Here is a 90039-nt window from a genome sequence, read left to right on the forward strand (position 1 = left end):
TGGATAACCTGAGATATAAGGAGATCAAAATCTGAGCTTGTCTCAGAACGACGAAAACCTGGGGCTTTCGAAAGAAGGCTCCAGGGGTGTAACAAATCGGTGAGTCACGCTACTCTATATGTTTTCGAAGAGACTTTCTCTTCTTCTTTAATCCCTAACATTCTAATTTAGTTTATCATCTGAGATGATTCTCACTGTGAGTCACATTGTTGGAATTCCTACACGAGTGTTTCTTTAGCCGAGAGGGATACGGCATTTACCTGCTAATAAGCAGCCCCATAGATACAAATGATTCTCATATCCGAAGACTATAATAGAAATAAGTTGAAGAGGGGAAGTGACGATATCTAGTCCGATCGAAAATGGATAAAGAATAGGGTAGGCACTCCAAACGGAGAGTCGATCGTCTTTCTTTCTTAGATCGTCTGGTCTGGCTATAAATAGAATTCCTTCAGGAAGATCTTCTATATGTCCTTTAAGTCGAAAGACCCGACTTTCTGTTTTCCAAATTTTCGAGATTCCTGATGAATACTCCGACTGAAACGCGAGAATTCTTTCTCCCTTTGGTAAAGAGAATTTACTGATTCCTAATATTTCACATTTGTTTAGAGAGATGTTTTTGGGGATAGGTGAAGGACGGCCTGAATCGGTCATAAAGATTTCGAACGGTCCGCCTGCTGAACTCAGATTTATGACTTCTCCACCACTTGCCTGAATTTTTAAATATCGATGGCTGAAATATGAGCCGAAGCATAGTTCTGCTGAGATGATCTCGTGCCCTTTAAGAAACTCTTTGGCATTTACAGTAATATATGTTCTAGTCTTTGGACGAAAGATTTGTTTTTCGAGTTGGTGAGGGGAGGGGAATGGGTTTAGTAAAGGATCGAATCCGTTTTTAGAATGCAGGACCAAATCTAGACCTGGGAGCCAAATTCCGTTTTTTAATTCGGGAATTTCCTCGATTGTTAATTGTTCGCTAAATTCCAAAGCTTCGCCATTACAAGGATCCAGATACTTGAAGTCCTGATATGCATAGAAACTCGGACGCATTGATTCGATCTTAATACATCCAAATTCCGGGTCTATGTATCTATATTTGGTATCCTGCTCATTATATAAACCCGACGAATATAGGAATAAGAGCTCTTTTGAGGACCTTCTTATTACATTTACGTTTAAGATACTTTTCTTGAGATAGGGGAGGCTATCTTTCTGGTCTCTAAGACTCGTATGATGTTTTGCAAGAACGGAATATGTAAAACAGTTCCAATTAGTAATGCTAATAAGGAAAAGAAAGAGAATTTTACGCATAACTTCCTCAATTGGATTCAACTAGATCGGCACCCTCTTTAAAATTTAATCTTCCAAATTCACCAGCAATGTAGCCGACGATTTGGTTTCCTGAAATCAAAGTAGCCAATCTATCTAATCGTAAATCTGTATCTGATACAACTCTGGATTGAACCATTCCGAATTTTGCCTGTGGACTTAAGAAATACATTGCATTAAGTTTTCCTGTTACTGCCACATTGGAAAAATCTTTCTCAATAACTATAATAGAATCTATTTTAAAAGTGCCTGCCTTAGTAGTGATGGTTAGATTCGCCTTCTTGAGCCCGAAAGATTTTGGATTAGGGATATAGCCTTCGTCCTTCTCATTTGCAACTCGCTTTGTTATCTTTCTATAACTGGAAGTTTCGATCATGAAACCTTCTTTTACGTATCCTTCCTTATCCAAAAAAATATGTTGTTCATAATCTTTCATGAAACGAAGTAAGGAGGAAGTTTCTATAAAACTATGCTTTACTTCAAATAGAGTACCTCTCCGGGAGACGATTTCCATCTTCTGTATCGTGCCATCCAAGCCATGATATATTGCGTAATCTCCTATCTTAGGGTCGGAATGGATCGGCAACCAATTTGGTGCTGGAGCTGATTCTACGAGACCCTTTGCAATTCCTGTAGGAACCAATGAAGCGCAATGAATAGTTAGCAGAAAAGATGCTGAAAGAAGATAAAATCTAAGAATTTTCATCGAATAAAGAGGAAACTAATCCGAAAAACTTCGGATTGTCAAATTTAAATTTACTAAGTTGTCTTATGTTGTTGGAGTTCCTACAGGGGAATGGAGATCGCCCCCACCCAGATTCGGGTGGAGGAGGCGGGCTTGTGGGAGAAGCTATTCCCCCTATATACTAAAATCCTTAAAATAGCAATCCCAATTTTCACCCAACACTCATGTTGGAATTCCAACAAATCTACTCGAACAATTTTTCACTTAACAATTCGTGAACTATACCTGCCCCAGCCATACCTCCTGAGGCAGCGGCTAATAAAACGGAATGAGCGCCGCTTGCATTGTCCCCGCAAGCATAGACGCCATCTACACTTGTCTTTCCTTTTTCTCCAACTTTGTAGAAGCCGAACTTGTCTTTTTCACAACCAAGTTCTTCTCCAATTTTGGATTTGAGTTTGAAAGGAAAAGAAGGAAGTGCATAAAGAGCCTCTCTTTCTATAGTCTCTTCATTTTCAAAAGTGACGGCTTTTAGTTTTTCGCCTTCGTATATAAAGCCGGTAATCTTTTCTTCTATTAGCCGGATCTTTTTTTTCTTCAATAAGTCTTTTTGTTCTTCCTGTAACTCAGCTTTTCCATTCGTAAAAACTATTAAATCGGAAGCGAGATCGAATATTAGGGGAAGCATATACATCAACATGTCTCCGTTTCCTATCAAGCCTATCTTGGAGCCTTTCACTTCGAAACCATGGCAATAGGGACAATGGAAAATGGATTTACCCCAGAGTTCCTTATATCCGGGGATCGGAAGATGTTCGTCTTCTACACCGTATGCAAGAATGACCTTCTTAAAATAAAATGTTTTATCTGACGATAATTTTGCGGCAAAGCCGGGTCCTGATTTTTCTACGGAAAGAACGCTCCCTTCGAAAAAGGAGATCGTATTATATTTTTCTAAATCTTTTCTGACCAACTTTCTCCATTCTGCCGGGTGGATCCCGTCCCTGGTCGGAAAGTTATTCAAATGGGAAGAAGCTGCGTTTCTCGGTCGACTGTCGTCGCAGACTAGAGCGGTCCTGCTCATTCTTCCCAAGGCCAATGCAGCGCTGAGTCCCGCAGGACCTCCGCCTATGATCAATGCTTCAAAATCAAATTTCATTTGTGTCCTCCTTGAGGATCTTTTGATGATATAATTATTGGAATTTTATCATTCTAAAAACTGTAAATACATTTGGGAGAAATTTTGAATTTTTTGCTTTTATTCCTAATCTGGTTGATTTATTGATACCTAATAGGTATCAATTGTTATGGATTTAGCTAAATTAAGATCTTTTATAGTAGTCGCTGAGGAATTAAACTTTCGAAAGAGTGCAGAAATTTTAGGAATGTCCCAGCCTCCTCTTACCCGATTGATCTCCTCTTTCGAAGAGGAGCTTTCTACCAAATTATTCGAAAGGTCTACAAGGCATGTAAAACTTACCGGGGCGGGAGTGTATCTTTTAAAAGAAGGTAGGGAAATCATCGCAAAAGCGGAAAACATAGAAAGAGAAGTCCGTTCTATAGGTAAGCTCAAAGCTGGGGGGCTCAGCATCGGTTTTTCCACGACTACATTTATGGCTAGTTTACCTCAGATCATTAACGAGTTCCAGGATCGTTTTCCTAGGATCAAATTACAACTTCAGCAGGAATCTAGAAGATGGATCATCAAAGGCCTAAAATCTGCTCAGTTCGATATTTGTTTTTTAGAAGGAGTAGTGTCTGATCCTCATTTGGAAAAACATCCCGTCCATGACGAGGTGCTTGGTGTGCTTGTTCCGAAAAAACATCCTCTTGCTAAAAGAGAAGAGATTGAATTTAAGGAATTAAAGGACGAAACCATCATATTACATCCTAAAAAGGACTCAGGTAGTTTTTACGATACGATCTCTTCTCTTTTTAAACAAAGCGGGATTAAACCCAAGGTGTACATAAAGAAAGAAAGAGAAAGTTGCCCAATCTTGGTTGCGACTGGAAAGGGGGTTTCTTTGACAATTTTGGGAGCTCAGAATTTTGCACCTAGGGATACTAAATTTGTTCCGATCAAACAATTGTATCTGCCTGTTTCCGTTTTTTATATTCCGGAAAATAAAAATCCTTCCTTAAAGACTTTTTTAAGCTTTGTATCCGAAAGTAGTTTTATCAAAAACAAACATGCGGAATGCCTCATGGATGTAATGAGGCTATAAGGCAAGAAGTAAAAACTACCGGTTGTAGTATAGATACCCTTATTCAAGCTGTAATCAAAGATTAATACTGATACTTTTTATTCTGTCCAGGCGACCTGTATTTCTCTCGGACCTACAAATGGAAGTCTCCCGTGAGAAACGGAATAATTGTCTATATACAGAATATCATCTTTTTTCCAGGAGAAAATCTGGATATTCTTCCAGAAAATACTTATAATGGTCTTAATATCTTTATTAGAAATTTCTGATCCATCTCCGTAGGTTGCATGCACGTCCAGATCTTCCGATTTGCTGAATAGTTTTTTTATCCAGGTCAATAGGTTTAGGATCAGATATACTGCTAACCCTCTTAAAGTTTTCTGTCTTTTTAGAATATATTTATATTCTAATCTAGGAGAATCGATATGGAATGTCTGGCTATGGTTATGCCAAGCCTTGGAGTTTGCAATCGGATGTTTTCTAACGCCTACTTGAGAATTAATTAATCTTAATTTATTTCCAGGCAGCCATTCATGAGTGAAACTCTGTTTTTTTATCTCCTTCTCCGCTTCTTTTTTATCCTCGGTTTTGAACATTTCACTCCAAGGTTTGGTCTTCCAAAGGTTATAACGAGAAGCTCCCGGACCGTCATAATGACGAATATACCTAATCCCTTCTTTTTCCACTTTTTCCGAAATATGACTAGGCATTTCCCTTAAGACAGTTCTTAGATCAGTAATAGGAGTTTCTCCGTTTTTAGAAGGGGCTAGTTTCGCATAAAAGAAAAGTTTTTTAGGAGGTTTATTTAAGAAGCTCATCTCCGCGTGTTGCATGATCGGATAAGCCGAAGGAAGTTCGCTCGCGGTATGAACAAATTTCGTTTTTTTATCTCTGGGAGAAGTTCCCAAATATGCTTCGGACAAATTGCGATCTAATGCAAGAGCGACTTTTTCGAAATTTTCAGAAGAACCTATATTAAAACCTCTGAATAGTATCGCGCCGTAGATCAAAAGGTCTCTTTGTATTTCTTTATGATTTTTCTTGATCCAGCCCGTTAGATATTTTAGATCCGCTTTCTCCGGAGAAGAGGGAGAATAAACGATCGGAAGATTCAATCCTTCGATCAGGTTTTTGGAAATTTCTTCAGAAGTTTTTGCTTTATTGACCAGGGCCTTCTTTTTCCCTGAAGTTTGAACAAGACTAGTCGCAGACATATTGGTTCCCCTTAAAAACCACTTCAATAAAGCCTTCTCCTCGCATCGATTTACATATCTAATATATTAGAATAAAAATCGTTATTATGGATAATGGTTTATACGAACGCGCAATAAATTGTGCATTCGTTCAAAATTTAAAGGTAGCTTGGAAACTGGATCGACTTTGGGACTTTTCTCACAAAACTTCCCCCCAACTTATGAAATTATCCAAATTATTGATCGCGAATCGGGGCGAAGTTTCCATCCGGATCGCAAGAGCTGCTTCCAGAATAGGAGTTCCTACAGTCTCAGTCTATTCGGAAGACGATTCCAATTCGAGACATAGATTAGCGACTGATGTTTCCAGCCCTCTTAAAGGAAGAGGTGCGAAAGCATATTTAGACCAGGAAGATATACTATCTATCGCGCAGAGAGAAGGTTGTGATGCCATTCATCCAGGTTATGGATTTTTAAGTGAGAATTCCGACTTCGCAAGAAGATGTGGAGATTTGAAGATCAACTTTGTAGGTCCTAATCCCAAGACACTCGAGGTCTTGGGAGATAAATTAAAAGCGGTCTTACTCGCAGAATCCTTAGGAGTTCCTAGTCTGCCTGGACTTCGTAAGGTAATCGATCTAAAAGAAGCCAAAGAATTCCATTCCAAAAACGGAATATTTCTTTTGAAAGCGATTGCCGGAGGAGGTGGAAGGGGCATCCGTATCATAAACAGCACAGAAGAACTAGAAGCAAAATTCAAAAGTTGCTCGGAAGAGGCACTACATTCATTCGGAAATTCTAATTTATATGCGGAAAAATATCTGCCAATCGCAAGACATGTGGAGGTCCAGATCTTTGGAGATGGTTCTGGGAATATTCTTCATTTTTGGGACAGGGATTGTTCTCTCCAAAGAAAAAACCAAAAATTAGTAGAGATTGCGCCTGCTCCTTTTTTAGATCCTAAGCTCCGAGAAAAGATCATCTCTTATTCTTTGAAGATGGCTTCTCATCTTTCTTATAAAAGTTTAGGTACTTTTGAATTTTTGATCAGTCCAGACTCCGAGATATATTTTATAGAATCCAATCCAAGATTGCAGGTAGAACATACGATCACTGAAGAGATCACTGGAGTAGATCTTGTGGAAACGCAGTTGGAGATTGCTTCCGGAAAATCCTTCCAAGAGATCGGGTTGGATCAGAAAAAAATAGGTCCTCCTAACGGTTATGCGATCCAGATCAGGATCAACTCGGAAACCTGGGACCAAAAAGGAGAGATTTTACCTTCTTCCGGAAAGATAAAAGTATTCGAGCCTAGTTCCGGTCCTGGGATAAGAGTGGATACTTCCGTATATTCCGGCTACGAGGTCGGTCCTAATTTTGATTCCTTACTTGCAAAATTAATCGTTCATTCTAAACACTTCGAGTTCTCAAAACTGATCCATTCTGCGTATCGTGCCTTATCCGAATTTAGGATAGAAGGTGTCAAAACAAATCTCCCCCTTCTTCTAAACGTGCTAAGAAGAAAAGAACTCGATACCTACGAAGTTTGGACCAGGTTTATAGAAGAGAATATCAGAGAACTTCTTTCTACTTCTGAAGCAGACCATAAAATATATAATTTTGAAATAACAGGGGATCATAATTTAGAGAATTCTAAAATAAAAGAAGAAGTTCCTGAAGGACTGTTGTCTTTTCATTCTCCTATGACTGGAAGTCTTATTGAAATTTACTCTAAGGAAGGGGAGGCTATTCGGAAGGGAGAAAAGGTCGCTCTTCTTTCTTCCATGAAGATGGAACATCTTTTGCAGTCTGAAACTACAGGTATCGTTGAAAAAGTTTTGGTCGAGCCTGGAAAGGTTGTTTCGGAAGGAGACGTATTGGTTTGGATCCGACCGGAAGATCTGGAACATTCTTCTTTTCATCATTCGGAAGAGATCGATCCGAATCATATTCGCCCTGATCTGAAAGAAGTGATAGATCGTCTAACTTTGAACGAAGATATTGCGAGACCTCAAGCTGTTTCTAAAAGGCATAAAAGAGGACAAAGGACTGCAAGAGAGAATGTGGCGGATCTTTGTGATCCGGGAACTTTTGTAGAATACGGAAGCCTTGCCATTGCCGCCCAGAGAAGAAGAAGGTCCCTGGAAGAATTGATCAAACTCAGTCCGGCGGATGGACTTATTGCAGGTCTTGGAACAGTGAATGGAGAATTATTCGATCCTCGCTTAGCAAGAGTTTCAGTACTCGCTTATGATTATACGGTTTTTATGGGAACCCAAGGTGCTATGAACCATAAAAAGACGGATCGATTTTTAGAAATGGTAGAAGGCCAAAAACTTCCTTTGGTATTTTTTACAGAAGGTGGAGGAGGTCGTCCCGGAGAAGTGGATATGCCTGCAGTTGCAGGTTTGGATCTGCATACGTTTCGTAAGTATGCGGGCTTAAAAGGAAAAAGCCTGAGGATTGCGATCGCTTCCGGTAGATGTTTTGCGGGGAATGCTGCCTTATTCGGAGCGAGCGATATCAGGATCGCAACAGAAGATTCTAATATAGGTATGGGTGGTCCCGTGATGGTAAAAGGTGGGGGACTTGGGAACTTCTCCGCAGAGGAGATCGGTCCTGCGGAGACCCAAACCAAAAACGGTGTAATCGATATATTAGTGAAAAATGAAGAAGAGGCGGTCCTAACTGCGAAAAAGGCTCTCTCTTATTTTCAAGGAGATATCAAAAAATTCGAATATAAGGACCAGAAGATCCTAAGGACTCTCATTCCTGAAAACCGTTTGAGGTCCTATGAGATACGTTCTATCATTTCTTCCTTAGCGGATACCGATTCCGTTCTGGAATTCAGAAAGGATTTTGCAAAAGGAATTGTGACTTCTCTTATCCGAATAGAAGGCAGGCCATTAGGTTTAATTGCGAATAATCCGACTCATCTCGGAGGAGCGATCGATGCAGAAGGGGCGGAGAAGGCCGCCGAGTTTGCGGAATTTTGCGATCTGAACAAACTTCCACTATTATTTCTTTGTGATACGCCAGGCTTCATGGTTGGACCGGAGGCAGAGAAGAAAGGACTTGTACGTAAGGCCGCTAAATTTTTCGAAGCAGGTGCATCTTTGCAGGTTCCAGTGTTTACGATCATTCTCAGAAAAGGATATGGTCTGGGTGCAATGGCAATGGCTGCGGGCAGTTTCCATTCTCCTGTATTTACTATCTCGTGGCCAACGGGAGAATTCGGGGCGATGGGCATAGAAGGAGAAATTAGAACGGGATATCAAAAGGAACTTGCAGAAGTTAAGGATTGGAAAGAGAGGCAAATTTTATTCGAGCGTTTGGTTGCCGAGGCTTATGAAAGAGGTAAGGCGATCAATATGGCTTCGTACCTGGAAATAGACGCCGTGATCGACCCTGCCGAATCCAGGAAATGGATCTTGAGAGGATATGATTCCTGCATTTAGAGAGATTCCAGTTGGAAATAAATGTTTTCTGAGTCATCGTAAAAATCTTGATTAGATCCGGATCTGTGTTTCTATTTTCCCCTCACATGGGAGGTATTCATGTTTAGAAGTCCTAAAGCCAAAATTATTGCCTTATTTACCGTGATCGCTTTGACCGTTTCTTTCTCTTATTTGAGCGCTCAAACCTTGAACGTTTACGGAACTTATAAAGTGACTGGTACAAATCCTAATGGAAGTAAATACAAAGGAAGTGTTACCATTACTTTGAACGAGGACGGGTCTTACAATTTTGAATGGTCCGTAGGAAATAGTTTTTCCGGAACGGGTACTTTGAGCGGAAATACTTTAACAGTGGATTGGGGCGATACCTATCCTGTGATCTATACGGTCAAGAATGGAGGGAATCGATTAGAAGGAACTTGGGGGAACGGAACAGGTACTGAAATCCTTTCCAAATAAGATCTATTAATATAAAAATCCCCGTCGTGCTAATGCTACGCGGGGATTTTCTTTATGATCCTTTTCTATTTTTTTTTAAACTAGATCGAAAAATCTTCCAGATATTCTACATATACTTTCGCTTTTCTGATCCTGAGATAAACTGTTTCTCCAGGAAGTAGATTTAACTCTTTAAAAGTAGATTGGTCCAACAAGGACTCGATCAAAGTTCCCGAATCTAAACGTTTTAATTCAATTCTTACATTTCTACCTGTAGAATGGATATATTGTATTTCTGCAGGGATCCCTTGGGAAGAATTTCTGGAAATTTCCACATCGTACGGTCTAACGTAAGCGACTCCCTCTTTGTCCACAACGTCGGAATGTTCCGGTGTGTCTACATTCAAGTCTCCGATCTTTGCGGTTCCCTCGTGGATCCTTCCATGGAAAAGATTCACGTCTCCTAAGAAGTGGAAAACGAAAGGTGTCTTAGGTTTATTATACACTTCGTCGGGCGTGCCGATCTGTTCTATTTTTCCGGATCTTAAGATGACAATCGAGTCGCTGACTTCCAACGCTTCTTCTTGGTCATGAGTCACGAATACGCTCGTGATATGGATTTCGTCGTGTAGTCTTCGGAGCCAAGTGCGTAATTCTTTTCTTACCTTTGCGTCCAAAGCTCCGAAAGGTTCATCCAAAAGTAAAAACTTAGGTTCTATCGCTAAGGCTCTCGCCAATGCCACCCTTTGTCTTTGTCCTCCGGATAATTCAAAAGGAAATCTTGCATGGAAATTTTCCAACTGTACCAATTTTAAAAGTTGGAATACCTTCTCTTGGATCTCTTCTTTAGAAGGTCTTGTGGATCTAGGGCGGACCTTTAAGCCGAATGCGATATTTTCAAAAATCGTCATATGCCTAAAGAGTGCATAATGTTGGAATACGAATCCTACTCCTCTGTCCTTAGAATTTTTGGATTTGGATTTTTCTCCGTTGAATAGGATCTCTCCTTCGTCCGGAGTATCAAGACCTGCGATCATTCTTAATAACGTCGTCTTTCCGCTTCCGGAAGGTCCGAGTAGCGCGACTAGATCTCCATTCGGGATGGTCAGGTCCACTTGATCCAAAGCTTGGAATTTTCCGAATCGTTTACTTACATTTCGAATTTCAATAGACATTCTATTCTCCTAGGATTTGGAAACCTGAGCGTTTGTATTTTTTTCTTTTCCGAGACCTGTCGTTTCAGGGATCTCCATTTCTTCTTTTCGATGAAGATTTCTCTCCAAGATCGTTTTTAAGAGTAGGGTAAGAAGAGAAAGAAATACGAGTACCGATGCCGCGGAAAATGCTCCTACCGAATTGTACTCATTATACAACATTTCTATCTGTAAAGGCAATGTATTGGTCTTTCCTCGGATATGCCCGGACAATACCGAAACCGCTCCGAATTCTCCCATGGCTCTCGCGTTACAAAGTATAAGTCCGTATAAAAGTCCCCATTTAATATTCGGGATGATAATTTTGATGAATGTTTGGTAAAGAGAAGCCCCGAGTAAGATCCCCGCCTCCTCTTCTTCTTTTCCCTGGCTTTGCATGAGAGGGATTAATTCTCTCGCAACAAATGGAAGTGTGATAAATACCGTAGCGATCACTAGTCCAGGAGTATTGAATACGATCTTAATATTCCATTCTTCTAATATGTCTCCCATCCATCCTTGTTTTCCAAAAAGTAATAGGAAGATTAGGCCGGAAATTACGGGAGAGACCGCGAATGGAGAATCTATAATGGTAAGAAGGATATTTTTTCCTGGGAATTCAAATCTGGTTAAAAGAAATGCAGCGATCAACCCAAAGGCGGTATTCAATGGAACTGCGATCCCTGCCACCTTCAATGTCATGATCATTGCGGCGATCGTGTCGCTATCCTGTAATCCTTTTAAGTAAGCTTCCCAACCTTGTGCGAACGCTTCTAAGAAGACTACTGTGATCGGAAGGATTAGAATGATGAATGCAAGAACTAAGACCGCAAAGATCAAAGATAAGCGGATCCAAACGGATTCTGTTTCTTTCATCCTAGTCTCCTGGAGGCTCTGTTTTGCAGATAGTTGATCCCGAACATGATCATAAAGGAAAGAACCAACATAAGTACTGCGATCCCTGTCGCTTTTGCGTATTCGTACTGTTCCAATTTGGTAACTATGAGTAATGGAAGGATTTCAGTTTTGCCTGGAAGGTTTCCTGAAATAAAAACGACTGATCCGTATTCTCCAATACCTCTAGCAAATGCCATGCTTGTTCCTGCGAGTAGAGAGGGAACTAACTCCGGTAGGATTACCTTGGTGAAAGTTTGGAACCTGCTCGCTCCTAAACAATAAGCGCTTTCTTCTAATTCCTTAGGAAGATCTTCCAGGATTGGTTGAACGGTTCTGACTACGAATGGAAATCCTATGAATACTAAAGCGATCACGATCCCGATCGGAGTGTATGCGATCTTGATCCCATAAGGTGTGAGATATTTTCCGATAAAACCGCTAGGAGCATAGATTGTGGTTAATGCAATCCCTGCGACCGCGGTGGGAAGAGTGAACGGAAGATCTACAAGTGAATCTAAGATCTTTTTACCTGGAAAATTGTAACGAACCAAAACCCAGGCGAATAAAAATCCAACGAATAGATTGATAATAGCTGCGACTCCTCCCGCTCCGAAACTTAAATACAGAGCTTGCTGGATCCTATCCTCTGAAAAAACTTCCCAGAGTCCGGAAACGCCTAAGGTCGCAGATTTAAAAAATAATGCGGATAATGGAATAATGACTAGTAAGCTTAGGTAGAATACGGTGAGTCCTAAGGACAGACCGAAGCTTGTTTTTGAATAGGGACGGAAAATCAGTTTCAAATGGGAAACCCTTTGAGTCGATTCTTGGGAAACGCCCTATTTCGTCAAACCAAGAGCCGCCTGATGGCGGCTCCCTTTTTGTAAGTAAGGCTCAGTTTGTTGAGTTTCTACTTACTTCTTTGCTTCGCTGTAGATGGAGTCGAAAAGACCGCCGTCAGCGAAATGTTTTTTATGAGCTGCTGCCCAGGAACCTTCTATACTTCTCACATCGAACAAATTGAGTTTAGGGAATTTTGCAACATTCGCTTTTAGGATAGCTGCATCGTTCGGACGGAAGAAATGTTTTGCGATGATTTCCTGGCCTTCTTTGGTGTATAAGAAATCCAAATAAGCTTTTGCTACTTCTTGGGTTCCTTTTTTAGCAGCCACTTTTTCAACGATTGCTACAGGAGTTTCCGCAAGAATACTGGTGCTTGGATAAACCACTTCGAATTGAGCATTTCCACCGTTTGCTTTTCTGGACTCGGATAGAGCAAGTTCTGCTTCATTTTCCCAAGCAAGAAGAACATCACCGATCCCTCTTTGGACGAAAGTAGTAGTGGAACCTCTGGCACCTGTATCCAGAACGGAAGTGTTCTTGTAGAGGTTTCTCACGAACTCGATCGCCTTTTCTTCGGTTTTATATTGTTTTTTAGCGAATCCCCAAGCAGCTAAATAGTTCCAGCGAGCTCCACCGGAAGTTTTAGGGTTTGGTGTGATCACTCCGATCCCTGGTTTAACCACATCGTCCCAGTCTTTGATCCCTTTAGGATTTCCTTTTCTGACTAAGAACACGATTGTAGAATAGTATGGAGTAGAATGGTTCGGGAATGCTTTCTCCCAATCTTTGGAGACTGCACCGCTATTAGAAACGATACTATCGATATCGTAAGCAAGTGCAAGAGTGACTACATCCGCTTCTAATCCGTCGATTACCGCTCTAGCTTGTTTTCCGGATCCGCCATGGGATTGTTGGATAGTAAGGTCTTTGCCGGACTTCTTCTTCCAAGCCTCTACGAATTTTTTGTTAATTTCTTCGTAAAGCTCCCGAGTCGGGTCGAAAGAAACGTTTAACAGGGTATCTTCCGCATATGCGGCTAATGAGAAAATACTGATTAAGGCCAGAGCGCCGATTCCGTTGGCAATTGACCGGAGTATAGAATTTTTAGATTTTGCTTTCATAAGGTTCACTTTTACGTCCCTTCCGACGATAACTCGGAATTTTTATCCAATAAATTGGATATTTATCTGTTATAGTCAGAATCGCTCCCTTTTTGTCAAGAAGGGTTTTATATTTTAGGATATTTTTTTCCTATTTTGAACGCTTTTTTGATTCTATCCCTCAGAATTCGTTTAAAGCGGATTTTCTAAAGAAATGAAAAAGGCCTTCACCTTCTTAACTCTAATTTTGCTCCCATTCTTTTTCTCTGGATGTACCGAATCTTTGGCAAAAGTAGAACATCCTGTAATTGTGCAGGGAGTATTGGAGTTAAGTAACTATGATCTCGAAGAACAAGGGCCCATTCTACTTTCTGGACTTTGGAAATTCAGATGGTTGTATTGGAAAAGTTCCGGGTTAGAGAGCCAAAATTCCTATGAGATAGTCAGCGTACCTTCTTCTTGGAACGGAAAGAACGGATCCAGATTGGGAGAAGGTTATGGGACCTATGAACTTAACGTAAAACTAAATCGAAATTACGGAGAACTTGCGTTTATCTTACAAGAGCAAAGTTCCTCTTACTTTTTATATGTGAACGGCAAACTTTTAGCTTCCTGCGGAGAAGTTGAATTTCCTTCAAGCTTCGATATCACCCTCTTCGACGTCCAACCTGCCTGGTGTAATAAGCTTGTGAAATTCACTCCGGATGGAGAAGAGCTGAAGATAGATATGCAGATCGCAAATCGGGACCATAGACTGGGAGGCTTTTGGGCGCCGATCCGATTCGGAACTTCTTCCAGTATGGAAAAGACCTGGAACGCGGAAAGATTTTTGGATCTATTCTTAGCAGGAGGACTTTTCTGTATAGGTCTACTAAATCTTATCTATGCGGTGGTCAGAAGGGGAGAAGCAGCCTCCATGTATTTCGGCACATACTGTCTGATCATGGCGATAAGAGGTCTATTTTCCGGAACCAGGATCATTTCAGAATATATTGATTTTCTAAAGTATCATCATTACGTCAGGATAGAATATGTTACTTTCTACCTTGCAATACCCGTTTTTTTAAGTTATATACTTTCCGTTTTCCCGAGAGAATTAAAAAGGATACTAGTGGATCTGGTCTGGTGGATCGCTATCGGAGCCTGTCTTGTTGTCCTAGTATTCCCGGTTAGAATATTCACATTCACCATTACGATCTATTATTTAGTGGCGTTTCTTGCAGGAACACTCGGATTATTCTCCCTTACTAAAGCGGCTTTAAGAAGAAGAAAAGGCGCACTCATAATACTCGCCGGTTTCGTATTCGTGTATGCCGCAATGATCCACGATATCTTATACGCTACATTCTATTTAGATACTGGATATTTTACGAATATAGGCGCATTCGTATTCATAGTAGCCCAATCCGTATTCTTATCCATTAGAAGTTCTGAAAGTTTGGATAGACTTTTGGATCTTTCCAGGAATTTGGAAAGAAGGGTAGAAGAAAGGACTAAACAACTTAGAAATGCGCTTCGTCTTATCCAAAACGATCTGAATGTCGCAAGAGAGGTCCAAAAGGGACTCTTAAATCTAGAAGATACATCTTCCAGAAAGATCGGACCGACAAAATTCAGCATCTTACATAAACCTTTGGCAGAAGTAGGCGGAGATCTTTACGATATTACGGAATTGCCAAATGGAAAGATCCGCATCTTTCTTGCAGATGCCACAGGCCATGGAATACAAGCTGCCCTTATCACAATCCTGATCCGTAGCGTTTATGAGGATCTGAGATTAAAGGAGGAAAGTCCCGGAAAACTACTCTCGGAGATAGGCTCTCAGTTCCATGGTAAGTACGGAAATGTGTCCACCTTCTTCTCTGCATCCATTTTAGAAATTTCTGCCGACGGAAGAAAACTTACTCTTTCTTTGGCAGGATCTCCTCCGGTCTTAGTCCAGAACAAGGACGAAGAACATATAATAGAATGCGAAAACCCGTTAGTGGGTCTTTTAGAAAATTTCCATTTCGAAGATAAGGAGATCCTACTCACTCCTGGTTATAGGATACTTTGTTTTACGGACGGACTGACCGAATCTTCCAGACTTCCCGGGGATTTTTACGGGATAGAAAGAGTATTAGCTTACCTAAGAACTGGAGACTCTCAAAGTTTAGAAGAGTTATTAAGCGGCATCCAAGAAGATCTATTCAGATTTTTAGGAAGTTCCGAACCCAAAGACGATATACTAGTCTTGGGAATAGAAGACCAACGTGTCTAAAAGAATAAAACCTTTCGTCTTTCGGGAAAGTCGGATGGTTTTCTAGTTTTATTGTATTCAACCTCGAAAATCATGGTTAGAGAGAAGGTGAACGGGTCCGTTCTAACGAATGTGTCCCGAAATCATTACCTTGTAGAGGACCCTATGGCATTCAAGCTCGACGGGGCAAAATTCCCCACCTTGGAAGAGTTGATTACGGCTCTGTATCCATTGTATGCGGACAAGATGAGCGAAGCTGAATTTAGAAAGTACGTTCAGGAGAATGTAAAAGAGGAATAGTCTTCCTCTTTTTGCCCAGACCCTCAGGGCAGATCCTTCTCGTTTAAAGTCCTGTTTTGCTTGTCAATTATAGGGGTTTTCCGTACCCTCTCGGCATGCCTTTTTTTCAGAAAAAATGGAGACTTGCTCCGGCTTGGCGAAGGCCCTTACTATTACTCGCCTCCTTTTTAATTCTTATTATCAAATTCAGATTTTTATTCAGCGAGGACACTCTTTCGGGTTGGAGCCTTCATGCCCAAACCCATTTGGCGGAAATCTACGATTCATTTTTAAATAACGGCCAATCTTTAGGTTACGATACTCGTTGGTTTTCAGGAATGCCGGTCTTTTACTTCCAGCCCCCATTTTTCTATTTTATGGTAGCTGTTCTTCATAAGACAGTATTCTTCTGGTCCTCACTTTCCCTTTCCTTCAATATAGGGGTGCTGCTTTCTATATTACTTTTTACGTATGCGTTTATCAAATTTAGTCTTTTACTCTTAAGTGAGACCAATCATAGGGCGAATACAGTCATGCTTGCTATGACCGGGCTTTTGTTTTTTTTCCTATGTGCGGGAGAAGAGCCGTTCGGACTGTCTTTAGTGGGGTTATTCAGCGGTTCTGTGACAGGATTTTTTGGACTTGGCTGGAGTTTATTAGGTTTTTATTATCTAGAAAAATATAGGACTACTGGAAAGTTATCCTCTCTTTCCAAATATCTAGCGGTAAGCGCCTGCGTTTATTATTCGGATCTTCCTTCTTCTCTATTCTATCTGGTTTCTCTCTTAATTTATTTCTTATTTTTGGGAGAAGAACTGGGGAAAAGAGCATTTTCTATCGCATTCTTCATTCCATTGTTTGTGGCCACACCTGTTTGGTGGAATTTTTTGAAATATTCTTCCTATCGTGCGGAAACTTTCCCAATGGATACAACTCCTGGACTGATCTCTATTTTAGGTTCGGAAGCGTTGAGGCCGATTTGGGAAGGAAGTGGAGCCGTCGCATTCTTATGGAATTTTATCATAGGACTGCATTGGATACAGGTTGTATTCCCTGCGTTGTTTCTATTAGGAATTCGTTCTATTCTAAAGCGTAAAATATTTCCTCCTGCTTCTAGGTTCGTATTCTTTGCCAGTCTGATCTTTTATTGGATCGGTGTAGATACTTCTCTTTCTAAATTTTTCCCAGGTTTAGGATTTCCTTGGTATAGAGCGTTAGATCTTTCTTTATTGTTCTTAACTCTATCCGGCTTGGAAACAGCGGTCCATTTATTGAAGAATAAAACTTCTTCTTTGACCGCTCAATATTCGATTTCCGCACTTTTGTTTTTTGCATTGGTAAGATTTTTCTTATGGCACCCCGAATTGGAATGGAAGGAGAATACTACATTCTTAAAAGACAGTTTCTCCGCATTGGAAATGAAAGATGTAGAAGTTGCACTTGCAGAACTTCCTAAAGATTCCAAAATTTTTCCGGAAATTGACTCTCATAGAAAATGGGGAGACAGTCCTTTTACATTGGGGCTTCTTATCAGAAGAGCAGGGCATAGAAGCTTATTAGGAATGGAAGCGGATGCTTCTTTGACTTCTCTAGCACTTCAACCTTATTTGAGTCGGTATCTGCCTTGGACTGCTTGGAAAAAAAATCCAAGTTACGAAGAGGAACTTTCTTTGGAAGATGCAGGTATCGGGTTGTATCGTTTTCTGCAAGCTAACGGAACTTCCTATATTATTGGCTCCACCGAAAAACTTTATAAGATCCTAAAGTTGAATCCAAGCCGTTTTGAACTATTGAAAGGCTGGGTGAACCGAGAAGGGTTGCGTACCAACGATTCTCCTTCTGAAATATATGAAAAAGAATTGGAGAATAAATCTTTTCTATTCTTGTTTAAGGTAAAAAATCCGGGAGCGGACGTCGCACTTCTAACGGAAAAACCTTGGGGGGTCGCGGATTATAAGGAATTGAACGGAGGAAAATCACTTCGGCCAAAAAGATTCTTATATAATACCAACGAAGCGATCTTGCATGAAGGATTGGATGCAGGGATTGTGTTCGCAAGGATCGGTAAAAAAGAATTAGAAGCGATCGGTCCGAACTACAATAAATGGTTCCAGGGTTTATTGGTTTTGAATATTCCGAAAGAGAATAACACTTGGAAGGAAGAATTCAGATCTAAATACGGAGAACTATCTTTTTCGGATAGGAACGAATTTTTAGGAAGATTTTTTCCTGTAAAAGAAAAGCCAAAAGAGCCTACACTACTCGCAGAACTTCCTGTCTTACCGCGCATTTTTTCGGATGAAGAAGTTTTTGCGGGTCCTGAAATTTCTTCTCCAGAAAGATCGGAACAATCTGCATTAGAGAATCATAATTGTAAACTGGTCCGAAGATCCTTTTTTCCAAGTTGGGAGGATGCAGAAGGCGGAATATTATTCCAGACCCAAAGGAATGAAATTTTGGTCTGTTCTCAAAAACAGAATTCCGATCTGAAATTTTCCAAAGGGAATTCGGTCTTTCTGACCATCATCCTTTTCCTTTTGCCGATATTTTTCATATTCTCTTCCTTTGTGAAAGGAAGGTGGTTTTTCCGTTAATGGGACTGTACGGCAATAAACCGTACTCTAAACTTCAATTCGTTTCGAATTCACTTTTAGTGTTGTTCGGAAGTATTCTCCTATGGGGACTCTGGCAAAAATGGAGTCTTTATATTTGGGGAAATATTTTCATCCACGGTCTAGAAGGCGGACTCGTAGGAGCGATCTGTGATTGGTTCGCGGTTTGGAAAACTTATAAGGCAGTTGAATCCGAAAGTGAGACCATCGCAGAAGAGATAGGTCGCTGGGTATCTTCCGATCTGATCAGCGAACATAAATTAAAATCCTATTTAGACGGAATCTTAGATGAGCCCGAAAATATCCAAGCCATCAGAGAACTTTTGGATAAACATCTAAAAGGAGAAAAAGAAATCAGGGAATTCCTGAACCTGATATGGGACAAAATAGAAGAAGATATCGTATTATATGTTTCTAATTTTAAATTCTCCGGCGCGGACAAACAAATATTACATGAATTGAATAGTCGCAAGGAGATCCTTTCTACGGTCCGATTCTTGGTGGGGGAAACCTTGGTTAAGGTTTCGGATCATGCCGAGTTTGGAGAGAGGATCCAAAGGATCACAAAAGGGCTTTCTTTTCTCGCAAAACCTTTGATCTGGCTCATTGATCCGCAAAAAAGGATCAAAGAATTCGGAGAAGGCCTAAAAGAAGGAAAGGACTTCGAAACGGAAGAGGAAGAAGTTCTATTCGAATTATATTCCGTATTCTCGGAATGTGCGGAGTTGTATATCGGTTCCTGGAATGAATTGCCTGTTTCCAAAAGGGAAGAAGCTGTCCGTGCATTAGCTGATTTCGCTAGAGAACAATTGAATAGGTTGATCAGCGAGGTAGTGCTAACACATAAGGAAGAAATTTCTAAACTGGAGAATCTTAGGGAATACGGGCCAATTCGCTCCTTCTTGGAATTTCTAAGTTCTAAAACAAATGAATCCGTTTCGGAATATGTGGGAGAACAGATCTCTAAAGGACTCAAATTATTGGAGCCCAAACAATTCAGAGAAAATCTAGAACTGAAAACCAGAAGGGTCCTGGAAAGGATCCGGATCAACGGAAGTTTATTAGGTTTTTTAGTTGGATCTGCGATAGGATGTCTCGTCTTATTATTCGAAGGAAAATTAGGATTATAATCTCTTGCATAATTAGCAGGTTGATGTTTAGTATTCAGGATTATGAAAATGAAGCGGATTTATATTCTCCTACTCTGTATATTATTTAGCGGATGTTATTCGAGGACGATCTTCTATTTTCAAAATTTGAGAATGAGACCTCTCCCTCCTCAAGTAGAGCAAAGTTTATACAAACAGAATGAAAAGGGATGCGGAGAAAAGATCCGTACTATTCTCCAAAGGGTCCCCGAAAAAAATCCTGCAGCCACCCATATCCGAGACCTGGAGATTTTCCAGTATGACCAAGGAATGTTTGATGCCTGTTATAGGCTCTATTACGGTTTGGAGATCTCGCAATGAAAGTTCTACACGGGATCTTTTTCCTTTTTCTATTCTCATTCACTTACTGCAGCGGCGCTGAAACTCTGATCTATAGGATAGAAAGAATTGTGCCTGCAAAAGAAAGACCTGTCTTTTCCCCTAAAAGAGTAGAGGGGGAGGATTGTGTAGTTCAAATATTTCCTTTCATGTTCGCTAGATATGTTCCGGATCTACAAAGTGCATACAATCACGCGATGGACAAGGCTCCTAACGGAACCCAATCTATTGCAAACGGAGAAGTTTATACAAAAGGTTTGTATCTTCCTCCGATCTTTTTATTCCGTTGTATCGTTGTCTCAGGGACTCCTAGTTTCGATTGAGGTTCAAAAATATTCTACACATCTTAAGTTTTCAAATCCCAATAATACTTTAAATTTGAACTATATTGGCTAAGGTCGGTCTAAAAAGTATTCGCCCAAAAAAGGGGGAAAGGAGATAAAAATGGAAGCGGTAGTTCATAAGGCAAATACGAGAGGGAAGGTGGATTTCGGTTGGTTGAAATCTAACCATACATTTTCTTTCGGAAGCTATATGAATCCGGAAAGGATCAGATTTGGTTCTTTGCGTGTATTGAACGACGATATCGTTGCGCCGGGCAGAGGTTTCGATCCGCATCCTCACCAAGATATGGAAATCATCTCTATACCGATCAAAGGAGCTTTGGAGCATAAGGACAGTATCGGAACTTCGGGAGTTATCACATCCGGAGAAGTGCAGGTAATGTCTGCTGGAACAGGGATCGTTCATTCGGAGTATAATCATTCCGAAACGGATCCTGTGAACTTCTTACAGATTTGGGTGATACCAGATAAAAGGGGAGCCCAACCGAGATACGACCAGAAAAAATTCCTTCCGGAAGATAGGAAGAATAGATTCCAAGTGGTTGTAGCTCCTAAGGAGTCCCCGGAGGGTCTTTGGATCAACCAAAATGCTTGGTTCTCATTGGGGAACGCTGAAGCAGGAAAGGAACTGCAGTACGAGTCCAAGAATAAGAACGGTGGAGTTTACGCTTTTCTAATATCCGGAAAAGTCAATATTAACGGGACCGAACTTTCTACTCGGGACGGTGCAGGTTTTCCTAGAACGGACCTTCTGAAAGTAAACGCTTTGGAAGATTCGGAACTTCTTCTTATGGATGTTCCTGAGATCCAATAAGAGTTTTTATCACGCAAAGTCGCTAAGCGAAGAAGGTCTTAAACCCTGCTTGGTTGACTTTGCGGCTTCGAGTGAAAAAATCCGTAAAAGTTTTTCTACTTTAGTTCCCCTGGTTCGATGAAGAAACTTCTGATAGAACCGTCTCTTAATAAGCGAATTCCCAATTTTCTTCCTATCGAAGTCTCATCTAGTATCTTATGAAGATCGTCTATGGTATAGATCTCTTTATCGTCGAGGCTGATGATTAGATCCCCGTTTCGTATCCCTGCGCGGTCTGCTGGAGAGCCCGGTTCCAAAGAAAGAACTAAGATCCCAGAATCTGAGCCAATTTTATTGAGGGTTTTGATGGGAGTTGGGACCTTTTGGTTCTGACCCGCGATCCCCAAATATCCTCTTTTCACTGCGCCGCTTGTAATAAGACGAGTGATCACATATTCAGCCGTGTTGGATGCGACAGCAAAACAAATTCCTTGGGCAGGAAGAATGATCGCAGTATTGATCCCTACCACTCTTCCTTGGAAGTCCACTAGTGGGCCTCCAGAGTTTCCTGGATTTAAGGCGGCGTCAGTTTGGATCACATTATCTATCAAACGTCCATTACGAGATCTTAATGTTCTACCGAGTGCGCTTACTACTCCTGCGGTGACCGTGGATTCAAAACCGTACGGATTTCCGATCGCGACCACTAATTGTCCTACTTTCAGTTTTTTGGAGTCCGTAAAACTGGAATGAGGGAATAATCCTCCATGCACTTTCAGGACGGCAACATCCGTATGAGGATCGTTGCCTACAAGTTCAGCTTCTTTACTGGAACCATCCGAAAGATTGGCCTTAATTTTGACCGCACCATCTACCACATGGCTATTCGTAGCAATAAATCCATCAGGCGTAAGGAAAAATCCGGAACCACTTCCACCTTCTCCTTTTTTGCTGGTTATTTGCAGATGAACTACGCTTGGACCGACGGAGTCCACAGCTTGTATAACAGATTTGGAATAGGCGTCTAAAATTTCCGCCTCATTCGATTCGGATCGGTTTTGAGGATGGGAGTTATGTCCGAGGGAAGAAATAAAATCTGCGCTTGTATTTGTAAATAGTACCATAATATTTTTGGACTCCATGTCCAAAAATAAAGTCCCGAAAAGAACGAAAATCGTTTAGAAAAAATGGATCAACCTTGGGTAAGCAAATCTAGTTACTCAGGGGCATTGATCTTATATTCTAATTATTTTTTCGATCTTCAGGTGGGCGATACGGGTTTATAATAAACAGTGGTAGTTCCTTGGGAAAACATTTCAGGCACCGTCCTTCTCCAATTCACAAAATGAGGGGTATCCAGATGAGACTTACGTTTGGATTCGCTTTCATAAGCTTCTATGATCAGAAATCTGCCATCGTCTCCATCGTTCTGTAGAAGATCGAATCTAAGAACACCGTTCTCTTTGAGGGATTCTTTGGAAAGTTCGCTGCTGATTTCCAGAAATTCTTGGATCCTTTCGGGAAGTATTTTGTAAGAAGAGACTGTTACGATCATAGTCCCCAGTTTCAAGATCCGATTTTCTTCTGCCAGAAAAAAAAGATAGATGGAATCGGATCAGAATGAAAGCTTTTCCCTTATGAAAATAAAAACTCCCGTAACGGAGATGCTTGGAATCGATCTGCCCATCATCGGGGCTCCCATGTTTCTCGTTTCATATCCTGATCTAGTTGTCGCAGTTTCCGAAGCCGGAGGCCTTGGAACATTCCCCTCTCAAAACTATCGAAGCTTAGAGGAATTAAGAAGGGGTTTGGAAGATATCCGATCCAGGACTAAAAAGCCGATCGGTGTAAACTTAATTTTACATAAGGCCCATAACCCGAACTGGGCAAAACACTTGGAAATACTTTTAGAGTTCAAAGTAGAATTGATTATCACCAGCTTGGGAAGCCCTCGCTCCATTATCAACGAGGCAAAATCAGTAGGCACAAAGGTTTTTTGCGACGTAACTACATTAAAACATGCGAATATAGTTGCTAAGTCAGGAGCGGACGCTCTGGTTGCGGTTGCCCAAGGTGCGGGCGGACATGCGGGGAATATTTCTCCTTTCAGCCTTTTCCCTTATCTGAAAAAAGAGATCGGTCTTCCTGTTCTTGCGGCGGGCGCGATCAGCGGTGGGGCACAGATGGCGGCTGCAATGGCCTTAGGAGCGGACGCGGTTTATGTCGGAACTAGACTTATCGCTACTAAAGAAGCCGCCGCTTCTCAAGAATATAAGGAGATGATCGTTCAATCTGCACCGGAAGAGATCGTTTATACGGAAAAAATTTCCGGGATCCCTGCAAACTGGCTGAAACGTTCCGTCGAAAAAGCGGGAGATAATTTTCACAACGAAAGCAGCGGGGATATAGACCAGGAATTCAAACGGTGGAGAGATATTTGGTCCGCAGGTCACGGAGTGGCCCAGATCGATTCCATTATTCCGGCAGGAGATGTCGTAAAAGGTATGGCTGCGGAATACGCGGACATCGTAAATAAGTTGCCAAGACCAGTTTAATATTTCATAATATTCTAAACCCCCGATCCCGGGGGTTTTTATATCGCTTTTACTTCTTATCTGAAAAGCTTACAGGGATTAGGTGGAATACTCCGAATACAAACACCTGAACTGCATCTAAAATTTGAAAACCGCCTCTGTCCTTTGCTCGTAAGGAATAGATCCCTACTTCAATGACGTGGATTCCTAATATCACCCAACCTAGAGTAAGCACGATCCCGTCCAGACTTGGATGTAAATTTATGAGTTGTACGATTCCGCTCAATACTCCCAACCATAAAAGCCAAAATGCGGCAGTGGAAGCCTTCGATATATTATTCACTAGATTCATTCTTTTCCTCTTGAAAAATCGATTCCGAGTATAGCAAATGATACAGAGGATTTGGTCAAGAAGAAGTTAGATCGGAAATTGTTACTAACATGAACTTGGAATGAAAATTCCGCGGTAAACCTGGATAACAATAGCGCATCTGATGAATTTATGATATAGGGGGCCAGGGGTTTCCCACTGGCCCGCCTCCTCCGCCCGAACCTGGGTGGGGGCCGCCTTTTGCCTCAAGCGCCGGATTCTACTTCTATTTTTTCGTCCTGTTCCGATTCGTTTAAGACAGGGCTTTTGATCCTGTCCAAAAGAGACTTTAGAATATCGTAATATGGTAACACTTTAGGGCCGACCGATTTTCCGAATTTGTTTTCGTAACTGGTCCTAAGTGTGGTTTCTTCGTCTCCTCCCATAAAGTAAGAAGAAGAAGCATTTCCTTCCCAAAGGATTTCCTTTGTATCACATTTTTGGATCTGTGCTAGGATGGAAATTTTGATCCCATCGGAAGTAGGTCCGAATATGGCAGGATTCATCCAAACAAAAAAAGAAGGTGTAGTCCCTTTCAAGGTTTCTTCTAGTTTGAGTGTAAGAACCCCTTGCGATTTCCCTACCGGGGATTTACAGTTTTGGTTTTTGCTCGAAGGATCAGGATAAACGATAAATTCCTTATGATGGGCCAATTCTTGTTCCGCCATGGACTTTACCAAAGTTGCTTCAACTTGGTTCACCTTAGAACTGGAATCGATTGCCACAGTCAGTCTCTTGAATTTGTCTAGAGAAGATTCAAAATTTGGTGCGATCCGAATTTGTTTTACCGCACAATTCGCAAAGGAAAGTGAAATTAAGAATAGAGGTAGAAGTTTAGATCTCATTTTTTCTTACCCGTCTTCTTTTTGGGAGCTGACTTTTTCTTAGCAGCTTTTTTGGCCTTAGGCTTGGGAGAAGCTTCTTCCATTACAAATTCAGAAACTGTTTCGGGATCATCTTCTTCCGGACCTAAACCCAATGGGACAGCTTCCGATTCTTCTTGTTTGCGACTTCTGTATGCCAATTCCAAAATTGCAGGAAGTAGGGTAAGTGCTATGAGTAAACAAGCACCGATACCTATCGTTGCCACTTTTCCGATGGAATGTAAACCCCTTTGGTCTGCAAGAAGTAGCGCGCTCCATCCTACAAGTGTGGTCAATGTGGATGCGATTACCGCAGGTCCCACCATCGCCATTGCTTTTACTATATCATGATCTTCTCTGAATCTATAATAGATATAGATACCGTTCTGTATCCCATATCCTATGATGACCGGGAACACCAAAACATTCATAAAATTTAATTTAAGTTCTATGATGGACATGACCCCTACTGTTACCAAAATCCCTAACAAAAGCGGGATTAAGGAGAGTAGTGCAGGTAAGAATGCTCTATAGAATAATATCAGAACTATGATCACTAATACTAACGTGATGAAGAATGCGGCAACTCCTTCTCTTTTTACGATCATGATGAGTTGGGCAAATAACATCAAACTTCCAGCGGTATCCGTTTGGAATGTATAAGATCTGGCTTGTGCTATATCCTTATAAGGTCTATGTTCTACGATCGTTTCTACGGTTCCAGGTAGGATCTTTATGGAGAGAAGTTTTTCCTTAGAGTATGTATTCAATGCGTTTAATAGGATCTTATTTTCCGCAGGAGAATAATTCTCTTTTACCGGATCAATTTCAGACTCTTTTTGAGTCCCTGTGGAGTATAGGATCGCATTTAAGGTCCTTCTGGAAATTTTAGGTATTTCTAATCTTCCTATTGCAGCGAAGAACTCTAATAATTTTCCTCCATGCCATAAGGCTACCTTAGGGTAGAGGAATAATAAATGTCCTTTTTCTTTGGAGGTTGCGACTTCCTTGAACTGAGAAGCAAAATAATCCGGAACTGCGGTGTAGTCGTAAGGTTTAACGGATAAGAATAACTTCGCTTTAGGAAGGTGTTTTCTCTGTTCCGGTTTTAAGAAGGAAGCTTTTACAGGCTTCATATCTTTTGCGAGCTGGTCTAAAACTTTACGATTTTCTAATTGTTGGGAATAAGGAGGAACAAAGTTCCAAAGAGAGACCACCTGGTCCACAGAACCTGTGATCGACTCAGGAACCGGGTTCAGATAATCGAATACTGCTTCCGATTCTTCGATAGTTTTTACTACGATCGCTTGAGGATCAGAAGAAATATCGAAACGGTCTGCGATCTCATCGTATAAGTTTACAGATTCGAGATTTTCTACTAAAAGGTTTCTTCCGTTTACATCGAATTCTACTTTTGGAGCAAAAACTCCGAGCAATAATACTAAAACCAAAACGCTAACGGATAGAAGTCCCGGTCTAGAATAAAATCTTCTTAATAAACCGGAAGGAGTCTGCTGTGCCTCGTTTAAAAGGAAAGCTTTAGAAAGAGAAGGGAACCATTTTAAAAGTAAAGCGATCTGTAACGCTGTCACTCCATACATTGCGATCGCTATCAGAACGATCCCATAGGTTGCAATAATCCCGAACTCGCTGAATCCTCTGAATTCCGAAAAGGAAAGAACTACGAATGCGGAAGTAGTGGTTAATGCAGAGCTAAAAGAAGCGATCCCAGTATGATAGATCGTATCCTTGATCGCTCTAACAATATCCTGCTTTTTAGTAAATTCTTCCCTAAACCTGTATAAAAATTGGATCCCATAGTCAATACCCAGTCCCATCAGGATGGAGCCGATGATACTTGTGATACTATTCAATTGGCCTATGACTAAACCGGTTAACCCGAAGGTCATGAGTAGTCCGCTAAGAAGAGAAAACAGCAGGATTACGATAAAAAGTGGATTACGGAAAAATAATAAAAGTAGAAGACCTATTCCTAAGAAAGAGGCTATTCCGATCGGCTTTAACGCTTTAACCAAGGTCTCGTAATCGTCTTGGTTGAGTTTATAAGCTCCTGTATAACCCGCGTAAATTCCGTCTTGTTCTATTCCGATGTTTTTTACCACATCTTGGACTTTCTTATCTATTTTTTCCAAGAACTCGATATCTACGAAAGAGCCAGTAGGCTTGATGAGAACGATAAGCATCCCTTTTTCGGGAGAAATATTATATTCGTCGAATATATCCCTTTTAGCGAGCTTTTGGTATTTGGAAATGATGTCCGTAAAATCTGGATTATATTCTTCGTTAGTTAGTTTTATGAAGAATGGATTTGCTTTTTCTATTTCGTCGTCAATTTTACGTTTTATTCTTTTACGGATCTCTTTTAGATCTTCCGTTTTTAAGAATAGTGGAAGTCTATCCTGTAAAAAGGAAACATTATATCTATAAGAAACATAACGTACCAATTCTTTGTCTTTTAATACTTCGGCAGCAAGTTTATCAGAGGCTCTTTTGAGAGCGATTTCCCTGGCTTTATAATAGGCGACATTCTTACGTTTTGCCTCGTCTGCTAACTCTAATTCTTTCTTTTGAGTTTCAGGATCGCCATTACGTTTGGCCTGGAATGCCTTAGTAAGATGCTCCGTCATTCCCTTATCGTCTTTGAATTTGAGGGCTACAGTGTAAAATCCGCTTCCACCGATCATTTCGATCACACGTTTTGTTTGGACAACGGAAGGGTTGTCGGAAGGAAGAAGTTGTAGGTTATCGCTGTTAATGGAAAGTCTAGTGGCTAAAAAGCCTGAGATCACCAGGAAAATAAATAGAATTGCGGAAGAAGCGGCCGGGTTGGTTAACACCAACTCGGTCGTTTTAGAAAGAAATTTTCTCATCAGTTTTTAGCTGCTTTTTGTATTAGGGCGATAGTCCCCTTGATTCCGTTTTTCTTAATAGACGGTTCTATATTTTTAGTGCGGTTGATCTCAGTAGCCAGTTTACCTTCTGTCTCGAAATCGCTGATGTACCAAGCGCCTTCGGACTCCGAAAGTATCCAGGCAAACTTGATCTGGTCGGAACCTTTATAAAGAATGGAGGAGCCAATTCTCGCTTGTTTGACATTCACACTCGGTTTGTCGTAAGTGATATCGATCTTATCAAAATATTTTAATGCGATTGGGAAGGCCTTGTTCACTATGTATTCGGAGATCGCATCTTCGAACTCCTTTCTTTCCGCAGCGGAAATTTTATGATCTCCGATGAGTTTTTCGGAGAACTTTCCGACATGGACTAGAGCCAAAGCCTTGTCGTTCTTTTTATAACGGATAAAGCCGATCAATTTTTTAACGGCGGATAACGTCTGCTCTTCTGCCGAAACTTCCGGAGAAGTATTTTGGGGCTCGTTAGTAGTTTGGGAATCCTGGGCGAAAAGAAGACCCGAGGAAAGTAAACAAAACAATAAAATTTGAAATAGTTTCACAGATATTACCTAAGGAAGGATGGGCCCGGGAATTTTACAATCAGGTAAAAACAGACTGCATACTGGCCGGATAAATTTACAGTAATGGAAGGGGAAGGCTTAAGTCAACGGAAATTAGACTTAATTCGGGCGGACAAAATCGTAAGCTTGGCTTCCACAAGAAAATGATAAAACTTTCGGTGTTAGGCAACTCAAGATCAGAGGATGTTTCGCATTATATTGTTCTACTAAAATTTGGGTAGTATGTTCTTTTGCAAGGTCTGCCGCCCAATCATGATAACTGATGGGGATCCCGGGCAGAACGACTTTCATACTTCTATGGCTGTCGGAGGCATCCTTGTTCAAACAGGCATGGGTTGCAAAAGTGTAATTACCATGAAGACCTGCATCTGCATCAAAACAATCTCCTGCTTCTTCCGTATGTTCAACGATGGGAAGAAGATTAAAATAGCCTGTTTGGATCTCTTTCATACTTAAAAAGATCCAAGGATGTTCTATAGGAGCAAGTATGCTCACCATCGGATAATTTTCCGCCCAATTGGAGTGAGAATAAAAATCCTGAGCTATATGTAATGCCATTCCTAATTTAATAAGCCCGGTGATATGATTGGACTCCCTATAAGAATCGTCCTTTAATGTTCTGAATCGATCCGCACATCCCAGAATATTATCATTATCGCAATGATATGCGTCATTGTTCATGAAAGCTGCATCCGCTCTTAAGTTACCTTGAACGATTAGTTCCATACAATCCGCTCTTAGATCCCAGTTTGTCGTATTCGCAAACTCCAAAAATGCTTCCTGGGTGATACTCGTGTGAGTATGCGGGCCCTTCTTCCCAAATGCTCTTAAGGGAGAAAGAGAAGCTATAAAATATGCGGAGAAACCAAGCGCCAAAAATTTTAGAAAAACAAAGTTAGTCTTACTGCTCATATATGTAATCAAGCAATTACATATATGAGACCTTGGATCTTTTCTAAGTACGCAAATAATTACATGATCACTAAGAAAAAATTACATTCTGTTTCGGACGCAGGTCGAGACCGAAGTGTATAGAATATATTCTAATTTTTTAATATTTAGGGTGTGAGGTATTTCGTGTGACTTTAGGATCAGGAGCCGTTCTTTTTCCAATCCAAGATCCCTTTGGATTCGAAATATTCCAGATCTTGGACATCATCCAGGTCGGATAATACCGGAAGAAGTCCCACTTGTTTTCTGGCCCATTGTAGCTTTTCCAAACTTCTTGCAAAAACAGTTTCAGTACTCCATTCTATTCCATGAAAAAGTTCGGGAGTATCCGACTTGAGTCCTACTAGATAATAACCTCCGTCTTTCGCCGGCCCTAAAACAACGTCTTTATGATCTAAGATCTGATATGCTTCTTTGAGATGTAGTAGGTCCAACTCGGGACAATCGCTTCCGATCAGTATTGCAGGACCCGAACCGTTCTGGAAACAATACAGGAATGCGTTTCTCATCTTTTCCCCCAGATCCTTTCCTTCTTGTTTACGGATGAGTAATGGAGAATGTCCCCAACTTCCTAGATCGGATGGATTTGGAAGATAAGAATCGAACCAAAGGACCTTAGGAATATCCAAGTCTTTGCAGGCGGTTCTGGTTTTTTCAACCAGGGCTTGGTATACTTCCAGTGCGGCTTCTTCTCCTATGTCTTTGGCCAAGCGTGTTTTCACTTTTCCCGGGACTGGATTTTTTAGGAATATATTCAAGATGGGACCTTTCATTTTTGTCTCCAGGATGTTATGATATTACGCATCTATTCCTTGGGGGACGTTTTTTCCAAGGATTTACTGAAATAAGGCTATCCTCAGATAGCAAGAATTAATAATTAGAACAAGCTCTTTAAATTCAAAACGATATGAAAAAAATAAAGTCTCAAATGTTCATTATTCTATAAGGAGATACTTATGATCTTAAATCTAAAAAGAGGGATTCTACTTATTAGCTTGGGGATCATCCTGACTGGACTAGTCGGGACCGCCTGCGCACCGGGAGGAAAAGACCCGTTCATCCCTCTCTTCAATTTCGGATACCAATTGGAAAAAAGTAAAACCGGATTTTTTATTATCGTTCCGAGAGGAATAGCACAGTGAAATTACAAAATCGTCGTTCTATACTTCCTAAAGTCGTTTTGGCTTTATTGGTTTTTTTCGGGATCACCGCGGGTTTTAAGTTTAACTTCGGGGCCAAGAAGGAAAAAAATCATATTCCGTTTTCTTTAAATGTTTCTCTACTTAAACCATTGCACGCATCTGCGGACGAATGGGGTTTTGTGAGAGGATCTGCTTCCTGGGCCCGTGGAAATTCACTCTTTATGGATGATGTGATTGGTTCGATCCAATCGAATCCTGGGATTGTTTTTTTAGCAAGTCAACCTGGAGGACTCGTGCAGAATAATTTCTCCACTACTTCCGGAACAGATTTTACGATCTCTATTAAGTTGGGAGGAACATTCACTGCTTCTTCCACTGCGTATACTGGCACTAAGACATTCTCCAATTATTTGGAATTGAGAAACGAAGGTACAACTGGCACCGCAGATATCGCGCTACAATTCTATTGGGACGATAATCCTAGAGACTCTACACAAGACGGTGCTCTCGTGCGATACCGTTTGCAAATGTTGAACCCTTCTCAAGATGGTGGCTCCTCAGCGGACATTGAAAGTTATGTATATTCTCCGGATGTAACTGCTGGCGGATTTTACGATACTGCAGGATTTCCGAACCAAGGATTGGTACAAGTATATTCTTGGGATAATAAATTAGCGAACGATTCTGAGATCGGAAATAATGCAACAAAAGGAAGAGTGATCTTGGAAGAAATGGACAATCGTACCGTTTTCTGCTTCAAGACAGTGGTTAGAATTCTTGGAACTGCAGACTTAATGCCTACAGCTTATCCGAATGAAGGGTTCTGTAATAACGCTTCCGCTAATAATGAATATTATAAATTAGCTTATAGCCAAAAGCTTACAGGCGATCTAGAAGTTACTGCAAAGTCTGGTTGGGAAGAACCGTCAGGAGCAACTTTGTCTACTGGTGACGGAAGTCTTTGCGGAACCATCGTCTCCTTGAATTATGGATTGTTTAATATGAATGGATTTGTGAAGGATTTTGTAGATGCTTCTGCTATCCCTTCTAATTATGTTCAATCAACTCGTGTGGATAATCTTTACGCAAGGATTGGAACTTCTGGTAAGTCCGGAGATTCGGGTGACGATAAATCAGTTCTTTGGGACGATTTGAGAAAGTCTACTATTGATGCTTTGGATATAGTGTTCGAGAATTCTCCGACTTTGTAAGAATCTCCTCCATTTCTTCTCACCAAAAACAAAAACCCCCGGATCCCGGGGGTTTTTGTTTATAAGCGGCGAAGTGAATATAGTACTGATTAAGCGGCTCTACTCTGGATCTCTTTTGCTGGATCTATGTCCTTCCATTCTGTAAACAGGTGTCTTTGGGAAAAAAACCATGCAAGTGAAAGTGCACCGAATCCTGCTGCGATAAACGCTGTTCCTGTAGAAACTCCTAAAAGGAATGCAGTTCCTACCAAGAGTGCAATTCGCACAGGTTCTAAATACAATGTCCAGCGTTTCAGATCTAAGATCCCTCCTACAGTTGTTAAGGAGAATATACTGAAGAAGAAGATCAGATACAATAGTCCAGTCGGAATAGTATTTACTTTTACCAACATGGAGAATGTTCCGACCAATGTAAGAACAAACCAGGTCACTGCATAAGCGGTTAAACTCTTGGTAAGAGTTACATCATATTTTTTGAATGTTTTTTCGTCCACTTCAGGGATAGGATATTGTCCTCCTAGATCCTGTGGTCTCCATCCTGGCATTGCTAAGAATGCTTTGATCTTATCGGACCAACGAGGGCTTTGTTTTGCCTGCTCCCACATCTCTACCCAGTAATGAACATTCGCCCATAATGGATTGAAGCTGCGAAGAGGTTTGACTGTTCCGTAAACTGGCGTTTCTTCTTCTGCTTGGAAAGTTCCGAACCATTTATCAAAAACGATCAATGTTCCGCCATGGTTTCTATCGATATACTTAGGATTGATCCCGTGGTGAACTCTGTGATGGGAAGGTGTATTGAATACTGCCTCGAACCATTTTGGGAATTTATCGATTGCTTTTGTATGGATCCAGAATTGATAGATCAAATTTAATTGCCCGTTCAGGACCATTACGATGGGAGAAAATCCTATGATTGCTAATGGAATATAGAAGATCCAAGTGAAAAGTCCATGAAAGCTTGCCTGACGTAACGCAACAGTCAAATTATATTCTTCACTTTGATGGTGAACAACATGTCCCGCCCAAAGGAAATTGACTTCATGACTTAATCTATGGAGCCAATAATAAGCCAGATCATATAGAACGAAACAGGTGACCCAAACTGCTATAACGATTGTCCAAGCCCAGGTAGAAGCGGAAAGACCCAATACTTCGGAAGAAGGCATCCAAGAAACAGGCTCGCTCGGCCAAGAAGGAAGATTGAATATTCTCCAATTCTCATACACCCAAAGATAGGCGAAAAATGTAATCGTCTTAAAAATGATCCCGAAAATTTGACTAGCGATCCCAGCGCTAAGATCGTTGATCGAATCGTTCAGACGATAGAGTTTTCTTTTATGATACCAGGAGAATGCGAGCTCTAACCCGATCAGCAAAAAGAAAAACGGAATTGCGATTGTGATAAGATTTATTTTTTCCATAATACAAGCCGGTTAACCTCTATCATTCCTCGTTCAGAAACTAGGTCAATCCAAAACTAAAACAGACTCCAGATCGGAAATTTTTTACCTATCGATTGTGTGAAAAAAACTAACTCGTTCGAGGTATGCAGGTTGACTAAATTTAGAACGATGTCTTAGTTCCTACCTTATGGCAGAATCTAAGTGGATGATTTATGGAGCGAACGGTTACACAGGTGAACTGATCGCAAGAAGAGCAGTGTCTCGAGGTTTAAAACCAGTACTAGCAGGAAGAAGCAGAGGCAAAATTGAAGAGCTCGCAAACGAACTGCGTTTAGAATATAAAATTTTCGATTTAAATAATACAAACGAGGTCGGCTCGAATATCCAAGGATTCCAACTCGTTCTACATTGTGCGGGACCTTTTACTCAAACCTCTGTTCCGATGGCCAAGGCATGTATTTCTAAAAAAGTCCATTATCTGGATATCACTGGAGAAATTCCTGTGTATGAATCTCTGCAAGCTTTAGGAGAAGAAGCGGAGAAAGCAGGAGTTCTTCTTTTGCCTGGGGTGGGATTTGATATTGTTCCTACAGATTGTCTAGCTTCTTCTTTAAAAGAATCTCTTTCTAAGCCTAAGTTTTTGGAACTTGCATTCGTAGGATTGAGTGAGGTTTCTCCTGGAACTATGAAAAGTGCACTCGCGCAATTGCCTTACGGCTCTAAGGTAAGAAGGGACGGGCAAATGGTTGGAGTTCCTCATCTGAGCAGAAGTAGGGAAGTCATCGCAGGTGGGAAAACCTACAAGGTGTACGGGATCCCTTGGGGAGACGTATTCACCGCATATATTTCTACAGGTATCCCGAATATTGACGTGTATACGGATATTCCTTCCGGACAGGTGAATGCGTTACGCTATTTTAAACCGATCATTTCTTTATTAAAAATTCCTTTTGTATTAAAAGGAGTCCAGGCCTTGGTAGGAAAAACGATTAAGGGCCCGGGAGAAAGAACAAGGACCCTGGTCAAAACGACTGTATGGGGAGAAGTTCGATCCGAAGAAGGAAAAAAGTCTACGAAAGTTTTAGAATGCAAAGAAGGCTACGAATTCACAGTGGAATCATCACTTGCTGCGGTTTCTAAGGTACTTTCCGGAAAAGGTGGAAAAGGATTTAAGACCCCGAGCCTTGCTTTTGGTTCCGAATTCGTTTTAGAAATTCCTGGATCTAAATGGAAAGATATTTCAAATTGAATAGAGTCTCTTTCTTTCGATCTGGAATTTATTCTTTACATTCTTCTTCATACTTTTAGATTAAAAAGAGATCTATCATGTTATATTTTCGTCGGTTCATATTTTTCTTTTTTCTAATATTTCTATCTGCCTGTGTTTCTATCAAGGTACATGTTCCCAAAACTCTTTCCGGTGCTCATGAGGTGCAAGAACATTGGATGGAGGTGAAATCCGGAGCTCCAGATTACGATTCCAAGGATCCGGATTTCGAGGTGGAATTTCCGAGCGAGGATCCAAATCGTTTCGTATATTTCGAGGACGGATTCACATCTTGGACCGGCTGGGGAAAAGATTATACGAATCTGTATGGACCGATCTCAAAACTGATCCGAAAAGAGTTGAACGATCATAAGGAAGAATATCCGGGAAAACATAAGATCACCATCCAAAAGTTCAGATTAGAATCCTTGGATCATTGCAGTTACAACCAAGTGAATGTGGAGATGGAAGCGGAGGTAATCTCTTCCGGAAAAAACTGGCATTACCAATTCAAGGACGGGATAGAGTCTAGGGTTACGGATTGTATGGCGACTCTTGCTACACTTCCTATTCTACTCGGATGGATCATACATCTTCCTTATATGGGTCATAGAGGAAACAGGGAAGATCAGTTAAACCAAATGGGTAGAGTTGCACTTTTGGATTTTATGGATGAGATCAAAAAACACTCTGCAGATCTTAAACGTTCTCAGAACAAAAAAGGAAACAAGTAAGATGAAAAAGAAAATTCTAATATTCTTACTTGCCTGTTCTACCTTTCAGTCCTGCTACTATTCAACGGAGAAAAGATACACAGTCGCCCAGCCGTATGCGCCGAATGACGAAATGTATTTTGACGAAGGAAACCCTCAATTCGAAGAAGGAGAGCCTTATTCGGTCTTAGACTTTATCGGAAGTTGGATCTGGATCGAAAGTTTATTCGCAAAAGTTATGATCTGGGATAGAAGGATGCAAAATCACAAACTATCTTTCGAAACAAAAAAATATCTGATGGATTATATCAGAGATAATAATCTAAAAGATGTGAAGGTGCGTTTTAACCAGTATTCTCCTGGAAACGATTTCAGAAGACTTTGGGATTCTAAATCGGTAAATCCACTTTTAAAATGGACCATAGGTCTGTTCGCCTATGTTGTGAATGATGTACTTTTAGTAGGTCGTATTTTCGGTGGGGATCATTATAATCCGTATTCTAATACGATCCATGTGTATTCGGATATTCCAGCGGTAGTGATACATGAGGGCGGTCACTCCAAGGACTTTGCCCAAAGAGAATATCGTTCTTTGTACGCGTTAGGATATGCAGTTCCAATCCTTGGGGCCTTCTACCCGGAAGCAAGAGCCTCCGACGATGCGATCCGATACTTCAGATATCGCTGCGATAAAACGGAAGAAATGACCGCATATCGCACATTGTATCCGGCTTACGGCTCATACGTGGGAGGTGGGATCTCCGACTTACTTCCAACCTCTCCTTATACACTCTTATATTCTTACTCCATCCTTGCAGTTGCGGCTTCCGCAGGACATGTCGTAGGTTACGTTCGCCAAAACCAAGTTGAGAAGGAATGGATCCCCAAAGAATGTCTGATCGCGGCGGAGTTGGAGAGGAAGAAGTAGGAGACCCGCTTTCGAAAACTACTAGTATGTAAGGTTCATTAACCTTGCACTTTCTAATTTATTAGGTCATTTTGATTTTATTACAGGAACATCTTTCCACTTTGAAGTGTAGAATGGAGATATTTTGCCTCTTCGCATTCTCCAATTTCGATAACCAAACCCTGTAATAGCGGTTCTAACCTTACCCGACACGAAGTTGGCATTAATGCTTGTGATTAGTTTTGTAATCTTGGAATCTTTAGGCTTATAGAAAATATCTGCTTGAATTTCTTCCATTTTAACTAAATCGGACAACATTACTCCGGATTTTTTATAGAGAATATTCGGCTTATATATTTGTTTCAGAGCTTGAATGCAATAATCTTGAAGTTCCATAAGATCATGCGTTGCTACCGGAATTTCTACTCGGACAGCTTGCGAATATTGTTTTTCCTCCTTTCTGAAAGGATCGGTACGAATATAGATAGTTAAAGTTTGAGCGAATCGATTTTCCTTCCAAAGCTTTTCTACTGCGCGTAATAGATAAGTGCATGTTGCTTCTATCAGAGATTCTAAATCTTTAACTCTTTCGCCGAACGCTCTTGCTACTACTATTTCCTTTTTCGTTTGAGGGTTAGTTTCTAAATCATAGCAGGAAAATCCACAAAGTTCATAAGCGGTTCTCAGTCCAACGACGGTCATATTTTTACGAATCCAATCCTTTCTCAGCTGACTAAAATCGTAGGCGGATTCTATTCCATTTTCCATAAGTAGTCTTTGGTAGGCCGGACCTATTCCCCAAATATCTGCTACCGGTACTTTGGATAAGATAGATGAGATTTTATTATTCGGTATCATAAAAACTCCACGATGTTTAATGTTAGATTTAGCTAATTGGTTTGCAACTTTAGCTAATGTTTTTGTAGCTCCCACTCCAACGCATACAGGAATACCAAGCCATCGTTCTACTCGTTGTTTAATTAATTGAGCGAATGAATATAAATCTTTCTTGGCTTCAGCTAGATCGGTAAGTTCTAGAAAACATTCATCGATAGAGTAAGGTTCAATATTTGGGCAAAGAGATTCTAAGGTTTCCTGGAATCGAAAACTAATATCGCCATACAAGGTATAATTGCTCGATAATGTAATTAGTTCCCTACCTTGGAGAATTTCTCTGGCTTGGAAAACTGGCATTCCCATTCGTATCCCAAGAGCTTTCGCCTCTTCACTTCGAGAGACAGCACAGCCATCGTTGTTTGACATGACAACGACTGGCTTACCATTCAGATCTGGTTTAAAAAGTCTTTCGCAAGATACATAGAAATCATTTACGTCAACTAAAGCGAAAATTCGATTCCTATTTACATCGATGGATGACAAAGGTTATTATACCCCATATCTGAACATCGCTCTCTAACTCAACGGGAACAATGTTTGCTTTTTCATCTAACTCCAGGAAACACAAACGACCTTGGATCTTACCTATCCGTCTTATCGAAAAATCACCCATGTAAGTGACGACGGCCATTTTTCCATGACTTGGTTCTAAGGATCTATCGATGACTAAAAAATCTTTATCAACAATCCCATGCCTTTTCCAGGTGTTTCCTGAAATACGCATGTAAAACGTCGTTGCGGGATTTTGTTCCAACAACTCCTTCGGATCTAATCTCTTTTGAAAATAATCCTCAGAGGGTTTCGGGAAGCCGGCCATCAAAGGAACCCGTAAAAAAGGAATCTTCGTGCTAATGTTTTCTATATAAATTCGAGCTTGACTCATATATAATCATATGTATAGTGAATGTGGGAAAAAGGCAAGTACTTCAAAACAAATTTGGTGAGTTTTCTTCTGTTGGAACTTCTTGCAGGCATTCTTCTCCGAAAATGCGGTGCTTTGTGCTAATTACATTCTTAGAAACGGGAAAAACTTCCATCTGCTCAGCAGGATAACTTTGAAAGAATGCAGAAATATCTTCTTTGCTGTTTAATTTTTCATCCAACCAAAGCTCAAAACTTACAGGAGGAAGAATAACTGGCATACGTGCTTTTTCGTGATACTTCGCGACAAGATCATTAGCTACTGTAGTAATGATAGAGAAAGTATATATATTCGTTTTAGTTTCTGGATCTTGCCAAACTGAATAAACGCCTGCCATTCCGAACGGTTCCCGATCTTTTAATCTTATCGCGTAGGGTTGCTTACTTCCTGGTTTACCCATCGCTTCGTAAAATGCGTCGACAGGAACAATACATCTCATATTATAAATTCTGTTTTTAAAAGATTTGAGATCAAAGATAGTCTCGCATTTTGCATTAAAAGTAGAATACTGCATAGCTTCTTTATAACTCGCGGCGCCTTCATTTATTAACCAAAAAACTGCATCTTCGACTGTATAATCAATCCCTGGTTTAAGAATGATATCAGCTTTATCAGTTAAAGTGATATTGTATCTGCTTTTCCTTTCCTTCTCCAGATTTGCAAAAAGGAAAGGTTGAGCTTTTGACCAACGATTAGATTGAGCAACACGAGAGCACATCACTTGAATGAACAAAAGAGATTAAGGTAGTTCAAGAAATTAATCAAAAAGAAAGTTATAATATTATGTTGAATGTCTGTCGTGGTCCCTTGAAGCGATTTTGCTCCCATCCTATAACCTCGTTCCCTTCCAATCTATCACCCCACATCTGCTACCTCCAATTTCCCCCATTTCCCCCAAAAATCAGATTCCTTTCCCCGCACTTGGATCATTATTTTGATAAAATGTTTAATATTTGAGCATTGATGAATAATCAGTATAAAAAATAAGCGAATAATTTAATTTCTGCTTGTTTATTAAGAGCAAAATTAGTCTCCTTCAGATACATAGGAGGAGGATTCTATGCTCCTGACTAATTACCAAACGGATTCCTTTTACGACGAAATGTTCTCAGAAGAGGGCGGAATTCGCCAGAGTTATCATATCTTAAAATCCAGGATCGAAGGGATGGATGATAAGGAGCTTTTGAAGCGGAAGGCTTCCGCAGAAAAGGCACTTCTTTCCTTGGGAATCACCTTTAACGTGTACGGAGATGACGAAGAAGAGGAAAGGATCATGCCTTTCGATATCATTCCTCGGATCGTAACTTCTTTCGAATGGAAAAGAATGGAAGAAGGTCTCAAACAAAGGATACGCGCATTAAATCTTTTCATCCAAGATATATACGGAGATGAAAAGATCATTAAGGATGGAGTGATCCCTGCAGAGATCGTTTATAGCAGTTCCGGTTATTTAAAAGAATGTAAAGGGATTAAACCTCCAAAAGGGATTTGGATCCATATTACCGGAACGGATCTTGTGCGTGACGGGGATGGACAAATGCTTGTCCTTGAGGATAATTTACGTTGTCCTTCCGGTGTTTCTTATGTATTAGAAAATCGTGAAGTGATGAAAAAAACTTTCCCGGAACTTTTTGCGAGTCTTTCCGTAAGACCGATCTACGACTATCCGATCCGGCTTCGTGGGATGTTAGAGCATCTTTCCGATAAACCTAACCCGAATATTGGAGTTCTAACTCCTGGGATCTATAACTCTGCCTATTACGAACACAGTTTTCTCGCATCTCGTATGGGAGTTCCTTTGGTGGAAGGCACGGACCTTACTGTAAGAGACGATAAATTGTATATGAGGACTACCAAGGGCTTAAAGCAGGTGGATGTTCTATACAGAAGGATAGACGATACCTTTATGGATCCTAAAACTTTCCGCAAGGATTCTCTTCTGGGTGTTCCTGGTCTATTCGAAGTCTTTAAAAAAGGAAATGTTGCGCTTGCTAACGCTCCAGGAACCGGTGTTGCCGACGATAAGGTGATCTATTCCTATGTTCCGGATTTTATTAAGTATTATCTGGGAGAAGAGCCGATTATTCCTAACGTTCCTACGTATCTATGTTCTAGGGAGAATGACCTGAAATATGTCTGCGAGAATATAGGAAACCTAGTCGTAAAGGCGGCTAACGGAGCGGGAGGATATGGAATGATCATAGGTCCTGTCGCTAGCGAAAAGGAAAAAGAGGAATTCGTTGGGAAAGTTAAAGCAGACCCAAGAAATTATATAGCTCAACCTGTTTTGAGTTTATCCAGGATCCCTACGTTGATAGAGGATAAGTTAGAAGGAAGACATGTGGATCTAAGACCTTTTATCTTATACGGAGAAGAGATCTATGTGATGCCTGGCGGTTTGACCAGGGTTGCTTTGAGAAGAGGTTCCTTGGTTGTGAATTCTTCCCAAGGTGGCGGCTCTAAAGATACTTGGGTGATGGGTTAATATCAAAAAAAGAAGAAGAACTGGCAATCAGGGAAATACCAAAGCGGAACCGAAAAAAATCACAAAACTAGAGAGGTTTCCTAATGCTAAGCCGAGTCGCTGAATCCGTATATTGGATGAATCGTTATATGGAAAGGGCCGAGAATTATTCACGTTTTTTGGATGTGAATTTTCAGCTTTCCTTGGATCTGAACGAGGACTCCAACAGACAATGGATGCCTTTGGTGTATACCACCGGAGATAATGAATTATTTTCTAGAAAGTATAATATTCCTAGCAAAGAAAATGTGATCCATTTTATGAGTTTGGATATTGAAAATCCGAATTCTATCATGAACTGTTTGATTCGAGCTAGAGAAAACGCGAGGACCGTCCGAGAAAATATTTCCACTCCTATGTGGGAAGTGATCAACGAATTCTATCTTACGATAAAATCCAAAAGAAAATTTGAAGACTCTGATATGCCAGGCATTGCTGAGTTCTTCAAGGCAATCCGGAATCAATGTCTATTGTTCTACGGTTGCCAAGAGGCCACTATCTCTCACGACGAGGTTTGGCATTTTGCTTTACTCGGAAGATTGTTGGAAAGAGCTGATAAGACCACTCGTATCCTGGATATGAAATACTTTATACTTCTTCCTTCCAGGGAAGAAGTTGGATCCACCTTGGATCTGATCCAATGGCTTTCTCTTCTGAAATCCGCAAGCGCTCACGAGATGTTCAATCGTTTTTATACGAGGATCACTCCTAAGAATATAGCTGAGTTCCTGATCTTGGATAAAATTTTTCCGAGAGCGATACGCTTTTGTTTGTCCAAAACATTCGATAGTCTGAAAGTTTTAAGCGGGACCGATAAGGACAGTTACGGGGACGAAACGGAGAAGAGAGTAGGTGTTCTTCTTTCCGAAATGAACTACGCCTCTATAGACGAGATCTTTTCCTCAGGTATGCATGAGTATTTGGACCAATTACAGGTGAGATTGAACGGGATCGCTGCACAATTAGACGAAACCTATTTTAGGAATTGATCATGTCCTTATTAGTGTCTCTCACTCACGAAACTTCTTACGAATATGACAGGCCTGTTGCTTTATCCCCTCATATCATTCGATTGAGGCCGGCTCCTCATTCCAGGACTAGGATCGTTTCTTATTCTCTTTTGGTAGAACCTTCCGAACAATTTTTAAACTGGCAACAAGATCCTTTCGGGAATTACCAAGCAAGATTGGTATTTCCTAAGAAGACTGAAAAATTAAAAATACTCGTGGATCTGGTGGCGGAGATCCAAGTCATCAATCCATTCGATTTTTTCTTGGAGCCTGACGCAGAAGAAACTCCTTTTATTTATTCGGATGCTTTAAGGAAGGAACTTCTTCCTTACTTAAGCGCCACAGATGGGAGTAACGCACTCGCTAATTATATTTCCGGCTTACGAAAAGACGGCATTCTAAAATCAAAGCGCACAGTGGACTTCTTGGTTGGCTTAAATCAAAGAGTTTACCAGGACGTTTCTTATGTGATCCGAATGGAACCAGGAGTCCAGACCTGTACGGAAACTTTGGAAAGACGATCTGGTTCTTGCAGAGACTCTGCATTTTTACTCGTTCAGATCTTAAGACATATCGGTCTCGCATCTAGATTTGTTTCCGGTTATTTGATCCAATTAAAACCAGACGAGGTTTCCCTCCATGGGCCTTCCGGAGCAAAGGAAGATTTTACCGACCTTCATGCATGGGCGGAGGTGTTCCTACCAGGAGCAGGCTGGGTGGGTTTGGACCCAACTTCCGGATTATTTGCTGGAGAAGGTCATATTCCTTTGGCGGCTGTTCCCGAACCCGGAAGCGCTTCTCCTGTATTCGGATATTCAGATCCGGCAGAGTCCAAGTTCGGATTCAGGATGGAGGTCAAAAGATTTCAGGAATCCCCCAGGGTCACTAAACCTTATTCGGATCCTACTTGGGATAGAGTATTAAAGCTTGGAAAGGATCTGGATGCTAAATGCAAAAAAAATGATATTCGCGTTTCTATCGGTGGAGAACCCACTTTTATTTCGGATACTTCCAGGCAGGATCCTCAGTGGAACACTCTTGCAATTGGAAAAGAAAAACTAGAGTTAGGCGAAACACTTCTCACTAGGCTTCGTAAAAAATTTTCACCCGGTTCTTTGGTCCAGGTGACCCAAGGAAAATGGTATCCTGGAGAACCTTTGCCTCGCTGGTCCTTGAACGTTTTTTGGAGAAAGGACGGGGAGACATTATGGAAGAACGAAGGATTATTCTCTTCTTCTTCCGAAAAAGAAAAAAAAGATTTAGATAAGGACTTAATATCATCCGAGAGTTTCGGAGAAGAAGTTTGTAAAACCTTAGGAATTTCTCCCAAACATATGGTCCCTTTGTACGAGGACGGTTTTTATTATTTATGGAAAGAAGGGCAACTTCCCGAATGGAAGGATCCTAAGAGCCAGGATTTTAATTCGGAGGATTTTTCTTTCGAAGCCTTAGAGAGGAAGAAGGTTCTCTCCTTGATGGATCGAGACTTCAAGATCAAAAAAGCGATCGCAATTCCATTACAATTTAATTATACAAAATCGGAATGGGAAAGTTCTGAGTGGAAATATAAAAGAGAAAGATTATATTTGATGCCGGGAGACAGTCCCGCCGGTTTTAGGTTGCCTTTTTCTTCGATCTCGGAGAATTTCCGGCCGAATGCGATTCTTACGGATCTATCCAAGAGTAAAAAATTACGCTCTCGAAAGGATCTGGATTCTATTTTAACTAAAAGATCTTCTAAAGAACCAAAATTTTTTCCGGAAGGAAAAGATCTTCCGATCCGTACTACTTTGGTCATTGAGCCGAGACTTGGTTCTATTCATGTATTCCTGCCTCCTGTCGAAGGATTGGAACCTTGGTTGGATCTGATCTCTTCTTTGGAATTTGCTTCCGAAAAGTCAGGAGTACAGATCGTTTTAGAAGGTTATGAACCTCCTTCCGATGCAAGGTTAGGTCTATTTCGGATAACGCCAGATCCGGGAGTATTAGAAGTAAATTTACATCCTTCTTCTAATTTCAAAGAGCTGGAAGAGAAGACCCGTATCTTATATGAAGAAGCAAAGGATCTAGGCTTAAGTGCGGAAAAATTCCAGGTCGATGGAAGACATACAGGAACTGGAGGTGGAAATCATATCACTGTAGGTGCCATGTCTCCGGAAGACAGTCCATTCTTGCGAAGACCCGACCTTCTTCGCAGTTTGGTAAGTTATTGGCAGCATCATCCTTCTCTTTCTTATCTTTTTTCCGGTCTGTTTATCGGCCCTACCTCCCAGGCTCCGAGGTTGGACGAGGGTAGGGATGAAATATTATACGAATATGAATTAGCTTCTTCTCAATTAGATAAAATTAAAGAACCAAATCCTTGGCTTGTGGACCGTCTTTTCCGGAACCTGCTTGTGGACCTAACTGGGAATACTCATAGAGCAGAAATTTCTATAGACAAACTGTATCCACCGTCCGGGCCTCGTTTGGGTCTTGTGGAACTAAGAGGATTTGAAATGCCTCCTCATTATAAGATGAGCGTGGTGCAACAACTCTTGGTCTTATCTTTACTCTGCAGATTTTGGGAAAAACCGTATGTAAAGTCCCCTATCCATTGGGGAACGGAGCTGCATGATCGTTTTCTTCTTCCTCATTATGTTTGGAGCGATTTTAAGGATGTTCTGAAAGATCTAAAAGATCATGGATTTGCATTCCAAGAAGAGGAGTTCCTACCATTTTTCGAATTTCGTTTTCCTGTGTATGGCAAAACACAAAGAGAAGAAGTATTCTTAGAACTTAGAATGGCATTAGAGCCTTGGAATGTTCTCGGTGAAGAGTCGTCTTCTTTCGGAACTTCCAGATCAGTGGACTCTGCATTAGAAAGATTGCAAGTAAAGGTAGAAGGTTGGAGCGATCGTTATCTTCTCAGCTGCAATGGCTACGAGGTTCCTCTCAAAGGCACCGGCAGAAAAGGAGAAGCTGTTTCCGGAATTCGTTTCAAGGCTTGGAATCCTGTATTCACTCTACATCCGAATCTTCCGGTCCATACTCCCTTGGTGTTTGATGTTTGGGACAGTTGGTCTTCTCGTCCCTTAGGTGGTTGTCGTTATTATGTTTCTCATCCAGGCGGAAGAGCATACGATACATTCCCCGTAAATTCATATGAAGCCGAGTCCCGCAGGATCTCCAGATTTTTAGCGGATGGTCATTCTGCCCTAGATGGTTCCGAGCCAAAACGATTGAAACAATCGAGCGGTTATACAATGGACCTTCGTTGGATTGAATAAGTTAATATTTATCAAGCTTAGTTTGTGAGATCTAATCTCAAAAACAGTTGCCTCCAGTTCTAGAAAAATAATTCTGATTCTCAAGATAAAGAACCCAGTTTCGAGGGAACTATGCGACAAAACAATTCTGTTCAAAGCAGACGATTCGGCAGGTTTTTCAGGATCAAAAAGACTATCCTTGCTGCTTGGATCATTCTAAGTATTTTCTTACTTTCCATTCTTATTTCCTGCTCTCATAAAAACTCCGCATCCGGTGCGGCAAATACGAATGGATATCTCTACCAGATGTTCAATTCATTCGATCCTAGATCTCTTTTGCAGAATTTAGGAAATAATATTATTCCTCCTCTTTTTACGAATTTAGAAACGAGTAGGCTTGCACTTGTAAATGCAACAAATGATCTTTGTGTCACTGATTCTTTAGCTGCTGCGCAGGCGGCATGGATCGCGCATAAATCCGATCTGAAAAAAGTAGAACCTTTTCGTTTCGGATCTACTCTTGCTTACTTTTCTAGAATGGATCCCTTCCTGATCAATTATCTAACCGTGTCTCCACCTAGCACAACGGAAGGGTTGGATGTTTTGGATTCATTTACCGTCGGTGATCTTTCCGATGCACAACAAGCTATAGGCCAAATGAAAAATATGGAGAAGGGGATCAGTGCAATAGAGTATCTTCTTTTCAGTAGACCTGGAGTGAATAGAGGGACTGCTCCAAGTTGTTCCGATTTTCCGTCCGCTCCGGACGGGAAGGCCGCTCTTTTGAGAGCATTAGTTTTAGAATATAGTGGGCATGTGCAGAATGTTACGACTGCCTGGGACGTGAGCGGAACAAATCCTTTAGGCACACAGCTCGCAACTGCCGGGAACGGAACTTCTGCTACTTTTCCAAGTTCGGATGCCGCGTTAGACGCTGTTTTTGCGGGAGCTGTCCAACTTTTAACGATCATGAAAGATGGAAAACTGGAAATTCCTGCGGGGCTTTCCGGAGGAGGGAACGGTTCTTCTCCCAAGTCGGACCGTGCAGAGTCCAGATTTTCAGGACAATCTTTCCAGAACTTAATAGATAATTTTACTATTTTTAAAGCGATCTATACAGGGAACGGAACCGGTACAGGGCTTTCCGATTATGTAAAATTCTATAGTCCTGAATTAGACGAAGAAATTAAAGGTGAGATGGCAGAACTAGAAGAACATCTAGGAGATATAACTCCTTCTCTTTCGCCTTCCGATCCTTCCACTGCTTGGGGAAGTTCCAATGCTGCGAATTTTACCGCGATCAAGTCGAGCATTGAAGAGTTAGGTGAATTATTGACAATTTTGAATACCGAGTTAGCCGCTCTTACCGGCTCAAGTCCGATTTCAGGTGGACCAGGAGGGGACGGAGATTGATGTTCCGAAAACGATTCCGTTCTTCTCTTATTTTAAGTATTTTCATTTTTTCTAATTCTTTTCTTTTCTCCCAGCCTAACGGAAATGCAGGGACGAACGGGACTTCTTCACAAGCTGAGCAAGAAGATCCTTCTAAAAAAGAAGAGTCCAAACAAGAGGAATCGATCGCAGAAAAGAAAAGAAGATTTTTAGAAAGCGGTCAGATCAACGTGATCGGCGCTAAAGATGATGATATCAAAAAGATCCCCGGCTCTGCGAATGTGATCGGTAAAAAGGTCTTAAAAGAAACAAATCCTATCGATTCCATGGAAGCTTTGCGAAGAGTTCCTGGTGCTACGATCCGTTATCAAGATGCAGTGGGTCTTACTCCGAATATCGCATTCAGAGGTGTGAGTAATGAAGAATCCAGAAAAACTTTGATCTTAGAAGACGGAGTTTTCACTTCTTTGAGCCCTTACGGACAACCCGAAAGTTATTTTGTGCCTCATATTGATCGGATGGAAAGGGTAGAAGTTGTAAAAGGTTCCGGCTCCATTCTTTTTGGACCAACAACTCTAGGCGGTATTGTCAACTATGTGACCCGTAAACCTCCCGAAAAACCTACTTTTAGTGCAAAGGTGATCGGAGGAACGAACGGTTATGCTTCCAGTCTTTTGCAATACGGTGGAACTAACCAAACTACGAATACTGGTTATGATATTTCTTATATGCGTAACCAAGGAAACGGTTTTAGAGATTACCAAGGTTTTAGAGTAAACGATCTGAACCTGAAGTTGATCCAGAAATTGGGAGAGAAGGATTCTGTTTTTCTAAAATACCAATCCTACCAGCAAGAGGCGCAGTCAACGTATTTGGGACTGACCCAAGGTTTGTATTGGAGAAATCCCCGGATCAATCCTGCTAGATACGACCAAAAGTCGATCGAGAGACAAGCTGCAGTTATAGGTCACGATCATACTTTTAATGAAAATTGGAAGATGATCACAAGAGCATACTGGACCAATGTAGGCTTCCTATTTCGTCAGGAATCTTATTCTCATAATAATATGACCGAATTCGGTTTTCCCGCAAGACCTCCTGAAAATGCAGTCGGCGTCTATGCTCCGGATATTATAGGAAACCAGCCTGGAGATGTGATTTACATGTTAAATTCCACTCCAAACAGACATTCTTTCTTTAAGACCGGCGGTTTGGAAACTAAGGTAGAAGGTAAATTTAATACATTCGGTTTGGATCATGAGATCGCTTTTGGGGCGAGAATGCATTATGAATCCGTAAATGCTGCGAATAATGTATTTCCTTATCCGACTCTTACAAAAGGACTTACCACACAGCAGCAGAATCGTAACGCTAGAGCTTATGCCTTGTACGTCCAAGATTCAATTAAGGTTACCGACAAGTTTAAGGTGATCCCTGGAGTTCGTTACGAACATATCTTCCAAGGAGTATATACTCATAGAAGGCTTGCGACAGCGGATGACGTGACCAAGGGATATGCGAATACAGTCGGTCAATCCATCTTAGTAAATGATGCAAACGAGACTTATACAAAAGTAGTTCTGCCGGGAATCGGTCTTACATTTGATATTACGGAGAAGTTTATCTGGTTCGCGGGAGCTCACACCGCATTCTCTCCTCCTACATTCTCTACCGTTCAAAATCCTGCATTGGGTTTAGGTTATAAACTCAGCGCGGAAAGATCAAATAACTACGAGACAGGATTTAGAGGAAATATCACTCGCTACTTCTATACTCAGATCAGTACATACGCATTATATTTTTCGAATCAGATCGTGAACACGAACGAAGCAGGCTCCGGACTAGGAGCAGTTCCGATCAATGCAGGAAGATCCGTTAACAGGGGTGTGGAAAGTAATTTCGTTTTCGATTTCGGAAAATTTGCAGAGTCCAGATGGGAGATCCCTCTGGAATTTACTTATTCTTATACAAAGGCAATCTCTACTACTTACGTTCCAGTGGGCACGATACAAAATGCAGACGGTACAGTGAGTGTCACGAACCAACCTTTGTATGCGATCAACTCCACAGGGAATCTGATCAAGGTAAACACAAACGGAAATTATCTGCCTTACGTTCCTATGAATGTTTTTATTGGTGCGATCGGAGTGAAAAGCCCATCAGGATTCTATGCGAGAGTAGAATATCAGTATTTTGACAAACAATATTCCGATCTGCAGAATACCAAAAACCAAAGTACCGATGGAAGCCAAGGTGTGGTTCCCGCTTACGGAATTTGGAATGCCGACTTCGGATACGAGGCTCCCGGAGGAAGATGGTCTATTTTCGTGAATGGAAAAAATTTAGAAGATAGAGTCTATATTTCCGGAAGACTTCCTGTGGGGATCCAACAAGGACCGTACAGACAAATCAATATCGGAGCTACTTTAAAGCTGGATTAAAATCGGACGGGGGGTGAAAATGTCTCTCGGAAGATGAATCAGAGAACTTCCCAGGCCGCCAATCTACTCTCTGGATATAAACCCGCCTCGGGAGTCTATGACGAGCTATGCCTCCCCGACGGAAAATCCAGGGATAAATACGAATTTTTACTTCGCACTTTAAATCATCTAGGCGGAGCAGAATTAAGAAGACGCAAAGAAGATAGTCTCCGTATCCTAAAGGAAAGCGGAGTGACGTATAATGTCTATGGAGATGAAAGAGAAAGGGTCTGGGGACTGGATCTATTTCCTCTTCTCATGGACAGCAAAGAATGGGACGGGATCGAGAGAGGTCTTGCCCAAAGATCCGAACTACTTAACGAAATTCTAAAAGATGTTTACGGTCCTAAAAGATCCTTATACGAAAAAAAAATCCCTCACGAAGTCCTATTCCAGTCAGGCGGATTTTTAAGAGCCTGTGCTCCTGTTTATGATTTTACAAATTTCCGTTTAGCATTCTTAGCCACGGATATCAGTAGGGACGGGCAAGGGAATTTTTATGTGATAGGAGATAGAGTCCAGGCTCCCTCCGGTTCAGGATACGCTTTAGAAAATCGTATCGTTCTTTCTCGTATTTTTCCTTCTCTCTATCGCGATTCTCAAGTGCATAGAGTTGCTTTATATTTCAGAGCATTAAGAAAAACGTTAAATTCATTTTCTTCTAATAGAGATAGGGAACCTCTCACAATTCTTCTTACCCCCGGGCCGGGAAATGAAACCTATTTCGAGCATGCGTATCTTGCCGGTTACCTAGGATATATTTTGGCCCAAGCAGAGGACCTGACTGTTAGGGACAATAAGGTCTTTCTAAAAACGATCGAAGGTCTACAACAAGTGGATGTAATCTTTCGTCGGGTGGACGATTGGTACATGGATCCTCTCGAGTTAAAGGGAGATTCTCTTTTGGGAGTTCCGGGTATCTTGGGTGCTGTGAGGGCGGGAAATGTCACTGTGGCAAATCCAATCGGTTCCGGATTTTTGGAGAATCGAGCGATCCACGCTTATCTTCCTAACCTATGTAAGTTTTATTTGGGTGAGGACCTGATCCTTCCGAATGTTCCTACTCTCTGGATGGGGGACGAAAATTCCCGGAAAGAAGTATTTTCCAATCCTCATAAGTATGCGATCAAACCCGCTATTCGTTCTCCTTTGGATCCTTCTGTTTTCCTTTCTACTTTAAAAGATAAGGAAATGTTCGAACTGAGAACCAAGGTAGAAACAAGGCCGGAACGTTATGTGGCACAAGAAATACTGGCCGGTTCCACCTGTCCTATTTTTTCAGGAGATTCGGAAGAACTTCTGATCGGTAAGTCTGTTTTAAGGACTTTTACCTGTCTTTCTGAGAACGGGTATACATGTATGCCTGGTGGACTCGTGAGGGTTTCTCCTAAAGCGGACGAACTGATTATCACGAACCAAAGAGGAGCTATTTCCAAAGATCTTTGGATCTTAGCTTCGGAAGAGAAGAAGGAGTTCAGTCTTCTTCCAGGACAGATCGGAAGGATACCGATCAAAAGAAAGGGCTCCGGAATTCCAAGTAGGGTCGCGGACAATATGTTCTGGATGGGACGTTATGCGGAACGTGCCGAGAATATGTCCAGACTTCTCAGAGAAACTGTTCACAAGATCTTGGAAGCGGAAGAGTCCTATGAGAAGGACCAATTCTCTATGCTACTCGGTATCTTGGACCAACTCTCAGGATACAGCCTTGGGTTTTTCGAAACAAACGGATTGGATTCTTTGGATTCCATCCGAGAGAAGATATTCCAATTGGCGACTTCCCCATATTCTTCCGGAAGTATCCGCCACGATCTGAACTTTTTTGTGGGAACTACAAAGGCGGTTCGGGACAGGATTTCCGACGATACACGTTATTTGATTTCCAGGTTAGAATCCGAGGCTCCGAGAAATTCCAGTTACGACGAAGTGTTGGAATACCTACAAAAACTTGTGAACCTGTTTGCGTCTCTCTCCGGACTTGCAAATGAAAGTATGAGCCGTGAGACCGGATACTTCTTCTTGGATATGGGAAAAAGATTAGAGAGGTCTCAGTTCTTAACCAAGCTGATACTCGCTACGATGGAAAGAGCTTCTTTATATAATAAAAGTATGTTCGAAAGTCTTTTGAATGTGAACGATATACGTATCACTTACAGAAGACGTTATAAGTATAGAATAGAAGCTGAATCAGTCGTGGACATTCTGATCTTCGACGAAAGTAATCCTCGCTCGCTTGCTTTCCAATTGGAGAGATTAAGAGAGAATACATTGTTCTCATTCACCGGAAAGGACGAAGAAATTTCGGAAGAGATCCAAAGGCTTAGAGATGTTTTAGTCCGATTCGGTGAAGAAGATGCAAAACGTATTTTCGAATATGCGGATCCTGCTGGAGGACTCCGCAGATGGTTAGAAGATATTCTGGCCCAATTAAAATCCGTCTCCGATGCGGTCGCCACTAAATACTTCCGCTATGTGGAAAACCAAGTCAGATTGGGAGGACCTTATGGCTGAGTATTCCGTTCGACACTTGACTCATTATACTTATGAGAAGGAAGTTTCTCACTGTTTGAATCTGGCGCATCTTTGTCCTACATCTAACGAAAGACAGATTTGCAGGGAGTTTAGGATAGAAATATTTCCTAAACCTAAATATACCGAATTCAGAACGGATTATTTCGGAAATACCGTATATTCTTTCGCAGTAGAAACTCCTCATAACGTTCTGTCAGTGACTGCGGAGGCAAAAGTTTTCACTTCAGAACCGGAGAAGAAAAAAGACCAAATTTCGATCTCAGCATCTGAAATATTACAAAAATTGAAAACAGTTACTGAAAAGGAAGCTATGGAGGCCATGGAATTCGTAGGAGATTCGTCCTTTGTAAGCCGTTCCGTTTCTTATAAGAATTTTTTAGAAAAATATCTACCTATGGATCTTCCCTATCAGGACGCCGTCTTGGAATATGTAAAAAGATTCCGAGAAGACTTTAAGTTCAAGGCGGGAAGTACGCATATTTACACTCCTCTGGACGAGGTTTTGGAAAAAAAAGAAGGAGTCTGTCAGGACTTCACTCATCTTTCCTTGGCAGCGTTTCGTTCTATGGGACTACCTTGTAAATATGTTTCCGGTTATATTGAAACCTATCCTCCTCCAGGAAAGCCTAAGTTGAGAGGAAGTGACGCAACTCATGCGTGGATCTCAGTGTATTCTCCGGGCCAAGGTTGGTTCGATTTTGATCCTACAAACGGAAAGGCGATCACAGACGAATATATCCATACTTCTGTAGGCCGGGATTTTTCGGATGTTTCTCCTTTGAAAGGGATCTTATTCGGAGGCGGGAAACATAAATTGAAGGTGGAAGTGGATGTTTCTCAGTTAGGAGATCATAACGGGATCGGAAATCATATCTGAGGATCGGTTTGTTGGAGTTCTAACGTAGGTTGTTTTGTTGATTGTAGGGGTTCCTACATGCGCAGCAGGGCAGCGAGGTTGAAAAAAGCCCTCCCGAAGGAGGGCAATGGATCAGGTACTGGGAATAATATCAGACCGGCGCTAGGTCTCCGGAAACGAATCTTTTCCAAGTGTTCAAAGCCACTTTAAAATCGGATTTAGCTTCCTTTACGGCCTTTTTGCCTACTTCTTCTTTCACGGATTTCAAATTGATCAGTTTGGCTTGGGTTTCCTGAACGGAATTACGCAGAGCCTCTAATCTTTCTTCGAATCCTGGGCTTAAGGTTTCAGACTTAGATTCCAGTTTTTCGCGTAGGGCTTTCTCATCCATGATCATCTTTTTACGAAGGATCTGTTCTTCAGAGATTGTCTTTCTATCGCTTGCCAAACCGAAAAATGCGAATGTATTGATCAGCCATTTGGTTGGATCGTAATCGAACCAACGGATACCGTTTCTGTAATCGGCTTGGAACTCATGGTGGAAGTTATGATATCCTTCGCCGAAAGTGAATAACGCGATCAGCCAATTGTCCTTAGCGGTATGTTTATCGGAGAACGGTTGATCTCCCTTGTAATGAGCCAAGGAATTGATGAAAAATGTCATGTGGTGGTTGACTGCAACTCTCAAAGAGCCTGCCAATAATAATCCACCTAACGCATCTCCCCAAAGAGCACAAAGAAGAGTAGGGAAGATAAACCCCATAAAAATAGCGATCGGATAATAATGATCGTCTTGGAATTTCACCCATTTGTCTTCGTAAAGATCGTTCACGTTAACAGGAGTTCTGTGGTCTCTATTCTCGAATAACCATAGAATATGAGCATACCAGAATCCTTTAGTGATCGCATACGGATCTTCTTCCTTATCAACGAATCTGTGGTGGATCCTATGATCGGAACTCCATTCGATTACGGATTGTTGGAACGCAGCTGCCCCGAAAAGAATATAAAAAAGTTTTACCGGCAAAGAAGCTTTGTAAGCTCTGTGCGAAAACAGACGGTGGTATCCCCCTGTGATCGCAAGCCCAGTTGCTGCAGTCATAAATAGATACACAAGCCATGTGTTTAAAGGAATGCCTCTGGTAAATAATAAGGCACCCGTCCCGATGACCCCGATGATCGGAGTCGCAATTAAGAAGATTGTGGTCTTCAACGCGTATTTCTTTTTCGTTTGTTCCATGTCGGCTTTCCCGTCTTGGTTTTTCTGATAAGAGCGGAATCGATGACTCAGGTTGCGAAAAAATTCGGAAATTTAGAATTTTTCCCCGCTGGCTCGAATCAGGCTCAAAAATCTGTTTTTTCCTGAGGAGTTCCTACTATCATGGGATTCCGGGCATCGCCCCGAGGGAGAACCGCTTTGAGGGAAGAATTATTTCAACTCATTCAAACCCACGCCTATCGTTTCCGAGAGGAACCGTTCACGTTGGCTAGTGGTAGAAAATCCAGGCATTACTTTAATTGTAAGGAAATCACTCTCCATCCCCAAAGATTAGAATTACTTTGTAAGTATATTGTGGAAAAACATCTCCCGGAATCCGGTCTGGACGGGGAGGAAGCCTTTGGAGGCCTTACCATGGGAGCGGATCCGATTTGTTTCGGGATCGCTCTAGAATACAGAAAACAGTTAAAGAATGTGTTCCCATTGATCGTAAGAAAACAAGCCAAGGATCATGGCACCAAAAATTTGGTAGAAGGTGGAGTAAACGCGGTCAAATCCTGTGTGGTTGTGGATGATGTAATCACAACTGGAGGTTCTACCTTGCAGGCTATCAAAAGTTTGAGAGATGCTGGATTGGAAGTAAAAGCCTGTATCTGTATTCTAGACAGGGAAGAAGGCGGCAGAAAAGCGATCGAAGAAGAAGGGATCCAAGTTTTCCCTTTGTTTAAAAAATCCGAATTCGGAAGTCTAGATTAATGTCCGTATTCAAATACGATTCTCCCGTTTTTAAGAAAAAACTGCTGATCCGTACAGGACTTGTGCTTTCAGTTTTCGTAATATTCATCGGAGTCAGTTTTATTCAGGTAGAATTGGATAAAAGATCTGCATTTCTTTCCATGTATCTGCTCTTGAGCGGGGTACTTATCCTTCTTCTTTTGAAAAATTACAGAAGACAATTGAAAGTATTAGAGGGCGCCAAGGTAGAATTGGATTCTTCCGCCTTAAAACAATGGAATGCAAAAGGCCAATGTATGGAGTTCGAATTCCGTGATCTGGAGAGTATCGAAAAAGACAGATTTCGAGGTTACGAAAGAATTCTACTCATCTCCAAACAAGGAACTTATATCCCGATCTTAAATCTGGAAAATATGGACCAATTCTTAGCTGAACTGGAGAAGAAGTCCGGCAAAAAGGCAAAAATTTTCGAAGAAGATACGAAGGTACTTAGCTGGAAAACTCTCATCGCATTCTTACCTTCTATCGGAGCGGCAATCGCTTTTGGGAGCGGATTCTGGAAAGAAAAACAGGATGCATTGTTTATCGTATTCGTAGCGAACGCACTTTTGTTTCTATTATATTTTCCTAAAGATAGAATGGACACCGGATATTCCGCGAGAAGGCGTTATATCTTTATTTTAGTGGTATTGTTGATCGTTTTAGTCGCTCGATATTTCGAGTGGGTCTAATTTTGGATAGATCCTGAATTGGTGATACCTTTCAGGATATTCATTTTTTTCTGAGCGAGCCTTCTAAGCTCAGTCATCTCGTCCGTAAAATTTTGTAAGATAGGATCCAAGTGCACATGATTCTCCATGGTCTGGATACTATCCCTTACATATTTCAAATCGTCAAAGTTTACTAACTTTCCGCCGAGTATCAGCTTACGCACTGTATCGAACTCGTATTTTCTCAAATGGATACGGATTAAAAACTCCGCGGAAAATTTAGAAGTAAGTCTGGACCACGGACTTTTTGGGTTAAAAGTAACATCGTTAGACGCAACTACGTCAGCAGCTCTTTTAAAACCTAAAGGAGAACCTCCTCCTCCGCCCAAAGAAGTTATCTCGTAATCCGGAATATCTCTCGCTACAGTGACGGGAGCCCCGTTCCTCTCCAATAACTCCGATAATAAATTTCTGCGTCTATTATCGTCGTACTCGTTGGGAGCGGCGGTGAGAACCCTTTGGTATTCTTCCAACATCACAGAGATATTGATGAATCTTCCCAAAGGAGTATTATTGTGTTCTTTGATCTTTGGAAATAATTCCCTAGTGATCTGAAAGGGAGATTTTCTTTTGTAATAGGTGGCCTCATAGGCCTTCTCCAATTTTTTCTCCGCAAATCCTTTTAAGTCGGTAACGATCTTCAGATCCGCATAGATATAAGCGTCCACTCCCTGGTCTTGCTCCCTGGCATTTTTGGATTGTTCCGGAAGAACGATCTTAATGATGAAAATATAGCGAGCTTCCCGAAGCATTTCCAGGATCTCGCGGATCTCATGCATATCCCTGGAAAAGAATGCGATCATATCTTTCAAAAAAGAATCGGAAGAAGGGATCCGGTTGTCTTCTTGCTGATTGATCTTTTTGATCTCTTCCGCAAGTTCCAGGGCAATTTCCAGCTGAGTAGCCATCGAAGGAATAACTTACTTCCGGGCTAGCTAGGAATCAAGATAGTTTTCCTCATTCCGGACTAAGCTGGAAGCTCATTTTTCTCAATAAATGTAGAGGATAGATCGCCGAAATCCAACCCAGGAGCGGCGCAAAAATTAGGATCAGGGCGGGGGTTTCGGGCAAAAAGGAGAAGGTAAGAGTCCAGCCGAATGCGTTCTTATTCACCACATATAAAATGATTGGTGACATGATGAGAGAAGATATGATCCCGAAGAATGCACCGAATCCGGTCAGATAAACCGATTCCGTTTTGAGAATAATCCCGAGTTGGTCCTGAGAGGCTCCCAAATATTTGAGAAGGCCCAGTATCCTACGTTTATCGTACAATGTATGGACGAGAGAAGAAAGTAGGGAAATTACAGAAATTAGAATGGCAGTCGCCTTAAGAGAATCCAAAACTCTGAATACTTTATTGATCTCGTATAGATATATTTCCCTGAGTTGCGCGGAATCGAGTAAGATCAGATCTTTGTATTCGGGATCTGAGCTTAAAAAATCAGAAATTTTCTTTTTGGAAGATTCGATACCGGAAGAGTCTGAATATTCCTTTTTTAAGAAAAGTTTAATAGAGTTTAAGGTCTTAAATTCGAAATTTTTTTCGTAGGAACGGATATCCATCATCACTGTTCCTTTTTCCGAGAAAAAATGTTCTTTGATCCCTTTGATATGAAACTCCTTTTTACCGAAAGGAGTTTGGGACACCAGCACATCTCCCACTTTCAGTTTTTTCAAATGGGCCATATTCGAAGAAATTAAAACATCTGTTTCTTCTTTTACTTCATTCTCTATCCTTTCTGGTTTGTCCCGATAAACGGAAAAATCGTAAGCATGGATGATGAAACTTCCTTTATCAGTTTCAAAAGAAGTATTCACCAAAAACCCGTCAAGATAAGAACTGACTCCTAAGTCCCTGATCTTCTCTGGCAGATCTTTAGGAACTCCCCCATGGATCCCTGAATGAAAAAATCGATCATTAATGATCGTAAAATCAGAAGGATATTCTGAATCCACCCAATCATTCAGAGATTTTTTGTAACTATCCGTAAGAATGGTCAGACATAAAACTAAAGAAACAGCCAACATTACCGTGGCAGCTGTCAACGTGTTCCTTCCTGGATTTTCTTTTAATTCTTCCAGACCTATTCTGAAAAAAGGAAAACTTTTATCGCTTCTGTCCAGGATTTTAGAAACACCTGAACTGAATAAGGAAAGTAAATAAGGAAAAGCGAATGTGATCCCAATCGTCACACCTCCCACACCCAGTAAACCAGGCAAAGGGAGTTTCCAAGGAGAAGGAAGATTAGAAATTCCTAAAGAAGATAAAAATATGATCCCGCCATAGATCGCAAGTCTTGAGTTTGGGATCTGTCTTTTTTCCTTTTGAGAATCTCGGAGTATGGATAGGGGAGGGACCTTTCCCGCTCGGATCGCAGGATACACAGAAGAAATGACTGAGCCCAAGATCCCAAGGCCTGCGGCAAGACTTAAGTCGAAGAGAGAAATAGAACTGTAAGTGGATAATAAGTTTTTATCCACAAGCCCGGACTCAGGACGGAAAAAATCCAAACCGGAGAAAAATATACCAAATACGATCCCTAACACCGTACCTATACTTCCCAAAAGAACTGACTGGCTTAAAAAAAGAAAAATAGAAGATCTTACATCCAGTCCTAAGGTTCTTAATATCCCAAGTTCTCTTTCTCTACTCAAATATAGGCCTGTCATTGTATTGGAAACCATGAAGAACGCTATGAGGAGTGAGATAAAAGAAATGATCAGAAGATTCAACTGGAAGGAACGAAGTGCATTTGCGGACTTTTCTTGGATCTCTTCGGAAGTTTCTATTTTTACATTCGGGCCTAGGAACTTTTGTAAGTTTTCTTTAGTTTGAGAAAGGTTACGATCAGAAGATCTTAAGAGAAGATAATCTGCTCCGTTTATACCGGTGAGTTTTTCTTGGATCAAAGAAATATCTTCAATGATCAAGAATCCCCCTTCTATATCCACCGGGATATAATCCTTAAACTCCCAGTTTTTTCCGTTCAGCAAAAGAGTGAAAGGAGCACCTTTGAATTTTTCAGCTAAGGATTTGGATACATACGTTTTTTCTAATGGACCAGAAGTTTCAGAACCTGTGTTTTCTTTTAAAGGAATTCCCAAATATTCCTTGGTCAGGTCCATCCCCATATACATGACTCTTAGATTATCCGAGGAAATTCCTTCCAACTGGATCCTTGGTCTGACTGCGGAAATATTTCTTAGATCCGGATGAGAATGTATTTCGGAAAGGATCTGCCAATCTAGGATTTGGCCGGGCCTACTCGGAGAGATTTTTAAATTAAAATCTCCCTTTAAATATCCCATGGAAAAATCGATTAGGGATTTTTCCGCTTTGTTTGCGTTACTCGTAGTGGATAAGAATAAACCAACGCCTAAGGAAATTCCTAAAAGAGCGAATATGAATCTGGGAAGATGAGTCTTAAAATATTCGTATAAGAATAAAAAATATAAATTCATACAAGATCCAAGGCAGGATTTTGTTCCGGTAAGATGAGTCCGTCCTTCATCTTGAGCCTAACTTTTCCTTTTTCTCCGATCTCCCTGTCGTGAGTTACTATGAATAAGGAAAATTTTTCCTTCTCTTGTAACTCCAACAGAAGTTCCAAAATTTTATGAGCGTGATAGGTATCTAAATTTCCCGTCGGCTCATCTGCTAAAACTATACTAGGACGTTTTGCAAGTGCCCTCGCGATCGCAACCCTCTGTTGTTCTCCTCCGGAAAGTTCGTCCGGTTTATGTTTGAATCTATGAGTTAGATCGACCTTCTCCAATGCTTCTTTTGCGATCTCTCTCGCCTTGGATTTTCCCAAACCGGAAATGTATAGAGGTAAGGCCACATTTTCCAAAGCGCTTAAGTAAGGAAGAAGGTGAAAGAACTGGAAGATTATCCCGGTTTCATTCCGACGATATTCAGTGAGTTCCTGTTCCGTAAAATTGCTTAGGTTTTTTCCACCTATCCAAACTTCTCCGGAATCTGCTTGGTCGATCCCGGATAGAATATTCAAAAATGTGGATTTACCCGAACCGGATGGACCCATCAAAGTTAAAAAAGTATCTGCAACATCTAAGTTGATCCCTTTTAGGACCGGCACGTTTTGTTTTCCGTTTATATAGGACTTGGTTAAATTTCGGATTAGGATCTTGTTTGTCGGATTCGACATAGTCCTATTTTGCATCCTCTAGAAGAGGACGCAAGGAAAAGAAGGTGATAAGAGGCACGGAGTTAAATGAGTCACAGAGAAAATTTCACACAGAGGCACAGGGCCGCAGAGGGGAGAGTGCTGATTTGTGAGAGAATATAATGATTATATAGATTTAAAGTAAGTTTGAGGAATAAGTCACAGAGTTGAGAGAGGCACAGGGAATATTCACACAGAGGCACGGAGTCACGGAGGAGTAAGAACTCCTACAAGCCATGATTAAACCCTCTGCGCCTTTGTGTCCCTGTGTGGAAATAACTCGGAGTCTCCCTAAAACTCTGTGCGAAAATCTTACCTAGTAATCCTCGCAAACTCAATTCCTTGGTAATAATGACGGATGATCTCTGCGTAGGTAAAATTCTGCTTAGCCATTCCGAAACTTCCCCATTGGCTTAAGCCAACTCCATGGCCTGCACCCATACCCTTGATCAAAAATCCTTCACTTTCTCTTTTGATACCGAAACGAAGAGACTTGACGGAAGTTCCGAGCAAGCTGCGGAATTCCTTCCCTTTTATTTTAGAAGTGCCTTGTTTACCGATGACTTCCAAAAGATCCACTCTGCCGGAAGGAGTTCTAGAAAGAACTTGGATGGATTGGATAGAACCAACGCCTAAGGACGAAAGAGTCTGGTCCATTTTATCTTGGTTTAAAATTTCTTTCCAAACAAAATTGTCTCCGGCCTCATCAAATCTGGACGCTACGGATTCCAAGTAAGGAAGTCTTTTGCCACCCCAAACTTGGTCAGGAGTTTCCGTTCTTCCGCCACTATTGGAATGAAAGAACATATGAATAGGATCATCTTCGTAAACTGCAAGAACACCTTCCGTATCACGAACAGCTTGGGTGGTTCTTGGATTTTCTTTCGTCATGCCTGAGTATGCTTGTGAGTTCACAGTGGACTCCACATCATAAGCGGTATCTTTTTTGTTCAGGATCTCTCTGATTGCATAAGTCCTGGAACAGATCGCCTGTGCTTTTAAAGCCTCGGTCGGCCAGCCTGCAGGAACTTCGGAAGGAACGACAGAATATAAATATTCTTCCAAAGGAACTCGATTGATGAGTAGAACGTTACCATTTTTATCAGGTTGGAGTAAAATTTCCCCTCTGAACTTTCTTCCCTTATATTCCAAACCTGGATTGTCCGCTACGAAACGGATAGGTGCTTTCAATTTTTTCGCGTCCAAAGAAACCGCATCGTAAGCACGTTTGATCAGAAGATCGTTCACATCATATACGAAAATCACTCCGTCCGCTTTGATCATTAGGTCTGATTCGGCCTTTCCTAAAAAGACCCGGATCTTTTCAGAAGTTTTGAGAGCGTTCGGAGAATTCCAAGGCCGGATAATGACGGTATTACAGCCCCAAACCGCCAAAATTAAAAATGATAGAATGATGATAGAAAGTCGTTTCATGGGCACCTGTCGGTTTCGTATACCTTTGGTATTGAATATCGAAGGAAACTCGGATTTGCTTCAGCGATTTTTAGGGGAGAAGATGGATACTGCTTCCAAATGAGGAGTCTGAGGGAATGGATCGCAAAGTAGGAACTCCTCCATTTGGTAGGATTCTTCCAAAAGGCGGGCGTCTCTTAAGAGATTTTCCGGATTGCAGGAAATATAGATCAGCTGGGAAACAGGATTAGAATTTAAGAAGGTACATAATTCAGGAGAAAGGCCGCTTCTGGGAGGGTCGGCAATCACTACAGAATCTTTCCAAGGTAGATTTGCGGAGGACATTTTCTCCAGACCTTTTTTATGGAAAAGATCAAAGGCCAGAAATTCTATCTTTTTGTCCGGGAACACTTCTTGTAGGAACTCCTCACCTGCTGATACGGAAGAAGGCACGATATCAATTCCTAGGATCCTGGAAAATTTTTCTCCGAATAGAATGGAGAAAAATCCGCTCCCGCAGAAAAGGTCCGCTAAATTCTCCGCGGGTTTGATCTTAGATCTAATAAATTCTAAAATTTTAATGAACTCTTTCGGATTCGGCTGGAAGAATCCATCAAAGGGAATTTTGAATTTTTTACCCCATACTTCTTCTATCAGATAAACATTTCCTCTGATCGCAATCGCTTCTCCTGAGGCGGAAATTTCTCCCTTTTTGCGGTTAAAACAAAAGACTATGTTTTTAGCGCTTAGGACTTCTTTCGCTTTTTCCGCAACTTGGTTCATCAGATCTTCGTCCTTGAAGTCTTCTGTGAATGTGAGGATACTCATGGAGTCGTCGGTAAAAACTGATTTGCGAAGAGTGAAATATTTTAGATAACCTGTTTCCTTTTTGCGATCATATTCCAATTCAGGAAAAGATTCCAAAAGTTTTTGGAATAAAGGCATTTCAGAATTTGCCCAGTCTGTTTGGATCGAACAGTTCCCTATAGGTACAATCCTTCTAAAATTTCCCGACATTCTTAAGCCGACGACCCGCCCTGGGAAAACTGCAAAGTCCATACGATTTCGGTAAGAATAAGAAGAATCCGCAGGAGAAACTCCTTTGTGAATCGGATTGAAATTTTCTAATCCTTTTAGGATTGGCTCTGATGTTAATTTGAATTGTTCCGGATAGGGCAGGTGTTGACCTGAGCATCCTCCACATTCTCCGAAACTTGGGCATAACGGAGAAGAAACCCTCGTTTCTAAATGGGTAGGGTTCCATTTATAGAAAACTTTTCTTTTTCCGAATTTGTATACATCATATACGTCTCCCGGGAGAGAATAAGGGATTTCTATTTTTCTTTTTCCTAATGTACCTTCTCCTCTTAGGTTAGGAAGAAGGTTCTCGATTTCTAAAACTCCGAAAGGTTCCTGATCAAACATGGATTAAGGACGAATGTCTATATTCTCCAAACCTTGGTTGGTAAATATCTCTTCGTATTTGCTGATATAAGGAGCTTCTTTTTCTATTCGCTCTTCTATCGCCATAGAAGCCACGCCTGTTTCTCCGTATTCTTGGAGGAAATCTCTTCTGGCCATTCTGTGGATCAGCTCGTCCCAGAATAATTCATTATCGTAATCGGAAATGATATCGAATATATCCGTTTGGTCTTCGAATTTTCGGGTAGGGAAATACACATCGTCTGCAGCATCGTAGTCAACGAATTCCTGCTTTCCAAAATCTTTTGCAAAGGAAAGTATGTATTGCTCGAGTTCGGCATAGGAATTTAATTCCTCGTCACCTTCGTTAAAAGCATTGATCATCCAACTGGAGATCGCGATGGATTTTAGTAAGGTTTCGTACTGCTCGGGTGTGAACTCAATTTTCATGCAAAATCCTCGAATTAAGGTCAATTTTAACTGGAGAGCCCAAGGAGCTACCAGATTTTTTCAGGGCTATACCTACTTTAGAACCTTCTTATTTTATATTTTCCTGGTTTCAGGGTTCGGGTTTTGTGCAAGCACACAGAGATTCGAACAATTGAAAAAAGTAAAAGACGACAAGGCCTTAGTATATGTGCTTAGGCCAGATAGAGAAGCTCAGTCCATATTCTCCTTTGGCATAGAATTGTATAAATATCCTGGATCTTTTAAAGAAGGCGGCAGCAGTTTATTTCAAAAATTCGGATTGGAGTCAGGAGAGTATAAGATCTTAGAACTGACGCCCGGATTTTATACGCTGAAATGTAGAGACTTCGAAAAAGTTTTTTTTGCGAAAGAAGGTAAGATCTTATTCTTATCTATAGAACTTTATAATACTGGGAACTTCTCCTTACCTGATCTATTCATTCAGGAATCCAAACCGGAAGATGCACTTAGATCCTTATTAGAAGGAAAAAGAATGTATAGGAATTCTTCCGAAAACTAAGGATTCCAATGAGAGATCAGCTCTTCCAGATAGTACTGGAAGTTTTTTGCACCTTTAGACCTTCCCATCGCCATCCAATCTAAATGTCCTCCACCTTTGATCTCCCAGAAAATTTTAGGATCTTTTGCTTTTTGGAAAAGTTCCATCCCATTCGGATAGGAAACGATCTGGTCCTCGGTTCCATGTACTACCAATAGTTTTACCGGAGAAATTTGATCCGCTACTTCTCCGGGACTTAAATGATCCGAGAAGAAGAATCCGACCAACTGTCCTATCGGAAAGAAAAACACTCTCTCTGCCACGGTTTTAGCCACATGAGAATAATATGCGAAGGTGCCATCGCCTACGACCAGTAATAATCCCTCTTTGTTTTGCATTTCTCCTACGGCCCGTATCGCAATTGCTCCGCCCATACTTTGTCCGTAAACGATCCAAGGAATACCCAGTTCTTTTGCTCTGTTCTGTTGGAATTTCAGGATTTCTTTAGAATCTTCTAATATAGGTTCCTTCTCCGCTTCTCCTTCCGAATCTCCGTAACCTCTATAGTCCCAGATCACTAATTCATAACCTTTTTCAACAAGCCATACAAGACTGATATAGTGGCTAGACATATTGTCCCCATTTCCATGGAACTGAAGAATGCTCGCCTTTGCTTTTATCTTAGAGGGTTTGAAGATCCAAACTTTGATATTTGTCCCGTCTTTCATTCGGAGAGAAAGTTTCTCTGGTTGGAATCCCATTTTTTCAGGAGGAATATACATTTCCCTAGTAGGGTAAAATAACATAGAAGAACAATTGCCTAATAGAAACAGAATGAGAACGGGATAGTAAATATATTTAAAATTGATACACATAGGAGAAGCTGGCTTCATTATAATTCCTTTGGGCTTTTGCCTCTAATCTCAATTCATGATTGGCATGGATAGCATAACGAAATCCTAATTGTGCCTTATAATCGTCCGGGATCCCATAAACTGAAAAAGTATAATAATGCAAAGACAATACCGCTTTGAAAGAATCAAAATTTGCGATCCAATAGGCTGCAATTTGAGGAGCTACGATTGCATTCGTATCATACTTACCGTTGTATCTTACTTTTGCTCCTGCCTGAGCGGAGAATAAAAAACGTTTTGGTCCTTCTGAAAATTGGTCCTGGAAGCTATAGCCAAAAGTAGTTTCTATATTTGCATTCGTAACTCTCTCATATTTTTCGGATTTTGAAACATCATCCAATCTATACAGTGTGTAAGACAGATCTTCCGGCCGGAGGACAGCCTGCCATTCCAGAAGTTTTCTATCTTCCTTGTTCCTACTTTTCTCGTAAACGGAGGAGTCCGCTCCTGAATCCACAAAATAAGAAACCGAGCGACCTAATGAATTGTAAGGAGTTAATGAAAGAAGCCGAACGATATGGAATTCTTCTAGATGTAACTTTTTAGAATCCTGGTAATATCTTGCCTTAAAAGAAAAATAATCCACGGAAGAATTCGGGATATAACCTTGGTCCGTATTCAAAAGATCGTGGATAGCGGCCCTATAACCGAAGCCTAAAAAATTTCCCAAACTGGATATTCCCATTTCATGATACAGTGCGGAACTACCATGGCCCACATGAGGACTTTGGGTGATAGGAGAATATCCGGAATCCTCATAATCGGTCGGAAGTTTACTTCTGAATAAGAGTAATTGTTTGTAAGTTTGATCCCATTCTTTAGGAGAATCTCCTTCCGCTTTTTTGTAACGAAAAGAATCCAGGATCGTATCCGAAAGAAAAGCAGTTCTGACTTTAGTATCCGGTTCTTTATTAGTCAAAGGAGATATATCTCCATTCTTCATTACATTTTCGTAAAGGTTCTTTTCTTCTTCGTTCATTTTTCTGAGTTTCTGGATGATCTTGCTATGTAGAGAAGGCCTATATTTGATCTCTTTTACAAGGCCTGTCTGTTCAATATATTTTTTAACAGTATCTCCCGGGATCACAAAAGGAGCCTTGTCGCGCAGATGAAGGCTCGGCCTCGCTACTTCTATCAGAGAAAACAAATGGTAGGAACAATTCTCATCTAAAAAATAATAATCGAAAGTAGCGGCTCCCAATTCCCAGAGATGCCTCGTCATTCTTTTGACCTCTTCCTCTTTCAGATCCAACTCATATTCCCAAAGATCTCTACTTTCAATATCGTTATATTCCGCAATTTTAACATAATAAGGGAATAAGGAGAAGGTTCCGGGATATCCTCCGAACAAACCAAAAATAGAATACACGATCGCATTCGTAGATTCAGGATCCGCATTTGCAGCGTAATTTACCGAGTATTCTAAAATTTCCTTTCGATGGCGATCTCCGGAATCCAATTTTAAAAGAGTATGACCGAAGATAGAGGCGGGCGCATTCATATAATAAGAAGCGAATATGATCTTTGCACCTTTAGGATTCAAAGTAGCGAACCATTTTTCGAATCTGGAACAATCTACTTTTGCAAAATCTGTATCCGGAATGGAAAGTTTCTCTTGGAGCCATCTTTTTCTTTCCGGGAATTTGCATACTGGATGCATCCAGTTTTCTTCTCCGGGAGGAGGGGGGACTTCGGTCATAAAGGCTTCGATTGCGGAGAGTAGTTCTTCTTCCGGGTTTTTTCTTCCTTCTCTAGAAAGAAAAAAAGAAGAAGAGTCCGCCTCGCTTACCCAGTTTCCGAATGTGGTTTTAGTATAATGTAATAGAAGGATCCAATATCTATCTTCCCAAAGTTTTCTGGTCTCTGCCGTTTTTTGGTATTCTAGGATCTTTTCGGTCCCTGTCGCATAAGCAGGTCTGAAAGTCCCGAAAATAGAGAATAAAAATAATATTAGAAAAAAAGAATAGAGCTTAGAGGGCACTTAAAGTTTTAAATTGGGCGAATATTCCCTTCTCCTTTTGGGAGAAGGGAAATGTGCACTACCCTTGTAAAAGAGTAATGTTGATCAGATTTTGCAACTTCCGACTAGAGCGGAGTTGTTTGCTACTTCGAATCTCATTTTTTCCAAAAAGGAATCCGGAGTGTTTTGGTCGAAAAGTGCGGAGAATTTTTCTTTTCCTACTTTTCCGAAAGTTCCCATATCGGAACAACCCATCAAAGAAGCGAAAGCTTCCATTTTTTCTCCTGAACCTTTAGCAAATTCTTGCTCCAAAGATTGGAAGTTCATATGAACAAAGATCTGCTGTTCCGCTTGCTTTTGAGTAAAGCCACTGGTCTCACATCCCAAAGTTCCTGTGGAAATCCCGAAAGTTTGGTTTCCAAGAGTTCCGTTTACGGTAGCTGCGATCACTTGATGAACTTTTTTGTTCTCGGTGATCACGATCGAACCAAGACCACATCCAGCAGCGCCGTGTTTAGCGGAAGCTACGTAAAGTGGAGAAGCTACTAAAGCGAGAAATAGAGATACTGCTAATATTCTTTTCATGAGTTATCTCCTTAAATTTTGCAGCTCTTTGAGAGCACTGCGTCTTTTCTGATCCCGTCTTTTACCGCGCTGAGTAAAGAGGAAGGAGTGGTTTCTTGGGTATACAATACGTCAAAATTCGATTTAGTGTATTCTCCCAATTGTGCAGTTCCATTTGTGGAACAGCCTAGAAGTCCTGAGAGTGCTTCTAATTTTTCTCCTTTTCCTTGTGCCATTTCAGCTTCCAAAGAATTGAAATTGAGGGAAACAAATACTTCCTGAACTTTTTCTTTTTGAACCAGTCCGTCGGTAGCACATCCTAAAGTTCCGGTAGTGATCCCAAAAGTTTGGCTGCCCGAAGTGGCGTTTGTGGTAGCTGCTAAAACTTGCTGACCACCTTTGTTTTCTTTAAAAACCAGAGACCCGAATCCGCAACCGGCCACGCCATAGTCTGCGGCGGAGACTGAAATTCCCGAGGACAAGCAGAGTAATCCGACTAATCCTATCGATAGAAGTTCTTTTTTCATAAATGAACCTCTCCTTCCATTTTTTAATAGAAAATAATAAAATTCCTCCAAAAAGAAGATGTCAACCAGAATTAAAGAAAACGAAGCATATGCCTTCGCGATAACGGAAAAGACCTCTCTTTGGAAAGAATTTTCTGCATCGCGGATTGTTTACTCGCAAAATCACGGATAATCGGAAAAATTTTTCGGAGTTTCTGTCCGTATTCTTGGAAAGCTTGGATAAAACTTTTTGGCAGATCTCCAACTTTCATTTAGAATGTTACCTCTGTGGTTTTTTTATTATTTTTCCTTTTTTAAATCTTGACTCGAAACTTCTCAAAAAGATGATCCTCTCTTAAGTTTTACCCTTCGAAAGAAAGTATGACGTTCCCTTCATATGTTTTTGTTTCTTGCCGAAAAATTTTCGGATCCAGATTATCACGCAAAACTAAGCGAAAATAAACAAAAAAGTAATATAGTAACGGAGATAGATTCAATGAGAAAAATCATGTTATTAGCTGCCGCGTTAGTATTGGTTTCCGTAACCAATTGCCTTCCAATCGTTTACGGATCTCTTTATACAAACGTGACCGACAACGCAACCATCTTCAACAGAGACAACTCTCAAAAAGATGGAATCGGTGAAAAATCAGGAGAAGCATGTGCATCTTCTATTTTAGCGCTGATCGCTACCGGTGATGCTGGTATTAAAGCTGCTGCTAAAAAAGGCGGGATCAAAGTGGTTAAATCCATCGATTTCAACAGATCCAACGTTCTTGGATCCGTTTACGTTTCCAACTGTACGATAGCTTACGGAGATTGATCATCTCTTAGTTCGTCTAGAACGAACAAATCTATCGAATTGTTTCCGATTTGGTCCATTTGGATCTTAAAAGGGGAAACGGTTTTTAAAGGTCGTGTAAATTTTAATTTTACGCGGCCTTTTTTCTATTTCCTAAATTTTCTCCCATCGTATTTCCTTCTTAGATGAAATCTATAAATATGATCCGCTGGCGTTCTAAAGTATTCTTATTATTATCTATATTCATTTTTTCTAACTTTTGTAGCGGAAGGGCAGACGGGGACCTAAAGGTTTCCGATTCAACTCCGGAAATGAAAAAAGTTTCCTGTGATACTCCTGCGTATCGTGTCAAAAATCTTTGCGAAGACGAAAAAGCTTACCTGGATTGGGCAAGCAAAGCGTATTCTGATTTGGGCACTTTGGATAAGCTAACCGAGGAAAATCTTTTAAAAGTTTCAGAAGAGACTGAGGATATAGATAAGGGGGCTGCAATTTTTTATCATAGGATTATCAACGATCCAAAGAATAAAAAGTTTTTAGAATATTTAGATAAAAAGGAGAAGGAATTCTCCGAAAAACGTCCCGACTTTTCTTCCAGAAAGATCGTGCTTGTTATGGTGCCTGGAATGTTTTATGCGGACAATCCGAGTGTAGGAGCTGATGGGGCGTCTATTCGTAAGATGGTGGCAACTGTCGGAATACGTTCCGATCTGATCCCAATCGGGCAGGTTTCCGATGTACGCGAAAATGCAAAGATCATCTGCGAATACTTAGAAGTTTCAAATCCGGAAGAAACTGTGATCATTGCATCTCCTAGCAAGGGTTCCTCAGATTTTAGAATGGCCATAGAAAGGTGTGGGAACGAACCCTATTTTAAAAAAGTAAAGGGTTGGTATAGTATTGGCGGGATTTTAAAAGGTTCTAGAATGATAGAAGGTATCCTGAATGATTTCTGGGTTAAATTGGAAGTCAGAAGTTATTTTTTCTTCAAGGGTTACGATTGGGATGGGTTTTTATCCATTCGAAAAGGGCAAGACGCTCCGTTGGATAAAGATTGGAAACTTCCTCCTGGGATCAAGATGATCAATTTGGTGGGAGTTCCGTTATTTAGACATGTTACGGAAAGAGCCCGTCCATATTATAATTTTTTAATGAATTTTGGTCCAAATGACGGGATCATTCTTTTGTCGGATTCCATTCATCCAGGAAGCCTGGTTTATCCTTCTTTTCGGAACGATCATTATTTTACTAGACCGATGCCTCCGGAAAGGATCCTTGCTATGATAGAATATCTTTTGGATCCTAAGGCTCCGGCGCTTTAATTTACGGTTTGTAAGAATATAGATCGGATTCGAACTGATCTATCACTGCCTGGTAGGCTTCCGTTTCGGAAGGATAGGAATAGTTTAACCAGAGAACCGGCAATGTAAGTATCCAAACGAATGCTTTTCGGGTAATTTCGTATTCGAATGTTTTTTTTGCCACATTGTCCTTATATACAGTAAATGTAATGTTTGCTCCGTCTTTTCCGCTATAGGATGGAAGAATGGTGAAAGTTGCATAGGATAAATACAAAAAGATCATCGCAGTCAGAGATGGATCTTTTTGTGAAGACTTCATATCTATATAATATCCTTTTTCAGGCGGATAATTTTCTATCTCTTTCCAACCTTTTTCGGTTAGAGCTTTTCTGACCTCGGATTCGCTTCTGCTTAAACCCGGAAATCTGCTGATCAAAAAATGGATGCGGTTTTTGTCTTTTCGATCCGATTCTAATTCCTTCCAGCCTCTTTTTAAGAATTCTTTTCTTCTTTCATGAGGATTCCAATCCTTAGGATTTTCTATACTGAAATAGATCATTCCGTTGGAAGGATTTTCCTTTTTAGGAAAATCTGTGTAGCCAATGATACAATTCGAGAAGGTGAAAAAGATGGCAGGAATAAAAATAAAAACTCTCATGAAAGTTATGTGTCGTTTTGGTACGAAATTGATTGGAAATTGTACCAACTGAGGAAGCAAGGATTTTTATTAGAGCTATTCCGTTTCTGCGATAGAATAACCTGTTTCCAAATAAAATTGAAAGGTTTTGTCCAAGCTATAAGGTCCCGCATATCTGGAAAGGTCCTTCTCCAGTTCCCCAGCTTTTAGATTTTTGTACATGTCCTTCCATTCTTTGGAAATGATTAGTGCAGATTCTTCCGGTTCTGTTTCCGCAACGGATCTGAGTGCAAATGCCAATACTTCCCAACTGTAGGAAGAATGTTTGAGTAGCACGTTCCATTCTTCTATGCTTGGACTTTTTTTGCTGCGGATGATCTCTTCTAAAAGTTCGGTGCCTAAGATTCCGGAATCCGATCCTATTTGTATATAATATCTTCTTAAAGGAAGTAGATAGTCCTTATCCGGAAAAAGATTTTTTCTGAGAGAAAGTAATAATGCTCTTCTTGCTAATGCTGAGGATTCTATAAATCTTCTTTGGTCCAAATATTCCATACTTAAGATATGATGAAAGATCGGTTCGTCCCTAAAAATATTTGCTCTTTGCAGGAGTCCTTCTTCATATAAATTGGAATCCTTGGATTTATAAGATAAGATACAAAGTCTATGTAGGTTTTTATTTCTTGGGAAGTAGGGCAGGAATCTTTTACATCTTGCGATAGAGTCTTCTATTTTTCCCGCTTTTTGGAAGCTTGATATTTCATCTAATAGAGCTTGTTCTTCCGCTTGGTATGGATTGGAAGATTCTAATTCTTTTAAAGTGGCTTTATAATATTCAATGTCCCCGATCCTGGAAGACCAGAGTAATGCCTTGTATCTGAGATCTCTATTTTCCGGATCCCTGGATAATAATACCCGAGCAGTGTTTAGAGCCTTATCCGGAAATCTGAGTGAATCGTAAAGATCGGTCATTTCTTCCAATAACTTGGTTTGGTCTGGATTTAATCTCAGGCTTGTTTCGTAACTTTTGAGTGCTTCTAATTCTTCTCCCTTTCCTTTTTGGGATTTTCCTAAAATCCAATAGTAACGGAAGTCTCTCGGTTCTCCTGTCTCGTCAGCGATCTGTAATTTTTCTAACGCTTGTTGGTATCTGCCTCTTGCGGCTTCTTCGGCAGCCTGCTGGATCAGCTCTTCCCAAGAAAAGGTTGAACTCAAGCCCAGGACCGATTTTATAGTGCAAATAACTAGAAAGAACCAAATGGAAAGTGTACGTCTCATATTAGCTTTGGCAAACACAGGTCCCATCTTTTTAAACCATCGGAAATTTTAAAAAAAAACAAGAGGTTTCCCTGAATGAATTCGGTTACCATTATTCTGGCTTTTGCCTTCCTGGCTATTTTGACCGCCGTAGTATACGCACTGAAGGTCACCAGGATCCAAATCGGAACTGAGGGCGGAAAGGATAACGAATCCAAGAAATTGATCGAAATTTCTTCCGCAATCTCCGAAGGCGCTATGGCCTTTCTCGTGAGAGAATACAAGACCATTTCTCTCTTCATCGCCTTTATGGCAGTTCTGATCTTCTTCCTTTTGGACAATCCGGAGACCCCGGATTTTAACGACGGATTGTTTACTGCGATCGCTTTCGTAGCAGGGGCTTTGATTTCCTGCCTTTCCGGTTTTATCGGGATGAAGATCGCAACTGCAGGAAACGTTCGTACCGCTCAGGCTGCTAAAACTTCCATGTCCAAGGCTTTCAGAGTCGCTTTCGATTCAGGAGCGGTAATGGGATTTGGTCTGGTCGGACTTGCAGTTTTGGGTATGATCGGGCTTTTTCTTCTTTATACTCATTTATTCCAAAACGTAGGAACTCTCTACCTAATGGAAGCTCTGGCAGGTTTTGGTCTGGGTGGTTCTGCTGTGGCTCTTTTCGGAAGAGTGGGCGGGGGAATTTACACCAAGGCTGCCGACGTTGGGGCCGACTTGGTTGGTAAGGTAGAGAAGGGAATCCCTGAGGATGATCCTCGAAACCCTGCTACTATTGCAGATAACGTTGGAGATAACGTTGGTGACGTTGCCGGTATGGGTGCTGACCTTTTCGGTTCCTGTGCTGAAGCTACTTGCGCCGCTCTTGTGATCGGTGCGACTGCAACCGCTCTTTCCGGAAATACTGACGCTCTTTTATATCCACTTTTGATCTCCGCTTTCGGGATCCCTGCCTCTCTTTTGACTTCCTTCATCGCTTCCGTGAAAGAAGGAGGAAATGTGGAGAAGGTACTAAAGATCCAACTTTGGGTCTCTACGCTGCTCGTAGGCGCGGTTATGTATTTCGTAACTGATAAATACATGGTGGATTCTTTCGAGATCGCTGGCAAAACGATCGGCAAATGGAATGTTTACATTTCCTTGATTGTTGGTCTATTCTCCGGAATGTTCATCGGTCTTATCACAGAATACTATACTTCTCATTCTTATAAACCTGTAAGAGAAGTGGTCGAAGCTTCCAAAACTGGAGCTGCTACGAACATTATCTACGGACTCGCATTAGGTTACCAAAGTTCTGTGGTTCCGGTCATCCTACTCGTGATTACTATCGTTACTGCGAATATTTTGGCGGGAATGTATGGGATTGCAATCGCTGCTCTTGGAATGATCTCCACGATCGCGATCGGTTTGACCATCGACGCTTACGGTCCGGTTTCGGATAACGCAGGTGGGATCGCTGAGATGGCGGAACTCGGAAAAGAAGTTCGTAATCGTACAGATACTTTAGATGCGGCCGGTAATACTACTGCCGCTATCGGAAAAGGTTTTGCGATCGGTTCTGCCGCTTTAACTTCCTTGGCGCTGTTTGCCGCATTCATCACCAGAACTAAAACTACCGGTCTGGACATCCTGAACGCAGAAGTTTTCGGTGGATTACTTTTCGGAGCAATGCTTCCGTTCGTCTTTACTGCTATGACCATGAAATCAGTAGGTAAAGCTGCTGTTGACATGGTGGAAGAAGTTAGAAAACAATTCCGCGAGATCCCAGGGATCATGGAAGGAAAAGCGAAGCCAGATTATAAAAGATGTGTGGATATTTCCACCACTGCAGCTTTAAGAGAAATGATCCTTCCTGGACTTTTAGTTCTTTTAACTCCGATCTTAGTAGGTTACTTATTCGGAATTAAATCTTTAGCAGGTGTTTTAGCTGGAGCATTGGTAGCAGGTGTGGTTCTTGCAATCTCTTCTGCAAACTCCGGTGGTGGCTGGGACAACGCTAAAAAATATATCGAAAAAGCAGCCGGTGGAAAAGGTTCCGACCAACACAAGGCAGCAGTTGTGGGAGATACCGTGGGAGATCCTTTAAAAGATACTTCCGGTCCTTCTATCAATATTTTGATCAAGTTGATGGCGATTACTAGTTTAGTGTTTGCAGAATTCTTCGTACAACATGGCGGTTTATTGCTTCGCGTGTTCCAATAAGAATTTTCTAAAATTCTGATATAGAAAAGGGATCCGAATGGGTCCCTTTTCTATTTGAGAGTGCGGAGTTCACGGAGAACACAGAGAGTTTATTCCCTATGTTGGAACTCCAACATAGATTTGAAGAGGATGATTTTGTTGACAAATGTTGGATTTTGTGATATGGAGAATGTTCTCTCCCACGAGCCACTCCCCCCAATCCCAATGCAGGGTGGGGGTATCTTTGTTCTATGTAGGAATTCCTACAAGGATTTCCTAAATCTTACATAGAACGGATCAAATCCCATCTTCTTCCAGAATTCTACTGCCAGCTTATTCTCGGAAATCGCTCTTAATTCGATCGCCTGGATCCCTTTTTCTTTTGCATAACGGAACGTTTCTTGGACGAGAGGTTTCATATAACCTGACTTTCTTTTGCCTTGTTTGGTAATTGCCAGGTCTATGAATAAGTTCATCTCCTCAATGAGATACGGTTTTTCTTCCACTCTTGCGATTAAGAGAGAGACAAGTTCTTCTTTTATGAATCCACCGATAAATAAAACTTTGTCTGTAGCCCTGAGTTTTAAGTAGATATCCACCATTTTGGCGGCGGCCCTAGGACGGATCTTGAATATTCCATCTAAGGGAAGTTTATTCACCATTCTAAAAAATTGATTTACCAATTCAATGGCAGCCTCCCTATTTTGGGGGAGGATCGGTCTTATCTCCAAAAGTTTCTCAGGCATTAAAATAAAACTTTGCAAATGACCGGAGTTTGTGGAGTATTTTTTATAGTGTAGAAGAGAAGTTTCTCTTCTTTTTAGAAATAAATAAAAAAAGAAACGATTCCGGTTGTTACTAATACGAAGGCAAAATGATCTTTCGAGCACTTATAATTCTATCCTTCTTCTCTTTTATCAATTGCGAGAACGGTAAATCGGAATTGCCACCCGCAGTTTTGGGATATATCACTTTGGATTATCTCATTCTAACGGATCCGGATCGTTCTTCCGTTTATTTTTCCACCGTAAGATCCTTGGATCTAGAAGTTGCTTATGAAACGGATGCGGAACCTTTTACCGGAAATTTTACGGTTGGCGGTTCCAGTATTTGGAATGTGACGGATAGTAATATGCAGGATGTTTTTGCGGACAGAGGTTATTCAGTTGCAGTCACTGTTCCGAGCGATCTATCCGAGATGAACGAGATCCCGGACCAAAACAGATCTACTTGGAGTGTGAACCAACTTTTGGATCTGGTACCTAAATACAGAAAGAAATCTTCCGATTTTCAATCTACTAGTTTCTTTATCGTGTATGTAAGAGGACAGTTGGCGGATGCGCCTGGTGTGATCGCAGTTACAATTTCTGGAGTTTTAGGAATTGGACCTCCGGTAATCTTTGTATTCAAAGATATGATAGATCAGTTTGATTCTATCGTTTCACCTGATAAGGCAGCAAAAGCGGAGCAGATGACTCTGACCCATGAGCTTGGACATGCACTTGGGCTCGTGAACGCTGGGATCCCGTTATATTCTTCTCACCAGGATACAGAACATGGAAACCATTGTTCTAATGAAACCTGCGGAATGTTCTGGGCCTTAAGCGACACCAAGGTCGAAACTTTCAGCCCAGCAAGTCCTTTGATCTTCGGACAGGAATGTAGGGACGATATTCGAAACTACAATCCTTGATTAAAGTATCTTGTCCGCAAAGTAAGATTTCAAAGAATCTATAGAGATCCTTTCTTGGGACATGCTGTCCCTTTCTCTCACTGTAACGGAATTGTCCTTTAAAGAATCGTAATCTACTGTGATACAATATGGAGTTCCGATCTCATCCTGTCTGCGGTATCTTTTTCCGATAGCGCCGCCTTCATCGTATTCTAAATTCCCTAAAGAAGATAGGTTTGTATAGATGGATTTTGCAAGTTCAGGAAGACCGTCTTTTTTCATAAGAGGAAAAATTCCGATCTTCACAGGAGCTACCTGAGGAGCGAAACGAAGAACCGTTCTTGTTTCTCCATCAGGTAGTTTTTCTTCTGCGTAAGCGTCTGAAACAACAGCTAAGAACAAACGATTTAAGCCGAGTGCAGGCTCTACCACGTAAGGTACATACTTTTTATTAGCTGCCTGGTCTTGGTATTTCAGATCTTCTCCGGAGAATTTTTCATGTTGAGAAAGATCGTAGTCAGTTCTGGAAGCGATCCCCCAAAGTTCTCCCCATCCGAATCCATATTTGTATTCGATATCGGAAGTAGCTTCGCTATAGAAGGAAAGTTCTTCCTTTTCATGTTCTCTGATCTTTAGATTTTCTTTTTTTAGACCCACATGATCGGTTAAGAAGGTAAGGCAATAGTTTACCCAATGAGTGAACCATTCTTTTTGGGTTCCAGGCTCGCAGAAGAATTCCATCTCCATTTGTTCGAATTCACGAGTGCGGAATACGAACTGTCTGGCCATGATCTCATTACGGAATGATTTACCGATCTGGGCGATACCGAATGGGATCTTGTTTCTAGTCGTGGAGATAACGTTCTTAAAATTGATAAAAATACCTTGGGCAGTTTCCGGACGAAGATAAATATCCTGTGAATCTTCTGCGGAAGCTCCATGAGAAGTTTTGAACATCAGGTTGAAGTCCCTTGCTTCCGTGAATGTTCCTCTGTTCCCGCAGTTTGGACAGGCAAAATTTCCCGCCTTGATGACTTCGTTCATTTTTTCCAGGGTTAACCCGGTGGCGGCACCTTCTCCTTTTTGGTCTTCCAAAAATTTGTCCGCTCTGATCCTGGTCTTACAATTTTTACAATCGATAAGTGGATCGTTAAAATTCGAAACGTGTCCGGATGCTTCCCATACTTTTGGATTGAGAAGGATAGAAGAATCCAGTCCGACTACGTCTTCTCTCAAGTGGACAAAATGTTTCCACCAGAGTCTTTTTAAGTTATGGAGAAGTTCGGCTCCGTAAGGGCCATAGTCGAAGGTATTGGAAAGTCCTCCGTAAATTTCGGATCCGGGATAAACAAATCCTCTTCTTTTACAAACGGATACAATATCCTTGAGAGAGGAATCTAGGGTTTCTTTTTTCTCCATAGGTCCAAGGATTCTCGAATAGGATTCATGATAAAGTATTAAATTCGTAGGAATTCCTTCAATTCTTGTTTGCTTCCGGAACAAGCCAGGGTCCAATGGACAAGGATATTCGGAATGAAAAGAGAAGTTTCGCAGAAGGATAAACTCGTCTTTTGGGGGATCAATTTTCTCTCTTGGACCTCTCCTATTTCTATGATAGGTTTCGGGATTTTTTTTCCTCTGGGAGTTATCTTCCTATTTCCGAAAGAAGACCGGGTCCTCAGGCCTGCATTCCATTCCGTTTTTCTGCAAGTGGTCCTCGGGCTGTTTTTATTTTCTCTAGAACTTCTATTCTTAATTTTTCCAAAAGCGGAAGAGATTTTTTCAGCGTTCATTCTACTTAATTCTGAAGATCCAAGCGCATTCGGTTTTACTGTTCTAACGCTCATGTTCTTCTTGGGTCTGGCTGTCTTTTTTCTACAGGCAAAACATGTTAGAGAAAGATTAAAACCGGAAGATCCAAAACCTCTCATCTTAAATCCTGTCCTGGTCTTTTTGACAGTATTCTGCTTAATACTATTCACTCATTATCTAACGTACTCAGATACATTCCGAGCTAAGATGGCAACGTTCGCAGTCTTCTCCGAAAGTGTTTGGATCTTCTTTTTTACTGCGATCGGGCTTGCAGAACTTCTTTCCGGCAAAAGACCGTTCTTCTTATTTCGTAGACCTTGGGCTTGGTTTGTAAGACAGACCAAAGATTCTCACGCATCGGAAGAAGGAGATCTATCTTCTTCTGCCAGAAAACGTAAGAACGCGAAAGTAAGAGATATCATCTTAGCAGGTTGGGGGCATATCTACACTGGCCGTTTGTGGAGGGGATTTCCGATCCTGTTTGTATATCTGCTCGGACTATTATTATTTGCCACATTCTTCTTTTCTTGGTGGGAGCCCGCATTGGGGATCCGCTTTTTGGCAAGCTTAGGATTAAAGCCTGGAATCTCCGACAAAAAGTTTTTTGAAGTGGCCTCTTCTATTTGGGTCTGGTCGGCGATCTTAACTACATTAATTTTGATTAATGTGTTTTCCGGATGGTTGCTTCGTAGAACTTTTCATTCAAAAACTCCGCTATTGGGTCTCAGCCCTGGCTTCGAGAACAATCTTGGATTGAGCGTTTTGGTTCACTTGATAGTGATCTGTCTCATTCTACTCATGCCAACCACGATCGCTTTCCAAAAAGAGAGCAAATCTAGACCTACGGATCATTATACACCTGAGAATCATGCTGAATTTTATTTTATAGATCCGAATCTTCCGGACGAGGTGAAAGGACTGAACGGTGGTGTTATCACCGGAACGGATACACCTAATAGTACTCAAGGTGAAAAAATCCCTGAGGAAAAACCTTCGGACGAGGGAAGGGTAAAGGGAGAAGTCAAAAAAATCAAAGGTAAAAAACTTCCTCCTACTTATTCCAATTATATCTCCGCTAAAATGAGAACCTTCGAATCCTTTATGGATTATTGGAGAAGCGCTCCTCGAAATTATTCCTGCGTTGTAGCTTATACAATTACTCCGGACGGAGAAGTTGTGGATGTGGAACTTGTGCAAAGTTCCACTTATCCGGATCAGGACCAGAGAACTCTAGAGCTAATCGAGAATTTATCTCCAATGATGCCTCCTCCTGGGACCAAAGGGTATATTCGAGTCACGGAACTTTTCTGGAACGGGCCATTGGATGCTAAGGCGATGCCAACTCCTTTACAACAAGAACTTGTGAATATGTTCGACGGCCGTTATATGGAGGAATTATGAGTTTAGAAGTAATTCTTCTTGCGATCGGAAGTATTTTACCTTGGGGATTTTATCTCATCTACACCCAGCCCAACTCCGGGAGAGAAAAACGTTTCTTTTTTATAATATTCTTTGCGTTACTTTTAGGTTGGATCTCGACAGAGTTAGTGCTTCGCGCAAGCGCTTGGATCTGGCCTGAAACTGAGATCAAGGCGAAGGTAGCAAAATCAATTCTTTCTCAGACAGCATTTCTCGCATTTGTGAAAGCTGGAATGATGGAAGAATTATGTAAATCCGTCCTGATCGTATCCTTATCCCTTATCTTGGCTTACGATTGGAAGAAAAAGGAATTCCTTCCGGAAACATTTTTAGTGGGTGGATTTATCGCATTAGGTTTTGCCGGAATAGAAAATTATCATTATATTCTCACCGCAAAAGAAGACGATAGGATCCATACTTTTATTCTAAGAACATTAAAATCTTCGAATGCACATTTGCTCATCAATCTTTGTTTTGCACTTTGCCTGATCAAAAGTAATAAAAGACAATTCCCTGACAAGTATTGGTATATTCTTTCCGGATTCTTGCTCGCAGTGGTCCAGCATGGACTATTCGACTTTTTTGTGATCCCTGTGGGAAGATTCGGACATTGGGCGGCTACAGCGCTATTCGTTGGGATCTGGGTTTGGATCGTGAAAGATAGAAGATTGTATATGAAAGTAGAAGAAATACAAAAAGAACGACCTCCCAGGGAAGAAATTCCTCAATCGGTTCCAGAGATAATCCGTTGAAATACAAAGAAATTAGAGTTTCCATTCCGAAAGATTTTGCGGAAGAGTTTTCCGCGTACTTGGACGAATGGCAAGTAGCAGGATATTACGAGATCCTATTCGATAGAGAAGAACCCAGAAAACCTGAAGAAGAGATTATCTCTGACAATACTCCGATAAGAGTGTATTTGGCAGAAGAAGACGTTCAGTCCGAGGCCAAAATTTGGATCTATTTACAAACTGTTGCTCCAGAAGATTCCTTTGCGGAATCTAGATGGATAGAAACGAAAGAATACGAAGAAGCTTATAAAGAATTTTATAAACCGTTTTCTGTGGGAGTTTTCTGGGTGGTGCCCACTTGGGAAAAAGAAGATTGGGAAAATAATAAGAGGTCGGAAGAGAAGGGTTCTGTTCCGGTTTATATTAATCCAGGACTTGCTTTTGGAACGGGACATCATGAAACCACTCGTTTGGTTTTATCCAGGCTCGGTTCTATAGATCTTAAAGGGAAAACGGTCGCAGATATTGGTGCGGGTTCTGGGATCTTGTCCGTGGCAGTCGCAAGATTAGAAGCATCTAAAATTATCGCAGTGGATATAGATCCGAATGCAGTACGTTCTTCCGCATTCAATCGAGACGAGAATGGTATCTCGGACCAAGTTTTAGTTGTGGAAGAAGGTGGATTTGATCATCCTAAGATCCGTTCCGAAAAATTCGATCTATGCGTGGCGAATATCACATTCGCTGTTTTAAAGGCAAATATGGAAAAGATTGCAAGTCTTCATACGGATCATTTTTTATTTAGCGGTGTTATCACTGAAAGGAAAGACGAATTCCTGGAGTTATTAGCTTCCCAAGTAGGAGGTAAATCCGTATATGAAACCTCCTGGAACGGATGGGAACTGATAGAATGGACTCGCAAAGTCCTATAACGTTTTATTAATACTTAATATCGGAGAAAAAATGAGACATTACGACGTATTCGGAATAGGGAACGCGCTTGTGGATATTCTGATCCCTACCGAAGATTCTTTTTTACAAAAAATGGGTTGGAACAAGGGAATCATGACCTTGGTGGACGCAGAAGTGCAGGGTGGGGTCCTTACCGCCTTGGACGGACATAAAAAGGAATTAAGATCAGGTGGAAGTGCTGCAAATACGATGATTGCACTCGCAAATTCAGGCGGCACAGGGACTTATACAGGAAAAGTAAGCGAGGACACTTACGGAGAATTTTACAAACTGGATATGGAAAAGGCTGGGATCTTATTTGAAGTTCCTCCTTCCAAAGATGGACATACCGGAACCTGTGTGATACTTACAACTCCCGATGCGGAAAGGACCATGCTCACTCACTTGGGAATTTCTTCCACATTGACCAAGCAGGATTTGGACTTGGAAAGACTAAAAGTTTCTTCTTATAGTTATTTAGAAGGGTATCTTTGGGATGGACCTTCTACCAAAGAGGCCTGTCTTCTTGCCATGGAAGAATCCAAAAAAGCAGGAGTAAAAGTCGCATTTACTTTCAGCGATCCATTCTGCGTAAACCGTTCTAGAGAAGATTTTTTAAAACTTACTAAAGAGTATTGTGATTTAGTTTTTTGTAATGCAGAAGAGGCGAAAGCCTTGGCAGTCACCGAATCCAAAGAGGATGCCCTAAAATTTATATCTTCACTTTGTAAGAATGTGATGATGACCGACGGCTCTAACGGAGCGTTCGTTTCGGTAAACGGAACTATCAGTCACATAGGAGGATTCCCGGCTCAGCATTTATTGGATACTACAGGAGCAGGGGATTGTTTTGCTGCAGGAGTGCTGTATGGACTCACTCACGGATTTTCTCCTGAGAATGCAGCAAGATGGGGGAACTACGTCGCCTCCAGGATCGTTCAAGAGATAGGACCTAGACTTTCTGTCAGACTTATGGGAAGACAGGAAGAAATACTCGGAAAAGTTTAAGGACAAGAATAAGACAAAGAGATCGTGCTCATATTTCCGTTCTCCGGAACGGAAAATGTGAGAGGAGTTCCTACGATCGTATCCGGAAAACCATCCACATAAGAAGTGTCCGAAAGACAATATAGTTTATGAGTCCCGGGGTTGATGTACTTCAACTTTACCGTTCCGCTTCTTGCAGGTGTTGCTGCTATCGGAAGTTTTGTGAGGATATTCGTTTCATTCTCTCTGAAAACCGCAAAGTAATGAGTCAGGTTCCCAGAACCGCCCGTGATCGCTAAAGAAGAAGCACCACTCGGATAGATCGTTCTGGATCTGGTCAGGATCCCTCCACCTATATCGGATTGGCCTGCATGTTTCGTTTTCCAATCGCTGATAGAGATCAAAGTTGCTGCAGTACTTCCGTCGGCGGACTTGATGGAGTGAACCATTAAGTTTTCCTTAAGGTTCATTCTTACTTCGAAAATATAAGGTTCGAATCCAGGTTTAAAATCCATGTCCGCTTCTCCTGCTTGTGCGGAATAGAGAAGTGGGAATACGAGAGGGTAACCTGATTTATCGGTGGCTCCGGCAGGATAAGCGAGCCTTGGGACTATATTAAATCCATAAACGCCATAGTTATCAAAGAAGGTTACTTTGGTCAGATCCACTCCGGGAGAATTTCCCCAACCAGTTACTAGGGAACGGATATAAGTTCCGGTATAATAGTATTGGCTCGCGAGCCCGGAAGCAGTTCCTGAAGTAGGATCGTTAGAAGGATATTCAGCTCCTTCTCCGTTTAAGAACTGGATCATTTTGAATTCACCGTTCAGCGATCGGCATGTGTTTGCGTTTAATGTGTAAGGTTGTGTACAATACACTTCTCTGTTCGGGGCAATATTGTCCCAGAAAGCTTTTGCTGCTGCCACTGTTCTGATCTGAGAAAGATTGTTTAAACCGTCTTGGTATTTGGAAGAAATTCGGATCTCACCTATATCGATATAAATGGGAAGATTCGCCATCTTAGGAAGAGCGGATAGATCGAAAGTAGGATCTCCGGAAGGATCTTGGTAAACATCCCCGGTCCCATTATTGTATTCTGAAAATTCCAAAGGACTGTCTGTTGCATAAGTTCCTTTCACAAGAAGTAACATTCTACTATTGAAAAGGGTACTAATTACGGGATTATCAGTGGCGTTTCCTTCCCAATGTCCTACCTTACAATCGGAAACGAATGCCAGCAAAAAGGAAGAAAGACATAGAAAACGATTCGCTTTGGACATCATAAGAATACGCTCACCATTAAACCGAAATGGAAAAATTCGGTATCCACTTTATTGTAATAATATGGGTTATTTAACCTGGGATCCACTGTAGGACCTACATAAGGATACTTAGTTTCCGCAGGTGCATTTAAATCTGATTCATAAATTTTATTATAATCCAGTCGGATCCCGATCCGGATCTTCTTTCCTGCCACGAAACTCGCCTCAAATCCTGCGTATAAGGTATCGTCCCAGCGAGAAGTGTTTGCGGGTCTCGCAACAACGTAGGTTTCTCCGAATCCTGCCTTGACCATAAATGTGATTGGAAGTTCGAAAGGGAGTTTATAACAAAGTGCGCTATATACTGGGATCGTGGTAAGAGCTCTTTCCGATCTGGATAAGTAGTTTGAGTAAGAAGCCCCAACTTCCACATAAAAAATCCAAGGCCAAGGTACTCTGTAGAAGAATCCACCACCAAGGGTAGTGTCCAAATATTTCTGGGCTTCGGAACCGGGAAATGGGTTAGAAGCTCCTACCCAGGCACCGATTTCCGGTTTTCGATTATCGTAGAATGTAGGGAGTTCCTCTTCTAATTCTTCGTCATCAGTGCTCTCTTTTTTATCGGAGCGAGTAAGTCCGGAAGAAGGTAGATTCCCGCCTGCTTGTGCCAGGATCAATTCTCCATTCTTAAAACTGTTCCCAATCTTATTAAAGTCCATGGGAGGAGCAACAGGGTTTCCTCCCAGATATTTTACCGTCTTATTATCCAGTTGGTCCGGATAAGAGAAGGCTTGCGCCCAAGGGAAAAGTAAAAATGCGATCGGAAGGAGTTTTTTCATCTGGGAACCCCGCCGAATTCTTTCCGGTTTTGGTACATACGATCTATCTCAGGAAAAGAATCGTAGTACGCTTTTAGAAAATACAATCCGTAAGGGGGGAGAGTGATCCCTGCTATGGTTCTATCTTTGGAAGAAAGTATTTTCAATATATTCGTCTCTTTGCGCTTCTCTATCGCTATTTCAAAAAGTGTTCCGGTCAGGATCCGGACCATATTATGGAGGAAACCGTTTGCCTTGATCCGTAAACGAAGAAGTCCGGGCTCTTCTTCACTTTCTATTAGGCTCGCATCATAAATGACCCGAGTAGTTGTCCTACGGTTCCGCATCGAAGTGGCTTTTGCCAAGCTCCGAAAGTCATGTTCGCCCTTTAGTAGTTCCAGTTCTTCTCTTAAGCGGGAAACGTCAATCCGATGTTGGTACCAAAATGCCCTGTTTTTCCAAACAGGCCTTGGGAACCTTGCGTTCACTAAAAGGTATTCGTATTCTCTTGCAGTACAAGAAAACTGAGAATTAAAATTCAGAGGAACTTCTATCATCTCATGAATTGCCAGACCCCGGTCGGTGAGTGCATTCATTCCAAGTAGGAACTTCGACAGGTTTGGAATAGGAGAATCCGTCTTAAAATTTACGATCATTCCCCTGGCATGGACACCTGTATCTGTTCTACCTGCTCCCCAGATCCGAGTCTGTTTTTTCAGAAGGATTTCCAGTGCCTTCTCTATTTCTTCCTGAACAGTGGGGGATTGTTTCTGGCTTTGGTATCCGAAAAAACATCCACCATCAAATTCAATCAGCAGGGCATAGTTTCTAGGATCTTCGGTCATAGTTTGGAGAGGAAGCAGAATGAAACAAATAGGAGGAAGAAAAGAGAAACGTCTCTTATTTTTCTCCGCCCATTTCCTCTATGATCTTATTGTATTCGTCATAGAGTTCCTTGGCCATATCGATGATGACGGAAGGTTTGGACTTGGACGCCTTACCCGAACCGTACAATCTGGAAAGAGTTCTTTTCGCACGGATAAGAAGGTTCAGTTTAGAAGCAGCATCGGATGCTAGCTCTTCCTTGAACTTCATAGTGAGATAAGCGGAAAGATAAATGACTCCGTCAAATCCCCAGTTTTTGTCCGTATCTGGTCCGAGTAGATAGGAGGCAGCATCCACTGGTTCGGAACCTGACTGCATGATCTCCATTGTATCTGTGTACCAGCCTGCGGCTTTTTGGTAGAGAAGGTCCCGGATCTTATCGTAACCCATGCCTGGAAACTCGGTGTTTACATCGTCGTAATACCAGGCGCCTCTAACTGCGCAGACCGCTTTTTTAGGCGTAGGAGCTACTGTGACTTTTCTGGACTGGTAACATTCTATCGCTAAAAGATAAGATGCGGCACCTAAGATCAAATTTCTTTCTTGGTAAAAATCAGTAGGTCCCATGATGGACTCAATATTTTTGCGTCTTACCTCAGCGGATTCTCTCAGTTTAGCGAGCTCATCCGCATCCAGGCTGGACCAGTCCTTGGGAAATGCAGTATAAAGACAACGAGGACAAACGTTTAAAACGTAATCGTTCGGGGAAACCCTACCGAATTTTTTGTTTTTTTCGTATAAGCGACGTAATTCCTGGGTGAGCTTGCCTGCGATTAGCCTTCCCCCACCTTGGAACATGCTTTCCCTTTGGTGGACCTCGCTACAGATAGGGCAGACCGTATCTTCCTTGTTCCGAAAAGAGATTTTTTTGCCTTGGGCTAATGCAGTTGCTGTCATACGAAGAATTTCTGGAAAAATCGAGCTGGAAGCGTCAATTCTCACCGTATTCTAACCGATAGACTAAGAAGAAAAGCACGATTTTCGGGTTGAACCCGATCTCCGCAGGGAGAAGCTAAGGAAAAGGTCCGCCAATGAAAAAACTTCTCGTTTTCATGATCGCGATGTTAGTCGCCCCAGTTCTATTACACGGCGAAGCCGTTTCTATGAAATCGTATAAGAAGCGGATAGAGCTCTTAACTTATTTGAGAGAGATAGAGCCTGTCGTAAAAAATTATCCGGGAGAGGTAAAATCCTCCGGAACCGGTCAAACCCAGGCAGATGGGGAGAGGCTCGCGAAGTATAAAGAACTAAAAAGATTGTACCAAGAAGGTCTTCTGTATTTCTTCGAAGGGAATTACGTAAATTCTTATCGTAGATTTTTGGAATCTCAACTTGGAATGGAACTTCTTCTTGAAGAACTTTCCCAAGCGTATGTGGAAAGAACAGAAGAGATCCTGAAAACAGCGATCGAAAAGAAAAATCCGAACAATCCTACAGATAGAGCTCTTGTGGATATTTCCGTGGAATACGGAAAAACAAGTTATATCCGTGCGGACATCAAGGAGAATAGAGAAGCTCCTTATACCCGCAGGATGTACAATCCGAGAGAATTCCATTACGTGGTTAATAAATACACCATCGAAAAAAATATGGAGTTAGGTTATCAATTCTTGGGAGAAGCCAAGGAAGCTAGAAATAACGCACTTAAGATAGAAAAACATTTGGAGAAACACCAAAAACTCCAGCCTGAGCATAGAAAACATCGTATCGAAATGTATTTGGGATCGATCAATCTTTGCAGGGACGCAAGAGCCAATGCGATGAATATTTTCAAACTCAAGTATCCTTACGATAACTACTATCTGCAAAGATCCGACGCTAAGTCTGAAGAGACTCGTAATGAGATCGGAGAGATCACTCCTGGAGAAGTTGTTTCTGTAGAGGGAGTCACTTACGACTTCTCTACCAACCCTCTGGTACGTGCAGATAATAGAATGAGCCCTGTATTCGACAAAAGAATTCCGGACGATTATCGTAGAGACGCAGTGGATATTTTAGGTAGAGTTTATGACGACGAGATCGACAACAAACTGTATCTTCGTTGGGATGCAGACACTCGCAAAAAACTTCTGGGTGATAAAATCCCGCCTGGAGCACAGAAGAGAAAACAAGCTGCAACTGCAACCCAGCCTAATAAATAAGATCTTTCCATTCTTCTGAAAAAATGAAAAGGCCTGTTTCCAAAAGGGGACAGGCTTTTTTATTTCTGCAAAGTCCATTCTACTTGAAACGAACATTGTAAGTTATGATCCAAAGAGACTTATTCCATTCGTGTTTCTCCCTTTGACATTTGTTAAGAATTTGCTTTCCTTGTTCAGACTGGTACTAAAGCATAGTTCGCATGAATCCACTTAAGTTTATGGAAAGCCGTTTGGGTAGGTTTTCCCCGAAGTATCGCAAACTGGTATTACGTACCTATGTCGTAACATTAAGATTGGTACTTACGGTAGCGTTTCCATCTATGATCTCGGGGATTTTTTATGCGGTCATAGGCAAAAGGGAAAAACAATATTCTTCTTTCTTAAAAGGTTCTAAAACTTGGGGAACTGCAGTGATCAAGATGACCAAAACGGATCTGGTCTTAAAAAACGAAATTCAGATCCCGGAAAAAGGTCATATGATCTTCTTGAATCATGTAAACGAGATCGATTTTCCTTACGACTGTCTGATCGTAAACAAACCGTATCTGGCAAACCAAGTGATTAAAAAAACATTAATCGCTTATTGGTGGATGAAGGCAATGGGTTCTCAGGTTTTCGAAACTTCCAAGGCAGCTACGATTGCAGTTTCTGTTCGCAATTTATTAAAAGGACTTTCTACTACTTCTTATATAGTATACCCGGAAGGTCATAATTCTTATTCTGAAATTATCCAGCCAATGCAAAAGGGGATGGTTAAACTCGCTTATGAGAATAAGATCCCTGTTGTGGTAGTACTTAAATCCGGGATCACCACTTACCAAACGGAACCTATGTTTGCTAAAGTCGGTTACAAATTTATCGGAAGATACGAACCCTGGACTCACGCGAATTGGGAGAGTTTTAGGGATTTCTTATACGAAACCATGAGCAAGGAAAAAATCGCATTGGATTCCGAGATCGGAACAGTGCGGGAACCTGTCTCTTCTAAATCCAAGTGATCAAAAGACTACTTATCGCAAACAGGGGGGAGATCTCTCTCCGAATTCAAAAGACCTGCAAAAGATTGGGTATTGAGACCGTAGCCGTATATTCGGATGCGGACAAGGATGCACCTTTCGTAAAAGCGGCGGACTTTTCCTTTTATCTGGGAGAGTCCGAGCCTTCGAAATCATATTTAGTAATTTCTAATATACTAAAAGCAATCTCCGAAACCGGAGCGGATGCGGTTCATCCAGGTTATGGGTTCTTATCCGAGAAGGCTGAATTTGCAAGAGAACTTTCCAAAGCAGGGATTTCCTTTTTAGGACCTAAGCCTGAAACCGTAGACCTAATGGGAGATAAGATCAGATCTCGCGCAGCCATGGAGAAAGCAGGGGTTCCTGTCGTTCCGGGATACGAGGGAGAATCTCAAGAACATTCTGTTTTATTAAAAGAAGCGGAGAGGATCGGATTTCCGATCATGATCAAGGCAAGCGCAGGCGGCGGTGGAAAAGGAATGAAACGTGTCTTTTCCAAAGAAGAATTTTTGCCTGCTTTAGAATCCGCCCAGAGAGAGGCTGGGAACGCTTTCGGCGATTCTAGAGTCTTTTTAGAAAAGTATATTATAAATCCTAGACATATAGAAGTCCAGGTATTCGGGGATTCATCCGGAAAAGTGATCCATCTATTCGAAAGAGAATGTTCTATCCAGAGAAGACACCAGAAAGTAGTGGAGGAATCTCCCGCACCTAATTTGCCTTCTGAACTGAAACAAAAAATTTGCGAAGTAGCTGTTAAAGCCGCTTCTTCCATCGGTTATCTGGGGGCAGGAACGGTTGAATTTATTTTGGGAGAAGATGGAGCATTCTACTTTTTGGAAATGAATACAAGGCTACAGGTAGAACATCCTGTTACTGAATCCGTAACCGGTTTCGATCTGGTAGAATGGCAGATCCGAATCGCAGAGGGTGTGGGTATCGAAAAACTCACAGGAGGAAAATCTCCTTCTCAGAGTGGACATGCGATCGAAGTCAGATTGTACGCAGAAGATCCGGAGAATGAGTTCCTACCTTCTATCGGAAAGATAGAACTCGCCAAATTTCCGGAAATCCAGAATCTAAGAGTGGATTCAGGAGTAGTCACAGGCTCCGAAGTTTCTCTCTATTACGATCCAATGCTAGCTAAGGTGATCGGGATCGGAAAAACCAGAGAAGAAGCCCGCAAAAATCTGATCGCCGGACTCGAAGAAACGATCGTATTCGGGCCGATCACAAATCTGAATTATCTGAAAGCGATTCTGGAACATTCGGAATTCGTAAAGGGAAACACAGATACTCATTTTTTAGAAAAACATAAAGTAGTTTGGGAAGAATCCGGAGAAGAAAAAGAAGCAGTCCTCATGAGCGCTTCTTTTCTTGCAAACCGTACAGTGAAAACTTCCTCCGTATGGGATGCCGTCGGGCCGAACGGAGTTTGGGGAGAAATATCTTGAACCGTTTGTTTCGACTTCAATGGAAAGAAAAAGAATACGTATTGGATCTGGGAGATTCTTCCTCCAGACTTTTCGGTCCTGAAAAAAAATGGGAGTCCCTTCTTACACATTATTCCTGGAGCCGAGAGGAAGACGGTTCTTATTCTTTGCCTGATGGAAGTGTCGCATTACTTAGGAGCGGAAAACTTTTTATCCATACAAAGGGAAAAACATTTCAGTTCGCGATCAAAGGCAGAGAAACTTCGGATGCTCAGACCGCTTCTTTAGAGATCAAAAGCCCTATGCCAGGAAAGATCATCAAGGTAGAAGTGAAGCCAGGTGATTCCGTTCGAAAAGGACAAACGCTTGCGGTGGTAGAAGCGATGAAGATGGAACATGCATTGAAGGCTGGAGCAGATGCTAAGGTCCAAGACGTACTCACTCAACCGGGTGATATCGTTTCCCAAGACCAATTGCTGATCAAATTAGGCGAATAATAAATTTCCATAATCTATATTACTGAAATGTTTTCTGATACTGAAACATTTCAGTACTGTTAAAAATTAAATTCTTATTTCGAACGATTGATAGAATAATTTTAGAATACGGTTCGTTTCAAATCCCTGACCCTACTTCAAAAGAAAAGGTTCCCGGAATAAATTTGACATTGGCTTAGACGCTATTATACATTGCGAATTCTATAAAAAAATTCAGGTTACTGATGAAGCATTTCCTCGTTCGCATAGGCTTGATCGCTATATTGGCCTTCGTTTATACACAAAATATCTCCGCGGATCCTGGGCTCTTGGATGGTTGTGAAAAACCTCCGGAAAGAACAGATCTACCTTTCTATATCAGTCCTAAAAGACAGCTTTGTAAAAAGGATCTAGAAAAGAAGAAGGAAGGTTGGTTCCCTACTGGACTTCCTCTTTTAAATTCGGATCCGAATACCGGAATTGGATACGGAATTCGTGTATTCGCATATAATAATGGAAAGAAAGAAGATCCGTTTTTCGAATATACTCCTTATAAATTCAGGATTTACGCTCAGTATTTCAATACCACAAAACATCGTCAGTATCAGGATATTGCTTTTGATGCTCCTTATGTATTTGGAACACAATGGCGTTTGAGAGGAGAAGGTGTTTACGATGCCAATCCGAATACGTTATTCTTCGGTTTAGGAGAATCTTCTCTCCAAACCTTAAGTTATACAGAGAGGAACCAAGACGGAGGCCAAGTTTTTACTAACGCAACTTTTGCGGACCAACAAAGAAACCTAGCTTATACTCGACCTGGTGGTCCTGGAGATCCAGTCGATGTTAACGGTTCCGTGTATAACGGATTCCCTGCGCAGAATGGATTTAGAGTAACAAACTCCCAATACAACCGATACAATTTGATCTCTCCTACTGCAATGTTGAGCGGAGAAAGATCCTACGTGGGAGGAACTGTCCGACTTGTTGCCGGGATTCGTATGTCCCAAAACATAGTGAAGTCATTTGATGGAACGATTGCAAATGCAAGCGATCCTCTCTTAGGCGATTCTCCTTATAGTGCAGGTGGAAGAGCAATTAGCGGTACTACTAAAATTACCGAAGATTATAACTCGGGAAAGATCTTAGGATACCATGGCGGTATGGTAAACACTCTCCGCTTAGGGGTAGTGTACGATACTAGAGACTTAGAGCCGGATCCAAACCAAGGTGTGTTCTTAGAGGCGACCTACGAAAGATCCGCTAAAACTTTCGGATCTAATTTCGATTATTCCAAATATTTCACGCAGGCAAAATTCTTCTGGAGCCCATTCCCAAGAGTTTTCGACAAATTGGTTCTTGCGGGACGAGGTGGTTTCTCTGTCACGGAAGGTGATGCTCCATTCTTCGAATATAGAAATATGTGGGGAACAGAAGGTGTGATCTCTGGTCTTGGTGGACGTACTACATTAAGAGGTTATAAACAAGACCGATTCGTGGGACGTGCAATGGGTTGGGGTAATATAGAGCTTCGTTGGAAATTCGCTTCTCTCTCCGTTGCGGGACAACACTTTGCATTCAATTTCGTTCCCTTCTTAGACTTCGGACGGATTTGGGACGATGAGCATAAGGTCGGAACCAAGGATTATAAATATTCCCGAGGTATTGGGCTCAGGATCGCTTGGAACCAAACTACGATTATCATGTTCGATTATGCAGTTTCGAAAGAAGACAAGCAGTTGTTCGTAAACTTTAACCATGCGTTTTAAGGACAAAG

General features: G+C 41.3%; 78 protein-coding genes. 39 read left to right on the forward strand and 39 right to left on the reverse strand.

Annotated features, from left to right (window positions below; all coding sequences use genetic code 11):
* Positions 1–234: 234 nt before the first annotated feature.
* From LPTSP_RS00705 to LPTSP_RS00715, 3 genes are all read right to left on the reverse strand, one after another.
* Positions 235–1050 (reverse strand): hypothetical protein, encoded by an 816-nt coding sequence (locus tag LPTSP_RS00705; RefSeq protein ID WP_108926940.1) that lies wholly within the window; start codon positions 1048–1050, stop codon positions 235–237.
* A gap of 268 nt (positions 1051–1318) precedes the next feature.
* Entirely contained in the window at positions 1319–1843 is a 525-nt protein-coding gene (locus LPTSP_RS00710; protein WP_135354743.1) for a hypothetical protein, read from the reverse strand.
* A 415-nt stretch (positions 1844–2258) separates the two neighbouring features.
* Positions 2259–3173: an NAD(P)/FAD-dependent oxidoreductase gene (locus LPTSP_RS00715; protein WP_108926942.1), complete on the reverse strand. Its 915-nt coding sequence runs from the start codon at positions 3171–3173 to the stop codon at positions 2259–2261.
* Positions 3174–3321: 148 nt separating this feature from the next.
* Here LPTSP_RS00715 and LPTSP_RS00720 point away from each other — a divergent pair, with 148 nt between their 5' ends.
* Positions 3322–4239, forward strand: coding sequence for a LysR family transcriptional regulator (locus LPTSP_RS00720; protein WP_108926943.1), 918 nt, complete (start codon positions 3322–3324; stop codon positions 4237–4239).
* A 77-nt stretch (positions 4240–4316) separates the two neighbouring features.
* Here the strand turns inward: LPTSP_RS00720 and LPTSP_RS00725 are convergent, their stop codons facing one another.
* The gene (locus LPTSP_RS00725; RefSeq protein ID WP_108926944.1) at positions 4317–5432 is read right to left on the reverse strand and encodes a TauD/TfdA family dioxygenase; all 1116 of its coding nucleotides are present in this window, start codon (positions 5430–5432) and stop codon (positions 4317–4319) included.
* Positions 5433–5632: 200 nt separating this feature from the next.
* Here LPTSP_RS00725 and LPTSP_RS00730 point away from each other — a divergent pair, with 200 nt between their 5' ends.
* Together LPTSP_RS00730 and lfb1 are read left to right on the forward strand one after the other, a co-directional pair.
* Entirely contained in the window at positions 5633–8869 is a 3237-nt protein-coding gene (locus LPTSP_RS00730; protein WP_108927005.1) for an acetyl-CoA carboxylase family protein, read from the forward strand.
* A 99-nt stretch (positions 8870–8968) separates the two neighbouring features.
* Positions 8969–9328, forward strand: a complete 360-nt coding sequence (lfb1, locus tag LPTSP_RS00735) for an LIC10280 family protein (RefSeq protein WP_108926945.1) — start codon at positions 8969–8971, stop codon at positions 9326–9328.
* A gap of 80 nt (positions 9329–9408) precedes the next feature.
* Here the strand turns inward: lfb1 and LPTSP_RS00740 are convergent, their stop codons facing one another.
* The 4 genes from LPTSP_RS00740 to LPTSP_RS00755 form a co-directional block, all read right to left on the reverse strand.
* Complete coding sequence (locus LPTSP_RS00740) at positions 9409–10482, reverse strand: sulfate/molybdate ABC transporter ATP-binding protein (RefSeq protein WP_108926946.1); 1074 nt, start codon at positions 10480–10482, stop codon at positions 9409–9411.
* A gap of 9 nt (positions 10483–10491) precedes the next feature.
* Positions 10492–11376, reverse strand: a complete 885-nt coding sequence (gene cysW, locus LPTSP_RS00745; RefSeq protein ID WP_108926947.1) for a sulfate ABC transporter permease subunit CysW — start codon at positions 11374–11376, stop codon at positions 10492–10494.
* Positions 11373–12200 (reverse strand): sulfate ABC transporter permease subunit CysT, encoded by an 828-nt coding sequence (gene cysT, locus LPTSP_RS00750; protein ID WP_108926948.1) that lies wholly within the window; start codon positions 12198–12200, stop codon positions 11373–11375. The genes cysW and cysT overlap by 4 nt, the downstream gene beginning before the upstream one ends.
* A gap of 111 nt (positions 12201–12311) precedes the next feature.
* The gene (locus tag LPTSP_RS00755; RefSeq protein WP_108926949.1) at positions 12312–13361 is read right to left on the reverse strand and encodes a sulfate ABC transporter substrate-binding protein; all 1050 of its coding nucleotides are present in this window, start codon (positions 13359–13361) and stop codon (positions 12312–12314) included.
* 193 nt (positions 13362–13554) lie between these two features.
* Between LPTSP_RS00755 and LPTSP_RS00760 the strand changes: the two genes are divergently transcribed.
* The 7 genes from LPTSP_RS00760 (at position 13555) to LPTSP_RS00790 (ending at position 21115) form a co-directional block, all read left to right on the forward strand.
* Entirely contained in the window at positions 13555–15600 is a 2046-nt protein-coding gene (locus LPTSP_RS00760; RefSeq protein ID WP_245915430.1) for a PP2C family protein-serine/threonine phosphatase, read from the forward strand.
* 72 nt (positions 15601–15672) lie between these two features.
* Entirely contained in the window at positions 15673–15879 is a 207-nt protein-coding gene (locus LPTSP_RS00765; RefSeq protein WP_167396395.1) for a hypothetical protein, read from the forward strand.
* A 95-nt stretch (positions 15880–15974) separates the two neighbouring features.
* Positions 15975–18452, forward strand: a complete 2478-nt coding sequence (locus LPTSP_RS00770; RefSeq protein WP_108926950.1) for a hypothetical protein — start codon at positions 15975–15977, stop codon at positions 18450–18452.
* A complete protein-coding gene (locus LPTSP_RS00775; RefSeq protein ID WP_108926951.1) occupies positions 18452–19600 on the forward strand; it encodes a DUF445 family protein in 1149 nt (382 codons plus the stop codon). Before LPTSP_RS00770 ends, LPTSP_RS00775 begins: the two co-directional genes overlap by 1 nt.
* Positions 19601–19648: 48 nt before the next feature.
* Positions 19649–19939 (forward strand): hypothetical protein, encoded by a 291-nt coding sequence (locus tag LPTSP_RS00780; protein WP_245915432.1) that lies wholly within the window; start codon positions 19649–19651, stop codon positions 19937–19939.
* Positions 19936–20280 (forward strand): hypothetical protein, encoded by a 345-nt coding sequence (locus tag LPTSP_RS00785; RefSeq protein ID WP_108926953.1) that lies wholly within the window; start codon positions 19936–19938, stop codon positions 20278–20280. The genes LPTSP_RS00780 and LPTSP_RS00785 overlap by 4 nt, the downstream gene beginning before the upstream one ends.
* A 121-nt stretch (positions 20281–20401) precedes the next feature.
* Complete coding sequence (locus LPTSP_RS00790; RefSeq protein ID WP_108926954.1) at positions 20402–21115, forward strand: pirin family protein; 714 nt, start codon at positions 20402–20404, stop codon at positions 21113–21115.
* Between the two features lie 95 nt (positions 21116–21210).
* Here LPTSP_RS00790 and LPTSP_RS00795 read toward each other — a convergent pair whose 3' ends face one another.
* Both LPTSP_RS00795 and LPTSP_RS00800 read right to left on the reverse strand, forming a co-directional pair.
* The gene (locus LPTSP_RS00795; protein ID WP_174704404.1) at positions 21211–22218 is read right to left on the reverse strand and encodes a S1C family serine protease; all 1008 of its coding nucleotides are present in this window, start codon (positions 22216–22218) and stop codon (positions 21211–21213) included.
* A gap of 137 nt (positions 22219–22355) precedes the next feature.
* On the reverse strand, positions 22356–22649 hold the full coding sequence (locus tag LPTSP_RS00800) for a putative quinol monooxygenase (protein WP_108926956.1): 294 nt from the start codon (positions 22647–22649) through the stop codon (positions 22356–22358).
* A gap of 82 nt (positions 22650–22731) precedes the next feature.
* Between LPTSP_RS00800 and LPTSP_RS00805 the strand changes: the two genes are divergently transcribed.
* Positions 22732–23649: an NAD(P)H-dependent flavin oxidoreductase gene (locus LPTSP_RS00805; RefSeq protein ID WP_174704405.1), complete on the forward strand. Its 918-nt coding sequence runs from the start codon at positions 22732–22734 to the stop codon at positions 23647–23649.
* 49 nt (positions 23650–23698) lie between these two features.
* Here LPTSP_RS00805 and LPTSP_RS00810 read toward each other — a convergent pair whose 3' ends face one another.
* From LPTSP_RS00810 to LPTSP_RS00835, 6 genes are all read right to left on the reverse strand, one after another.
* Positions 23699–23980 carry a hypothetical protein gene (locus LPTSP_RS00810; RefSeq protein WP_108926958.1) on the reverse strand — a complete coding sequence of 94 codons (282 nt, stop codon included), beginning with the start codon at positions 23978–23980 and terminating at the stop codon, positions 23699–23701.
* 224 nt (positions 23981–24204) lie between these two features.
* Positions 24205–24843 (reverse strand): MXAN_6521/LA_1396 family lipoprotein, encoded by a 639-nt coding sequence (locus LPTSP_RS00815; RefSeq protein ID WP_108926959.1) that lies wholly within the window; start codon positions 24841–24843, stop codon positions 24205–24207.
* Positions 24840–27752 (reverse strand): MMPL family transporter, encoded by a 2913-nt coding sequence (locus LPTSP_RS00820; RefSeq protein ID WP_108926960.1) that lies wholly within the window; start codon positions 27750–27752, stop codon positions 24840–24842. Before LPTSP_RS00820 ends, LPTSP_RS00815 begins: the two co-directional genes overlap by 4 nt.
* Positions 27752–28336, reverse strand: coding sequence for an ABC transporter substrate-binding protein (locus tag LPTSP_RS00825; protein ID WP_108926961.1), 585 nt, complete (start codon positions 28334–28336; stop codon positions 27752–27754). The genes LPTSP_RS00820 and LPTSP_RS00825 overlap by 1 nt, the downstream gene beginning before the upstream one ends.
* A 120-nt stretch (positions 28337–28456) precedes the next feature.
* The gene (locus tag LPTSP_RS00830; protein ID WP_108926962.1) at positions 28457–29269 is read right to left on the reverse strand and encodes a hypothetical protein; all 813 of its coding nucleotides are present in this window, start codon (positions 29267–29269) and stop codon (positions 28457–28459) included.
* A gap of 179 nt (positions 29270–29448) precedes the next feature.
* Positions 29449–30081 (reverse strand): TIGR04282 family arsenosugar biosynthesis glycosyltransferase, encoded by a 633-nt coding sequence (locus LPTSP_RS00835; RefSeq protein ID WP_108926963.1) that lies wholly within the window; start codon positions 30079–30081, stop codon positions 29449–29451.
* A 183-nt stretch (positions 30082–30264) separates the two neighbouring features.
* On the opposite strand from LPTSP_RS00835, the gene LPTSP_RS00840 reads away from it, so the two are divergent.
* Together LPTSP_RS00840 and LPTSP_RS00845 are read left to right on the forward strand one after the other, a co-directional pair.
* Positions 30265–30450 (forward strand): hypothetical protein, encoded by a 186-nt coding sequence (locus LPTSP_RS00840; protein ID WP_020770936.1) that lies wholly within the window; start codon positions 30265–30267, stop codon positions 30448–30450.
* Positions 30447–31661, forward strand: coding sequence for an LIC_12337 family protein (locus tag LPTSP_RS00845; protein WP_108926964.1), 1215 nt, complete (start codon positions 30447–30449; stop codon positions 31659–31661). The genes LPTSP_RS00840 and LPTSP_RS00845 overlap by 4 nt, the downstream gene beginning before the upstream one ends.
* A gap of 89 nt (positions 31662–31750) precedes the next feature.
* Here the strand turns inward: LPTSP_RS00845 and LPTSP_RS00850 are convergent, their stop codons facing one another.
* Positions 31751–33085 (reverse strand): sterol desaturase family protein, encoded by a 1335-nt coding sequence (locus LPTSP_RS00850; RefSeq protein ID WP_108926965.1) that lies wholly within the window; start codon positions 33083–33085, stop codon positions 31751–31753.
* A 169-nt stretch (positions 33086–33254) separates the two neighbouring features.
* Between LPTSP_RS00850 and LPTSP_RS00855 the strand changes: the two genes are divergently transcribed.
* The 3 genes from LPTSP_RS00855 (at position 33255) to LPTSP_RS00865 (ending at position 35975) form a co-directional block, all read left to right on the forward strand.
* The gene (locus LPTSP_RS00855; protein WP_108926966.1) at positions 33255–34316 is read left to right on the forward strand and encodes a saccharopine dehydrogenase family protein; all 1062 of its coding nucleotides are present in this window, start codon (positions 33255–33257) and stop codon (positions 34314–34316) included.
* Positions 34317–34393: 77 nt separating this feature from the next.
* The gene (locus LPTSP_RS00860) at positions 34394–35068 is read left to right on the forward strand and encodes a hypothetical protein (protein WP_245915433.1); all 675 of its coding nucleotides are present in this window, start codon (positions 34394–34396) and stop codon (positions 35066–35068) included.
* 1 nt (position 35069) lies between these two features.
* Positions 35070–35975 (forward strand): hypothetical protein, encoded by a 906-nt coding sequence (locus LPTSP_RS00865; RefSeq protein ID WP_174704406.1) that lies wholly within the window; start codon positions 35070–35072, stop codon positions 35973–35975.
* A 66-nt stretch (positions 35976–36041) separates the two neighbouring features.
* Here LPTSP_RS00865 and LPTSP_RS00870 read toward each other — a convergent pair whose 3' ends face one another.
* The 3 genes from LPTSP_RS00870 to LPTSP_RS00880 all read right to left on the reverse strand — a co-directional run bounded on the left by LPTSP_RS00870 (position 36042) and on the right by LPTSP_RS00880 (position 38506).
* On the reverse strand, positions 36042–37334 hold the full coding sequence (locus LPTSP_RS00870; RefSeq protein ID WP_108926967.1) for a Y-family DNA polymerase: 1293 nt from the start codon (positions 37332–37334) through the stop codon (positions 36042–36044).
* Positions 37312–37668 carry a S24 family peptidase gene (locus tag LPTSP_RS00875; RefSeq protein WP_245915434.1) on the reverse strand — a complete coding sequence of 119 codons (357 nt, stop codon included), beginning with the start codon at positions 37666–37668 and terminating at the stop codon, positions 37312–37314. The genes LPTSP_RS00870 and LPTSP_RS00875 overlap by 23 nt, the downstream gene beginning before the upstream one ends.
* Before the next feature lie 109 nt (positions 37669–37777).
* Entirely contained in the window at positions 37778–38506 is a 729-nt protein-coding gene (locus LPTSP_RS00880) for an SOS response-associated peptidase (RefSeq protein WP_245915435.1), read from the reverse strand.
* A gap of 327 nt (positions 38507–38833) precedes the next feature.
* Between LPTSP_RS00880 and LPTSP_RS00885 the strand changes: the two genes are divergently transcribed.
* The 7 genes from LPTSP_RS00885 (at position 38834) to LPTSP_RS00915 (ending at position 51836) form a co-directional block, all read left to right on the forward strand.
* Positions 38834–40258 carry a circularly permuted type 2 ATP-grasp protein gene (locus LPTSP_RS00885; RefSeq protein ID WP_108926970.1) on the forward strand — a complete coding sequence of 475 codons (1425 nt, stop codon included), beginning with the start codon at positions 38834–38836 and terminating at the stop codon, positions 40256–40258.
* A gap of 83 nt (positions 40259–40341) precedes the next feature.
* Positions 40342–41286, forward strand: coding sequence for an alpha-E domain-containing protein (locus LPTSP_RS00890; protein WP_108926971.1), 945 nt, complete (start codon positions 40342–40344; stop codon positions 41284–41286).
* Between the two features lie 2 nt (positions 41287–41288).
* On the forward strand, positions 41289–44576 hold the full coding sequence (locus LPTSP_RS00895; RefSeq protein ID WP_108926972.1) for a transglutaminase family protein: 3288 nt from the start codon (positions 41289–41291) through the stop codon (positions 44574–44576).
* A gap of 111 nt (positions 44577–44687) precedes the next feature.
* Positions 44688–45968, forward strand: coding sequence for an imelysin family protein (locus LPTSP_RS00900; protein WP_108926973.1), 1281 nt, complete (start codon positions 44688–44690; stop codon positions 45966–45968).
* Positions 45968–48388, forward strand: a complete 2421-nt coding sequence (locus LPTSP_RS00905; RefSeq protein ID WP_108926974.1) for a TonB-dependent receptor family protein — start codon at positions 45968–45970, stop codon at positions 48386–48388. The genes LPTSP_RS00900 and LPTSP_RS00905 overlap by 1 nt, the downstream gene beginning before the upstream one ends.
* A 33-nt stretch (positions 48389–48421) precedes the next feature.
* Complete coding sequence (locus tag LPTSP_RS00910; RefSeq protein WP_108926975.1) at positions 48422–50938, forward strand: circularly permuted type 2 ATP-grasp protein; 2517 nt, start codon at positions 48422–48424, stop codon at positions 50936–50938.
* Positions 50931–51836 carry a transglutaminase family protein gene (locus tag LPTSP_RS00915; protein ID WP_108926976.1) on the forward strand — a complete coding sequence of 302 codons (906 nt, stop codon included), beginning with the start codon at positions 50931–50933 and terminating at the stop codon, positions 51834–51836. Before LPTSP_RS00910 ends, LPTSP_RS00915 begins: the two co-directional genes overlap by 8 nt.
* Before the next feature lie 130 nt (positions 51837–51966).
* Here LPTSP_RS00915 and LPTSP_RS00920 read toward each other — a convergent pair whose 3' ends face one another.
* Positions 51967–53055 carry an acyl-CoA desaturase gene (locus tag LPTSP_RS00920; RefSeq protein WP_108926977.1) on the reverse strand — a complete coding sequence of 363 codons (1089 nt, stop codon included), beginning with the start codon at positions 53053–53055 and terminating at the stop codon, positions 51967–51969.
* 141 nt (positions 53056–53196) lie between these two features.
* Here LPTSP_RS00920 and pyrE point away from each other — a divergent pair, with 141 nt between their 5' ends.
* Both pyrE and LPTSP_RS00930 read left to right on the forward strand, forming a co-directional pair.
* Positions 53197–53790, forward strand: a complete 594-nt coding sequence (gene pyrE, locus LPTSP_RS00925; protein ID WP_174704407.1) for an orotate phosphoribosyltransferase — start codon at positions 53197–53199, stop codon at positions 53788–53790.
* On the forward strand, positions 53790–54500 hold the full coding sequence (locus LPTSP_RS00930; protein ID WP_108926978.1) for a hypothetical protein: 711 nt from the start codon (positions 53790–53792) through the stop codon (positions 54498–54500). The genes pyrE and LPTSP_RS00930 overlap by 1 nt, the downstream gene beginning before the upstream one ends.
* Here LPTSP_RS00930 and LPTSP_RS00935 read toward each other — a convergent pair.
* The 6 genes from LPTSP_RS00935 to LPTSP_RS00960 all read right to left on the reverse strand — a co-directional run bounded on the left by LPTSP_RS00935 (position 54497) and on the right by LPTSP_RS00960 (position 62011).
* On the reverse strand, positions 54497–55447 hold the full coding sequence (locus LPTSP_RS00935) for a hypothetical protein (RefSeq protein ID WP_108926979.1): 951 nt from the start codon (positions 55445–55447) through the stop codon (positions 54497–54499). The genes LPTSP_RS00930 and LPTSP_RS00935 overlap by 4 nt on opposite strands.
* A gap of 49 nt (positions 55448–55496) precedes the next feature.
* On the reverse strand, positions 55497–58004 hold the full coding sequence (locus tag LPTSP_RS00940; RefSeq protein WP_108926980.1) for an ABC transporter permease: 2508 nt from the start codon (positions 58002–58004) through the stop codon (positions 55497–55499).
* The gene (locus tag LPTSP_RS00945) at positions 58001–58708 is read right to left on the reverse strand and encodes an ABC transporter ATP-binding protein (RefSeq protein ID WP_108926981.1); all 708 of its coding nucleotides are present in this window, start codon (positions 58706–58708) and stop codon (positions 58001–58003) included. Before LPTSP_RS00945 ends, LPTSP_RS00940 begins: the two co-directional genes overlap by 4 nt.
* A 330-nt stretch (positions 58709–59038) precedes the next feature.
* Positions 59039–60160, reverse strand: a complete 1122-nt coding sequence (locus tag LPTSP_RS00950) for a SpoIID/LytB domain-containing protein (protein WP_108926982.1) — start codon at positions 60158–60160, stop codon at positions 59039–59041.
* Between the two features lie 60 nt (positions 60161–60220).
* Positions 60221–61564, reverse strand: coding sequence for a class I SAM-dependent RNA methyltransferase (locus tag LPTSP_RS00955; protein WP_108926983.1), 1344 nt, complete (start codon positions 61562–61564; stop codon positions 60221–60223).
* Positions 61565–61567: 3 nt separating this feature from the next.
* Positions 61568–62011, reverse strand: coding sequence for a hypothetical protein (locus LPTSP_RS00960; RefSeq protein ID WP_008589780.1), 444 nt, complete (start codon positions 62009–62011; stop codon positions 61568–61570).
* On the opposite strand from LPTSP_RS00960, the gene LPTSP_RS00965 reads away from it, so the two are divergent.
* A complete protein-coding gene (locus tag LPTSP_RS00965; protein WP_108926984.1) occupies positions 62010–62549 on the forward strand; it encodes a hypothetical protein in 540 nt (179 codons plus the stop codon). The two genes, LPTSP_RS00960 and LPTSP_RS00965, sit on opposite strands and share 2 nt — an antisense overlap.
* Here the strand turns inward: LPTSP_RS00965 and LPTSP_RS00970 are convergent.
* From LPTSP_RS00970 to LPTSP_RS00985, 4 genes are all read right to left on the reverse strand, one after another.
* A complete protein-coding gene (locus LPTSP_RS00970) occupies positions 62546–63421 on the reverse strand; it encodes an alpha/beta hydrolase (RefSeq protein ID WP_108926985.1) in 876 nt (291 codons plus the stop codon). The genes LPTSP_RS00965 and LPTSP_RS00970 overlap by 4 nt on opposite strands.
* Positions 63387–65423, reverse strand: coding sequence for an Lnb N-terminal periplasmic domain-containing protein (locus LPTSP_RS00975; RefSeq protein ID WP_108926986.1), 2037 nt, complete (start codon positions 65421–65423; stop codon positions 63387–63389). Before LPTSP_RS00975 ends, LPTSP_RS00970 begins: the two co-directional genes overlap by 35 nt.
* 84 nt (positions 65424–65507) lie before the next feature.
* Entirely contained in the window at positions 65508–65987 is a 480-nt protein-coding gene (locus LPTSP_RS00980) for a DUF3015 family protein (protein ID WP_008590522.1), read from the reverse strand.
* A gap of 11 nt (positions 65988–65998) precedes the next feature.
* Complete coding sequence (locus LPTSP_RS00985) at positions 65999–66493, reverse strand: DUF3015 family protein (protein WP_108926987.1); 495 nt, start codon at positions 66491–66493, stop codon at positions 65999–66001.
* 475 nt (positions 66494–66968) lie between these two features.
* Here LPTSP_RS00985 and LPTSP_RS00995 point away from each other — a divergent pair, with 475 nt between their 5' ends.
* Entirely contained in the window at positions 66969–67295 is a 327-nt protein-coding gene (locus LPTSP_RS00995; protein ID WP_108927009.1) for a TRL domain-containing protein, read from the forward strand.
* A 179-nt stretch (positions 67296–67474) separates the two neighbouring features.
* Entirely contained in the window at positions 67475–68596 is a 1122-nt protein-coding gene (locus tag LPTSP_RS01000; RefSeq protein ID WP_108926989.1) for a hypothetical protein, read from the forward strand.
* 1 nt (position 68597) lies between these two features.
* Here LPTSP_RS01000 and LPTSP_RS01005 read toward each other — a convergent pair whose 3' ends face one another.
* Positions 68598–69233: an LIC12231 family lipoprotein gene (locus tag LPTSP_RS01005; protein WP_108926990.1), complete on the reverse strand. Its 636-nt coding sequence runs from the start codon at positions 69231–69233 to the stop codon at positions 68598–68600.
* Between the two features lie 75 nt (positions 69234–69308).
* Positions 69309–70490, reverse strand: coding sequence for a hypothetical protein (locus LPTSP_RS01010; RefSeq protein ID WP_108927010.1), 1182 nt, complete (start codon positions 70488–70490; stop codon positions 69309–69311).
* A gap of 75 nt (positions 70491–70565) precedes the next feature.
* On the opposite strand from LPTSP_RS01010, the gene LPTSP_RS01015 reads away from it, so the two are divergent.
* Positions 70566–72680: a sodium-translocating pyrophosphatase gene (locus tag LPTSP_RS01015; protein WP_108926991.1), complete on the forward strand. Its 2115-nt coding sequence runs from the start codon at positions 70566–70568 to the stop codon at positions 72678–72680.
* A gap of 242 nt (positions 72681–72922) precedes the next feature.
* On the opposite strand, the gene LPTSP_RS01020 is transcribed toward LPTSP_RS01015, so the two are convergent.
* Positions 72923–73405: a GNAT family N-acetyltransferase gene (locus LPTSP_RS01020; protein WP_167396396.1), complete on the reverse strand. Its 483-nt coding sequence runs from the start codon at positions 73403–73405 to the stop codon at positions 72923–72925.
* Between the two features lie 128 nt (positions 73406–73533).
* On the opposite strand from LPTSP_RS01020, the gene LPTSP_RS01025 reads away from it, so the two are divergent.
* On the forward strand, positions 73534–74352 hold the full coding sequence (locus LPTSP_RS01025) for a hypothetical protein (protein ID WP_108926993.1): 819 nt from the start codon (positions 73534–73536) through the stop codon (positions 74350–74352).
* On the opposite strand, the gene LPTSP_RS01030 is transcribed toward LPTSP_RS01025, so the two are convergent.
* A complete protein-coding gene (locus LPTSP_RS01030; protein ID WP_108927011.1) occupies positions 74353–75750 on the reverse strand; it encodes a glycine--tRNA ligase in 1398 nt (465 codons plus the stop codon).
* Positions 75751–75864: 114 nt separating this feature from the next.
* On the opposite strand from LPTSP_RS01030, the gene LPTSP_RS01035 reads away from it, so the two are divergent.
* Genes LPTSP_RS01035 through LPTSP_RS01050 form a run of 4 tightly spaced genes read left to right on the forward strand, consistent with a single transcriptional unit; the run spans position 75865 to position 80252 of the window.
* The gene (locus LPTSP_RS01035) at positions 75865–77544 is read left to right on the forward strand and encodes a TonB family protein (protein WP_108927012.1); all 1680 of its coding nucleotides are present in this window, start codon (positions 75865–75867) and stop codon (positions 77542–77544) included.
* Positions 77541–78314, forward strand: a complete 774-nt coding sequence (locus LPTSP_RS01040) for a PrsW family glutamic-type intramembrane protease (RefSeq protein WP_108926994.1) — start codon at positions 77541–77543, stop codon at positions 78312–78314. The genes LPTSP_RS01035 and LPTSP_RS01040 overlap by 4 nt, the downstream gene beginning before the upstream one ends.
* Entirely contained in the window at positions 78311–79225 is a 915-nt protein-coding gene (locus LPTSP_RS01045; RefSeq protein WP_108926995.1) for a 50S ribosomal protein L11 methyltransferase, read from the forward strand. The genes LPTSP_RS01040 and LPTSP_RS01045 overlap by 4 nt, the downstream gene beginning before the upstream one ends.
* Positions 79226–79256: 31 nt before the next feature.
* Positions 79257–80252, forward strand: a complete 996-nt coding sequence (locus LPTSP_RS01050) for an adenosine kinase (RefSeq protein WP_108926996.1) — start codon at positions 79257–79259, stop codon at positions 80250–80252.
* Here LPTSP_RS01050 and LPTSP_RS01055 read toward each other — a convergent pair.
* The 4 genes from LPTSP_RS01055 to LPTSP_RS01070 are packed head-to-tail and all read right to left on the reverse strand — an operon-like array spanning position 80249 to position 84093.
* Positions 80249–81514: an LIC11270 family surface protein gene (locus LPTSP_RS01055; RefSeq protein ID WP_108926997.1), complete on the reverse strand. Its 1266-nt coding sequence runs from the start codon at positions 81512–81514 to the stop codon at positions 80249–80251. The genes LPTSP_RS01050 and LPTSP_RS01055 overlap by 4 nt on opposite strands.
* Positions 81511–82332 (reverse strand): hypothetical protein, encoded by an 822-nt coding sequence (locus tag LPTSP_RS01060; RefSeq protein WP_108926998.1) that lies wholly within the window; start codon positions 82330–82332, stop codon positions 81511–81513. Before LPTSP_RS01060 ends, LPTSP_RS01055 begins: the two co-directional genes overlap by 4 nt.
* Complete coding sequence (gene truA, locus LPTSP_RS01065; RefSeq protein ID WP_108926999.1) at positions 82329–83156, reverse strand: tRNA pseudouridine(38-40) synthase TruA; 828 nt, start codon at positions 83154–83156, stop codon at positions 82329–82331. The genes LPTSP_RS01060 and truA overlap by 4 nt, the downstream gene beginning before the upstream one ends.
* Positions 83157–83211: 55 nt before the next feature.
* Entirely contained in the window at positions 83212–84093 is an 882-nt protein-coding gene (locus LPTSP_RS01070; protein ID WP_108927000.1) for a DUF2225 domain-containing protein, read from the reverse strand.
* A 134-nt stretch (positions 84094–84227) separates the two neighbouring features.
* Here LPTSP_RS01070 and LPTSP_RS01075 point away from each other — a divergent pair, with 134 nt between their 5' ends.
* The 5 genes from LPTSP_RS01075 to omp85 all read left to right on the forward strand — a co-directional run bounded on the left by LPTSP_RS01075 (position 84228) and on the right by omp85 (position 90031).
* Positions 84228–85337, forward strand: a complete 1110-nt coding sequence (locus LPTSP_RS01075) for an LIC11274 family protein (protein ID WP_108927001.1) — start codon at positions 84228–84230, stop codon at positions 85335–85337.
* A 200-nt stretch (positions 85338–85537) separates the two neighbouring features.
* Positions 85538–86335 (forward strand): lysophospholipid acyltransferase family protein, encoded by a 798-nt coding sequence (locus LPTSP_RS01080; protein ID WP_108927002.1) that lies wholly within the window; start codon positions 85538–85540, stop codon positions 86333–86335.
* Positions 86332–87807 (forward strand): acetyl-CoA carboxylase biotin carboxylase subunit, encoded by a 1476-nt coding sequence (locus LPTSP_RS01085; RefSeq protein WP_108927003.1) that lies wholly within the window; start codon positions 86332–86334, stop codon positions 87805–87807. The genes LPTSP_RS01080 and LPTSP_RS01085 overlap by 4 nt, the downstream gene beginning before the upstream one ends.
* Positions 87789–88283 carry an acyl-CoA carboxylase biotin carboxyl carrier protein subunit gene (locus LPTSP_RS01090; RefSeq protein ID WP_245915436.1) on the forward strand — a complete coding sequence of 165 codons (495 nt, stop codon included), beginning with the start codon at positions 87789–87791 and terminating at the stop codon, positions 88281–88283. Before LPTSP_RS01085 ends, LPTSP_RS01090 begins: the two co-directional genes overlap by 19 nt.
* Before the next feature lie 224 nt (positions 88284–88507).
* Positions 88508–90031, forward strand: a complete 1524-nt coding sequence (omp85, locus tag LPTSP_RS01095) for an Omp85 family outer membrane protein (RefSeq protein WP_108927004.1) — start codon at positions 88508–88510, stop codon at positions 90029–90031.
* The last annotated feature ends 8 nt before the right edge of the window (positions 90032–90039 follow it).

Origin of the sequence: Leptospira johnsonii, assembly GCF_003112675.1 — a bacterium.
Taxonomy (GTDB): Bacteria; Spirochaetota; Leptospiria; order Leptospirales; family Leptospiraceae; genus Leptospira_B; species Leptospira_B johnsonii.

Excerpts from the sequence above, each read along its gene's own strand:
- LPTSP_RS00860 (WP_245915433.1), top strand. The coding sequence starts at position 34,394 with ATGTTATATTTTCGTCGGTTCATATTTTTCTTTTTTCTAATATTTCTA.
- LPTSP_RS00715 (WP_108926942.1), bottom strand. The coding sequence starts at position 3,173 with ATGAAATTTGATTTTGAAGCATTGATCATAGGCGGAGGTCCTGCGGGA.
- LPTSP_RS00995 (WP_108927009.1), top strand. The coding sequence starts at position 66,969 with ATGAGAAAAATCATGTTATTAGCTGCCGCGTTAGTATTGGTTTCCGTA.
- LPTSP_RS01015 (WP_108926991.1), top strand. The coding sequence starts at position 70,566 with ATGAATTCGGTTACCATTATTCTGGCTTTTGCCTTCCTGGCTATTTTG.
- truA (WP_108926999.1), bottom strand. The coding sequence starts at position 83,156 with ATGACCGAAGATCCTAGAAACTATGCCCTGCTGATTGAATTTGATGGT.
- LPTSP_RS01000 (WP_108926989.1), top strand. The coding sequence starts at position 67,475 with ATGATCCGCTGGCGTTCTAAAGTATTCTTATTATTATCTATATTCATT.
- LPTSP_RS00765 (WP_167396395.1), top strand. The coding sequence starts at position 15,673 with ATGGTTAGAGAGAAGGTGAACGGGTCCGTTCTAACGAATGTGTCCCGA.
- LPTSP_RS00895 (WP_108926972.1), top strand. The coding sequence starts at position 41,289 with ATGTCCTTATTAGTGTCTCTCACTCACGAAACTTCTTACGAATATGAC.
- LPTSP_RS00985 (WP_108926987.1), bottom strand. The coding sequence starts at position 66,493 with ATGAAAAAAGAACTTCTATCGATAGGATTAGTCGGATTACTCTGCTTG.
- LPTSP_RS00780 (WP_245915432.1), top strand. The coding sequence starts at position 19,649 with ATGAAGCGGATTTATATTCTCCTACTCTGTATATTATTTAGCGGATGT.
- pyrE (WP_174704407.1), top strand. The coding sequence starts at position 53,197 with ATGGGATTCCGGGCATCGCCCCGAGGGAGAACCGCTTTGAGGGAAGAA.
- LPTSP_RS00950 (WP_108926982.1), bottom strand. The coding sequence starts at position 60,160 with ATGAAACGACTTTCTATCATCATTCTATCATTTTTAATTTTGGCGGTT.
- LPTSP_RS00915 (WP_108926976.1), top strand. The coding sequence starts at position 50,931 with ATGGCTGAGTATTCCGTTCGACACTTGACTCATTATACTTATGAGAAG.
- LPTSP_RS00885 (WP_108926970.1), top strand. The coding sequence starts at position 38,834 with ATGCTCCTGACTAATTACCAAACGGATTCCTTTTACGACGAAATGTTC.
- LPTSP_RS01010 (WP_108927010.1), bottom strand. The coding sequence starts at position 70,490 with ATGAGACGTACACTTTCCATTTGGTTCTTTCTAGTTATTTGCACTATA.
- LPTSP_RS00955 (WP_108926983.1), bottom strand. The coding sequence starts at position 61,564 with ATGTTTGATCAGGAACCTTTCGGAGTTTTAGAAATCGAGAACCTTCTT.
- LPTSP_RS00775 (WP_108926951.1), top strand. The coding sequence starts at position 18,452 with ATGGGACTGTACGGCAATAAACCGTACTCTAAACTTCAATTCGTTTCG.
- LPTSP_RS00820 (WP_108926960.1), bottom strand. The coding sequence starts at position 27,752 with ATGAGAAAATTTCTTTCTAAAACGACCGAGTTGGTGTTAACCAACCCG.
- LPTSP_RS01030 (WP_108927011.1), bottom strand. The coding sequence starts at position 75,750 with ATGGAGAAAAAAGAAACCCTAGATTCCTCTCTCAAGGATATTGTATCC.
- LPTSP_RS01020 (WP_167396396.1), bottom strand. The coding sequence starts at position 73,405 with ATGCCTGAGAAACTTTTGGAGATAAGACCGATCCTCCCCCAAAATAGG.
- LPTSP_RS01075 (WP_108927001.1), top strand. The coding sequence starts at position 84,228 with ATGAAAAAACTTCTCGTTTTCATGATCGCGATGTTAGTCGCCCCAGTT.
- LPTSP_RS00815 (WP_108926959.1), bottom strand. The coding sequence starts at position 24,843 with ATGAGATCTAAACTTCTACCTCTATTCTTAATTTCACTTTCCTTTGCG.
- LPTSP_RS01005 (WP_108926990.1), bottom strand. The coding sequence starts at position 69,233 with ATGAGAGTTTTTATTTTTATTCCTGCCATCTTTTTCACCTTCTCGAAT.
- LPTSP_RS01080 (WP_108927002.1), top strand. The coding sequence starts at position 85,538 with ATGAATCCACTTAAGTTTATGGAAAGCCGTTTGGGTAGGTTTTCCCCG.
- LPTSP_RS00785 (WP_108926953.1), top strand. The coding sequence starts at position 19,936 with ATGAAAGTTCTACACGGGATCTTTTTCCTTTTTCTATTCTCATTCACT.
- LPTSP_RS00930 (WP_108926978.1), top strand. The coding sequence starts at position 53,790 with ATGTCCGTATTCAAATACGATTCTCCCGTTTTTAAGAAAAAACTGCTG.
- LPTSP_RS00810 (WP_108926958.1), bottom strand. The coding sequence starts at position 23,980 with ATGAATCTAGTGAATAATATATCGAAGGCTTCCACTGCCGCATTTTGG.
- lfb1 (WP_108926945.1), top strand. The coding sequence starts at position 8,969 with ATGTTTAGAAGTCCTAAAGCCAAAATTATTGCCTTATTTACCGTGATC.
- LPTSP_RS00890 (WP_108926971.1), top strand. The coding sequence starts at position 40,342 with ATGCTAAGCCGAGTCGCTGAATCCGTATATTGGATGAATCGTTATATG.
- LPTSP_RS01060 (WP_108926998.1), bottom strand. The coding sequence starts at position 82,332 with ATGAAAAAACTCCTTCCGATCGCATTTTTACTTTTCCCTTGGGCGCAA.
- LPTSP_RS00805 (WP_174704405.1), top strand. The coding sequence starts at position 22,732 with ATGAAAATAAAAACTCCCGTAACGGAGATGCTTGGAATCGATCTGCCC.
- LPTSP_RS00840 (WP_020770936.1), top strand. The coding sequence starts at position 30,265 with ATGATCTTAAATCTAAAAAGAGGGATTCTACTTATTAGCTTGGGGATC.
- LPTSP_RS00790 (WP_108926954.1), top strand. The coding sequence starts at position 20,402 with ATGGAAGCGGTAGTTCATAAGGCAAATACGAGAGGGAAGGTGGATTTC.
- cysW (WP_108926947.1), bottom strand. The coding sequence starts at position 11,376 with ATGAAAGAAACAGAATCCGTTTGGATCCGCTTATCTTTGATCTTTGCG.
- LPTSP_RS00730 (WP_108927005.1), top strand. The coding sequence starts at position 5,633 with ATGAAATTATCCAAATTATTGATCGCGAATCGGGGCGAAGTTTCCATC.
- LPTSP_RS00835 (WP_108926963.1), bottom strand. The coding sequence starts at position 30,081 with ATGAAAGGTCCCATCTTGAATATATTCCTAAAAAATCCAGTCCCGGGA.
- LPTSP_RS00940 (WP_108926980.1), bottom strand. The coding sequence starts at position 58,004 with ATGAATTTATATTTTTTATTCTTATACGAATATTTTAAGACTCATCTT.
- LPTSP_RS01040 (WP_108926994.1), top strand. The coding sequence starts at position 77,541 with ATGAGTTTAGAAGTAATTCTTCTTGCGATCGGAAGTATTTTACCTTGG.
- LPTSP_RS01035 (WP_108927012.1), top strand. The coding sequence starts at position 75,865 with ATGAAAAGAGAAGTTTCGCAGAAGGATAAACTCGTCTTTTGGGGGATC.
- LPTSP_RS00710 (WP_135354743.1), bottom strand. The coding sequence starts at position 1,843 with ATGGAAATCGTCTCCCGGAGAGGTACTCTATTTGAAGTAAAGCATAGT.
- LPTSP_RS00720 (WP_108926943.1), top strand. The coding sequence starts at position 3,322 with ATGGATTTAGCTAAATTAAGATCTTTTATAGTAGTCGCTGAGGAATTA.
- LPTSP_RS00910 (WP_108926975.1), top strand. The coding sequence starts at position 48,422 with ATGAATCAGAGAACTTCCCAGGCCGCCAATCTACTCTCTGGATATAAA.
- LPTSP_RS00905 (WP_108926974.1), top strand. The coding sequence starts at position 45,968 with ATGTTCCGAAAACGATTCCGTTCTTCTCTTATTTTAAGTATTTTCATT.
- LPTSP_RS00705 (WP_108926940.1), bottom strand. The coding sequence starts at position 1,050 with ATGCGTCCGAGTTTCTATGCATATCAGGACTTCAAGTATCTGGATCCT.
- LPTSP_RS00965 (WP_108926984.1), top strand. The coding sequence starts at position 62,010 with ATGCAAAATCCTCGAATTAAGGTCAATTTTAACTGGAGAGCCCAAGGA.
- omp85 (WP_108927004.1), top strand. The coding sequence starts at position 88,508 with ATGAAGCATTTCCTCGTTCGCATAGGCTTGATCGCTATATTGGCCTTC.
- LPTSP_RS01055 (WP_108926997.1), bottom strand. The coding sequence starts at position 81,514 with ATGATGTCCAAAGCGAATCGTTTTCTATGTCTTTCTTCCTTTTTGCTG.
- LPTSP_RS00830 (WP_108926962.1), bottom strand. The coding sequence starts at position 29,269 with ATGAGCAGTAAGACTAACTTTGTTTTTCTAAAATTTTTGGCGCTTGGT.
- LPTSP_RS00795 (WP_174704404.1), bottom strand. The coding sequence starts at position 22,218 with ATGGTACTATTTACAAATACAAGCGCAGATTTTATTTCTTCCCTCGGA.
- LPTSP_RS00980 (WP_008590522.1), bottom strand. The coding sequence starts at position 65,987 with ATGAAAAGAATATTAGCAGTATCTCTATTTCTCGCTTTAGTAGCTTCT.
- LPTSP_RS01070 (WP_108927000.1), bottom strand. The coding sequence starts at position 84,093 with ATGACAGCAACTGCATTAGCCCAAGGCAAAAAAATCTCTTTTCGGAAC.
- LPTSP_RS00755 (WP_108926949.1), bottom strand. The coding sequence starts at position 13,361 with ATGAAAGCAAAATCTAAAAATTCTATACTCCGGTCAATTGCCAACGGA.
- LPTSP_RS01025 (WP_108926993.1), top strand. The coding sequence starts at position 73,534 with ATGATCTTTCGAGCACTTATAATTCTATCCTTCTTCTCTTTTATCAAT.
- LPTSP_RS00960 (WP_008589780.1), bottom strand. The coding sequence starts at position 62,011 with ATGAAAATTGAGTTCACACCCGAGCAGTACGAAACCTTACTAAAATCC.
- LPTSP_RS00920 (WP_108926977.1), bottom strand. The coding sequence starts at position 53,055 with ATGGAACAAACGAAAAAGAAATACGCGTTGAAGACCACAATCTTCTTA.
- LPTSP_RS00725 (WP_108926944.1), bottom strand. The coding sequence starts at position 5,432 with ATGTCTGCGACTAGTCTTGTTCAAACTTCAGGGAAAAAGAAGGCCCTG.
- LPTSP_RS00800 (WP_108926956.1), bottom strand. The coding sequence starts at position 22,649 with ATGATCGTAACAGTCTCTTCTTACAAAATACTTCCCGAAAGGATCCAA.
- LPTSP_RS00945 (WP_108926981.1), bottom strand. The coding sequence starts at position 58,708 with ATGTCGAATCCGACAAACAAGATCCTAATCCGAAATTTAACCAAGTCC.
- LPTSP_RS00935 (WP_108926979.1), bottom strand. The coding sequence starts at position 55,447 with ATGGCTACTCAGCTGGAAATTGCCCTGGAACTTGCGGAAGAGATCAAA.
- LPTSP_RS00865 (WP_174704406.1), top strand. The coding sequence starts at position 35,070 with ATGAAAAAGAAAATTCTAATATTCTTACTTGCCTGTTCTACCTTTCAG.
- LPTSP_RS00900 (WP_108926973.1), top strand. The coding sequence starts at position 44,688 with ATGCGACAAAACAATTCTGTTCAAAGCAGACGATTCGGCAGGTTTTTC.
- LPTSP_RS01050 (WP_108926996.1), top strand. The coding sequence starts at position 79,257 with ATGAGACATTACGACGTATTCGGAATAGGGAACGCGCTTGTGGATATT.
- LPTSP_RS00740 (WP_108926946.1), bottom strand. The coding sequence starts at position 10,482 with ATGTCTATTGAAATTCGAAATGTAAGTAAACGATTCGGAAAATTCCAA.
- LPTSP_RS00770 (WP_108926950.1), top strand. The coding sequence starts at position 15,975 with ATGCCTTTTTTTCAGAAAAAATGGAGACTTGCTCCGGCTTGGCGAAGG.
- LPTSP_RS00970 (WP_108926985.1), bottom strand. The coding sequence starts at position 63,421 with ATGAAGCCAGCTTCTCCTATGTGTATCAATTTTAAATATATTTACTAT.
- LPTSP_RS00875 (WP_245915434.1), bottom strand. The coding sequence starts at position 37,668 with ATGGCCGGCTTCCCGAAACCCTCTGAGGATTATTTTCAAAAGAGATTA.
- LPTSP_RS00760 (WP_245915430.1), top strand. The coding sequence starts at position 13,555 with ATGAAAAAGGCCTTCACCTTCTTAACTCTAATTTTGCTCCCATTCTTT.
- LPTSP_RS00855 (WP_108926966.1), top strand. The coding sequence starts at position 33,255 with ATGGCAGAATCTAAGTGGATGATTTATGGAGCGAACGGTTACACAGGT.
- LPTSP_RS00850 (WP_108926965.1), bottom strand. The coding sequence starts at position 33,085 with ATGGAAAAAATAAATCTTATCACAATCGCAATTCCGTTTTTCTTTTTG.